General features: G+C 70.1%; 100 protein-coding genes, 1 pseudogene and 1 riboswitch (2 of these 102 running past the window's edge). Of the genes and pseudogenes, 49 read left to right on the top strand and 52 right to left on the bottom strand.

Annotated elements, in window-relative coordinates; genetic code table 11:
• Positions 1-217, top strand: the 3' end of a protein-coding gene (gene ligD, locus AB0E56_RS15525; protein WP_359800464.1) for a non-homologous end-joining DNA ligase. 854 nt of this gene lie to the left of the window's left edge; only the last 217 of its 1,071 coding nucleotides appear in the window; its start codon lies beyond the left edge, outside the window; it ends in the stop codon at positions 215-217.
• A 5-nt stretch (positions 218-222) separates the two neighbouring features.
• Here ligD and AB0E56_RS15520 read toward each other — a convergent pair whose 3' ends face one another.
• Together AB0E56_RS15520 and AB0E56_RS15515 are read right to left on the bottom strand one after the other, a co-directional pair.
• Entirely contained in the window at positions 223-1,266 is a 1,044-nt protein-coding gene (locus AB0E56_RS15520; RefSeq protein ID WP_359800462.1) for an ATP-dependent DNA ligase, read from the bottom strand.
• A 46-nt stretch (positions 1,267-1,312) separates the two neighbouring features.
• The gene (locus AB0E56_RS15515) at positions 1,313-2,764 is read right to left on the bottom strand and encodes an NAD(P)/FAD-dependent oxidoreductase (protein WP_359800461.1); all 1,452 of its coding nucleotides are present in this window, start codon (positions 2,762-2,764) and stop codon (positions 1,313-1,315) included.
• A 71-nt stretch (positions 2,765-2,835) separates the two neighbouring features.
• On the opposite strand from AB0E56_RS15515, the gene AB0E56_RS15510 reads away from it, so the two are divergent.
• Together AB0E56_RS15510 and AB0E56_RS15505 are read left to right on the top strand one after the other, a co-directional pair.
• Positions 2,836-3,324: a magnesium transporter gene (locus AB0E56_RS15510; protein ID WP_359800460.1), complete on the top strand. Its 489-nt coding sequence runs from the start codon at positions 2,836-2,838 to the stop codon at positions 3,322-3,324.
• Positions 3,324-3,821: a GNAT family N-acetyltransferase gene (locus AB0E56_RS15505; RefSeq protein ID WP_359800458.1), complete on the top strand. Its 498-nt coding sequence runs from the start codon at positions 3,324-3,326 to the stop codon at positions 3,819-3,821. The genes AB0E56_RS15510 and AB0E56_RS15505 overlap by 1 nt, the downstream gene beginning before the upstream one ends.
• Before the next feature lie 27 nt (positions 3,822-3,848).
• Here AB0E56_RS15505 and AB0E56_RS15500 read toward each other — a convergent pair whose 3' ends face one another.
• Positions 3,849-5,090, bottom strand: a complete 1,242-nt coding sequence (locus AB0E56_RS15500) for an acyl-CoA dehydrogenase family protein (protein WP_359800456.1) — start codon at positions 5,088-5,090, stop codon at positions 3,849-3,851.
• A 62-nt stretch (positions 5,091-5,152) separates the two neighbouring features.
• Complete coding sequence (locus tag AB0E56_RS15495; RefSeq protein ID WP_359800454.1) at positions 5,153-5,812, bottom strand: TetR family transcriptional regulator; 660 nt, start codon at positions 5,810-5,812, stop codon at positions 5,153-5,155.
• Between the two features lie 60 nt (positions 5,813-5,872).
• On the opposite strand from AB0E56_RS15495, the gene AB0E56_RS15490 reads away from it, so the two are divergent.
• The 3 genes from AB0E56_RS15490 (at position 5,873) to sucD (ending at position 8,428) form a co-directional block, all read left to right on the top strand.
• Positions 5,873-6,226 (top strand): DUF2510 domain-containing protein, encoded by a 354-nt coding sequence (locus AB0E56_RS15490; protein ID WP_359800452.1) that lies wholly within the window; start codon positions 5,873-5,875, stop codon positions 6,224-6,226.
• A 114-nt stretch (positions 6,227-6,340) separates the two neighbouring features.
• Positions 6,341-7,507, top strand: a complete 1,167-nt coding sequence (sucC, locus tag AB0E56_RS15485) for an ADP-forming succinate--CoA ligase subunit beta (RefSeq protein ID WP_359800451.1) — start codon at positions 6,341-6,343, stop codon at positions 7,505-7,507.
• Positions 7,508-7,525: 18 nt separating this feature from the next.
• Positions 7,526-8,428, top strand: coding sequence for a succinate--CoA ligase subunit alpha (gene sucD / locus AB0E56_RS15480; RefSeq protein ID WP_359800449.1), 903 nt, complete (start codon positions 7,526-7,528; stop codon positions 8,426-8,428).
• Between the two features lie 85 nt (positions 8,429-8,513).
• Here sucD and AB0E56_RS15475 read toward each other — a convergent pair whose 3' ends face one another.
• Positions 8,514-9,092 carry a TetR family transcriptional regulator gene (locus AB0E56_RS15475; protein ID WP_359800448.1) on the bottom strand — a complete coding sequence of 193 codons (579 nt, stop codon included), beginning with the start codon at positions 9,090-9,092 and terminating at the stop codon, positions 8,514-8,516.
• A 76-nt stretch (positions 9,093-9,168) separates the two neighbouring features.
• On the opposite strand from AB0E56_RS15475, the gene AB0E56_RS15470 reads away from it, so the two are divergent.
• A complete protein-coding gene (locus tag AB0E56_RS15470) occupies positions 9,169-9,579 on the top strand; it encodes a VOC family protein (protein ID WP_359800446.1) in 411 nt (136 codons plus the stop codon).
• A gap of 194 nt (positions 9,580-9,773) precedes the next feature.
• On the opposite strand, the gene AB0E56_RS15465 is transcribed toward AB0E56_RS15470, so the two are convergent.
• Complete coding sequence (locus AB0E56_RS15465) at positions 9,774-11,249, bottom strand: NCS2 family permease (protein ID WP_359800444.1); 1,476 nt, start codon at positions 11,247-11,249, stop codon at positions 9,774-9,776.
• A gap of 90 nt (positions 11,250-11,339) precedes the next feature.
• Between AB0E56_RS15465 and AB0E56_RS15460 the strand changes: the two genes are divergently transcribed.
• From AB0E56_RS15460 to AB0E56_RS15425, 8 genes are all read left to right on the top strand, one after another.
• Positions 11,340-12,737 (top strand): DUF6350 family protein, encoded by a 1,398-nt coding sequence (locus tag AB0E56_RS15460; protein WP_359800441.1) that lies wholly within the window; start codon positions 11,340-11,342, stop codon positions 12,735-12,737.
• 9 nt (positions 12,738-12,746) lie between these two features.
• Positions 12,747-13,334 carry a phosphoribosylglycinamide formyltransferase gene (gene purN / locus AB0E56_RS15455; RefSeq protein ID WP_359800439.1) on the top strand — a complete coding sequence of 196 codons (588 nt, stop codon included), beginning with the start codon at positions 12,747-12,749 and terminating at the stop codon, positions 13,332-13,334.
• Positions 13,335-13,367: 33 nt separating this feature from the next.
• Entirely contained in the window at positions 13,368-14,975 is a 1,608-nt protein-coding gene (gene purH / locus AB0E56_RS15450; protein WP_359800437.1) for a bifunctional phosphoribosylaminoimidazolecarboxamide formyltransferase/IMP cyclohydrolase, read from the top strand.
• A gap of 143 nt (positions 14,976-15,118) precedes the next feature.
• Positions 15,119-16,642, top strand: coding sequence for an AlkA N-terminal domain-containing protein (locus AB0E56_RS15445; protein ID WP_359800434.1), 1,524 nt, complete (start codon positions 15,119-15,121; stop codon positions 16,640-16,642).
• On the top strand, positions 16,639-17,136 hold the full coding sequence (locus AB0E56_RS15440) for a methylated-DNA--[protein]-cysteine S-methyltransferase (RefSeq protein ID WP_359800432.1): 498 nt from the start codon (positions 16,639-16,641) through the stop codon (positions 17,134-17,136). Before AB0E56_RS15445 ends, AB0E56_RS15440 begins: the two co-directional genes overlap by 4 nt.
• 330 nt (positions 17,137-17,466) lie before the next feature.
• Entirely contained in the window at positions 17,467-19,395 is a 1,929-nt protein-coding gene (locus AB0E56_RS15435; RefSeq protein WP_359800430.1) for an ABC transporter ATP-binding protein, read from the top strand.
• Positions 19,392-21,206, top strand: a complete 1,815-nt coding sequence (locus AB0E56_RS15430) for an ABC transporter ATP-binding protein (protein WP_359800427.1) — start codon at positions 19,392-19,394, stop codon at positions 21,204-21,206. Before AB0E56_RS15435 ends, AB0E56_RS15430 begins: the two co-directional genes overlap by 4 nt.
• A 130-nt stretch (positions 21,207-21,336) precedes the next feature.
• Complete coding sequence (locus AB0E56_RS15425) at positions 21,337-22,152, top strand: hypothetical protein (RefSeq protein WP_359800426.1); 816 nt, start codon at positions 21,337-21,339, stop codon at positions 22,150-22,152.
• 108 nt (positions 22,153-22,260) lie between these two features.
• Here AB0E56_RS15425 and AB0E56_RS15420 read toward each other — a convergent pair whose 3' ends face one another.
• Positions 22,261-22,719 carry a GNAT family N-acetyltransferase gene (locus AB0E56_RS15420; protein ID WP_359800424.1) on the bottom strand — a complete coding sequence of 153 codons (459 nt, stop codon included), beginning with the start codon at positions 22,717-22,719 and terminating at the stop codon, positions 22,261-22,263.
• A 176-nt stretch (positions 22,720-22,895) separates the two neighbouring features.
• On the opposite strand from AB0E56_RS15420, the gene AB0E56_RS15415 reads away from it, so the two are divergent.
• On the top strand, positions 22,896-25,115 hold the full coding sequence (locus tag AB0E56_RS15415; protein ID WP_359800422.1) for an NADP-dependent isocitrate dehydrogenase: 2,220 nt from the start codon (positions 22,896-22,898) through the stop codon (positions 25,113-25,115).
• Positions 25,116-25,235: 120 nt separating this feature from the next.
• Here AB0E56_RS15415 and AB0E56_RS15410 read toward each other — a convergent pair whose 3' ends face one another.
• Positions 25,236-26,726, bottom strand: coding sequence for a L,D-transpeptidase (locus AB0E56_RS15410; RefSeq protein WP_359800421.1), 1,491 nt, complete (start codon positions 26,724-26,726; stop codon positions 25,236-25,238).
• A gap of 109 nt (positions 26,727-26,835) precedes the next feature.
• A complete protein-coding gene (locus tag AB0E56_RS15405) occupies positions 26,836-27,240 on the bottom strand; it encodes a RidA family protein (RefSeq protein WP_359800419.1) in 405 nt (134 codons plus the stop codon).
• A gap of 25 nt (positions 27,241-27,265) precedes the next feature.
• Here AB0E56_RS15405 and AB0E56_RS15400 point away from each other — a divergent pair, with 25 nt between their 5' ends.
• The 5 genes from AB0E56_RS15400 to nagB all read left to right on the top strand — a co-directional run bounded on the left by AB0E56_RS15400 (position 27,266) and on the right by nagB (position 34,782).
• A complete protein-coding gene (locus AB0E56_RS15400) occupies positions 27,266-28,480 on the top strand; it encodes an amino acid deaminase (RefSeq protein WP_359800416.1) in 1,215 nt (404 codons plus the stop codon).
• On the top strand, positions 28,471-31,737 hold the full coding sequence (locus AB0E56_RS15395; protein ID WP_359800414.1) for a family 20 glycosylhydrolase: 3,267 nt from the start codon (positions 28,471-28,473) through the stop codon (positions 31,735-31,737). The genes AB0E56_RS15400 and AB0E56_RS15395 overlap by 10 nt, the downstream gene beginning before the upstream one ends.
• Before the next feature lie 79 nt (positions 31,738-31,816).
• Positions 31,817-33,004 carry an ROK family transcriptional regulator gene (locus AB0E56_RS15390; RefSeq protein ID WP_359800412.1) on the top strand — a complete coding sequence of 396 codons (1,188 nt, stop codon included), beginning with the start codon at positions 31,817-31,819 and terminating at the stop codon, positions 33,002-33,004.
• 40 nt (positions 33,005-33,044) lie between these two features.
• Positions 33,045-34,010, top strand: a complete 966-nt coding sequence (locus AB0E56_RS15385) for an ROK family protein (protein WP_359800411.1) — start codon at positions 33,045-33,047, stop codon at positions 34,008-34,010.
• Positions 34,003-34,782, top strand: a complete 780-nt coding sequence (nagB, locus tag AB0E56_RS15380; RefSeq protein WP_359800409.1) for a glucosamine-6-phosphate deaminase — start codon at positions 34,003-34,005, stop codon at positions 34,780-34,782. The genes AB0E56_RS15385 and nagB overlap by 8 nt, the downstream gene beginning before the upstream one ends.
• 16 nt (positions 34,783-34,798) lie before the next feature.
• Here nagB and AB0E56_RS15375 read toward each other — a convergent pair whose 3' ends face one another.
• The 6 genes from AB0E56_RS15375 to AB0E56_RS15350 all read right to left on the bottom strand — a co-directional run bounded on the left by AB0E56_RS15375 (position 34,799) and on the right by AB0E56_RS15350 (position 42,561).
• Entirely contained in the window at positions 34,799-35,209 is a 411-nt protein-coding gene (locus AB0E56_RS15375) for an NUDIX domain-containing protein (protein ID WP_359800406.1), read from the bottom strand.
• Complete coding sequence (locus tag AB0E56_RS15370) at positions 35,202-36,560, bottom strand: FAD-linked oxidase C-terminal domain-containing protein (protein ID WP_359800404.1); 1,359 nt, start codon at positions 36,558-36,560, stop codon at positions 35,202-35,204. The genes AB0E56_RS15375 and AB0E56_RS15370 overlap by 8 nt, the downstream gene beginning before the upstream one ends.
• A gap of 23 nt (positions 36,561-36,583) precedes the next feature.
• Positions 36,584-36,955: a YrdB family protein gene (locus AB0E56_RS15365; RefSeq protein WP_359800402.1), complete on the bottom strand. Its 372-nt coding sequence runs from the start codon at positions 36,953-36,955 to the stop codon at positions 36,584-36,586.
• A gap of 9 nt (positions 36,956-36,964) precedes the next feature.
• The gene (locus tag AB0E56_RS15360) at positions 36,965-39,169 is read right to left on the bottom strand and encodes a sigma-70 family RNA polymerase sigma factor (RefSeq protein WP_359800401.1); all 2,205 of its coding nucleotides are present in this window, start codon (positions 39,167-39,169) and stop codon (positions 36,965-36,967) included.
• A gap of 711 nt (positions 39,170-39,880) precedes the next feature.
• Positions 39,881-41,053 carry an N-acetylglucosamine-6-phosphate deacetylase gene (gene nagA / locus AB0E56_RS15355; protein WP_359800399.1) on the bottom strand — a complete coding sequence of 391 codons (1,173 nt, stop codon included), beginning with the start codon at positions 41,051-41,053 and terminating at the stop codon, positions 39,881-39,883.
• Entirely contained in the window at positions 41,050-42,561 is a 1,512-nt protein-coding gene (locus AB0E56_RS15350; protein ID WP_359800396.1) for a family 20 glycosylhydrolase, read from the bottom strand. The genes nagA and AB0E56_RS15350 overlap by 4 nt, the downstream gene beginning before the upstream one ends.
• 107 nt (positions 42,562-42,668) lie before the next feature.
• Positions 42,669-42,753, top strand: a riboswitch (ZMP/ZTP riboswitch).
• 39 nt (positions 42,754-42,792) lie between these two features.
• On the opposite strand from AB0E56_RS15350, the gene glyA reads away from it, so the two are divergent.
• Together glyA and AB0E56_RS15340 are read left to right on the top strand one after the other, a co-directional pair.
• Positions 42,793-44,067 carry a serine hydroxymethyltransferase gene (gene glyA, locus AB0E56_RS15345; RefSeq protein ID WP_359800395.1) on the top strand — a complete coding sequence of 425 codons (1,275 nt, stop codon included), beginning with the start codon at positions 42,793-42,795 and terminating at the stop codon, positions 44,065-44,067.
• Positions 44,068-44,222: 155 nt separating this feature from the next.
• Complete coding sequence (locus tag AB0E56_RS15340) at positions 44,223-45,101, top strand: bifunctional methylenetetrahydrofolate dehydrogenase/methenyltetrahydrofolate cyclohydrolase (protein ID WP_359800393.1); 879 nt, start codon at positions 44,223-44,225, stop codon at positions 45,099-45,101.
• Positions 45,102-45,189: 88 nt separating this feature from the next.
• Here AB0E56_RS15340 and AB0E56_RS15335 read toward each other — a convergent pair whose 3' ends face one another.
• The 9 genes from AB0E56_RS15335 to AB0E56_RS15295 form a co-directional block, all read right to left on the bottom strand.
• Positions 45,190-45,750, bottom strand: coding sequence for a hypothetical protein (locus AB0E56_RS15335; protein ID WP_359800392.1), 561 nt, complete (start codon positions 45,748-45,750; stop codon positions 45,190-45,192).
• 62 nt (positions 45,751-45,812) lie between these two features.
• Positions 45,813-46,535 carry a DUF6882 domain-containing protein gene (locus AB0E56_RS15330; RefSeq protein ID WP_359800391.1) on the bottom strand — a complete coding sequence of 241 codons (723 nt, stop codon included), beginning with the start codon at positions 46,533-46,535 and terminating at the stop codon, positions 45,813-45,815.
• A gap of 22 nt (positions 46,536-46,557) precedes the next feature.
• The gene (locus AB0E56_RS15325) at positions 46,558-47,805 is read right to left on the bottom strand and encodes an MFS transporter (protein WP_359800390.1); all 1,248 of its coding nucleotides are present in this window, start codon (positions 47,803-47,805) and stop codon (positions 46,558-46,560) included.
• 75 nt (positions 47,806-47,880) lie between these two features.
• Positions 47,881-48,681, bottom strand: a complete 801-nt coding sequence (locus AB0E56_RS15320) for an aldolase/citrate lyase family protein (RefSeq protein ID WP_359800389.1) — start codon at positions 48,679-48,681, stop codon at positions 47,881-47,883.
• Positions 48,666-49,451, bottom strand: coding sequence for a fumarylacetoacetate hydrolase family protein (locus AB0E56_RS15315; RefSeq protein ID WP_359800388.1), 786 nt, complete (start codon positions 49,449-49,451; stop codon positions 48,666-48,668). The genes AB0E56_RS15320 and AB0E56_RS15315 overlap by 16 nt, the downstream gene beginning before the upstream one ends.
• Positions 49,452-49,460: 9 nt before the next feature.
• Positions 49,461-50,627, bottom strand: coding sequence for a 3,4-dihydroxyphenylacetate 2,3-dioxygenase (hpaD, locus tag AB0E56_RS15310; RefSeq protein WP_359800386.1), 1,167 nt, complete (start codon positions 50,625-50,627; stop codon positions 49,461-49,463).
• A 30-nt stretch (positions 50,628-50,657) separates the two neighbouring features.
• Positions 50,658-52,154 (bottom strand): 5-carboxymethyl-2-hydroxymuconate semialdehyde dehydrogenase, encoded by a 1,497-nt coding sequence (gene hpaE, locus AB0E56_RS15305; protein WP_359800384.1) that lies wholly within the window; start codon positions 52,152-52,154, stop codon positions 50,658-50,660.
• Entirely contained in the window at positions 52,151-52,834 is a 684-nt protein-coding gene (locus AB0E56_RS15300; RefSeq protein ID WP_359800381.1) for a GntR family transcriptional regulator, read from the bottom strand. The genes hpaE and AB0E56_RS15300 overlap by 4 nt, the downstream gene beginning before the upstream one ends.
• The gene (locus AB0E56_RS15295) at positions 52,831-54,417 is read right to left on the bottom strand and encodes a fumarylacetoacetate hydrolase family protein (protein ID WP_359800379.1); all 1,587 of its coding nucleotides are present in this window, start codon (positions 54,415-54,417) and stop codon (positions 52,831-52,833) included. The genes AB0E56_RS15300 and AB0E56_RS15295 overlap by 4 nt, the downstream gene beginning before the upstream one ends.
• Before the next feature lie 81 nt (positions 54,418-54,498).
• Here AB0E56_RS15295 and AB0E56_RS15290 point away from each other — a divergent pair, with 81 nt between their 5' ends.
• The gene (locus AB0E56_RS15290; RefSeq protein WP_359800377.1) at positions 54,499-55,878 is read left to right on the top strand and encodes an MFS transporter; all 1,380 of its coding nucleotides are present in this window, start codon (positions 54,499-54,501) and stop codon (positions 55,876-55,878) included.
• Between the two features lie 93 nt (positions 55,879-55,971).
• On the opposite strand, the gene AB0E56_RS15285 is transcribed toward AB0E56_RS15290, so the two are convergent.
• A complete protein-coding gene (locus AB0E56_RS15285) occupies positions 55,972-56,682 on the bottom strand; it encodes an IclR family transcriptional regulator (RefSeq protein WP_359800374.1) in 711 nt (236 codons plus the stop codon).
• Between the two features lie 130 nt (positions 56,683-56,812).
• On the opposite strand from AB0E56_RS15285, the gene AB0E56_RS15280 reads away from it, so the two are divergent.
• The 6 genes from AB0E56_RS15280 (at position 56,813) to AB0E56_RS15255 (ending at position 62,879) form a co-directional block, all read left to right on the top strand.
• Positions 56,813-58,684: an FAD-dependent monooxygenase gene (locus tag AB0E56_RS15280; protein WP_359800372.1), complete on the top strand. Its 1,872-nt coding sequence runs from the start codon at positions 56,813-56,815 to the stop codon at positions 58,682-58,684.
• A gap of 85 nt (positions 58,685-58,769) precedes the next feature.
• Positions 58,770-59,744, top strand: a complete 975-nt coding sequence (locus AB0E56_RS15275; protein ID WP_359800371.1) for an ABC transporter ATP-binding protein — start codon at positions 58,770-58,772, stop codon at positions 59,742-59,744.
• Position 59,745: 1 nt separating this feature from the next.
• Positions 59,746-60,501, top strand: a complete 756-nt coding sequence (locus tag AB0E56_RS15270; RefSeq protein WP_359800369.1) for an ABC transporter permease — start codon at positions 59,746-59,748, stop codon at positions 60,499-60,501.
• Positions 60,502-60,542: 41 nt separating this feature from the next.
• Positions 60,543-61,766 carry a histidine kinase gene (locus tag AB0E56_RS15265; RefSeq protein ID WP_359800367.1) on the top strand — a complete coding sequence of 408 codons (1,224 nt, stop codon included), beginning with the start codon at positions 60,543-60,545 and terminating at the stop codon, positions 61,764-61,766.
• Positions 61,763-62,392 carry a response regulator transcription factor gene (locus AB0E56_RS15260; protein ID WP_359800365.1) on the top strand — a complete coding sequence of 210 codons (630 nt, stop codon included), beginning with the start codon at positions 61,763-61,765 and terminating at the stop codon, positions 62,390-62,392. Before AB0E56_RS15265 ends, AB0E56_RS15260 begins: the two co-directional genes overlap by 4 nt.
• 112 nt (positions 62,393-62,504) lie before the next feature.
• The gene (locus tag AB0E56_RS15255) at positions 62,505-62,879 is read left to right on the top strand and encodes a VOC family protein (protein WP_359800363.1); all 375 of its coding nucleotides are present in this window, start codon (positions 62,505-62,507) and stop codon (positions 62,877-62,879) included.
• 28 nt (positions 62,880-62,907) lie between these two features.
• Here AB0E56_RS15255 and AB0E56_RS15250 read toward each other — a convergent pair whose 3' ends face one another.
• Positions 62,908-63,756 carry a PhzF family phenazine biosynthesis isomerase gene (locus tag AB0E56_RS15250; RefSeq protein ID WP_359800361.1) on the bottom strand — a complete coding sequence of 283 codons (849 nt, stop codon included), beginning with the start codon at positions 63,754-63,756 and terminating at the stop codon, positions 62,908-62,910.
• Between the two features lie 25 nt (positions 63,757-63,781).
• The gene (locus tag AB0E56_RS15245) at positions 63,782-65,431 is read right to left on the bottom strand and encodes a thiamine pyrophosphate-binding protein (protein ID WP_359800360.1); all 1,650 of its coding nucleotides are present in this window, start codon (positions 65,429-65,431) and stop codon (positions 63,782-63,784) included.
• Positions 65,432-65,594: 163 nt separating this feature from the next.
• Between AB0E56_RS15245 and AB0E56_RS15240 the strand changes: the two genes are divergently transcribed.
• Positions 65,595-66,104 carry a phosphoribosyltransferase gene (locus AB0E56_RS15240; RefSeq protein WP_359800359.1) on the top strand — a complete coding sequence of 170 codons (510 nt, stop codon included), beginning with the start codon at positions 65,595-65,597 and terminating at the stop codon, positions 66,102-66,104.
• Positions 66,105-66,123: 19 nt separating this feature from the next.
• Here the strand turns inward: AB0E56_RS15240 and AB0E56_RS15235 are convergent, their stop codons facing one another.
• The 7 genes from AB0E56_RS15235 to paaA form a co-directional block, all read right to left on the bottom strand.
• A complete protein-coding gene (locus AB0E56_RS15235) occupies positions 66,124-67,647 on the bottom strand; it encodes an ATP-dependent DNA ligase (protein WP_359800357.1) in 1,524 nt (507 codons plus the stop codon).
• Positions 67,648-67,802: 155 nt separating this feature from the next.
• Positions 67,803-68,573 (bottom strand): enoyl-CoA hydratase/isomerase family protein, encoded by a 771-nt coding sequence (locus tag AB0E56_RS15230; RefSeq protein ID WP_359800355.1) that lies wholly within the window; start codon positions 68,571-68,573, stop codon positions 67,803-67,805.
• A 12-nt stretch (positions 68,574-68,585) separates the two neighbouring features.
• Positions 68,586-69,749, bottom strand: a complete 1,164-nt coding sequence (gene paaE, locus AB0E56_RS15225; protein ID WP_359800353.1) for a 1,2-phenylacetyl-CoA epoxidase subunit PaaE — start codon at positions 69,747-69,749, stop codon at positions 68,586-68,588.
• A 1-nt stretch (position 69,750) separates the two neighbouring features.
• Positions 69,751-70,245, bottom strand: a complete 495-nt coding sequence (paaD, locus tag AB0E56_RS15220; RefSeq protein ID WP_359800350.1) for a 1,2-phenylacetyl-CoA epoxidase subunit PaaD — start codon at positions 70,243-70,245, stop codon at positions 69,751-69,753.
• The gene (gene paaC / locus AB0E56_RS15215) at positions 70,239-71,075 is read right to left on the bottom strand and encodes a 1,2-phenylacetyl-CoA epoxidase subunit PaaC (protein ID WP_359800348.1); all 837 of its coding nucleotides are present in this window, start codon (positions 71,073-71,075) and stop codon (positions 70,239-70,241) included. The genes paaD and paaC overlap by 7 nt, the downstream gene beginning before the upstream one ends.
• Positions 71,072-71,377: a 1,2-phenylacetyl-CoA epoxidase subunit PaaB gene (paaB, locus tag AB0E56_RS15210; RefSeq protein WP_029262355.1), complete on the bottom strand. Its 306-nt coding sequence runs from the start codon at positions 71,375-71,377 to the stop codon at positions 71,072-71,074. The genes paaC and paaB overlap by 4 nt, the downstream gene beginning before the upstream one ends.
• Positions 71,377-72,351: a 1,2-phenylacetyl-CoA epoxidase subunit PaaA gene (gene paaA, locus AB0E56_RS15205; RefSeq protein ID WP_359800345.1), complete on the bottom strand. Its 975-nt coding sequence runs from the start codon at positions 72,349-72,351 to the stop codon at positions 71,377-71,379. The genes paaB and paaA overlap by 1 nt, the downstream gene beginning before the upstream one ends.
• Before the next feature lie 158 nt (positions 72,352-72,509).
• Here paaA and AB0E56_RS15200 point away from each other — a divergent pair, with 158 nt between their 5' ends.
• Entirely contained in the window at positions 72,510-74,633 is a 2,124-nt protein-coding gene (locus tag AB0E56_RS15200; protein ID WP_359800343.1) for a DEAD/DEAH box helicase, read from the top strand.
• A 21-nt stretch (positions 74,634-74,654) separates the two neighbouring features.
• Here the strand turns inward: AB0E56_RS15200 and AB0E56_RS15195 are convergent, their stop codons facing one another.
• Entirely contained in the window at positions 74,655-75,422 is a 768-nt protein-coding gene (locus AB0E56_RS15195; protein ID WP_359800341.1) for an IclR family transcriptional regulator, read from the bottom strand.
• A gap of 155 nt (positions 75,423-75,577) precedes the next feature.
• Between AB0E56_RS15195 and dhaK the strand changes: the two genes are divergently transcribed.
• The 7 genes and pseudogenes from dhaK (at position 75,578) to AB0E56_RS15160 (ending at position 83,769) form a co-directional block, all read left to right on the top strand.
• A complete protein-coding gene (dhaK, locus tag AB0E56_RS15190; RefSeq protein WP_359800338.1) occupies positions 75,578-76,570 on the top strand; it encodes a dihydroxyacetone kinase subunit DhaK in 993 nt (330 codons plus the stop codon).
• Positions 76,570-77,214 carry a dihydroxyacetone kinase subunit DhaL gene (gene dhaL, locus AB0E56_RS15185; RefSeq protein WP_359800335.1) on the top strand — a complete coding sequence of 215 codons (645 nt, stop codon included), beginning with the start codon at positions 76,570-76,572 and terminating at the stop codon, positions 77,212-77,214. The genes dhaK and dhaL overlap by 1 nt, the downstream gene beginning before the upstream one ends.
• Positions 77,211-79,721 (top strand): phosphoenolpyruvate--protein phosphotransferase, encoded by a 2,511-nt coding sequence (ptsP, locus tag AB0E56_RS15180; RefSeq protein WP_359800332.1) that lies wholly within the window; start codon positions 77,211-77,213, stop codon positions 79,719-79,721. Before dhaL ends, ptsP begins: the two co-directional genes overlap by 4 nt.
• 136 nt (positions 79,722-79,857) lie before the next feature.
• A complete protein-coding gene (locus AB0E56_RS15175) occupies positions 79,858-81,159 on the top strand; it encodes a sensor domain-containing protein (RefSeq protein ID WP_359800330.1) in 1,302 nt (433 codons plus the stop codon).
• A gap of 114 nt (positions 81,160-81,273) precedes the next feature.
• Positions 81,274-81,702 carry a hydroxyphenylacetyl-CoA thioesterase PaaI gene (paaI, locus tag AB0E56_RS15170; RefSeq protein WP_359800327.1) on the top strand — a complete coding sequence of 143 codons (429 nt, stop codon included), beginning with the start codon at positions 81,274-81,276 and terminating at the stop codon, positions 81,700-81,702.
• A gap of 99 nt (positions 81,703-81,801) precedes the next feature.
• Positions 81,802-83,054 (top strand): annotated as a pseudogene (paaK, locus tag AB0E56_RS15165) (phenylacetate--CoA ligase PaaK).
• A gap of 76 nt (positions 83,055-83,130) precedes the next feature.
• A complete protein-coding gene (locus AB0E56_RS15160; RefSeq protein ID WP_359800325.1) occupies positions 83,131-83,769 on the top strand; it encodes a TetR/AcrR family transcriptional regulator in 639 nt (212 codons plus the stop codon).
• A 23-nt stretch (positions 83,770-83,792) separates the two neighbouring features.
• On the opposite strand, the gene paaZ is transcribed toward AB0E56_RS15160, so the two are convergent.
• From paaZ to AB0E56_RS15125, 7 genes are all read right to left on the bottom strand, one after another.
• Positions 83,793-85,874, bottom strand: a complete 2,082-nt coding sequence (paaZ, locus tag AB0E56_RS15155) for a phenylacetic acid degradation bifunctional protein PaaZ (protein WP_359800322.1) — start codon at positions 85,872-85,874, stop codon at positions 83,793-83,795.
• 11 nt (positions 85,875-85,885) lie between these two features.
• Positions 85,886-86,755, bottom strand: coding sequence for a 3-hydroxyacyl-CoA dehydrogenase family protein (locus AB0E56_RS15150; protein ID WP_359800319.1), 870 nt, complete (start codon positions 86,753-86,755; stop codon positions 85,886-85,888).
• Complete coding sequence (locus AB0E56_RS15145; RefSeq protein WP_359800316.1) at positions 86,752-87,507, bottom strand: enoyl-CoA hydratase/isomerase family protein; 756 nt, start codon at positions 87,505-87,507, stop codon at positions 86,752-86,754. The genes AB0E56_RS15150 and AB0E56_RS15145 overlap by 4 nt, the downstream gene beginning before the upstream one ends.
• Positions 87,507-88,697: an acetyl-CoA C-acyltransferase gene (locus AB0E56_RS15140; RefSeq protein ID WP_359800314.1), complete on the bottom strand. Its 1,191-nt coding sequence runs from the start codon at positions 88,695-88,697 to the stop codon at positions 87,507-87,509. Before AB0E56_RS15140 ends, AB0E56_RS15145 begins: the two co-directional genes overlap by 1 nt.
• A gap of 124 nt (positions 88,698-88,821) precedes the next feature.
• A complete protein-coding gene (locus tag AB0E56_RS15135; protein WP_359800312.1) occupies positions 88,822-90,312 on the bottom strand; it encodes a dihydrolipoamide acetyltransferase family protein in 1,491 nt (496 codons plus the stop codon).
• Positions 90,309-91,280, bottom strand: a complete 972-nt coding sequence (locus tag AB0E56_RS15130) for a transketolase C-terminal domain-containing protein (protein ID WP_359801247.1) — start codon at positions 91,278-91,280, stop codon at positions 90,309-90,311. Before AB0E56_RS15130 ends, AB0E56_RS15135 begins: the two co-directional genes overlap by 4 nt.
• Before the next feature lie 83 nt (positions 91,281-91,363).
• On the bottom strand, positions 91,364-92,482 hold the full coding sequence (locus AB0E56_RS15125; protein WP_359800310.1) for a thiamine pyrophosphate-dependent enzyme: 1,119 nt from the start codon (positions 92,480-92,482) through the stop codon (positions 91,364-91,366).
• 152 nt (positions 92,483-92,634) lie between these two features.
• Between AB0E56_RS15125 and AB0E56_RS15120 the strand changes: the two genes are divergently transcribed.
• The 3 genes from AB0E56_RS15120 to AB0E56_RS15110 all read left to right on the top strand — a co-directional run bounded on the left by AB0E56_RS15120 (position 92,635) and on the right by AB0E56_RS15110 (position 96,135).
• Positions 92,635-93,072, top strand: coding sequence for an Lrp/AsnC family transcriptional regulator (locus AB0E56_RS15120; protein WP_359800308.1), 438 nt, complete (start codon positions 92,635-92,637; stop codon positions 93,070-93,072).
• A 156-nt stretch (positions 93,073-93,228) separates the two neighbouring features.
• Positions 93,229-94,668: an aldehyde dehydrogenase family protein gene (locus AB0E56_RS15115; RefSeq protein ID WP_359800306.1), complete on the top strand. Its 1,440-nt coding sequence runs from the start codon at positions 93,229-93,231 to the stop codon at positions 94,666-94,668.
• Between the two features lie 3 nt (positions 94,669-94,671).
• A complete protein-coding gene (locus tag AB0E56_RS15110) occupies positions 94,672-96,135 on the top strand; it encodes a GMC family oxidoreductase (RefSeq protein ID WP_359800305.1) in 1,464 nt (487 codons plus the stop codon).
• 19 nt (positions 96,136-96,154) lie between these two features.
• On the opposite strand, the gene AB0E56_RS15105 is transcribed toward AB0E56_RS15110, so the two are convergent.
• Complete coding sequence (locus AB0E56_RS15105; protein ID WP_359800303.1) at positions 96,155-96,766, bottom strand: TetR/AcrR family transcriptional regulator; 612 nt, start codon at positions 96,764-96,766, stop codon at positions 96,155-96,157.
• A gap of 165 nt (positions 96,767-96,931) precedes the next feature.
• Here AB0E56_RS15105 and AB0E56_RS15100 point away from each other — a divergent pair, with 165 nt between their 5' ends.
• The 5 genes from AB0E56_RS15100 to AB0E56_RS15080 are packed head-to-tail and all read left to right on the top strand — an operon-like array spanning position 96,932 to position 102,660.
• A complete protein-coding gene (locus AB0E56_RS15100) occupies positions 96,932-97,936 on the top strand; it encodes an ABC transporter substrate-binding protein (RefSeq protein ID WP_359800301.1) in 1,005 nt (334 codons plus the stop codon).
• Positions 97,937-97,941: 5 nt separating this feature from the next.
• The gene (locus tag AB0E56_RS15095) at positions 97,942-98,721 is read left to right on the top strand and encodes an ABC transporter permease subunit (RefSeq protein ID WP_359800299.1); all 780 of its coding nucleotides are present in this window, start codon (positions 97,942-97,944) and stop codon (positions 98,719-98,721) included.
• Positions 98,721-99,557: an ABC transporter permease gene (locus AB0E56_RS15090; RefSeq protein WP_359800297.1), complete on the top strand. Its 837-nt coding sequence runs from the start codon at positions 98,721-98,723 to the stop codon at positions 99,555-99,557. Before AB0E56_RS15095 ends, AB0E56_RS15090 begins: the two co-directional genes overlap by 1 nt.
• Positions 99,554-100,345 (top strand): ABC transporter ATP-binding protein, encoded by a 792-nt coding sequence (locus tag AB0E56_RS15085; protein WP_359800295.1) that lies wholly within the window; start codon positions 99,554-99,556, stop codon positions 100,343-100,345. The genes AB0E56_RS15090 and AB0E56_RS15085 overlap by 4 nt, the downstream gene beginning before the upstream one ends.
• Positions 100,345-102,660 (top strand): arylsulfatase, encoded by a 2,316-nt coding sequence (locus AB0E56_RS15080; RefSeq protein ID WP_359800294.1) that lies wholly within the window; start codon positions 100,345-100,347, stop codon positions 102,658-102,660. The genes AB0E56_RS15085 and AB0E56_RS15080 overlap by 1 nt, the downstream gene beginning before the upstream one ends.
• An 80-nt stretch (positions 102,661-102,740) precedes the next feature.
• Here the strand turns inward: AB0E56_RS15080 and AB0E56_RS15075 are convergent, their stop codons facing one another.
• From AB0E56_RS15075 to AB0E56_RS15055, 5 genes are read right to left on the bottom strand one after another with little or no spacing between them, the layout of a single operon-like run.
• On the bottom strand, positions 102,741-103,109 hold the full coding sequence (locus tag AB0E56_RS15075; RefSeq protein WP_359800292.1) for a DUF202 domain-containing protein: 369 nt from the start codon (positions 103,107-103,109) through the stop codon (positions 102,741-102,743).
• 13 nt (positions 103,110-103,122) lie between these two features.
• The gene (locus AB0E56_RS15070; protein ID WP_359800289.1) at positions 103,123-103,479 is read right to left on the bottom strand and encodes a DUF202 domain-containing protein; all 357 of its coding nucleotides are present in this window, start codon (positions 103,477-103,479) and stop codon (positions 103,123-103,125) included.
• Between the two features lie 36 nt (positions 103,480-103,515).
• On the bottom strand, positions 103,516-105,159 hold the full coding sequence (locus AB0E56_RS15065) for an amidohydrolase (RefSeq protein ID WP_359800286.1): 1,644 nt from the start codon (positions 105,157-105,159) through the stop codon (positions 103,516-103,518).
• A 1-nt stretch (position 105,160) separates the two neighbouring features.
• Positions 105,161-106,000 carry a molybdenum cofactor biosynthesis F family protein gene (locus AB0E56_RS15060; RefSeq protein WP_359800285.1) on the bottom strand — a complete coding sequence of 280 codons (840 nt, stop codon included), beginning with the start codon at positions 105,998-106,000 and terminating at the stop codon, positions 105,161-105,163.
• 59 nt (positions 106,001-106,059) lie between these two features.
• Entirely contained in the window at positions 106,060-107,517 is a 1,458-nt protein-coding gene (locus tag AB0E56_RS15055; protein WP_359800283.1) for an APC family permease, read from the bottom strand.
• 243 nt (positions 107,518-107,760) lie between these two features.
• Between AB0E56_RS15055 and AB0E56_RS15050 the strand changes: the two genes are divergently transcribed.
• Both AB0E56_RS15050 and AB0E56_RS15045 read left to right on the top strand, forming a co-directional pair.
• Positions 107,761-108,528 (top strand): SDR family oxidoreductase, encoded by a 768-nt coding sequence (locus tag AB0E56_RS15050; protein ID WP_359800281.1) that lies wholly within the window; start codon positions 107,761-107,763, stop codon positions 108,526-108,528.
• A 90-nt stretch (positions 108,529-108,618) separates the two neighbouring features.
• Positions 108,619-109,434 carry an SDR family oxidoreductase gene (locus tag AB0E56_RS15045; RefSeq protein ID WP_359800279.1) on the top strand — a complete coding sequence of 272 codons (816 nt, stop codon included), beginning with the start codon at positions 108,619-108,621 and terminating at the stop codon, positions 109,432-109,434.
• 143 nt (positions 109,435-109,577) lie between these two features.
• Here the strand turns inward: AB0E56_RS15045 and AB0E56_RS15040 are convergent, their stop codons facing one another.
• The 4 genes from AB0E56_RS15040 to AB0E56_RS15025 form a co-directional block, all read right to left on the bottom strand.
• Positions 109,578-110,228, bottom strand: coding sequence for an HAD-IA family hydrolase (locus AB0E56_RS15040; RefSeq protein WP_359800278.1), 651 nt, complete (start codon positions 110,226-110,228; stop codon positions 109,578-109,580).
• Positions 110,229-110,321: 93 nt separating this feature from the next.
• Positions 110,322-111,014 (bottom strand): ATP-binding cassette domain-containing protein, encoded by a 693-nt coding sequence (locus AB0E56_RS15035; RefSeq protein ID WP_359800276.1) that lies wholly within the window; start codon positions 111,012-111,014, stop codon positions 110,322-110,324.
• Complete coding sequence (locus AB0E56_RS15030) at positions 111,011-112,783, bottom strand: ATP-binding cassette domain-containing protein (RefSeq protein ID WP_359800274.1); 1,773 nt, start codon at positions 112,781-112,783, stop codon at positions 111,011-111,013. Before AB0E56_RS15030 ends, AB0E56_RS15035 begins: the two co-directional genes overlap by 4 nt.
• Positions 112,770-113,087, bottom strand: the 3' portion of a protein-coding gene (locus AB0E56_RS15025) for a branched-chain amino acid ABC transporter permease (RefSeq protein ID WP_359800272.1). Its footprint extends 543 nt past the window's final position; only the last 318 of its 861 coding nucleotides appear in the window; its start codon lies off the right edge, out of view; it ends in the stop codon at positions 112,770-112,772. Before AB0E56_RS15025 ends, AB0E56_RS15030 begins: the two co-directional genes overlap by 14 nt.

The following is a 113,087-nucleotide window of genomic DNA, read 5'->3' as shown; positions in this document are numbered from 1 at the left end:
GATTGACGACGTGGGCGACCCGTGGGCCGACATGCAGGCGTCACCCGGTCGCATCGACACCCTGTTGGAGTGGTGGACCCGTGACACCGAGAACGGTCTGGGCGAGCTGCCGTTCCCTCCCGAGTTCCCGAAGATGCCGGGCGAGCCTCCGCGCGTGCAGCCGAGCAAGAAGGTCGCGGCGAACTGGGACGAAGACGGCACTCCCGCCGACAAGTGACGCGGTCAGCTCAGGACGTCGGCCAGGTCGTAGCCCGCGACGGTGTCGAGCTGGTCGTAGGTGCATGAGCGGGCGTCGCGATCAGGGCGCCAACGCTCGAACTGCACCGTGTGACGGAAGCGCGCGCCCTCGAGCTGGTCGTACCTGACCTCGAGCACCCGCTCGGGGCGCAACCGCACGAAGGAGACATCCTTCGCGCCGCTGAAACGTGAGCGCTCGCCCTCCACGGTCACGGCGTCGCCCGCGTCATCGCGCTCGACCAGGGGTGCCAGTTCGTCGACGAGCTCCTGCCGCCGCACGTCGCTCCACGCCGCGACGCCGCCGACCTGGCGCAGCACGCCGTCGTCGCCGTAGAGGCCGACTAGCAGCGAGCCGACGCCGGAACCCGACTTGTGGATGCGATAGCCGAGTGCGACCACGTCGGCCGTCCGGGCGTGCTTGATCTTGAACAGGGTGCGCTTGCCCGGGGCGTACGGCTGGTCGAGGGGCTTCGCGACGACGCCGTCGAGCCCCGCGCCCTCGAACTCCTGCAGCCAGCGCACGGCGGAATCGCGGTCGCGCGTCGTCCGGGTGATGTGCAGGGGGTGCTCGACGGCCTCCATCACCGTCTCGAGCCGCGCCCGCCGCGTCTCGAACGACTGCGTGAGAAGGTCGTCGTCCCCGTAGGCGAGCAGGTCGAAGGCGATGAACATGGCCGGTGTCTCGACGGCGAGCTTCGCGACGCGCGAGGCCGCGGGGTGGATGCGCTGACTCAGCGCCTCCCAGTCCAGGCGCTGGGATCCCCGGGGACCGGTGGCGACGACGATCTCCCCGTCGAGCAGACACGGCCCAGGCAGCAGCTCGGGGATGGCGTCGACCAGCTCGGGGAAGTACCGGGTCAGGGGTTTCGCTCCTCGGGAGCCGATCTCCACCGTCTCGCCGTCCCAGGCGATGAGGCCGCGGAAACCGTCCCACTTCGGTTCGTACAGGAGTCCGCCGGGGGTCTTGTCCGGTTCGGGTACGGTCCGGACCGCTTTCGCGAGCATCGGTGCGGGGATCTCGTAGCGCATGGTCCCATCCTGGACGCCGGCGATGCTGCGGCGGAAGGGGTTGCGCTCAGCCGAACAGGTCGTCGAGCGTGGCGGGTTCGCCGGCATCGGCGAGGGCCGTGCGCGCCGCGTGCCATCCGGCCATGCCGCTGACCGCCGGGCCGGGCGGGGTGGCGGCGGAGGCGAGGTAGACACCCCGCATGGGGGTGCGCCACGGTGCCGGAGTGAGCGCGGGTCGACGCAGCGCCTGTCGCATGTCGAACACGCCTCCGGAGATGTCACCGCCGATCTCCGCGGGGTTGATGGCTTCTCGCGACGACGCGGGCACGGCGTGGTGCGCCAGCACGAGGTCGCGGAAGCCCGGAGCGAAGCGCTCCACCTGGGCCGTGATGAGGGCGGTCGGGTCGAGATCGGAGCCGTTGGGCACGTGAATATACGCCCACAGCACCGCCTTGCCTTCCGGTGCGCGCGACGCGTCGACCACGGACGGCTGCACCGCGAGCACGTAGGGGCGTTCGCTCACGCGGCCGGCGGCGACGGCGTTCTCGCTCGCCCAGATCTCGGCGCGGGTGCCGCCGAGATGCACGGTGATCGCCTGTCGCACGTCGTCGTTGCTCCACGGGATGGGTCCGTCGAGGGCGAAGTCGACCTTGGCCGCAGCTGCGCCGTAGCGGTACGAGGCGAGAGTTCTCCCGTATCCCGCCGGGATGTCGGGGTGGGTGAGCGCCAGGCGCGGAGAGGTGTTCAGCAGAAGCAGATCGCCTCGGTCGGGGTCGCCCCAATCGAGCGCACCGAGGTCGGTGATCGCCGTTCCGGTCTCGACGGAGCCGCCATGCGCTTCGAGATCGGCGACCAGCGCGTCGGCGATGCTCTGCGCGCCACCGCGGGGGAGCGGCCACCCGTCGGCATGTCCGAGAGCCGCCAGCAGCAGACCGGCGGCCGCGCCGGCGAGTGAGGGTTGCGGGGAGTTGGCATGCGCGACGACTCCCGACATCAGGGCGGCCGCCTCCACGGTGCGGAAGCTGCGCGCGGCGAGGGGAGTGCCCTGATCCAGCATCCGCAGCGCATAGCGGACGGCTGTCACGGGGTCTGCGGGAACGCGCAGCAGCTGGTTGCCGGTGAAGTCGGTGACGCCGTCGATGTGTCCGCTCAGGGGGCGCAGGAGCGTGAGCCAGGTCCGCTCATCGGCCCCGAGTCCGGCAGCGGTGCGCTCGATGTCCCGCCACGCGATCGCGGCCCTTCCGGCATCCAGCGGGTGCGCGTACGAGATCTCCGGGATGATCCACTCGAGGCGTTCTGCGAGACCGAACGCCCGGAAGAACGGCGACGCCAGCGCGGCAGGATGCACCGTGGAGCACACATCGTGTCGGAAACCGGAGAGCGTGGTCTCCGCCGTGCGCACTCCACCGCCGACCGTGTCGGCCGCTTCGAGCACCCGCACCTCGTAGCCGGCGCGTGCGAGGGCCACCCCGGCGGCGAGGCCGTTGGGGCCGGAGCCGATGATCGTCGCCCGAACCATGACGCCAGTCTCGCACGCGCGACGGAGGAAACGGTCGGACGCAGTGCCCGGAGCGTGCGATCCTGGAAGGGATGAAAGAAGTACAGGGGCCGACCCCCGCAGGCACCTCCCGTCCATACCGTTCGCTCCAGGAAGCGCTGCGCGCGCACCGCATAGACCCGGCGAACCACGCATTCATCACGTCGATCGTCGATGCGATCGGGATCACCTCGTTCATCGACCGCGGCCGCTACATCGAGGCGATCCGTCGCGGCGAGGGTGCGTCGCTGCACATCGGGCGCACCTATACCAACGGTTTCACCGAGGACGAGCGACTGATCGTCGGCTCGGCTCCCCTGCGGCTCCAGCCGAGCGACGGGCGCGCGCCGTACTTCTATGTGAGCCACCCGAGCGAGTTCATCCCCCTCACACCGCAGCGAGCGGCGAAGCGCGCGACGACCCCTCGCGTCTCGGCACCGCGCGCCGAGAAGGCGCCGAAGCCCGTCTCGGAGCGCGACTACGGCGTGTGCGACGTGTGCTTCATGGTGAAGACGCCCTCCGGCGGCTGCGGCTGCGACTGATGGTCGATCGGGCGGACGCGTCGCCGCGGGTCCGCCCTGCGGATCTCCGCCACGACACTCCCGCCGTCGCCGCCGCCGTGCGCGCTTACCTCGTCCAGACAGAGGAGGAGAAGCGGCGGGAGAGCGGCACGGAGAGCGCAGCGCTCCTCGTGCTCCCCGAGCGGTATCGGCCGGAGGTCGACGACCCCTCTGCTGCGTACGACGGCTGCCGGGTGCTCGTCGCGGATCTCGACGACCGGGTGGTCGGCGTCGTCGTCTCGCTCGCCCGTGGCGGCATCACCGAGGTCAAGCGACTGTGGGCGGATCCCCGCGTGCGTGGCCGTGGCGTGGGGTCGGCGCTGCTCGACGCGGCGATAGCGGATGCGGAGGGTGAGGTGCGTCTTTCCGTGTGGGAGTGGCGCGAGCGAGCGATCCGCCTCTACGAATCACGCGGCTTCCGCCGCGCGGAGAGTTGGGACCCGCGTCCGCGTCTGGTGTGCATGATCCGTCCCGCGTGAGACTGACCAGGACGCCCGCACCTGGCCTCAGGCGAAGGCGCTCATCCCCGTGATGTCGCGACCGAGCAGCAGCGCCTGCACGCTCTCGGTGCCCTCGTAGGTGTGGATCGCCTCGATGTCGGCCATGTGCTGCATGACGCCGTTCTCGAGCAGGATGCCGTTGCCGCCGAGCAGGTCGCGGGCCGTCGAGGCGATGCGGCGTGCGGCGCGCGTGTTGTGGAACTTCGCGAGCGAGGCCTGCGTCGGACGTAGATCTCCCGCTGTCTCGAGGTCGGCCATCCGGCGGCAGTACAGCTGCATCGCCGTCAGGTCTTCCAGCATGTGGGTGAGCCGCTCCTGCACCATCTGGAACTTCGCGAGCGGCTTGCCGAACTGCACTCGCTGGGTCGCGTACGCCAGGGAGGCCTCGTAGCATGCGGTCGCGTGACCGAGTGCCGACCACGCGACGCCCGAGCGTGTGGCATAGAGGACGGTGGATGCGTCCTTGAAGCTCTTGGTCCCGGGCAGCACCGCATCCAGGGGTACGTGCACGTCGTCGAGCACGATGTGCGCCTGGTGGATCGCCCGCAACGAGGCCTTGCCGCGGATCACGGTGCCGGTGTAGCCCGGCGCGTCCTGCTCCACGAGGAAGCACCGCACAGCGCCGTGCTCATCGGCGGCCTCGTCCTCGACGCGCGCCCACACGAAGGTGATGCCGCCGGAGGCGCCGTTGCCGATCCACTTCTTCGCCCCGCGGATGACCCAGGCGTCGCCGTCGCGCCTGGCCACGGTCTCGAGCGAGACGGAGTCGGAGCCGTGGTCTGGTTCGGTCAGTGCGAAGGATCCGAGCACCGACCCGTCTGCGAGCGCGGTGAGCCAGCGCTCCTGCTGCGCGGACGACCCGAACAGGGCGAGCGTGCGCAGCGCGAGCCCGCCCTGCACCGCGAGGATCGTGCCGAGGGAGCCGTCGCCGCGTGAGATCTCCATGTTGACCAGGCCTGCGGCCAACGGCGAGAGGCTCGTGAGCGACGGGTGCTGCACGCCGTCGACGACCAGATCCATCTCGCCCATCCGGCGGGCGGCCGCGAGCGGATACTCCGCGCGGTCCCAGGCCTCCGTCATCTGCGGCGCGACCTCGTCGACGTAGGCCTTCGCACGATCCCACGCGGCCCGATCGGCGGCGGGGATATCGCCGAAGACGGCGTAGTAGTCGCTGTCCTGACGTGCGGTGATGTCGTAGGACGAGACGCGCTCGCCGGGGAAGGGGGAGGGGGCGGCTGCAGTGCTCATGGGACTCCTTCGTGGACCCGAGTATCGTACTCCTCGATACTCGGTTCCACGACCTCGAGTCGTCAGTCGAGTTCGGACTGCAGGCGGCGGGTGACCTCCGCGATCGGCATGGATCGCGGGAACACGGCGACGACCATGTCGTCCGGGGCGGTCGCCGTCTCGCCGGTCACCCCGTACCGGCGGCGGACATCGGCGAGCGCCGTCTGCAGCGTCGCCAGCGGCACCTTCTTGCGCCCGCGCAGCAGTTGACGCAGCACGTGGTTGTGCACGGCGGTCACGAGCGCCGCGAACCCCACGGCGTCCAGCGGATCGACGCCGGGGAGGGCGCCGCGCAGGTACTCGTCGAACAGGCGCTCGTAGCGGAAGACCGTGATGATCTCGCGCTCGCGCAGCACGGGCACCTGACGCACGATCTGGTAGCGCCGACGGGCGAGCTGGGGGTCGTGGGCGAAGTGCGCGAAGACCGACTCGGATGCGGCGCAGACGGCGCCCCACGGGTCGTCGTGCCCCTCGTCGAGGAATTCGCGGAGCTGCTCGAGAAGCACCTCATGGTCGGCGAACACGACATCCTCCTTGCCACCGAACTGGCGGAAGAAGGTCGAGCGCGAGACGCCGGCCGCCTTCGCGATCTGCTCCACCGACGTCTGGTCGAAGCCCTGGGCGCTGAAGAGCTCGAGCGCTGCGGCGACGACGCCGGTGCGCAGTTCTGCGGATTCGTGCATGGCGAAAGCCTAGACCTCGGCGGGCGCCGACACCGAGGCGCCGCCGTCATACTGAGGAGCGTGAGCGAACGTGGGATTCCGGCCGGATGGTACGAGACACGGCGCCGCGGCACCCGGCGCTGGTGGGACGGCGCGCGGTGGACCGAGCGCATCGCCGTGCACGGACGGGAGACCACGTTGGCAGCGGACACCGCAGCGGTGCGGCGGCAGCTGATCGTGAGCGAGGCCGTCCTGGGGGTCGTCCTCGTCGGCTCGATCCTCATCGCGCTGTGGGGTGGGCTGCCCGTCGTCGTCGTGCGACCGGTGATCGTCGCCGTCGGCACCGCGTTGGTGATCACTCCGCTGCTGATCACCCGTCAGCTCCGTCTGGCGGCGCTGCCTTCACGTCGCCACGGCGTGCCGCCGCTGCGGTGACCGGCCGGCGCCCGCGGCCGCAAGCGCGCCCAGGCCGAGGTAGTAGGCTGGGGGACTGGTCGATGTCTCGACATCGAGAGAATTACCAGACAGCAGCCCAGTGAAGGAACCACAGTGGATCTGTACGAGTACCAGGCACGAGACGTTTTCGAAAAGTACGGAGTGCCGGTCCTCGCCGGCATTGTCGCGGACACCCCTGAAGAGGTGAGGGCGGCTGCCGAGAAGATCGGCGGAGTGGTCGTCGTCAAGGCTCAGGTGAAGACCGGCGGCCGTGGCAAGGCGGGCGGCGTCAAGGTCGCCAAGACCCCCGACGAGGCGTACGAGGCGGCGAAGGCCATCCTCGGCCTCGACATCAAGGGCCACATCGTCAAGCGCGTCATGGTCGCGCAGGGTGCGCGCATCGCCGAGGAGTTCTACTTCTCCGTGCTGCTCGACCGCGCCAACCGCTCCTACCTGAGCCTCTGCTCGGTCGAGGGCGGCATGGAGATCGAGGAGCTCGCGGTCGAGCGCCCTGAAGCTCTCGCACGCGTCGAGGTCAACCCGCTGACCGGCATCGACAAGGAGAAGGCCGTCGAGATCGCTCGCGCGGCGAACTTCCCCGAAGACCTGGTCGAGAAGGTCTCCGACGTCTTCGTGAAGCTCTTCGACGTCTATAAGGGCGAGGACGCGACGCTGGTCGAGGTCAACCCGCTGGTGCGCACCGAAGAGGGCGACATCATCGCGCTCGACGGCAAGGTCACGCTCGACGACAACGCCTCCGAGATCCGTCACCCCGAGCACGAGGCGCTCGAGGACAAGGACGCCGCCGACCCGCTCGAGGCCAAAGCCAAGCAGTCGGGGCTCAACTACGTGAAGCTCGACGGCGAGGTCGGCATCATCGGCAACGGCGCAGGGCTCGTCATGTCGACGCTCGACGTCGTCGCCTACGCAGGCGAGAACCACAACGGCGTCAAGCCGGCGAACTTCCTCGACATCGGCGGCGGCGCCTCGGCCGAGGTCATGGCCGCCGGCCTCGACGTCATCCTCGGCGACCCGCAGGTCAAGAGCGTGTTCGTGAACGTGTTCGGCGGCATCACGGCGTGCGACGCCGTCGCCAACGGCATCAAGGGCGCACTCGAGACGCTGGGGGCCACCGCCTCCAAGCCGCTGGTCGTCCGCCTCGACGGCAACCGCGTCGACGAGGGCCGCGCGATCCTCGCCGAGTACGCGCACCCGCTTGTGACCCTGGCCGCAACCATGGACGAGGGCGCCGACAAGGCCGCCGAACTCGCCAACGCCTGAGACTGAAGGACGAGAAGAATGTCGATCTACCTCAACAAGGACTCCAAGGTCATCGTCCAGGGCATCACCGGCGGTGAGGGCACCAAGCACACCGCGCTCATGCTCAAGGCCGGCACCCAGGTCGTCGGTGGCGTCAACGCCCGCAAGGCCGGCACCACGGTCTCGCACACGGACAAGGGCGGCAACGCCGTCGAGCTCCCCGTCTTCGCCTCGGTCGCCGAGGCCATGAAGGAGACCGGCGCCGACGTGTCGATCGCCTTCGTCCCCGGCGCGTTCACGAAGGACGCGATGATCGAGGCCATCGACGCCGAGATCCCGCTGCTCGTCGTGATCACCGAGGGCGTCCCCGTCGGTGACTCCGCTGAGGCCTGGGCCTACGCGCAGAGCAAGGGCAACAAGACCCGCATCATCGGACCGAACTGCCCCGGCATCATCACCCCCGGCGAGGCTCTCGTCGGCATCACCCCGGCGAACATCACCGGCAAGGGTCCGATCGGCCTCGTGTCGAAGTCGGGCACCCTGACCTACCAGATGATGTTCGAGCTGCGCGACCTGGGCTTCTCCACCGCCATCGGCATCGGCGGTGATCCGGTCATCGGCACGACGCACATCGACGCGCTCGCCGCGTTCGAGGCCGACCCCGAGACCAAGGCGATCGTGATGATCGGCGAGATCGGCGGCGACGCCGAGGAGCGGGCGGCCGAGTACATCAAGGCGAACGTCACCAAGCCCGTCGTCGGCTACGTCGCGGGCTTCACGGCTCCCGAGGGCAAGACCATGGGTCACGCGGGTGCGATCGTCTCCGGTTCCGCCGGCACCGCCCAGGCGAAGAAGGAGGCCCTCGAGGCCGCCGGCGTGAAGGTCGGCAAGACGCCGTCCGAGACCGCCGACCTGATGCGCGAGATCATCGAAGCGCTCTGATCTGAGCTACGCTTGATCTGAAGGCCCCGGGCTCCACCCCGGGGCCTTCTCTCATGTCCGGGCGTCGTCGCTGCTCGGCGGGGGCTCAGCTCCGGGGAACGACGGAGTCCAGGACGGCGTCGAGAGCCATGTGGGCCTGCCGACGCGCGGCGGTGTCTTCCTGACGCGCGGCGAGCCAGAGGGCGAGTTCGTTCATCGCTCCCGAGAGCGCGGCGGTCAGCGCGTCCAGGAGTGCGGGGGAGGCGCCGGCCTCACGGAGGCCGGTGTGCAGCTCCTGCTCAGGGCCTTCCGCGTCGAGGCGTCGCCACTCCTGCCAACCGAGCACGGCCGGGCCGTCGATCAGGAGGATGCGCGCCGCCGCCCCCTGTGTGATCGCATCGAGGAACGCGTGGCTCCCGTCGTGGATCGCGGCGTCCGGGGCGCTGTTTCGCGTCGCCGCGACGATCGCCTCGGAGATGATCTGCTGGTGCGCTGCGACGACGGCCGCGAACAGACCCGGCTTCGACGTGTAGTGGTGGTACACGGCGCCCCGGGTCACACCGGCGGCGCGGGCGATGTCGTCGACCGAGGCCGATGCGTAGCCCTGGGCGGCGAAGTGTGCGGTGGCGACCTCGAGAACACGGCGTGCGGTCTCTGCGGCGTCTGCGGCGGATGCGCGAGGCATGGACTTCCTTTACGTGTGATGTGTATGTATTCTAGCCCCGAACGATACAAACACGCTGTATGTAAAAGGAGTGACCATGGAGATCACGAGCTTCTACCCGGTGCTGATGGTGGACGACGTCGCCTCTGCGGCACGGTTCTACCGTGAGGAACTCGGCTTCGATACGACGTTCGAGGCGGACTGGTACGTGAGTTTGCGCGTCGATGACGTCGAACTGGCGATCCTCCACCGGACGCACGAGACCATCCCCGAGGGCTTCCGCGAACCGGTACGCGGCCTGCTGCTCAACGTCGAGGTGCCGGATGCGACGGCGGAGCATGCACGGCTGGTGGGGGAGCGCGGCCTTCCGGAGCGGCTGGCGCTCCGCGACGAGGCGTTCGGGCAGCGGCATTTCATCGTGGAGGCACCAGGAGGAGTGCTCATCGACGTCATCGAGCCGATCGAACCGTCCGCGGAGTTCGCCGCCGCCTACGCCGCACCGGCCTGAGCCGCATCTCGCCGGGACATCTGCACGATGCGGGCGCGTCCGCGCGACGGCATGCGCGGTCCGGTCGTGCATCCGCGTCGCGGTCGTGCGTCCGTGACATCGCAGGGTGTCGGAGGTGGCGGGCGGAGCAAGGCGCGCGAGGCACGAAGGAGGGGCGGATGCCGCAGCACCCGCCCCTCTTTCGTGGTTCCGCGTCAGATCCCGACGCCGAAGAGCGCCTCGATCGGGCCGCGGGCGAAGAAGATCAGGAAGCCGGCACCGACCACCCACAGCAGGGGGCTGATGCTCTTGACCTTGCCGGAGAACGCGTGGATGAGCACCCAGCTGACGAAGCCCGCCCCGATGCCGTTCGCGATCGAGTACGTGAGCGGCATCACAGAGACGGTGAGGAAGACCGGCAGCAGCACGCGGAAGTCGGTGAAGTCGATGAACCGGATCTGCGCCATCATCATCGCGCCGACGATGATCAGCGCTGCCGCCGCGATCTCGGTCGGGACGATCGACGTCAGCGGTGTCAGGAACATCGCGATCAGGAACACGACGCCCGTGACCACGTTGGCGAGACCGGTGCGCGCGCCTTCGCCGATACCGGCGCCGGACTCGATGAACACCGTGCTCGACGACGACGAGGTCGCGCCACCCGCGATCGCTCCGACGCCCTCGACGACCAGCGCCGACTTGATGCGCGGGAAGTCTCCATTGTCGTCGGCGAGGTTCGCCTCCTTCGCGAGGCCCGTCATGGTGCCCATGGCGTCGAAGAAGTTCGTGAACAGCAGGGTGAACACGATCATCACGATGGCGACGAGGCTGACCTTGCCCAGATCGAAGCCGAAGTCCACGGCGCCGATCAGGCTGAGGTCGGGGATCCCGACGGGCGAGCCGTTCAGCGCGGGCACCGTGAGGCCCCAGCCGCCCGGGTTGACCACATTGCCCTCATCGTCGAAGCCGCGTGCGCCGATGTGCCAGATCGCCTCGACGATGACCGCGAGGACGGTGCCGCCGATCAGGCCGATCAGCATGCCGCCCTTGACCTTCAGGGCGACGAGGATGCCGGTCAGAAGGAGCGTGATTACGAAGAGCAGGGTCGGAACCGTCGCGACCGAGCCGTTCACACCGAGGCCGACCGGAGGCGAGGAGGCTCCGGTCGCCGTGACGAATCCCGAGTTGACGAAGCCGATGAACGCGATGAACAGGCCGATGCCCACAGTGATCGCGATCTTGAGCTGGAACGGCACCGCGTCGAAGATCGCCTTGCGCAGGCCGGTGGCCGCGAGCAGCACGATCACGACGCCGTTGATCATCACGAGGGCCATGGCCTCCGGCCAGGTCACCTGCCCGACGACCGAGAAGGCCACGAACGCGTTGATCCCGAGCCCTGCGGCGAACCCGAACGGCAGGCGTGTCACCAACCCGAACAGGATCGTCATGACTCCGGCGGTCAGCGCGGTGGCTGCACCGACGGCGTTGAAGTCGAGCATGTTGCCGGCGACATCCGGCTTGCCGGACAGGATGATCGGGTTGAGGATCACGATGTAGGCCATGGTGACGAACGTCACCAGACCCCCTCGGACCTCGGTGCCGATCGTCGATCCGCGCTTGCTGATCTCGAAGAAGCGGTCCAGAGCGCCGGTGGGCTCGGTGGATGCGGGGGCGGGTGGGGCAGTTGTCATCGGGAAACCTCCGGAGAAACGCTATCGTGTCGCGGAGCCCACGCGCGCCCCCAGGGCTTCGTCGGCAACTCGTCGTAGTCTCGAATCGCTATGCAACGCCTCCTCGTCGCGCTCCTCGCCGCCTTCGACGCCGCCATCGCCGCTGCGGTCGGTCTCGTCGTGCTGCTGGCTCCGCTGACGCTGCTGTGGACCGTCGCCTTCGGGATCACGGCCGACTGGGGAGCCCTCTGGCCGCTGACCGGCACGCTCTGGGAGTTCGGCCACGGCGCACCCCTCACCGTCGCGATCCCGGACGCGCTCCTGGTGGCGCTGAGCATCCCGCCGGAGGCCGCGACCTTCGCGGTGTCGATCACCCCGCTGGCCTTCCTGCTGTTCACACTCCTGTTCGCCGCCCGGTCGGGTGGGAGAGCGGCGACGGCCGGGGCGTGGCTCCTCGGCTCGCTGACCGGAGCGGGCGCGTTCGCACTCATCTCGGTCGGGGTCGCGCTCACGACCAGGCTCGACGCGGCGCAGACTCCCTTGCCGCTCGCGATAGTCCTCCCCGCCGCGGTCTACCTGGTCGGGGTGGTCTGCGGAGCCGTGCGCATCGCCTGGGAGGAGGGCGACGGGGGAGTGCTCGACCGTCTGCACGACTGGTTCGACGCCAGGGACGAGTGGGCGCCGGTCCCGGTCGCCGCGGTACGGGGGGCCGCCTTCGCGCTGGTCGGCGTCGTCGGGTCCGCTGCCCTGGCGCTCGCCGTGACCGTGCTGCTGCGAGGGGGCGAGGTGGTGGCGCTGTTCCAGGCCGCCCGCGTCGATGCCCTCGGCGCGACCGTGATGACCCTCGGGCAGCTCGTCTACCTGCCGACGCTGATCGTGTGGACCGCGTCGTGGCTGGCGGGTCCCGGTTTCGCGGTCGGTGCCGGAACCGCTGTATCCCCTGCGGGGACCCAGCTCGGCGTCGTGCCCGGCATCCCCGTCTTCGGACTGCTGCCGGAGAACAGCTCGATCTGGATGCTGATCGTCGTGCTCGTCCCTGTCGCCGCCGGGGCGTTCGCCGGATGGGCGGTCCGCTCGAGGCTCGTGTGGGAGGGCACGCCGCTCGGCATGCTGCAGCGGGCGACGATCGCCGTCGGCATCGCCGGGGTCACTGCCGGTGTCGCGGCGATCGCTGCGGCGCTCGCGAACGGGTCGATGGGACCGGGAAGGCTGGCGGTGGTCGGTCCTGCGGTGCTTCCGTTCGCGCTCGCGCTCGGCGCGGAGGTCTTCGTGGGCGCGGCGATCCTGCTGCTGTCGCCGCGGAACCGCGACGAGCTGGCTGAAGAGCGCACCGATCGCTGGATCGCCGAGATGTCGGCGTTGCAGACCGATCCGGCCCCGATCGCCGTGGCGCCGGGGGCGTCGGCCGATGCGTCCTTCCATGAACCCTCCGCCTTCGACGACACGGCGCCACTGGATGACCTCCGCGACGCGAACCCGTCGGACGGAGCCGGTCGCGCTCCCCGGTAGACTGGGCGCGTGCTCACGGTCGCCGTTCTCATCTCGGGCACCGGCTCGAACCTTCGCGCCCTCCTCGAGGCCGCTCGTCATCCCGATTTTCCCGCCAGGGTGATCGTCGTCGGCGCCGACCGCGAGGCCGACGGCCTGGCCCACGCCGAGGAGTTCGGCATCCCCAGCTTCACCGTGCCGTGGCACGAGCACGAGAGCCGAGAGGCCTGGGGGGAGGAGCTCTCCCGTCAGCTGTCCGTCTGGAACCCGGACCTCGTCGTCCTCAGCGGTCTCATGCGGCTGCTTCCGCCGTCGGTCGTCGCGGAGTACTCGCCGCGCCTGATCAACACCCACCCCGCCTACTTGCCGGAGTTCCCCGGCGCGCACGGCGTCCGTGACGCCCTCGCTGCCGGTGCCGCCCAGACCGGTGCCAGCGTGATCGTCGTCGACGACGGCGTGGACTCCGGCCCCATCCTGGCGCAGGAGCGTGTGCCGATCCGCGAAGGCGATACGGAGCACAGCCTGCACGAGCGCATCAAGCCCGTCGAACGTCGGCTGCTGATCGACGTCGTCCGCGGGATCGCCACCGGCGACCTCGCGCTCCCCTCCACTTCCTGACCCCCACCCGACGCCCCGCACGAAGGAGCCCTCATGGCCGGCCCCCGCCACGACCCCACGCTCTACCGCGATCGCGATGCCGTGCCGATCCGGCGCGCGCTCGTCTCGGTGAGCGACAAGACCGACCTGCTCGTCCTCGCGGCGGCGCTCGCCGAGGCGGGCGTGGAGATCGTCTCGACCGGCTCCACGGCCTCGACGATCCGCGAGGCCGGTATCGCCGTCACTGATGTCGCCGCCGTCACGGGCGTGGCCGAGATGCTCGACGGCCGCGTCAAGACGCTGCACCCCAAGATCCACGGTGGCCTGCTCGCCGACCTGCGCCTCGAAGACCACGAGCGTCAGCTCGCCGAACTCGACATCACGCCGTTCGAGCTCGTCGTCGTGAACCTCTACCCGTTCGTCGAGACGGTCGCCTCCGGTGCCGTCGGCGACGACGTGGTCGAGCAGATCGACATCGGCGGGCCCGCCATGGTGCGCGCGGCGGCGAAGAACCATGCCAACGTCGCGATCGTCGTCTCGCCGCAGTCCTATCCCGGGATCATCTCGGCGCTCGACGCGGGCGGAACCTCCCTGTCGCAGCGGCGCGAACTCGCCGCACGCGCCTTCGCCCACACGGCCGCATACGACACCGCCGTCGCCTCGTGGTTCGCCGAGGGGACGCTGCAGGACGACGGCGATCTGCCGACCCATCTCACGATCCAGGCCGAGCGCCTCGCCACCCTGCGCTACGGCGAGAACTCGCACCAGCGCGGCGCGATCTACACGCGCACCGGCGGCCACGGCATCGCCCAGGCGACCCAGCTGCAGGGCAAGGAGATGTCGTACAACAACTACGTCGACGCGGATGCCGCGCTGCGGGCCGCATACGACATGGTGAAGCCGGCCGTCGCGATCATCAAGCACGCCAACCCGTGCGGGATCGCCACCACGGCGCCCAACGCGCTCGACCCGATCGCCAGCGCCCACCTGCGCGCCCACGAGTGCGACCCGGTCTCGGCCTACGGCGGCGTCATCGCGGCGAACGGCACCGTGACGCTCAAGATGGCCGAGAACCTCAAGGACATCTTCACCGAGGTCATCGTCGCTCCGTCGTTCGAGCCTGCGGCGCTCGAGGTGTTCAAGGCCAAGAAGAACCTGCGGCTGCTGCAGCTCCCGGAAGACTGGCAGCAGGAGCGGATGGATGTGCGCCTGGTCTCGGGCGGCCTGCTGCTGCAGGATGCCGACCGCTTCCCCGACGACATCGTCTCCGTCGCGAAGAACTGGGAGCTCGTCTCGGGAGAACGCCCGAGCGACGAGGAGATGGAGAACCTCATCTTCGCGTGGAAGGCCTGCCGCGCGGTCAAGTCGAACGCGATCGTGCTCGCGAAGGACAACGCCACGGTCGGCGTCGGCATGGGCCAGGTCAACCGCGTCGACTCGTGCCGCCTCGCGGTCGAGCGTGCGGGTGACCGTGCCGCCGGTTCGGTCGCATCGTCCGACGCCTTCTTCCCGTTCGCGGACGGCGCCCAGGTGCTGATCGACGCCGGTGTCACCGCCATCGTGCAGCCGGGCGGCTCGGTGCGTGACGAGGAGGTCGTCGACGCGGCGCGCAAGGCGGGCGTCACGATGTTCTTCACCGGCGAGCGCCACTTCTTCCACTGAGCGAAGTCCGTCACGCGGGCGGGCGGGGCGTGAGGGGTCAGGAAACGCCGTATCGCGCCGAGCGTGTACGGCGTGTTCTGACCCCTCACCGCGATGTCCGATTTCCGCCAGTCGATGTCGGTGGGGCGTGACAGGGTGGAGGCATGACCTTCCCCGTGATCGACTTCGACGAGCGCTATCGTGCGATCAGTGCGCGCGACACCCGCTTCGACGGTCAGTTCGTCACGGCGGTGCGCTCGACCGGGATCTACTGTCGTCCGAGTTGCCCTGCGCGCACGCCCAAGCCGCAGAACGTCACGTTCTATCCGACGAGCGCCGCGGCGCACGAGGCGGGCTACCGTGCGTGCAAGCGGTGTCTGCCCGAGGCCGCCCCCGGGTCTCCTGCGTGGAACGTCCGGGGTGATACGGCGGCGCGGGCCATGCGCCTGATCGCCGACGGAGTGGTTGAACGCGAGGGCGTGCCCGGCCTCGCCTCGCGACTCGGCTATTCCGGTCGGCACCTCACCCGCCTGCTGACTGCAGAACTCGGAGCCGGGCCCCTCGCGCTCGCGAGGGCTCATCGCGCGCACACCGCGCGGATGCTGCTCGTCGGCACCGACATGCCGATCTCCGACGTCGCGTTCTCCGCGGGATTCGCCAGCATCCGTCAGTGCAACGACACGATCCGCGAGGTGTTCGGCCTCACTCCCGGCGAGCTCAGAGCACGTCGACGCCTGCCGGCATCCGTTGCACCGGGAGCGATCGACCTGGTGCTCCCGTATCGCGGTCCACTGGATGCGAGCGGCATCTTCGCCTGGATGGCTGCGCGCGCCGTTCCCGGTGTCGAAGAGGCCACAGCGACGTCGTTCTCCCGGCATCTGCGCATGTCGGGCGGACCCGCGTGGTTCGAGGTGACGCAGGACGAGACGCAGCGCCTCCATCTGCGCGCCCGTGTCGCGCGGCTGGGTGACCTCGCGCCTCTGGTGTCGACCGTGCGCCGCATCTTCGACCTCGACGCCGATCCGCTGGCGATCGACGAGGCGCTCTCCACGCACCCCGAGCTCGCGCCTCTCATCGCCCGCACTCCCGGCATGCGCGTTCCCGGTTCGGCCGACCCGCACGAGATGCTCATCCGCGCCATGGTCGGGCAGCAGATCACCGTGGTCGCTGCCCGCACGGCGCTCATCGCGCTCACGGACGCGCTGGGGGAGCGCACCGAGCAGGGAATGCTCTTCCCCACGATGTCGGCGATCGCGGAGCGCGGTGCCGAGGTTCTCCGTGGCCCTGCTGCGCGCATCCGCGCGATCACGGGTGCGGCAGCCGCCCTCGCCGACGGCTCGTTGACGCTCACGGTCGGCGATGACGGCGTCGAGCAGCGCCGCGCACTCCTCGCCATGCCGGGCATCGGTCCCTGGACGGCCGACTACGTGCGCATGCGCGTTCTCGGCGACCCCGACATCCTGCTCCCGGGCGACGTCGCGCTGCGGGCAGGAGCTGCGGCGTCGGGTCTGCCCGGAGATGCGCGACCTCTCACGGCGTGGGCGGAGCGCACGGCCCCATGGCGCAGTTACCTGAGCGCGCACCTCTGGCGTGCCGCCCCGGTGCGACCCGTCGGTCGGAAGACGCCGGCATCCGCGCCGCACCGCGCTCGCCTCGACACAGCCACGACGACGAAGGAGACACCATGACCGCCCTCATCCAGACCATCGAGACCCCAGACGGCGCCTTCACGATCCTCGCCGACGACCGGCAGCGGGTGCTGGCGTCGGGATGGACCTCCGACGTGGAGGCGATCCTCGCGCGGCTGTCTGCGGCGAACCGTCCAGAGGAGGTGCGCGAGGCAGAGACCGAGGCGGCTGCGGCTGTCGAGGCCTACTACGCGGGAGACCTCTCGGCGATCGACGCGGTCGCGGTGAAGCAGTCCGGTACCGCACTGCAACTCGCAGGGTGGTCGGCGCTGCGGGAGATCGAGCCCGGCGCACCGCTCACCTACACCGGCTTCGCTTCGCACCTGGGCAATCCGGCCGCCGTGCGTGCGGCCGCGTCGATCTGCGCCCGCAACGCCCCGGCGCTCTTCGTCCCGTGCCATCGGGTCCTGCGCACGGACGGGAGCCTGGGCGGCTTCGCCTGGGGCCTCGCGGTCAAGGAGAGTCTTCTGTCGCGCGAGGCTGCAGCGCGGTGACCACGAGCGCTGAGCGCCGCGCCCCGAGGGCGCGGCGCTCAGCCGTTCCCGGCGGGAGATGGATGAATCGGGAATTCCTCTTGCACTCAGCTGGTTCACAGCCATAGGCTGGTGGGCTGTCGCGCCAACCGGACGACATCGCCGAGCCCCTGAGGAGGACATCATGACCACGATCGCCACCGCGCAGATCGCAGCTCTCGGCTCGACCCCGGCGCGCCCGCTCTCCTAGAGCCACCCCGCCCGCTCTCGCTCGGATGCCGGACTCCGTGAGTCCGCTCTCGCATCCGCCCCTTCCGTAACCGCAGTTCACACGAAACTCGTCTGAGAGACATGTCTTCCTCGCCCTCCGTGCACACTCCCTCGCCGTCATCGACCCTTTCCACTCCGGCCGCACTGTGGCGGCTGAAACCCTTTGTCAAGCCCGTCATCTGGCGGCTCGCCGGCGGTGCCGCCAGCGCGCTCGTCGCGGCCGTCATCGCCTTGATGATCCCGATCGTCCTCGAGCAGATCATCAGCGGACCCGTGCGCTCGGGCGAGATCAGCGCGATCGTCTGGGGTGCGGCAGCCGTCCTCGCGCTCGGCCTCGGCGAGGCGCTGATGGTGTGGTTGCGACGCCAGTTCGTGCTCAACCCCTCGACCGAGGTCGAGTACAAGATGCGCACAGAGCTGTACTCGCGCCTGCAGACGCTCCCGGTGTCGTTCCATGACAAGTGGGGATCCGGCCAACTGCTCAGCCGCATGATGCAGGACATCGGCCTCATCCGCCGGTGGCTCGCGTTCGGTCTCGTGCTGCTGGTCGTCAACGTCCTCACGATCATCATCGGCTCCGTGCTGCTGTTCCGCTGGCACTGGCTGCTGGGCACGATCTTCCTGGTCACCGCCATCCCGCTGTGGATCCGCGGCTACCTGTTCGAGAAGCGCTACGGCGCCCTCACCCGTCGTAGCCAGGATCAGGCCGGCGACCTGGCGACCAGCGTCGAGGAGAGCGTCCACGGCATCCGCGTCCTGAAGGCTTTCGGTCGCGGCAAGCACGCCCTCAGCAGGTTCAGCCGTCAGGCCGAGACCCTCCGCGAGACCGAGATGAGCAAGGCCGGCGCGATCGCGTCGATCTGGTTCTGGCTCGACCTGATGCCGCAGATCGCGTTCGGTCTGAGCCTGATCTCCGGCATCTGGCTGATCTCGGTGGGGCAGATCGACGAGGCGCAGCTGTTCGCGTTCTTCGCGATGGCCGTGGTGCTGCGCTGGCCGATCGAGTCGATCGGCTTCCTCTTCTCGTTCATGCTCGACGCCCGCACGGCGACCGATCGCGTGTTCGACATCTTCTCGGAGACCAACACCATCACCGATCCGGAGAACCCGGTGCACATCGAGAACCCCCGAGGAGAGCTCGCGTTCGAGAACGCGCACTTCCGCTATCAGGATGCCGGTGCCCACGAGCGCGACCTGCTCGACGGCATCGACCTGGTGCTGCGCCCCGGCGAGACCATGGCCCTGGTGGGATTGACCGGCAGCGGCAAGACCACGCTCACCACCCTTCCCACGCGCCTGTACGACGTGACGGGCGGCAAGGTCACGCTCGATGGCGTCGACGTGCGCGATCTTCCGCTCGCCGAGCTGCGCCAGCACATCGCGATGGCGTTCGAAGACGCGACGCTGTTCTCGGCGACGGTGCGGGAGAACGTGCTGCTCGGCCGCGCGGAGCTCGACGTGCACAGCGAAGAGGGCGAGCGGGTGCTCCGCGAAGCACTCGACGTGGCGCAGGCGTCGTTCGTGGACTCGCTGCCCGACGGCGTCGAGACCGTGATCGGCGAAGAGGGGCTCAGCCTCTCCGGTGGTCAGCGCCAGCGGCTCGCCCTCGCCCGCGCTGTGGCGGCGAAGCCGAAGGTCCTCGTGCTCGACGACCCGCTGTCGGCGCTCGACGTAGACACGGAGGCGCTCGTGGAGGAGGCACTGCGACACGTCCTCGCCGACACCACGGCGATGATCGTCGCGCACCGCCCATCCACGGTCGCACTCGCCGACCGCGTCGCCCTGCTCGAGGCGGGCAGGGTCACGGCCGTGGGCACGCACTCGGAGCTGCTGAAGACGAGCCGGCACTACCGCCACGTCATCTCGAGCCTCGAGGCGGAAGAGGCGGCGCGTACGGGCGCCATCCCGATCATCCGCGACGAACAGCAGGTCGAGGACGAGGTCCGCGAGCGCCTCGCGATGGAGGCCGCCGACGAAGACCCGACCACCGAGAAGGAGGTGCAGCGATGAGCTCCGCCATCACCGGAACCCAGGACGAGGATCGTTCCGAGTACACCCGCGAGGAGAGCAGGGAGATCCGTCGTCGGTCCCTCCGGTTGCTCGGCTCCCTCGTCCGCCCGCTGAAGCCGCAGATCGTGCTGGCCGCTGCCGTGCTGATCGTGTCCACCGCACTGCAGGTCGCCGGTCCGATCCTCATCAGCATCGGCCTCGACCGTGCGCTGCCCGCGGTGCTGGAGAACGCCGATTGGATGCCGACGTTCATGATCGGCGGCGTCTACCTGGCCGCCGGCGCATTGGCGGCCGTCCTGATCGCCTGGTACGTGATCATCGCGGCCAAGCTCACGCAGGCCGTGCTGCTGGATCTGCGCAAGCGCATCTTCCTGCACACGCAGCGCTTGAGCCTGGAGTTCCACGAGTCGTACACGTCCGGGCGCATCATCTCGCGGCAGACGAGCGACCTCGACTCGATCAAGGAGCTCCTCGACGGCGGCCTGAACGAGCTCGTCTCCGGCGTGCTGTTCGGACTCTTCACGTTCATCGCGCTGTGTGTCTGGGACTGGCAGTCCGGCCTCATCCTCGCGATCGGCGGAGTGCCGCTGTTCTTCCTGATGAAGTGGTTCTACTCGCGGTCGCAGCTCGTCTATCGCGAGTCGCGCGTGATCAGCGCGAAGGTGATCGTGCAGTTCGTCGAGACGATGACCGGCATCCGCGCCGTGAAGGCGTTCCGCAAGGAGCCGCGCAACGACAAGGCGTTCCAGCAGATCGCCGGCGAGTACCGCGACGTCAACCGCCGTTCGATGCTGCTGTTCGGTACGTTCGAGCCCGGGCTGATGGGCGTCGCGGCGCTGGTGCTCGGGATCGTCGTGCTGTGGGGTGGCATCCGCGTCTCCGAGGGCGTGCTCACCGTGGGTGTGCTGCTGTCGGCCGTCCTGTACGTGCGCAACTTCTTCGCGCCGATGCAGGAGATCGCGATGTTCCTGAACTCCTACCAGTCGGCCACGGCAGCGCTCGAGAAGGTGTCGGGCGTGCTCGAAGAGGTGCCGACGGTTCCCGATCCCGAGAAGCCCGTCGATCTCTGGGAGTCCCGCGGTCACATCGAGTTCGACGAGGTGACCTTCGGCTACAACGGCGAGAAGACGATCCTCCCGAACTTCTCGCTCGACATCCCGGCGGGGCAGACCATCGCCCTCGTCGGCACGACCGGTGCGGGCAAGTCCACGCTGGCGAAGCTCATCTCGCGGTTCTACGACCCCTCCGAGGGGCGGGTCACCCTCGACGGCGTCGATCTGCGCTCGCTGCACCCGAAGGACCTCCGTCGCGCGATCGTCATGGTCACGCAGGAGGCCTACCTGTTCAGCGGCACCGTCGCCGACAACATCGCGCTCGGCAAGCCGGATGCCTCGCTCGACGAGATCAGGGCGGCGGCGCGCGCTGTCGGAGCCGACGAGTTCATCTCGTCCCTGCCCGACGGGTACGGCACCGACGTGAACAAGCGCGGTGGACGCGTCTCGGCCGGGCAGCGTCAGCTCATCTCGTTCGCGAGGGCGTTCCTCGCCGACCCCGCGGTGCTGATCCTCGACGAGGCCACGGCTTCGCTGGACATCCCGTCCGAGCGGCTGATCCAGGATGCGCTGCAGACCCTGCTCAAGGACCGCACGGCGATCATCATCGCGCACCGCCTGTCGACCGTCGCGATCGCCGACCGTGTGCTGGTCATGGAACACGGCGAGATCATCGAGGATGACACCCCGGAGGCGCTCATCGGCGGCAGCGGCAAGTTCGCGCAGCTGCACGCGGCCTGGCAGGAGACGCTGGTGTGACCACGCCCTCGTCTGTCGCGGCCCGAACCGTCCTCGCCGGGATGGCGGAGCGGCCGAGGTCGCGGCAGACGAGAAGGCATCCCGATGCCACCCCCGCGCGTCGAGTGCGAGGCGTCGGTAGCATCGAGGTATGGATCCGTTGCTGCTCGCTGCCGAGTGGTGGTGGGTCGCGCCGACGGCAGTCGCGGCGGGAACGGCAGGTGTCATGGGAATGCGTCGTCACAGCAGCACGGTGAGCGGTCGCCGCCTCGCGGTCGATGCCGCCCGTCATGACCTCAGAGAAGCGCAGCTGGTGGCCGCCGAACGCCGCACGGCCTTGAAGATCGCGCGCGCCGACCTGGCCCGCGTCTCTGCCGAACGTGCTGCCCAGCGCGCCACAGCCGAGCAGGTCGCGGGGGCCAGACGCATGCTGCGCGAGCGCGAGCGTGACGCCAAGGCCGCGTCCGCCGACGTGAGAGCCCGACAGGTGAGGCTGAACGCCGCGAGGGCGGCGGTGCCGTCGGCCTCCGAGCCCAAGCCCCTGGAGCGGTTGCATGCCGCTCACGATGCCGTGACGGCGCGGTGGATGCGCTACGAGACCGACCCCGCACTGCAGATCGCGTACCCGGGGATGACGGATGTCAAGAGTCCTGCGACCGCCGCGTACTTCCGAGCGGCGGGGCACGCGGTCGAGATGCGCCGTGCGGCTGCGGGGCGTGTGACTCCGGCGGAGTTCGCCGCCTATCGCGATGCCGTCGCCGATCTCGAGCGCGCATTCGAGGCGGCCGAACACGCGGCGAAGGTGCAGGCGGGGGAGGCTCCGGCGACTGCCGCCTGGCAGGATGCGGCTCAGGACATGCTCAGTCGTTCCGCCGACGCTATCGATCGTGCGGCGGGGGCGGCCGCAGCGGCCTTCTCGGCATGGAGCAGTCGCCGCAAGCCGGACAAGCCCGACCAGCGCGGCTGAGTGATCTGTCGCGCGCGGTGGCGCACGGGCGGATGAGAGCGCTCCCTCGCCTGGTACTAAGGCGACGAGGTCTCGATGGGGGAGGGGATTCGAGACCCCGCCGCCGGTCTAGGACGTGACGCGGATCTCGGCGATGACCTCGCCATAGGCGGTTTCGCCGACAGGCGTGAATCCGACCCGGTGGAAGAAGGTCTCGGGTCCCCCCTCGCCGGCCTCGTAGATCACGTCGACATGGTCGACACCGCGTGCGCGGGCTTCTTCGATGAGCGCCTCGACGGCGAAGCGGCCGACGCCGCGCCCCTGATCGTCCGCGTCGACGTTGATGCGCCACAGCACGGAGCGGAAGTGCTCCTCCGGCGCCTCGGGGTCGAAGTTCGCGCTGACGAAGCCGACGACCTCGTTGCGATCCAGGATCACCCGCTGCCACGACGTCTGCGGATTGATGACGGTGGCCGCGATCCCGTACGAGACGGGAGCGAGGAACTGCTCCTGTCCGGGCTTGAGCGACAGGTTGTTCACGGCGACGATCGTCGCAGCGGAGAGTTCGACCATGCGCAGTTCGGACATGACCCCAGGCTAACCCCTCCCGGCGGGCGGGACACGTTTCGGGCGAACATTTCACTCCGGAGGGATGACCCGCGTCACGGATGCGGGTGCCGGCGCACTGGCCAGGACACGGTGTCGAGGCCACTCAGGTATCTTGGTATCGAGACAAATAGACCACGAGAGCGGAGAACCTCCCGGTGACCGACGACGCCATCATCTACACGCACACCGACGAGGCACCGGCACTCGCCACCGCCTCCTTCCTCCCGATCATCCAGGCCTACACCGGCCAGGCGGGCATCGACTTCGAGACGCGCGACATCTCGCTCGCCGGCCGCATCCTCGCCGCGTTCCCGCAGAAGCTCTCCCCGGAGCAGCAGGTCGGCGACGCGCTGGCCGAGCTCGGCGGTCTCGCCACGCTCCCCGAGGCGAACATCATCAAGCTGCCGAACATCTCCGCATCCATCCCGCAGCTGAAGGGGGCGATCGCCGAGCTGCAGGCGCAGGGCTACGACATCCCCGACTTCCCGGACGAGCCCTCCTCGCTCGAAGAGAAGGACGTGCGCGCGCGGTACGACCGCATCAAGGGCTCCGCCGTGAACCCGGTGTTGCGTGAGGGCAACAGCGACCGGCGTGCCCCTCTCGCGGTGAAGAACTACGCGAAGAAGCACCCGCACCGCAACAAGCCCTTCGCCGAGGGATCCAAGACCCGCGTGGCCACCCTGGGGCACGACGACTTCAAGCACAACGAGCGTTCGTGGGTCGCCGCCCATGACGACGTGCTGTCGTTCCGGCACACGGCCGAGGACGGCACCGTCACCGTGCTCAAGGAGGGCCTCAAGGTCCTTCCGCGCGAGATCATCGACGCCACCTTCCTCTCGGCGAAGGAGCTCGACGCGTTCCTGGCTGAGACGCTGGCGACGGCGAAGTCCGACGACGTGCTGTACTCGGTGCACCTCAAGGCGACCATGATGAAGGTCAGCGACCCGATCATCTTCGGTCACGTCGTGAAGGCGTTCTTCAAGGATGTCTTCGACCAGTACGGCACCCAGCTCGCCGAGGCGGGCCTGAGCGCGAACGACGGCCTCGGCTCGATCCTCGCCGGGCTCGCGAACGTCACCGGCGGTGCGGAGATCGCGGCGGCGTTCGACAAGGCGATCGCCGATGGACCCCGCCTGTCGTACGTGAACTCCGACAAGGGCATCACGAACCTGCATGTGCCGAGCGACGTGATCGTCGACGCCTCCATGCCGGCGCTCGTCCGCAACGGCGGCAAGCTGTGGGGCAAGGACGGCGGAGAGGCCGACACGCTCGCCGTCATCCCGGACTCGTCGTACGCGAGCGTCTACCAGGCGGTCATCGACGACGTCATCGCGAACGGCCCCCTCGACCCGGCGACCATCGGCACCGTCCCGAACGTGGGCTTGATGGCGCAGGCTGCCGAGGAGTACGGCAGCCACGACAAGACCTTCGAGATCGCCGCAGACGGCATCGTCCAGGTGCTCGACAGCGAGGGCACCGTGCTCATCGAGCACACGGTCGGCAAGGGTGACATCTGGCGGGCGACGCAGACCAAGCACATCCCGGTGATGGATTGGGTCAAGCTCGCCGTCAGCCGCGCTCGTGCGACGGGTGTGCCGGCCGTCTTCTGGCTCGACGCGAACCGCTCGCACGACGCGCAGATCATCGCGAAGGTGCACCAGGGACTCGCGACGCTCGACACCAAGGGCCTCACGATCACGATCCTCGCCCCGGAGGAGGCCACCCGCTACACGCTCGCACGCATGCGGCACGGCCTCGACACCATCTCGGTGACCGGCAACGTGCTGCGCGACTACCTCACCGACCTCTTCCCGATCCTCGAGGTCGGCACGAGCGCCAAGATGCTCTCGATCGTGCCGCTGCTCGCAGGCGGCGGACTGTTCGAGACCGGCGCCGGTGGCTCCGCTCCCAAGCACGTGCAGCAGCTCGTCGAGGAGAACTACCTGCGCTGGGACTCGCTGGGCGAGTTCTTCGCGCTCGCCGCGTCGCTCGAGCACTTCGCCGACCGCACGGGCAACGAGAAGGCGCGCGTGCTGGCCGAGACCCTGGACGCCGCGACCGGCACCTTCCTCGAGGAGGACCGCTCGCCCGGTCGCGCACTCGGCACGATCGACAACCGCGGAAGCCATTTCTACCTTGGCCTGTACTGGGCGCAGGAGCTGGCGAAGCAGACGAAGGATGCCGACCTGGCAGCGGCCTTCGCGCCGGTCGCCGCGACCCTCGCCGAGAACGAGGAGAAGATCGTCTCCGAGCTCAACGCGGTGCAGGGCACCCCGGTCGAGATCGGCGGGTACTACCGTCCGGACGAGGCGCTCGTCGCCGCCGTCATGCGTCCGTCCGCGACGCTGAACGGCATCGTCGACGCGCTGCGCTGACGCACAGAGAGAGGGGGCGGATGCTGCGGCATCCGCCCCCTCTCTCGTGCCCGTTCCACGCGCGGGGCGCACGAACCGTCGACGAAGCACCCGGGAGTCCGGGCGTGGCCGACGTACGGATCAGTAGTAGACGGAGATCTCGAGGCCCTCGGGGGACCAGTCGTAGACGTACTTGGCGAGATCGATCGGCAGGTTCACGCAGCCGTGGCTCATCCGCTGGCCGAAGTTGTTGTGCCAGTAGGTGCCGTGGAAGCCGATGTTCGGCGCGAACCAGGTGATCCACGGCACGTCTTCGGTGCAGTACGGAGCGCCTTCGTAGCAGCCCATGTCCTGCATCGCCGTGTGTGCGAACACCTTGAAGTTGCCGGTCGGGGTGAGGGTTCCGGGCAGACCGGTCGAGACGGCCCAGGACTTCACGACCTCGTTGTTCTCGAACAGATAGGCGCGCTGCTGACTCAGGTTGATCTCGATGCGGCGGAACAGGTTCACGGTCTCGAACGCGGTCTCGCTGACGGTGAGCGCGAACACGCCGTCGCCCGCGGTGAGCTGCTCGGCGAACTGCTCCGCGACGGTCGACGTGTCGCCGAGCGCGCGCCCCGTGGCGCCCTTCTGCTCCGAGCGGAGCACGGTGCCGGCGGAATCGACGATGTTGGTCGCGTTGACCGCGGCCCGGTCGACGAGACCCGGCAGTGTGTCGACGGTCGCCTGAATCGCCTGCGGATCGGCCTCGATGCGCAGTTGACCGTCGTCGTCGACCACGGTCAGCCAGGTCGCGGCGACGGCCGGAGTGACCGGCACCGTGCGCTCGTCGCCGACATAGAAGCCGATGCTCCCGAGCAGCGTGTTGAGTTCGGTGGCGGTGGCCGTCGCATCGTCGTCCGACACGGCGGGCAGCGCTTCGGCAGGTCCGCCGGGGTATTCGAGCGATGTGGCGCCGTCTGCGACCGCGTCCGCGAAGGCGACGGTGAGTGCGTCGACGTCGATCCCCGTGCCGGCCTCGGACGGGGTGATCACATATGTGCCGCTCGCGGCGTCGAACACGACTCCGGCATCGACGGGGTCGGTGAAGCTCGTCGGCACTGCGGCGCGCAGTGCGGTGCCGGCGGTGTCGGCGTCGAGCACGATATCGGCGGGAACCGGGTCGCCCATCCACATCCCGAGGTTCCACATCGGGCGATCGGCGAACGCGGCGTCGGCCAGGGTCGTCGCGTCGACCTGCGCGCCGAGGTCGGCACCGGTGAGCACGACATCCCCACCCTCGCCCGTGAGCGTGACCTCGGTCTCGGCGAGATGAGAGCTGATGGCGTCGGCCGCGGCACCGGGAGTCATCCATCCCACGGGGATGCCGGCGACCGTGGTGCCGGGAGCGATGAGGATCAAGGAAGCGGCACCCGCGCCCAGGGCGACGGCCCCGATGCCGAGGCCGATCCACAGGCCGAGGTGGCGCTTCTTGGGAGCCGGTTCGACGGGCGCCCAGGCGAGGGGCTGCTCTCCGGTGCCTGACGGCATCGCGTCGGTGGAAGAGTCTCCCGATGTGAGCCCCGCGGTGGGTGCGGAGTCGTCGCCGTGCGCCTCGGCTGCGGCGCCCGGCGCAGAAATCAGATCGGTCACGAACTTCACCCCCCGGATCTCAAAACGTGTCCTGAGGTCCAATGGTACGGGATGGGAGGTAACGGGGAGGCAACGGTCCGTGATACGGTGCCTCCCCGCACTGCCTCCGTCAGTCGACGATGGCGATGCCGTCGATCTCGACGAGCATCTCCTCGCGCGGCAGACCGGTGAAGACCGTGGTGCGCGACGGGAGCACGCCGTCGGTGGTGTGCGCTGTCACGAACTCGCCATAGGCCTCGTTCATGATCGGGAAGTCCTCGCGCTTGGTGAGGTACACGCGCAGCATGACGACATCGTCGAACGTCGCGCCGGACGCCTCGACGATCGCCTTGACGTTCTCGAGCGTGCGAGTCGTCTGCGCGGCGACATCGCCGGGGAAGAGATACTCGTTGGTACGCGGGTCGACGGGACCCTGGCCGGAGACCTGGACGAACGGGCCCTTGCGGATCCCCTGGGAGAAGGTGTGAGCAGGGGCGGGGGCGGCGTCGGTGGATACTCGGATCTTCGCGGTCATGCCATCAGCCTAGTAGCCTTGTTAGATGCCTCTACAAATTCCGGATCCCGTTCTCGGCGCCTGGGCGAAGGGGTTCCCCGCGCACGCCGCAGGGCTTCGGCTCTCCGAGGTGCACGGCGCCGGCTTGCGTCTCTCCGACCTGGTCACACCGGTGATGACCGTCCACGAAGAGGCGCTGACCCACAACGAGGACACCGTCTTCGGCTGGGCTGCGGAGCGTGGCGTGCTGCTCGCTCCGCACGGCAAGACCACCATGGCGCCGGCGCTCTGGCAGCGGCTTCTCGACGCGGGGGCGTGGGGCATCTCGGTCGCGACGCCGTGGCAGGCCGAGGTCGCCGTCGACGCCGGCGTCTCGACGGTGCTGATCGCCAACGCGGTGACGGATCTCGCCGCGGTGCGACGGCTCGGCGTGCTGCTCGCCGGTGCTGGCGTGCGGGTGCTGTGCTGGGCGGACTCGCTCGGAGGGGTCGCGATCCTCGCAGAGGGCATGCGCGACGCCGAGCGCCCGCTGGACGTGCTGGTCGAGCTCGGAGGAGCGCGCGGGCGCACCGGCGCCCGGTCCGTGGAGGAAGGGGAGCGGATCGCCGAAGCGGTCTCCACCGCCCCCGGACTTCGACTGGCCGGTGTCGCGGGATACGAGGGACCGTTCGGACCGGATCGCAGCGAGGACTCGATCGCCGCCGTCGACCGGTACCTGCGCTCGATCGTCGAGCTGCACGACCGGCTGACGTATTCCGAGGGTGTCCGGCCCGTGCTGAGCGCGGGAGGCAGCGCCTTCCCCGATCGCGCCGCCGCGGTGCTCGCGCCACGGAACGTCGACGCCGATATCGTGCTGCGTTCTGGCGCGTTCCAGATCCACGACGACGGCTTCTACTCCCGCATGTCGCCCTTCGGTGCGCTGACCGAGACGGCGCCGCTCCGTTCGGCGATGCACGTCTGGTCGCGGGTGGTCTCGCAGCCCGAGGACGGTCTCGCCCTGTTGGATGCGGGGCGGCGCGATGTGCCCTTCGACCTGGACCTTCCGGTGCCGCAGTCGGTCGACGGCGAAGTGACGGCGCTGAACGATCAGCACGCGTTCCTGCATCTCGCCGATGGCACCACCGCGGCGGTCGGCGACGTCGTGCGGCTGGGACTCTCCCACCCGTGCACCGCGTTCGACAAGTGGCGGGTGGTCGCGGTCATCGACGATCCCGACGCAGAGGACCCCCGGGTGATCGGGGCGGTGGCGACATGCTTCTGAGCGCGGAGAAGGCCTCCGCGGGGCTCGTCCGCGTCTATCGGGGTGCCACGGTCGTCGACGGAACGGGCGCCCCCCGTTTCGCGGCCGACGTCGCGGTGGAAGGCGCCAGGGTCGTGGCCGTCGTACCACGGGGCAGCCGACCCGACGAACTCGAACTCCCGGCGGGGGCGGTCGAGATCGCGGCAGAGGGACTCGTCCTGGCGCCGGGCTTCATCGACATGCACGCCCACAGCGACCTCGCGGTGCTCGGCGGGGCCACGCACGACGCGAAGATCAGGCAGGGTGTCACGACCGAGGTGCTCGGGCAGGACGGCCTCGGCTACGCGCCGCTCGACGACGCCGCCGCAGCTGTCATCCCCGCGCAGATCGCGGGGTGGAACGGCCTGCCCGCCGACGTGCCATGGCGGTCGATGGACGACCTGCTGTCGGCCATCGATGCGGCGACCGTCGCGAACGCCGCCGTTCTGGTTCCGCAGGGGAACCTGCGGATGATGGTGGTCGGACACGAGAACCGGCGAGCGACGCCCACCGAGATCGCATCGATGGCGGAGGTGCTCGGCGCCGCCCTCGATGCGGGAGCGTTCGGCATGTCGAGCGGTCTCACCTATACGCCGGGCATGTACGCCGACACGGCAGAGCTCGAGGCGCTGTGCCGAGTCGTCGCCGAGCGCGGCGGCTACTGGGCGCCCCACACCCGAAGCTACGGAGGGGGAGCGCTCGACGCGTATCGGGAGGCGCTCGACATCGGTCGCCGCACCGGGTGCCCCGTGCATCTCACGCACGCCACGATGAACTTCGCGCCGAATCGCGGCAGGGCGGAGGAACTCCTCGCCCTGATCGACGAGGCGATCGCCGACGGCGTGGACGTGACCCTCGACACCTACCCGTACCTGCCCGGGGCGACTACGCTGGCCGCGCTGCTGCCGAGTCGGCTCGCGGCGACCGGAGACCTTCTCGGCGCCCTCGCCGCACTCGATGCCGGAGGGCGGGAGGGCCTGCGCGTCGAGCTGGAGGAGGTCGGCTGCGACGGCTTCCACGGTGAGAAGGCCGACTGGACGCAGATCCAGATCTCGGGCGCGGCGAACCCGGCGCTCGGGGGTCTCGTCGGACGCACGGTCGCGGAGATCGCCACCGCGACGGGTCGCCGAGCCGTCGACGTCGTGATCGACACGGTGATCCAGGACTCCGGGGCCACCGGAATCCTGATGCACATCGGAGACGAGGAGAACGTCCGCGCGATCATGCGCCACCCGCAGCATTCGGGCGGGAGCGACGGCATCCTGATCGGCGCCAGGCCGCACCCGCGCGGCCGGGGGACCTTCCCGCGCTATCTGGGTCACTACGTGCGTGAGCTCGGCGTCCTGACGCTCGAGGAGGCCGTGCGTCACCTGTCGGGCACACCGGCCCGACGCCTCGGGCTCGACAGAGGAGACGCGCCGCGCGGCATCATCCGGGACGGCGCGACTGCCGACCTCGTGCTGTTCGACCCCGAGGCCATCGCGGCGGGCGCCACCTTCGACTCTCCGCTCGCTGCTCCGCGCGGCATCGTGGAGGTGCTGGTCGGAGGAGTGGCTGTGCTGGCCGACGGCGAGCCCACCGGTGCCGCACCGGGGCGCGCCCTGCGGATGCCGCCACCGCCCCATCGGGCGACCGTGCCGCGGGTCGACGCACGCATCGACCCTTCCGTGCCCGGGTTCGCCTGGGCGGGCGACACCCCGATCCGAGCCGCCTCCGACCTCGCCGCTTCGGTGGTGCGGTTGGGCGGCGGAGGGGCGTCGGAGGATGCGTCCCCCATCCGCCTCCTGGTCGATGAGACTCTCGGCGCAGAGGCGGAGGCAGCCGGCCGCATCGGCGCTGAGGCGTTCCGGGTGACCGTGAGCGCGGACGGCATCGAGATCCGAGGCGCGACCCCGGGCGGTGTGTTCCGGGGTGCCACCGTGCTGCGACAGCTCCGCGATCCCGATGCGTCAGACGCCGTCGTCCCCGCCGGCGTGTGGGAGGGGGCGCCCGCGTACGAGTGGCGCGGGGCGATGCTCGACGTCGCCAGGCATTTCCGTCCCGTCGACGAGGTGCGTCGGCTCATCGACCTGCTCGCCGACCACCACCTCAACGTCCTGCATCTGCATCTCACGGATGACCAGGGGTGGCGCTTCGAGGTCCCCGGTTTCCCCCGGCTCACCGAGATCGGCTCTAGGCGGATGGCCACGCAGACCGGTCACGGTCCTCTCGCGACGGTGGAACCCGGTGTGCACGAGGGGTTCTACACCGCCGCCGAGCTGCGCGACCTCGTGGACTACGCCGCCGCGCGCTTCGTGACGCTCGTACCCGAGGTCGAGCTGCCCGGCCACATCCAGGCTGCGCTCGCGGCATACCCCGAACTCGGCAACGTCGACGTCGGCGATCCGGTCACCGCGCCGTGGGAGCGTTTCGGTGTCAACCCCCGCACGCTGGCTCCGACCGAGGCGTCGCTGGCGTTCGGTCGCAAGGCCATCGACGCCCTGTGCGACGTGTTCGACGCGGAGTGGATCGGGATCGGCGGAGACGAGGTGCCCGTGACGGAGTGGGCGCAGAGCGCCGCAGCCTCCGAACGCATGCGGGAACTCGGACTCGCCACCGCGCACGACGTGCAACCGTGGTTCACGGCGCACTTCGTGGCGCACGTCCGCTCCCGGGGGCGGACCGCCCTGGCATGGGACGAGGTCCTCGAGGGCGATGTGCCGGATGGGGTGCGGATCCTGGCCTGGCGCGGCCCCGTGGCGATGCGGGACGCCCTCGCTCGTGGCATCCCCGTGGTGGCCTGTCCCGACCTCGAGGTGTACCTCGACTATCCCCAGTCGGAGTCCGTGGAGGAGCCGATCAGGGTGGGGCCTCCGCTGTCGATCGAGCGGGCGTACACGCTGCGGATCGAGGACGGCGCTGTCGGAGGGCAGGCCAACGTCTGGAGCGAGCACCTGCCGACACGGGATCGTGTCGACTTCGCGATGTTCCCTCGTCTGGCGGCGATCGCCGAGCGCCTCTGGGAGGGCGGTGATCCGGCGCCGTTCGCGGACTTCGGTCGGCGCCTGCCCACGCACCTGCGCCGCCTCCGCGCCGCCGGGGTGCGGTATCGTCCCCTTGACGGCCCGACACCCGCTCAACGCCGACCCGGCGTGCCGGGCAAACCGCTCACGATCGCGGCTCGGGAGGACATCGTCGCGGGTCTGGTCGCTCGCCTGGTGGAGCGCTCTCGGGCCGCTTCCGCCGAGCATCGAAAGTAATGTAACGTTTCGGTAACCCTGCCTGCGCGTGCGCGGGCAGAGGTTGCGTAAATTTTGTTCGTAAGGTCTACTAACAAACATGTCCGTTTCGGATGAACAGCGTCCAGCGTCGCCGGCAGAGTACCTCGGCGCGAACTCGCACGCCTTCGGCCCAGGGCGCCACCTGCGTTCGCGCTCCAAAGTGCTTCCTGAGCACGCTCGCGGGCACAACCGGGCACTCGTGCTTCAGACGCTGTATCACGCCGGAGCCATGAGTCGCGCCGACCTCTCGCGTGAGACGGGGCTGACCAGGGTGACGATCTCCGATCTGGTCGCGGAGTTCATCGCCGACGGCATCGTGATCGAGATGGGCGTCCGCGAGGCAGTAGGCCCCGGCAAGCCCCCGATCCTGATCGACATCGACCGGTTCGGCCACCAGATCCTCGGCCTCGACCTCTCCGGCCCCAGTGCGTTCACCGGTGCGGTGCTGAGCCTCGACGGCGACGTCCTCGAGCGACGTGAGGTGCCGCGACCGGAGTCACCAGACGGCGAAGCTGCCTATGCGGCGCTGCACCAGCTGGCGCAGACCCTCGTCGCCGCCTCGACGCAGCCGCTGCTGGGCGTCGGCATCGGCACACCCGGCGTCGTGCGACCCGACGGTCTCGTCCTCAGCTCTCCGAACCTCGGCTGGACCAACTTCCCGCTGGAGGCGAAGCTCGGGGTCGACCTCGACCTGCCCGTCCTCGCCAGGAACGACGCCAACGCCGCTGTGCTCGCCGAGTACACGTTCGGCGACGCGAAGGCCGACTTCATGCTGATCAAGATCGGTCGAGGGGTCGGCGCCGGCCTCATCACCGGCAGCCAGCCGCTGCTCGGCAGTCGCTTCGCTGCAGGGGAGATCGGTCACGTCGTGGTCGGCACGGACGGAGGGCCGCGCTGCGCCTGCGGCAAGGACGGATGCCTCGAAGCCTGGCTCAGCGTCAGCCGCCTCGGAGCCGCGATCGCCGCCGATCCCGCGGCGCGGGACGAGATCCTGCGCGACGCCGGCACCCGCATGGCCATCGCCATCGCCCCGATCGTCGCCGCGCTCGACCTGTCGGAAGTCGTGCTCTCCGGGCCCGCCGACCTGCTCGACGGCATCCTGATCGACGCCGCGATCGAGACTCTGCACGCGCGGACTCTCGAGGGCGTGTTCGAGGACGTCGAGGTGCGTCTCACGCACCAGGACGACATCGTGCTGCGCGGAGCCGCGGTGATGGTCCTCTCGGGCCAGCTGGGAGTGTCGTGAGGATTGCTCTCACCGCCGGCACCGCAGGGCGTGGCATCTGATGACCGATGCGGGCACCGCCGACCGTTCCGGTCGGCCGATCCGTGTGGGCCTCGACGTCGGCGGCACCAAGATCGATGCCGTGGCGGTCGACGCAGCCGGTGAGATCATCGGAAGGCTGCGTCGCCCGACCGGCTGGGGTGACGACGCGGTCGTCGAGAGCATCGTCACCTCGGTCGCGACGCTCGCCGACGAGACGGGCCTGACGGTCTCGCGCATCGGCTCCGTCGGGATCGGCATCCCCGGACTCGTCGACGCGGAGGCCGGACGCGTGGACCACGCCGTCAACCTCGGAGTCGAGTCGCTCGACCTCGCCGAGCGCGCCGAGCGCGCACTGGGTGTGCCTTTCCGGGTGGAGAACGACGTGAAGGCCGCTGCGCTCGGTGCGGCCGCGCTCAGCGGCGTCTCCGGGTCGATGGCCTATCTCAATCTCGGCACGGGGGTCGCCGCAGGGATCGTGATCGACGGACGGATCTGGCGCGGCGCTCGAGGCACAGCCGGCGAAGTGGGGCACCTCTCGGTCGACCCGCACGGCCGTCTGTGCGGATGCGGACAGCGCGGGTGCATCGAGACCTTCTGCGGCGGCGGCGCCCTCGCCAAGGCGTGGGGACGCCCGGGCGCTCTTCCCATCCGCGACATCTTCGACGCCGCAGACGCGGGCGATCCGCTGGCACTCGCGCTCCGTGACGATCTCTACCACGGAGCGGCCGCCGCCGTGCGGGTGCTCGTGCTCTCGGCCGACGTCGAGACCGTCATCATCGGGGGAGGCCTGACCGCGCTCGGTGGACGCCTCGAAGACGGCATCCGCGCGGCGCTGCATGCGGGGGCCGAGGCCTCGCCGTTCATGCGGTCGCTCCGGCTGGATGAGAGAATCGAACTGCTGTCCGCGGGGTCTCCCGCCGCCGCTTTCGGCGCCGCGCTCGTCGGCGCGTCCATCACCGAGAAGGAGATCGTCCCGCATGGCTGAGGTCGTCATCGTCGAGAATGCCGAGGCCGCCGGTGAGCTGGTCGCCACAGAGATCGTCGAGCTGATCGACCGTCGTTCCGACGCGGTGCTCGGTCTCGCCACGGGATCGACCCCGCTGCCCGTGTACCAGGCGCTGCGCTCGAAGCTCGCCGGCCGCGACGTCTCCCAGGTGCGCGGCTTCGCGCTGGACGAGTACGTGGGCATCGACCCGACCCACCCGGAGAGCTACCGCTCGGTCATCGCTCGCGAGGTCGTCGAACCGCTCGGGCTCGACCCGCAGCGCATCCACGTTCCCAACGGCGCGCTCGCGACGATCCAGCACGCGGGCGACGACTACGAGGCCGCCATCGACGCGGCGGGTGGCGTCGATCTGCAGATCCTCGGAATCGGCACCGACGGACACATCGGCTTCAACGAGCCCGGCTCGTCGTTCGCCTCCCGTACGCGCGTCAAGACGCTCACCGAGCAGACCCGCGAAGACAACGCCCGCTTCTTCGACTCGATCGACGACGTGCCGATGCACTGCATCACGCAGGGGCTCGGAACCATCCTCAAGGCGCGCCACCTCGTGCTGCTGGCGTTCGGTGCGGGCAAGGCCGAGGCCGTGGCAGGCGCCGTCGAAGGACCGCTCACGGCTCTCCTGCCCGGCTCCGCGATCCAGCTCCACCCGCATGCGACGATCGTCGTCGACGAAGCAGCCGCATCACAGCTCTCGCTCGCCGACTACTACCGCTACACCTTCGCGAACAAGCCGGAGTGGCAGGGCATCTGACGCCCGCCGAGCGTCCTCAGTCCTGGGCGAGCGCAGGCCAGGCGATCGGCAGCAGGTGCTCTGTGCTCAGCGGTGCCAGGGCGAGCGTCGGCATGTCTTCCCGGGTGATCCAACGGAGCTCGGCGAGCTCGGCCTGGACGGTCACGGCCTCCGGATCGACGCTCGTCGCGAAGGCCTCTGCGACGACACGGTGGCCCGGCTCGTTGGCCGCGGCCGAGGCGAACGTTCCCAGAGGCCGGAGGTCGCGCTCCTCCAGGAGCAGCCCCAGTTCCTCGTGGAGTTCGCGGATCAACGTCTGAGCGGGGGACTCGCCGGGCTCGGGCTTTCCGCCCGGCTGCATGAACGTCGTCGTGCCCTCCTTGCGGACGACGAGGACGCGTCCTTCGTCATCGACGATCACGGCCGCGCTCACGTGGATGTCAGGCATCGAAGACCTTCCCTGGGTTGAGGATCCCGAGCGGATCGAAGACCGCCGTGATCTGCCGCTGCAGGTGCCATTGGTCGTCTCCCAGCTCTTCGGCCAGCCAGCGTCGCTTCAGCACGCCGATGCCGTGCTCTCCGGTGAGCGTCCCACCGAGCCGGATGGCGGCGCGGAACAGGTCGTCTGCGGCCGCCCACACCTCTGAGGGGACCTCGGGTCCGTCGAACAGGAAATTCGGATGCAGGTTTCCGTCGCCGGCATGGGCGACGGTCGGGATGCGCAGACCGTACTCGCGTTCGATGCGGGCGATCTCGTCGAACATCGCGGGCATCGCGCTGCGCGGCACCGCGACGTCTTCGATCAGGGATGTGCCCAGCGATGCCATCGCCGCGTGCATCGACCGCCGGATAGCGAGCAGACGCTCTCCTTCGGCTCTGTCGTGCGAGACGACCGTGCTTCCGTCGTGTGCGCGCAGGATGTCCGCGATCGCCTCCGCCTCGGCACGGGCCGCCGGTCCGTCGGTCTGGATCGTGAGCTGCGCGGCGCCCGGCGTCGGGGCGGGGAGAGCGAGTAGCGCATGCACGGCCTCGAGGCTGGCGGCATCCATGAGCTCCATGATCGCCGGTTGCACGCCGGCTGCGGTCACGGCGGCGGAGGCCGCAGCAGCAGCCCGGACGCCGGGGAAGGTCGCAGCGATCGTGCAGGTGTTGCCCGGGACCAGCCGGCGCAGCTTGAGCGTCGCCCCGACCACGACCCCCAGAGTCCCCTCGGAGCCGATCACGAGGGCAGTGAGGTCCAGACCGGTGACGCCCTTGACGCTGCGATGGCCGAGGTGCAACAGGCGCCCGTCGGCGAGCACGAGGTCTACGCCGAGCACCGCATCGCGCACGACGCCGTACTTCGCGCACAGCAGGCCGCCCGCACCTGTGGCGATGTTGCCGCCGACGGTGGAGATGTCGCGGCTGGCAGGATCGGGTGCCCACCACAGCCCGTGGCGGCCGAGCTCGGCATTGAGATCGGCATTCAGGATGCCCGGTTCGACGACCGCGAGCAGATCGTCGGCCCGTACCTCGAGAATCGCCGTCATCCGACGCACGGACAGCACGATCTCGCCCGCGCCTGCATTGGCGGCACCAGCCAGTCCGGTGCCGGCACCACGGATCACGACGGGCGTGCGCGTGGCCGTGGCGATGCGCATGGTCTGTTGGACGTCTTCGACGCTCTCGGCATGGACGACAGCGACCGGGAGCCCTGCTGCGGCATGACCCGAACGGTCGGCCCTCGCCTCGTCGAGTGACGCGGGACTGGTGTCCACGAGCGCTCCGAGCGACTCCTGCAGCTGCGACAGCACGCTCACGTCAGACGCTCACGACAGGGCGGTCACGACAGGGCGCGGCGGCCGCTGAGCACGCCGGCGACGACGGCGACGAGGGCGAAGGCGGTGCCGATCAGGGCCTGTCCCATCGACCACCAGGCGATGGTGACGCCGACGTAGACGAGCAGTTCGACGGCGGCGCGGAGGAAGGGGTGCACCCGGAGCACGGCCCGAGGCGACAGGAAGAGCGCCCAGATCAGGATGACGATGACGGGGGCCCCGATCCCGATGATGATGTTCCACGGGAGCGACCAGGTGGCGAAGCCCCAGAGCGCGAGCGATGCGACCGCGACCACCAGGACGATCGTGCGGACGATGTCGAGCGCGGAGATGACCGGGCGCTCGACGCCGGGAACGGGTGCGGGATCCGAGGACATGGATCCAGTCTATTCGGCGGGCGGGGCGTCCTCGGCCGGAGCGGCAGGGGCCTCGACCGACTCGCCCTCGGCGGGAGCTGTCGGCGACGCCGGTGCGAGGGCCTCGGGTGCAGGTGCAGGCTCAGGTGCAGGCTCGGGTGCAGGTGCAGGTGCAGGTGCAGGTGCAGGTGCAGGTGCGGGCTCTGGTGCCGGAGCCGGAGCGGGTGCAGGTGCAGGTGTGGACTCCGGTGCAGGCGCGGGCTCGGGGACCGGGGCGGGGTCGACCTGTATCGTCGTCGCGGCGTCGGTCTGCGTGGTCTCGACAGGTACGACGGCCGTCTCCGTGGCGGGGTCCTGCGGCTGGTCGATCGGAACGTCTTCGACCGGTCGCGTGGACTCGAGTGCCAGCAGGGTGGTGCTGGCCGAGGGACCGATCTCGCCGTCGAGCAGATAGCGGAAGGTCACCGTCGTCCGGCCGGCGAGAAGATACTGGAAGAGGCTCGGACGGAGGTCGATCGTCCCGAGTCCGGCGTCGTCGAGGACGATGCTGTCTCCGCCGCCGCTGCTTCCGTCCAGCAGTGCCTCGACCGTCGTGCCGGGGGCGCCGGTGACCGGGATGCTGTAGTGGACGGTCAGGCCTTCGAACCAGATGGTGGCGAGATCCCAGGTCGGAGCCTCGGTGGGAACAGCCGGGTCGACGGGGTCCACGGGGTCCACCGGGTCGACGGGGTCTACGGGGTCTACCGGGTCGACGGGGTCTACGGGGTCCACCGGGTCGACGGGATCCACGGGGTCCACCGGATCCACGGGGTCCACCGGGTCGACGGGGTCCACCGGGTCGACGGGGTCCACCGGGTCGACCGGGGTGGTCGGGTCCACGGGGTCCACGGGGTCGACCGGAATGACCGGAGGAGCGACCGGGGGAGCCACGACCGGTCCGGTCTGCTCGGCCGCCGGTTCCGTGGTCTCGTCTTCCACCGGAGTGACGGGCGCCTCTTCCGGAACGGTGACCGGCGGCTCGATGACGATCGGCTCGTCCAGGTTCATGGATTCATCGGGGCCGACATCTGAGGTGATCGACGACGCATCCTGATCGCCTGCGCTGGGGAGCGACGTCGCGGGATCGGCACCGGTGAGCCCGGGGATGATCGTCGCGGCGGCCACGACACCTGCGACGACGAGCGCCGCGGACCCGGCTCCGACCAGGGCGCCGATTCCGGTGAACACGCCACCAGCGGCTCCTGCTCCCGCCGCCCCGGTTGCACCGCCTCCGGCGGCACCTCCCGCGGTGCTGCCACCGGCGCCGCCAGCCGTCCCACTGCTGGAGCCATGGGCGCCGGCGGCGCCGGCGGTCACGGCAGGGCCTGACACGTCCCCGCCGAACACGGCTCCCGGGATGTCGGAGGGCATCGCGGCGAGTGCGACGATCGGTGTGCCCGCACCCTGCAGCGTCGCGAGGTACCCCGAGGCGCCGGTGACGCCCAGCACGAGCGGCAGCAGCACGAGCGCGAGACGCTTCGAGACGTCTTTGGCCTCTGCAGCCACGATCATGCAGCGAGCGCACTCGTCGAGGTGCAGCTCGAGGCGCTTGTGGTCGCGTGTGCTGAGGTTGCCCCGCGAGTACGCGCCCAGGTGCTCGATCGTCCACTGGCATTCGGATCCATCGGCCGCGCTGCGCAGGTGTGCTTGGACCCAGGCTTCGCGCAGGCCCTCGCGTGCACGGAACGCCAGCTGCGATACGGCGCCGGACTTCATCCCGAGGAGACGGCCGACCTCCTGGGGCTTCATCTGCTCGATCTCGGTGTACCAGAGCACTTCCTGCCAGCGGGAGGGAAGGCTCCGGAACGCCTGCGCGGTCAGGCTCCGGTCGAGAGCCTCGTTCTCGGCCTGGTCGGTCGTCTCGGGATCGGCCACCGAGTCGAGCTCGTCGATCGCGGTCTCGCGGCGTGCCCGGCCCCAGCCTGCCGCGGTGTTGCGGATGCTCGTGAACAGATAGGCGCGGAAGGAGCCGTTCGGTCCGCCGCCCTTGAGGATCGCCTGGTAGATGCGGGTGTACGCCTCCTGCACCAGGTCGTCCGGGTCGATCGACGAGGTGATCGACCGCGCGACGGCCATGCCGGAGGGATAGTGCCGCCGCCAGAGTTCGCCGAATGCCCCCGTGTCGCCCGAGCGGGCGCGGAGGATCAGGTCGGCATCGCCGATCGGCTGGTCGTCTGTCGTGTTCTCTTCGTGCACAATCATCCATCTGTCGCGGGGCGCGGTGCGTCTCTACAGGGGAGACGCGCGAAAGCGCCGCTCATCACGCGACTTCACCATTCTCTCGCGAATCTCCCAGGGAAGCCACCCTTCCCGACAATTCCAAGACGATGCCCGGCTTCGCGCCCCCGCCCGGCCAGGGCCCATGCGGCTGGCGGCGGTCGTTCTCGAAAGAACTTCCCGAAGTCGCGTAATGAACCGTGGGGGTCGCCGTCTCATCCCATGGAGACAGCCGTACGAACTCCTCCGGGGGGCGGGGTTCAGGCGCTGGTGCGAGGGGCAACTGCACCGGTCGGGTGGGTCGGGAACCTCGGGGGAGGAGTCCTCGGCCGCCCAGCTCTGGAGGGGGAACGGGGTCGCCGATCTGGGGAACGGCGGCCCCCCGTTCCGTCGGCGCGAGGTCCGACAGGACTTCTCGAAGAAATTTCGAGAAGTCGCGTAATGAATCGATGAGGCTGCCGTCTCATCCCATAGAGACAGCCGTACGAACTCCTCCGGGGGGCGGAGTTCAGGCGCTGGTGCGAGGGGCAACTGCACCGGTCGGGTGGGTCGGGAACCTCGGGGGAGGAGTCCCGGCCCCCCTTCTCTGGAGGGGGAACGGGGTCGCCGATCTGGGGAACGGCGACCCCCCGCCCTCGACACGCACGACCGGAGAGCGCAGAGCTGCGCGTCGCGCGAATGCGTGCTCGTTCAGCCGAGCAGCCCTGGTCCCGACCACACTCGCGCGATGCGCAGTTCCGCATCCAGGAGCACGGCATCGCCCATCATCCCGGGGCGCAGGCTCCCGAGCGTGGCTTCCCGTCCGATCGCTCTCGCCGGCGTCTCCGTGAGAGCGCGAACGCCCTCGGCCAGGGGCACACCCGCGGCGACTGCGCGCTGCAATGCGACGTCCTGCGTGAGTGTCGATCCCGCGATCGAGCCGGTGTCATCCGCCCGAGCCACGCCGGCTTCGACCGTGACGCTCACCGCGCCGAGGTCGTAATGACCGTCGGCAGTGCCCGCGGCGGCCATCGCATCGGTGATCAGCGCCACGCGACCGGGGGCGGCGTCGAACACCAGCTTGACCACGTGGGGGTCGAGGTGCACATCGTCGGCGATGGCCTCGAGCACGACTCGATGGTCGGCGGCTGCGGCGAGCACCGGCCCAGGAGCGCGGTGGTGGATGCCGGGCATCGCGTTGAACGCGTGGGTCAGGATCGACGCGCCCGCCTCGAATGCGGCGACGGCCATCTCGGCATCCGCGTCGGTATGCCCGACGGCGGCAGCGGCACCGGCGGCGACGATCCGCCGGATCGCCTCCAGTCCGCCGGGGAGTTCCGGCGCGATCGTGACCTGGCGGACCGTCCCGCGTCCGGCCTCCAGCAGTCGCTCGACGTCGGCGGGGTCGGGGTGGCGCAGCAGCGAGGGCTCGTGGGCGCCGTGATGGCCGGGGTCGAGGAAGGGTCCCTCGAGGTGAGAGCCCAGGATGTCGGCGTCGGTGTCGGTCAGGTCCGCGATGGTGGCCACATTTCGCACCAGCTCGTCCAGCGGCGCCGTCACGAGTGACACGACCGCCCGAGTGGTCCCGTGAGCACGATGCAGCTCTCGCGCGGTGCGGATCGCCTCGACGCCGTCGTCGAACGACGCCCCGGCACCGCCGTGTCCGTGGATGTCGATGAAACCGGGGGTGAGCACCGCGCCGGGACCCGCGACCGCGGCGGCGTCGACGACGTCGTCGGCCGGTTCCCATGTTGAGCCGGTGCCCCGAGCCGTGACGATGCCACGCTCGATGCGGATCCATCCGTCGTCGACTGTCTCGCCCCGGTCGATGATCCGTGCGGAGTGGATGACCAGTGAACCGGTCGTGGAGGAGTGGGTGCTCAACGTGCGCTCCAGGGGATCTCGTCAGCGGGGTGGAACTTCACCCCTTCAGCCTTCCACAGCGGCGCGAGCGATCCGACGCGCACACGGAAGGACTCCCACACCCGATCCGGGGCCTCTCTCGGCGACCACGCGACCTCTGCCTGGGCCGCGGCCCGGGGGAACACCAGCTGCTCGACCTCGTCGAGAGTGCGGGTGGTCTCGGACCACAGCGGCGCCTCGATGCCGAGGATCGCGGACTCCGGTACGTCGAGGACCGCGGTCGGCTCCCACTCGTAGGCGCTGCGGACGTCGATGACCGCGGCCCACGTGAGTCCGAGCGGGAAGTCCTCGGTGTACTTCATGTCGAGATAGGTGACGTTCGCGGCGGACATGATCAATGCCCCTCCGCGCTCGACGAAGTGGGCTGCCTCCGCGGCATGCGCGCCCGCGGGCGTGGTCATCCCCCAGTACTGCCCGACGGTGCCCTCGGCGATACCCGCCGCTGACCCCATCTCGTGCCAGGCGATCGGGACCTTCCCTGCATCGACGACGATCTCCGTCGCGCGCTCGGCGAACAGGTCGAAGTCGGCCTGGGGGGTCCCGAGAGATTCGTCGCCCCCGATGTGGATGTACGGGCCGGGGGTCATCTCCGCCAGCTCGCGAACGACATCACGGACGAAATCGTAGGTGCGCTCCTCGTGGATACGGACGCTGGAATGCCCGACGCCCCACCCCAGGTACGGCTTCCCCGCCTCGGGCAGCTGCTGTCCGAGGCGCTGCGAGTCGGCGACGAGGGTGTCGTTGAGGACCGGGGCCTCCACGAGTTCGGGATAGGCCACTCCGATCGCATGCGTGTGGCCTGGCAGGTCGATCTCGGGGATGACGATCATGTGGCGCGACGCTGCATACGCCACGATCTCGCGGTAGTCGTCCTTCGAGTAGAAGCCCCCGGGGTGGCCGTCGACGGAGGTGCCGGAGGACAGCTGCGTCAACCGCGGCCAGGAGTCGATGTGCACACGCCACCCCTGATCGTCGCTCAGGTGCAGGTGCAGGTGGTTGAGCTTGAGGGCGCTGGTGCTGTCGATGAACCTCTTCACGTCTTCGACGCCGAAGAAGTGCCGCGCGACGTCGAGCATCACCCCGCGCCGTGCGAAGCGCGGGGAGTCCGCGACGTCCGCACCGAGGAGACTCCAGCCCGTGTCGTCCTGCCGCAGCAGTTGCAGCAGCGTCTGGACACCGTAGAAGAGGCCTGCCTCATCGGCGCCGATGACGGCCGCGCGCTCGCCCACCTCGAGCGTGTAGCCCTCCGGCGCCGAGGATTCCGCGTCCACGAACAGCTCGATCTCCGCAGGGGCCGTCTCGACGGGCGTGAGGCGGATGCCGGTGCGGCGCTCCACCGCGGCGAGCAGCTCGGCTGCAGCGGGCGCGTGGCCGAGCACGCGCGTCGTCGCGGTGATCGGCATCCGGCCCTCCCGTGCGATGGCGGAGACGGGCGCTGGTACGAGCGGGAGAGGATGAGGAAGGACCATGAACAAAACCTACCGGCCGTGATCGCCGAGCGGAATGGGGAAGTCGAATCGATTCTGCGACCGGTGTCGAAGCCGCAGCGTTCCCGTGGGTCGACATCCGCTATGCTCGTACTCGTCGCGACTGGCGTCTGGGTGGACTACCACCGGGGAGCGACTGACCACGGAATTCGACCGCGCGCCTGGGCCGATAGGAACACCCCTTCGAATCCGTCGTCAAAGGAGCATGTCACCATGACCGACCGTTACTTCAACGCCCCGCTCGCCGAAGTCGATCCGGAGATCGCCGAGGTGCTCGACCGGGAGCTGAAGCGCCAGCAGACCTTCCTCGAGATGATCGCGTCCGAGAACTTCGTTCCCGTCTCGGTGCTGCAGTCGCAGGGCTCCGTGCTCACGAACAAGTACGCCGAAGGGTACCCCGGGCGCCGGTACTACGGCGGCTGCGAAGAAGTCGACGTCGCGGAATCCCTCGCGATCGAGCGGGCGAAGAGCCTGTTCGGTGCGGAGTTCGCGAACGTGCAGCCGCATTCCGGCGCCTCGGCCAACGCGGCCGTCCTGCACGCGATCGCGCGTCCCGGCGACACGCTGCTCGGTCTGTCGCTCGACCAGGGCGGTCACCTCACGCACGGCATGAAGATCAACTTCTCGGGCCGGCTCTACGACATCGTCGCCTACGGCGTGGACCCCGGGACCTCGACCATCGACATGGCAGAGGTGCGCCGGCTCGCGATCGAGCACAAGCCGAAGGTCATCATCGCCGGCTGGTCGGCATATCCGCGCACGATGGACTTCGCCGCGTTCCGTGAGATCGCCGACGAGGTGGGTGCCCTGCTCTGGGTCGACATGGCGCACTTCGCCGGCCTGGTCGCCGCAGGTCTGCACCCGAACCCGGTGCCGCACGCCCACGTCGTCTCCTCGACCGTGCACAAGACCATCGGCGGTCCCCGCTCCGGCTTCATCCTCACGAACGACGCCGAGCTCGCGAAGAAGATCAACTCCGCCGTGTTCCCCGGCCAGCAGGGCGGTCCGCTCATGCACGTGATCGCCGCCAAGGCGACCGCGTTCAAGCTCGCCGGAACCCCGGAGTTCAAGGAGCGTCAGGAGCGCGTGCTGCGCGGCGCGAAGCTCATCGCCGAGCGGCTGTCGCAGCAGGACGTGAAGGAGGCGGGCATCGCCGTGCGCTCGGGGGGCACCGACGTGCACCTCGTACTGGTCGACCTGCGCGAGGCCGAGGTCGACGGCAAGCAGGCGGAAGACCTCCTCCACGACATCCACATCACGGTCAACCGCAACGCCGTGCCGAACGACCCGCGACCGCCGATGGTGACCTCGGGCCTGCGCATCGGCACCCCGGCGCTCGCGACCCGCGGGTTCGGGGATGCGGAGTTCACCGAGGTGGCCGACATCATCGCGCTCGCGCTGCTCCCCGGGGCGGATGTCGAGTCGCTGCGCGCCCGCGTCGATGCCCTCGCTGCGTCGTTCCCGCTCTACCCCGACCTGCAGCAGTAACCCCTCGCCTCGCCCGCCCTTCGCCTCTACCCGCGAGCGCACGGGATGCTGCCGAGTGCACGGCTTGTCAACGCGAACAAGCCGTGCACTCGACGAGAAGCCGTGCGCTCGGGGAGACGGCGAGACGTATGACGCACGACGGAAGGAAGAGAGACATGACCGCGAAGATCCTGGACGGGAAGGCCGCATCGGCCGCCATCCGCGCAGAGCTGACCGAGCGCGTCGCTGCGCTGAAGGCGAAGGGCATCACGCCGGGAATCGCCACCGTGCTGGTGGGTGCCGACCCGGCATCGCAGCTGTACGTGGGCATGAAGCACCGGCAGTCCGAGGCGATCGGGATGAACTCGATCCAGCGGGAACTGCCTGCCGACGCGTCGCAGGCCGAGGTCGAGGCGCTGATCGACGAGCTCAACGCCGACCCCGCATGTCACGGCTACATCGTGCAGCTGCCGCTGCCGAAGCACCTCGACACCGACGCCATCCTCGAGCGGATCGACCCTGCGAAGGATGCGGACGGCCTGCACCCGACCAACCTCGGACGCCTGGTGCTCAACGTCAACGGGCCCATCCACACGCCGTTGCCGTGCACGCCGCGCGGCGTGATCGAGCTGCTGCTGCGCAACGACTATGACCTCACGGGCAAGCACGTGGTCGTCGTCGGCCGTGGCGTCACGATCGGCCGTTCGATCGGACTGCTGCTGACCCGCCGTGAACTGAACGCCACGGTGACCCTCACCCACACGGGCACCGTCGACATGCCGCGATACCTGCGGGAGGCCGACGTGATCGTCGCGGCGGCAGGTGTCAAGCACCTGATCCGCGCGGAAGACGTCAAGCCCGGCGCGGCGGTGCTGGATGTCGGTGTGACGCGCGAGAGCGACGCCGAGACCGGGAAGAGTCTGGTCTTCGGTGATGTGGCGCCCGAGGTGGCCGAGGTCGCGGGCTACCTCTCCCCGAACCCCGGAGGTGTGGGCCCGATGACGGTCGCACTGCTCATGACGAACGTGGTCGAGGCTGCGGAGCGCCTCCTCTGACGCTCGCGCCAGATCGCAGAAACGCACGACGTCGCAGGAGTCCGCGAGATCCCTGCGACGTCGTGCGTATCTGCGAGGGCTGACCGGTTCAACCGAGTTCGTCGAGCATCCGACGCTGCTCCGGCGTCAGACCGTCCTTCAGCTCCTCGCGGGCGGCGGCGGTCTCGCGGGTGTCCGCTGCGGACGGCGCCGCGGCAGGAGCGGAATCCGCGCCCCGACCCCGGACGCGAGCCTGCACGGAGTCGTAGATCTCCCCGGCCTTCGCGCGCATCCTGTCGTCGATCTGGTCGTAGATCATCCACCCGAACAGCAGCGCGAGCGGCGGGAGCACGAAAGCCCAGAAGCCGGACGCTCGCACGCCGCTCAGCCACACCGTGAGCACCCAGATGATGAGCTCGACGAGGTATACGAGCACGTACTGCACGACCTTCTCGCCTGTCTTCGTGCGCTCGGCCGCCGACTTCGCGGCGGACCTCCGGAACGCTCCGGAGAGGAGCGGCTTCACGAACAGCGCGGCCAGGGTCAGGATGACGCCGGCCCACAGGGCGTTCCACCCGACCGAGACGCCGGGGAGCAGCAGCCCGATCAGCAGCAGCACCGCGACGTCGAACACGTAGAGGGCGGCGAACCGGACGATTCCGTTCTTCATGCGGCTAGGATCCCACATCGGTCCCGGACGGTCGAGCGCGATGGTCGTCGCGCTCCGGTGGGTCAGCCCTGCGCGTGGAGGGTGCTCTCGATCCCGCTGATGCGGGCCCGGTCGTCGAATCGGAAGGTCGCCGTACCCGACGAGTCCGACACGGTGGCTCCGGAGAAGGCGTCATCGGTCCAGGTGAGGGTCCAGTTCGCGAGGCGCGCGAGATCCCAGACGGACGTCCGCGCGTCGGGGAGGTTCACGCCGGCGAGGACACGAGGGAGCGCGACGACGGCATCGGCCACGGTGAGCGGGGCGAGCGGAGCATCGAGGAGGAACACCGCGCGCGTCCCGTTGCCGACGGGCGCCGAGTAGTACGGCGAGCGGCCGGTGAGTTCCACGGCCACGCCTCCGACCGCGTGAGCAGCCTGAGCGATCCAGTCGTCGTCGCCCGATGCGTCTGCGGGGAACGGCACCTCCGACGTCGTGAGCTCTGCGATGCCGTGCTCAGTGCCGTAGGCGTGCAGTTGCCCGGCAACACCCTGTGCGTCTCCGCTGGGGTGCGCCCAGGCCCACAGCAGCGACCGGGGCCCCGGCGCGATCGTCGCGATCAGATGCGCGCGCGTCACCAGCTGACGCGTGGGGTCGGCGTTCGCCGTGAACGTCAGGGTTCCTGCGGCCATGTCAGCATCCCAGCGGTGCTCGCCGAGGGCGTCGGCGGCAGCGGAGAAGGCGTCCTGTCGGAGGGCGACGAACAGGGCGGCACGGTCGGCGAGAGGCTGGAGCGCGGCGAAGGTCATGCGCACAGTCTCGCCGGGAATTCTATGAATCCGCTAGTTCACCCGAGGTCGCGACGGCGCGCTCCGGGCGTCCCATCCGCCACACGGCAGGCACCAGCAGTGTGAGCAGAGCGACCGCGGCGTACACCGCACCCGAGGCGACGAGCACGGTCGAGGCATCCGCGTGCGTGATCAGCCACCCGTACACGAGCGTGCCGATCGGCATCACGACGAAGCTGCCGAGCATGTCGTAGCTCGCGACCCGGGAGAGCTTCTCCCCGGGGATGTTCTCCATCATCGCGAGGTTCCATCCCGTGCTGAAGACCTCGGCGCCCGCGCCGGCGATGAACGCCGCCATGGCGAGCAGCACGACCGCGGGGTGGATCCCGAGCACGGTGAGAGGGACCGCGAAGGCCGCCATCCCGATCATCCCGTACCGCAGCGGTCGACGCAGGGGGAACCACATCAGCAGGAGCGTCATCAACAGGACACCCGCACCCTCGGCGCTCACGACCCATCCCCAGCCGGTGATGCCGAGCCGATCGTCGTTCTTGGCGATGTAGGGGCCGACCACGCCCCAGGCGCCGACATGGATGGCGTTCATGATCATGAAGGCCAGCACGATCGTCCAGAGCCAGGAGCGGCTCCAGAACTCCTGCCACCCGATGCGCAGGTCGCGGAACATCGTGGTGCCGCCCGTGTGCGCCGGTGGCGGCAGCGTGACCAGGGCGAGCACGGGGATCGCGATCACCCACCCTGCGGCCTGCACCACCATCGCCCAGGCCGGCCCGGCGGTGGCGACCAGGATGCCGGCGATGATCGGACCGCCGATCGTGACGGCCGACCGCACGAACGAGAGCATCGCGTTCGCTTGCTGCAGATGCTCCGGCGTCGTCAGCTGCGGGATGATGCCCTGCATCGCCGGCATGACGAAGGCGGTGGAGGCGCCGTTCACGATGGACAGCACGACGAGCAGCGGGATCGTGGCGGAGCCGGTGAACAGGAGGGCGGCGATCGTGCCGATCGACAGGATGTCGACCACGTAGCAGGCCTGGATGATCAGCGCACGCGGGAGGCGGTCGGCGATCACGCCGCCGAACAACACGAACACGATGTTGCTGACCGTGAAGGCGGCGAGCACGAGAGACAGCGAACGCGCGTCGTTGTCGATCTCCAGCACCGCGAAGGCGAGGGCGATCGACGACATGGAACCGGCGATCATCGTGATCGCGCGGGCGAGGAAGAACCAGCGGAAGTTCCGGTCCTGCATCGCGGCGAGCCCGCGGCTCACCGCACGATCCCGATCCTGTGCACCCGGCCATCCTGCCACGGGTGCTGCGCGTTCGAGGCCCGCACCGACCCGCGGTCAGTAGCTGGCGCGGGTGCTTCCGTCCGTCGGGGTGAACCGTGCGGCCAGCGCCTCTGAGGCGCGCGCCAGGAGGGCGACGTCGGCGCCCACCGCCACGAAGTCGGCGCCCGCGGCGAGGTACGCATCCGCGGCCGCAGGATCGAACGCGTTCACCCCCACCGGCTTGCCGGCAGCGGTGACCGCGGCGAACACCGCGGACACGGCTGCGGTCACATCGGGATGGGTCTGCTGACCGAGCAGCCCCATCGAGGCGGAGAGGTCGGAGGGGCCGACGAACACCGCGTCGACGCCGTCGACCGCGGCGATCTCGGCCGCCGCCTCGACACCCGCCGCCGTCTCGATCTGCACGGTGAGCGAGGTGTGCTGCGCGGACTCCTGCAGATAGCGATCGACGCGGTTCCACCGTGCGCTGCGGGCCAGGGCGCTGCCCACCCCGCGGACCCCTGCCGGGGGATACCGGGTCGCGGCGACGGCGGCGCGCGCTTCGTCAGCGGAGGACACCATCGGCACGATCAGGTTCTGCGCGCCGAGGTCGAGGATCTGCTTGATCGCGACCGCATCGTTGGAGGGCACGCGCACGAGCGGAACGATCGGATACGCGGCGACGGCCTGGAGCTGCAGGAGCACGGATTCGAGAGTGTTCGCCGAGTGCTCCATGTCGATCAGCAGCCAGTCGAGCCCCGACCCTGCGGCGACCTCGGCCAGGAGCGGACTGCCCGAGCACACCCACATCCCCACGAAGGGGTGATCCGCGCCTGCGAGCTGCTCGCGGAAGGAAGGGTCTAGACGAAGCGGCATGCGATTGTTCCCATCGGTCCGTAATCGCACAGCACCTCATCGCCACGCGACACCCACATCGGGCGCGTGAACGATCCTGCCAGGATGATCTCGCCGGCTTCGAGACGCGCGCCGTGCTGATGGAACTTGTTCGCCAGCCACGCCACGCCCGTCGCGGGGTGCCCCAGCACGCCTGCGGCCACCCCGGTCTCCTCGATCTCGCCGTTGCGCGAGAGCACGCCAGGCACCCACCGCAGGTCGATCTCGTCCGGACGCCTGTGCACCGTGCCGAGCACCATGGCCCCGTAGGCCGCGTTGTCGCTGATCGTGTCGACGATCGTGCGGCCCTCGAGTTCGATGTGCGAGTTCAGCACCTCGAGGGCCGGCACGGCGTAGTCGATCGCGGCGAGGGCGTCCTCGAGCGTGCAGTCCGGACCCTCGAGAGGCTCTTTGAGCACGAAGGCGAGCTCGACCTCGATGCGCACGTTCGAGAAGTGGTCGACGGGGATCTCGGCGCCGGACTCGTACACGGTGTCGTCGAACATCACGCCGTAGTCCGGTTCGGTGATGCCGGTCGCCTGCTGCATCGCCTTCGAGGTGAGGCCGATCTTGCGACCGACGAGCCGGCGCCCTGCCGCGATCTGCGAGTCGCGCCAGACACCTTGGATCGCATACGAGTCCTCGACCGTCGCCTCCGGGAAACGCGCGGTGATACGGGGGATCACCGCGTGCGTGCGGTCGGCCTCGGCGAGCTCGGCCGCGATCTGCGTGATGGTCTCCGCTGACAGCATCCGAGCCTCCTAGAGCTGGTGGCCCAGCTTGTACTCGCCCTGCTTGTACTCGGGCATCGACTTCTCGCCCTCGTCCGCGCGGGTGTAGGAGAAACCGTCGGCGCCGATGGTCACTGCCATCTCGCTCGAATCGGTGCGGGCGATCACCGGCTGCGGGTTGCCGTCGAGGTCGAGCACGAGCGAGGCATCGGTGTACCAGGAGGGGACCACAGGGGTTCCCCACCAGTCGCGGCGCTGGTTGTCGTGCACGTCCCACGTGACGACCGGGTTGTCGGGATCGCCCGTGTAGTAGTCCTGCGTGTAGATCTCGACGCGGTGGCCGTCGGGGTCGCGCAGGTACAGGTAGAAGGCGTTCGAGACGCCGTGGCGACCAGGACCGCGCTCGATCGCGTCGGAGCGGCGGAGCGCCCCGAGCTTGTCGCAGATCGCCAGGATGTTGTGCTTCTCGTGCGTGGCGAACGCGACGTGGTGCATACGGGGCCCGTCGCCGCCGGTGGCTGCGGTGTCGTGCACCGTGGGCTTGCGGCGCATCCACGCGGCGTACACGGTGCCCTCCTCGTCCTGGATGTCCTCCGTCACGCGGAAGCCGAGGTCCTGGTAGTGCCGCACGGCCCGCGGCACGTCGGGGGTCACCTGGTTGAAGTGGTCGAGGCGCACGAGCTCACCCGGGGTGTGCAGGTCGTACCGCCAGGACAGACGCTCGACGTGGTCGGTGGCGTAGAAGAACTCGTACGGGAAGCCGAGCGGGTCGACCACACGCACCGAGTCGCCGATGCCCTTCACGAAGCCGTTCTCGTTGCGGCGCACGTCGCATCCGAGCTCGGTATAGAACTCCACGGCGCGGTCGAGGTCACCCGCGGAGCGCACGCGGTAGGAGAAGGCCGCGACGGCCGCGATCGGGCCCTTGCGCAGCACGAGGTTGTGGTGGATGAACTCCTCGGTCGACCGAAGGTAGATCGCCTCGTCGTCCTCCTCGGTCACATAGAGGCCGAGGATGTCGACGTAGAACTGGCGCGACGCGGCCAGGTCGGTCACGACGATCTCCATGTACGCGCAGCGCAGGATGTCCGGCGGGGTGGCCTTCGGCGTCGCGACGGGGTTGTCGGACTGGATCGGTGCCTCCTGCGACACGTAGTAGCCGGAGGAGGTGAGGGTCTTTGCCGTCTTGTCGGTCATGTCAGCGTCCTTGCTTCTTGCTGCGGTGGGTCAGTTCTTGCCGAAGGTCGGGTTGTGTGCGGGCCCGAGCGTGATGTGCACGCTCTGCTGGTCGGTGTAGAAGTCGATCGAGCGGTAGCCGCCCTCATGCCCGAGGCCAGAGGCCTTCACGCCGCCGAACGGGGTGCGCAGGTCGCGCACGTTGTTGCTGTTCAGCCACACCATCCCGGCCTCGACCGACTGCGCGAAGTTGTGCGCGCGCTTGAGGTCGTTGGTCCAGATGTAGGCCGCGAGCCCGTACTTGGTGTTGTTCGCGAGCGACAGCGCCTCCTCATCGGAGTCGAAGGGCGTGATCGCCACGACCGGACCGAAGATCTCCTCCTGGAAGATCCGGGCGTCGGGGGCGACGTCGGCGAACACGGTCGGCGCGACGAAGTTGCCCTCGTCGAAGCCCTCGGGGCGACCGCCGCCGGCGACCAGGCGTCCCTCGCCTTTGCCGATCTCGACGTAGCTCATCACCTTGTCGTAGTGCTCGGGGTGCACGAGCGCGCCGACCTCGGTCTCGGGGTCATGCGGGTAGCCGACCTTGACGCGCTTCGCCTGTGCGGCGTACCGCTCGACGAACTCCTCGTAGATCGAGCGCTCGACGAGGATGCGGGAGCCGGCGGTGCAGCGCTCGCCGTTGAGGGAGAAGACGCCGAAGATCGTGGCGTCCACGGCGGCTTCCAGGTCGGCGTCGGCGAAGACCACGGCCGGCGACTTGCCGCCGAGCTCCATCGACAGGCCCTTGAGGAACGGGGCGGCGTTGCCGAAGATGATCTGTCCGGTGCGGCTCTCGCCCGTGAAGGAGATGAGCGGCACGTCGGGGTGCTTGACGAGTGCGTCGCCCGCATCTTCGCCGAGACCGTTCACGAGGTTGAAGACGCCCTTCGGCAGTCCCGCCTCTTCGAAGATGCCCGCCCACAGCGAGGCGGACAGCGGCGTGAACTCGGCGGGCTTGAGGACGACCGTGTTGCCGGTCGCGAGAGCGGGTCCCAGCTTCCAGGACTCGAGCATGAACGGCGTGTTCCACGGCGTGATGAGGCCGGCGACCCCGATCGGCTTGCGGTTGACGTAGTTCATCTGACGGCCGGGCACCTTGAAGGCGTCGTCGGACTGGGCCACGATCAGGTCGGCGAAGAAGCGGAAGTTCTCGGCGGCGCGGCGAGCCTGGCCCAACGCCTGGGTGATCGGCAGGCCGGAGTCGTACGACTCCAGCTCGGCGAGACGGGCATCGCGGGACTCGACGAGGTCGGCGATCTTGTGCAGGACACGCGAGCGCTCGCGGGGGAGCATGCGCGGCCACGGCCCCTCGTCGAAGGCGCGCTTCGCCGCGGCGACCGCGAGCTCGATGTCGGCCTTCTTGCCGGCCGCGGCCGTCGTGTAGGTCTGGTTCGTCACCGGGTCGAGCACGTCGAACGTATCGCCGTCGACGGAGTCGACGAACGCGCCGTCGATGTAGTGCTGGATGTGGTCCGGGAGGTCGGCGGGGATGCGCGAATCGGTCATGAGAGTTCTCCGGTCGTCGGGGCGGAACGGGTGTGCAGCGCATCCAGGAACGCGTCCATGGTGCGCCAGCGGTGGTTGCGGGCGGCGAGCTCGATCTCGAGCGGGTCAGCGTCCGCGCGGATGAGCTCGAGGATCTCGGTGTGCTCCTCGACCGAGTGCTGGGCTCGTCCGGGGACCGACGCGAAGGTCGAGTCGCGGATGGCCGACAGCCGTGACCAGCCGCGGTGCACGAGATCGAGGAGATGCGGATTGGGGCACGGCTCGAACAGGACCGAGTGGAACTGGCGGTTGAGCTCGGTGAACGCGTGCGCGTCGAGGTGGTCGAGCATCTGCGCCATCCGCTCGTTGATGCGGGCGGCCTCGTCCAGGGCGTCCTCGTCGAGGAAAGGAGCGGAGAGCGCGGTCGCCGACCCCTCGACGAGTCCGAGGGTCTGCATGGTGTGCGCGTACTCGCTCTCGTCGACGAGCGTCACACGCGCTCCGACGTTGCGCTCGAACGTCACCAAGCCCTCCGCTTCGAGGCGGCGGATCGCCTCGCGCACAGGGACGACGCTCATCTTCAGGTCGTCGGCGATGGAACCCAGCACCAGGCGATACCCGGGGCTGAACATGTGTCCCGTGATCCGGGAGCGGATCCAGTCGTACGCGACCTCGGACTTGCTGGCGGACGTGGTCGTCATCGCGCGCCGCCCGTCGCCGCCTCGTAGCGCGCGCGCCACTCCGCGTTGAGCGGGAAGAGACCGTCGACCGGATGCCCTGCCGCGACCTGTTCGGCGATCCAGGCGTCTTCGACCTCCTGCGCCACGGCGTCTGCAGCGACCTCTGCCGCCAGCGACGGCGGGATGACGATCACGCCGTCGCTGTCGCCGACGATGATGTCACCCGGCTGGACGGTCGCACCGCCGCAGGAGATGGTGACGTCGACGTCCCACGGCACGTGCTTGCGTCCGAGCACGGAGGGATGGGCGCCCTGTGAGAACACCGGCAGGCCGATCTCGGCGACCGCATCGAAGTCGCGCACGCCGCCGTCCGTCACCACACCGGCCGCGCCCCTGGTCTTCGCGCGCAGGGCGAGGATGTCGCCAAGGGTGCCGGTGGTGGCGTCGCCGCGCGCTTCGATCACGATCACCTCGCCGTCTTCCACCGCGTCGAACGCGCGCTTCTGCGCGTTGTAGCCGCCGCCGTGCGAGTCGAAGAGGTCTTCGCGGAAGGGGACGAAGCGCAGCGTCTTCGCCGTGCCGACGATCTTGCTGCCGGGGATGTTGACGGACACGCCGTCGATGAAGCAGGAGTGGTGGCCGCGCTTGCGCAGCTGCGCCGAGAGCCCGGCCGTCGGAGCCTCGAGCAGCAGGGCTCGCAGTTCGGGGGAGAGGGGTGAGGGGTCAGGAATCGCCGCATCGGCAGGGGTGCGCGCGGCGTTCTGCGACCCCTCACCGGGGGTGGGCGCCAGCCCGGCGGCCTCGGCCGAGCCCCAGGCTTCGGTGCGCTGAAGGTCGTCCACCGCCGGAAGCGAGCCGAGCGTCTCATCGAACGGGATCTCGCCCTGGGTCACGGTGGTGACCAGGCGCCCGGAGGTCGGAGCGCCGGGAGCGTCAGGCGCATCCACCTCGACCTCGACGACATCGCCAGGCACGATGACCGAGGAACCCGCCGGCGTGCCGGTGAGGATGACGTCACCCGGCTCGAGCGTGAAGTGCTGGGAGAGGTCGGCCACGAGCTGTGCGAGCGGGAAGATGAGTCCGGCCGTGGTGTCATCCTGACGCAGCTCGCCGTTGACCCACGCCCTGACCCGCAGAGCCGCGGGGTCGACCGTGCGGGCGTCGATGAGCTCGGGACCGAGGGGCGTGTAGCCGTCGCCGCCCTTGGACCGGACGTTGGAGCCCTTGTCGTTCGCGCGCAGGTCGTACAGGCCCAGGTCGTTCGATGCCGTGACCGCGCCGACGTGGGCCCAGGCCTCGTCAAGTGACACGCGGCGGGCTGCCGTGCCGATCACCAGGGCGATCTCGCCTTCGAACGCGAGCAGTTCGGTCCCGGCCGGCCGTTCGACCGTGCCGCCGGAGACGCCGACGGAACTCGCCGGCTTGAAGAAGTAGGAGGGCGATGCCGGGCGTCGACCGCGCTGATCGGCACGGGAGGCGTAGCTCAGATGGATCGCGATGATCTTGCCGGGGCGGTGGAGTGTTTCCGTCACGGGGCGCCTCCTCGCGCTCGTCTGCGGTGTCGTGCGGACGCCTTGTGCGTCGTATTCGAAATCATATATCATCGGTTCACCCCTCGGCAAGCACTTCGGGTTCACGCTCGATGCGCGCCGTGACAATGCGGTCACAATCAAAGGAGACACCCCATGAGCGGGCAGTCACAGGGTGGGTTCACGCCCACCGGAACCATTGCGACAGCGGCTGATCGCCGTCGTGTCGTGTTCGCCACCGTCGTCGGAACCACGGTCGAGTGGTACGACTTCTTCATCTACGCGACAGCTGTCGGACTCGTGTTCGGGCAGCTGTTCTTCGAGCCGCTCGGCGCGGACAGTGCGCTGATCGCGTTCGCCACCGTCGGTGTGAGCTTCCTCTTCCGCCCGCTCGGCGCCTTCCTCGCCGGCCACTTCGGCGACAAGCTCGGCCGCAAGACGGTGCTCATGTGGACGCTGATCCTGATGGGGGCGGCGACCGCGCTGATCGGTCTGCTGCCCACGTACGAGACGATCGGCGTGCTGGCCCCGATCCTGCTGGTGCTGCTGCGCATCATCCAGGGCATCTCGGCCGGTGGCGAGTGGGGCGGCGCCGTGCTGATGGCCGTCGAGCACGCACCCCGCAAGAAGCGCGGCATCTTCGGTGCATCCCCGCAGATCGGTGTTCCGCTCGGGCTGCTGCTCGCCTCGGGAGTGATGGCGCTGATGACGGCGATCGCCCCCGGCGAGCAGTTCGCCATCTGGGGCTGGCGCGTGCCCTTCCTGCTCAGCGTCGTGCTGATCCTCGTCGGCTACTACGTGCGCCGTCGGGTCGAGGAGAGCCCGGTGTTCACCGAGCTCGCCGCCCGCAAGGAGAAGGCGCGGATGCCGATCGCGCAGCTGTTCCGCAAGCACCTGCTGCTCGTGATCATCGCCGCCCTCGTCTTCGCGGGAAACAATGCGGTGGGCTACATGACCACCGGCGGCTACATCCAGGGCTACGCCACGAACCCGGAGGGGCCGATCGGCCTCGAGCGAGGGCCGGTGCTGTGGGCCGTCGCCGGCTCGGCCGTCACCTGGCTGCTCACCACGCTCCTCGCCGGTTGGGTCTCCGACCGGATCGGTCGCCGCTCCACCTACATCATCGGCTGGGTGCTGCAGCTCGTCGGTGTGTTCACCCTGTTCCCGCTCGTGAACACGGGCGAGATCGGTCTGCTGTTCGCCGGCCTCGCGATCCTCACGATCGGCCTCGGGTTCACGTACGGGCCGCAGGCGGCCCTCTACACCGAGCTGTTCCCGGCGAGCATCCGCTTCTCGGGCGTCTCGATCTCGTACGCGATCGGTGCCATCGCCGGCGGTGCCTTCGCCCCGCTGATCGCGACGGCGATCGTGAAGGAGACCGGTTCGACGCAGGGCGTGACGTGGTACCTGGCGGGCATGACCGTTCTCGGGCTGATCGCGACGCTGCTGCTGCGCGACCGCTCGGGGATCCCGCTCGGGCCAGACCACGAGGAGGAGCAGTCCGTCAGTCCGATCCGCGGACTCGCCAAGGCCTGACCCCTCCCGAGCGACGCTCCCGTCGCGTGCGCGGCCGATACGGTGCTCCCGTGTCGGCCGACGCGCGGCGGGAGCGTCGCCGTTCAGCCGTGGTCAGCCGTCGAGCGCTTCGCGGATCACGGCGGCCGATCGCTGCAGACGTGCGGCGATCTCGGCGTCGTCGAGGTCGGTCGCGACGTGGAGCACGGCGATCGCCGAAGGGCGCTGTCCCCGCAGGACGAGCGGGACCGCCACGGCCTGCACGGTGGGTATGACCTCATCGTGACTCGTGGCGTACCCGCGCCTCCTGGCCGCGTCGACGTCGGCGGCCAGTGAGGCGGGGGCCTCTCTCGGCCATTCCCCGTCGGAGAGCTGCGCCAGGATCGCCTTGCCCGGCGCCCCCACCGTGACGGGATGCCGGGCGCCGGGGCGCTGCGCGACGCTCGCGACCGGGTGTCGCGGCTCCACGCTCGCGAGGGTGATGCACTCCTCGCCGTCGAGCACGGCGAGGAAGCAGGTCATGCCGAGGTCGTTGGCGATCGCGGTGAGCTCCGGCAGGGCTTCGGCTTGCAGGTCGTGGGCGACGCCAGCGGCGAGTGCGGCCATACGGGCGCCCAGGCTCACGGCGCCGGCGGCGTCGCGCGAGACGAGGCTGTGATCCTCCAGGGTGCGCAGCAGGCGGTAGGCGATGGACCGGTGGACGCCGAGGCGGGTCGCGATCTCGTCGATCATCAGGGGTTCGCGGGCGTCTGCGAGCACCTCGAGGATCCGGATGCCCCGGCTGAGCGTCTGTGAGGCGGGGGAGGTCGTCGCGCTGTCGGGCATGGGCAGCTCCTTGCGATCGCGGGCGGCGCGCATTACGCTGTGTTCAATAGTAGAACAGTGTGTTCGAATATAGAACTCGAGCTGTCAGGACGCAAGACCCGACGAAGACGTCCGGAAGGAATCGACGACGATGCAGTTCCACCACCACGGCTATGTCTCCGCCGACCCGCGCGTGCAGGACGCCGCGGGCATCGGCGCCGATCGCCCGGCCGACATCCCCGACGAGATCGACGTGCTCATCGTCGGCTCCGGCCCCGCCGGGATGCTGCTCGCCGCGCAGATGTCGCAGTACCCCGGCATCGCCACCCGCATCATCGAGAAGCGCGAGGGTCGCCTTCCGCTCGGCCAGGCCGACGGCATCCAGCCGCGCAGCGTCGAGACCTTCCAGGCGTTCGGATTCGCCGAACGCATCATCGCCGAGGCGTACAACATCGGCTGGATGAACTTCTGGGGCCCGAACCCGGAGAACCCGCGCGAGATCGTGCGCACCACCCGGACGGCGGACTACGCCTACGACATCTGCGAGTTCCCGCACCTCATCGTCAACCAGGCGCGCGTGCTCGACTACTTCGCCGAAGCAGCGGCACACGGTCCCGGCCGCATCGTGCCGGACTACGGGGTCGAGTTCGTCGGACTCACCGTGCACGACGCGGGGGAGCACCCCGTCGAGGTGCGGATCCGGTACGTCGGAGGGGAGCGCTCCGGCGAGGAGCGCACGATCAGGGCGAAGTTCGTCGTCGGCAGCGACGGCGCCCGCAGCGGTGTGCGCCAGGCGATCGGTCGCACTCACGTCGGGGCCTCCGCCGCGCATGCGTGGGGAGTGATGGACGTCCTGGTCAACACCGACTTCCCCGACTGGCGCACCAAGTGCGCGATCAACTCCGAGGCCGGGAACATCCTGCACATCCCGCGTGAGGGCGGTTACCTGTCGCGCATGTACATCGATCTCGGCGAGGTCGCGGAAGACGACGACCACCGGGTGCGGCAGACGCCCATCGAGGAGATCATCCGCCGCGCGAACGACATCCTGCACCCGTACACGCTCGACGTGAAGCAGGTCGCCTGGCACAGCGTGTACGAGGTCGGTCACCGCGTCACCGACGGTTTCGACGACGTGATCGACGACTCCGGCCGCACGCCGCACGTGTTCCTCACCGGAGACGCCTGCCACACGCACAGCGCCAAGGCGGGACAGGGCATGAACGTCTCGATGCAGGACGGGTTCAACCTCGGGTGGAAGCTCGGCTCGGTGCTCACCGGTCGTGCCCCCGAGTCGCTGCTGGCCACGTACGGTGCCGAGCGTCGGCCGGTGGCTCAGCAGTTGATCGACTTCGACCGGGAGTGGTCGAGCCTGATGGCGCGCAAGCCCGAGGAGATCTCCGACCCCAACGAGCTCGCGACCTACTATCTCGCCACGGCCGAGTTCCCCTCCGGCTTCATGACGCAGTACACCTCGTCGATGATCACCGGGACGGACGCGCACCAGGCGCTCGCCGGCGGGTTCCCGCTGGGCAAGCGGTTCAAGTCGGCCGAGGTCGTGCGGGTAGGCGACGGCAACGTCGTGCACCTCGGGCACCATGCCAAGGCCGACGGGCGCTGGCGGGTGTACGCGTTCGGCGACCGCACCGGCGAGGCGCTCGCCACCTGGGCGGCAGCGGCCGAGCCCGTGTTCGGGCGCTTCACCCCGGCCGACGCCGACGTCGATGCGGTCTTCGACGTGAAGGTCGTGTACCCGCAGCCGTTCGAGGAGGTCGAGGTGACCTCGGCGCCGGCGCTCTTCCAGCCGAAGACCGGACCCCTCGGGCTCACCGACTGGGAGAAGGTCTACGCGGCGGGGCCCAGCAAGTGGTGCGCGACCGACATCTTCGAGGCGCGGGAGCTGTCGCGCGATGGGGTGGTCGTCGTGGTGCGTCCCGACCAGTACGTCGCGGCGATCTTCCCGCTGACGGCGACCGCGGAGCTCGAGGAGTTCCTGCAGGGGGCGTTCCTCCCGGCGCAGTGACGCGCCCCTCGGCGTGACACGTGTCATGCCGAGGAGATGACACCGCCCTCCGGCCCCGCCGCCGCGACGCCGCGAGGCTGGAGGCATGAACAACTCCTCTGTGCACGAGCCGGCGACGCGGGCCGTCGCGCGACCGGTATCCGACACCTCGGCTGACGCCTCCGTGGTGCTCGAGCTGAACGACGTCACCCGCCACTTCGGCACGGGAGACCGCCGCGTCCAGGCCGTCGACGGGGTGGACCTGTCGATCCGCCGCGGAGAGGTCGTCGCGCTGCTCGGTCCGAACGGCGCGGGCAAGACCACCACGCTCGACATGCTGCTCGGCCTCAGCGCCCCCAGCAGCGGTTCGGTGCGCGTGCTCGGTGTCACACCCGATCAGGCCACGTCGAGCGGGGCGATCGGCGCCGTGCTGCAGACGGGCGGACTCCTCGGCGATCTGACCGTCGGCGAGACGGTCCGACTCATCGCCTCGCTGTACGGAGCCGACGCGCTGGAGCGGGTGACCGAGGTCATGGCGCGCGCCGACCTCGAGCACCTCGCGCGTCGGAGGGTGTCGAAGTGCTCCGGCGGCGAGCAGCAGCGGGTGAAGTTCGCCCTCGCGATGGTCTCCGACCCCGACATCCTCGTGCTCGACGAGCCGACCGCCGGCATGGACGTCACCGCGCGCCGACACTTCTGGGATGTGATGCGGGCCGACGCGGACGCGGGGCGCACGATCATCTTCGCCACCCACTACCTGGAGGAGGCGGAGCAGTTCGCCCGCCGGACCGTCGTCATGCATCGGGGGACGGTCGTGGCGGACGCGCCGACCGCGTTGCTGCGCGCGAGCCTGGGGGAGCGGACCGTCTCAGCGACCGTCGACCCGGCATCGACCGCGTTGACCACGACCCTGCAGGCCATGGAGGGCGTCAGCGCCGTGCGGATGGACGGCGACCGGCTCAGCTTGCGGGCGACCGACTCCGACGCCGCTGCCCGCGTTCTGCTCGACGGCGGCGCTCACGACCTCGAGATCGCCGCACCCACCCTCGAAACCGCCTTCACGGCCCTCACGGAGAACTGACATGCTCGTCTCACCCACCATGCTGCGCATCGAAGGCGTCCGCCAGCTGCGCAACCCGTACACGCTCGCGTTCACCCTGGCGATGCCGGTCGCGATGTACCTGCTGTTCGGCGCCGGGATGGGCTACGGCTCTCTCTCGGCGGGGCACGGCAACGTCTCGTTCTACGTCATGACCTCGATGGCCGCCTACGGGACGGCGGTCGCGATGAGCTCGCTGACTTCGCTCGCCGCGACCGAGGCGAAACAGGGGTGGGGTCGCCAGCTCGCGATGACGCCGCTCACCACCGCCGGCTACGCGATGACCAAACTGCTCACCTCCGTCGCCTTCGCGGCGCTCGCCCTCGTCGCGGTCTTCGCCGCGGGGATGATGACCGGCGCGCACGCCGAGGACGCCTGGCGCTGGGTCGCCACAGCGGGGATCATCCTCGGTCTCGGCCTGATGTACGGCCTGTTCGGACTCGGCGTCGGGCTCTTCTTCAGTTCGGACTCGGCGGCGGCCCTCGCCTCGATCTCGATGACCTTCTTCGCGTTCTTCGGGAACGTCTTCATGCCGCTCGACGGCGTGATGCTCGACATCGCCCGGTTCACGCCCCTGTACGGCTTCGTCGCCCTCAGTCGGTGGCCGTTGACCGACGGCACCCTCACGACCGGGCAGACCGACCAGTTGTGGATGCTCTTCCTCAACGTCGCGGTCTGGCTCGCGGTCTTCGCGGTGCTGGTCATGATGGGCATGAAGCGCTCCCGGGCGCGGCAGTAGGCGGACACGATGACAGCCGCCGACGACAGTAGGTTGGACGGATGACGCCGCACTCCACCCCCGACGATCGGCGGCGCGCGCGGCCCTCGCGCGACGCCGCCGATCTCGCCGCGCTCGGCGCACCCCCGGCTGCGTGGTCGGTGCCGGGAGCGCGGGCCCCGCGTGGACCGGTGGGAAAGGACCCCTGGGCGCGGTTCGGCTGGCTCATGGCCGTGATCTGGCTGGTCTTCCTCGTGTACCCGGTGCTCGCGCTGCTCCGCTCCGAGGCGTCGGTCGCCTGGGTGGTCGTCGGCTGGACGGCCCTGGTGCTGTTCGTCGTGCTCTATGTCACCGGCTTCATGCACGGCATGCGAGGCGGCGGGGGACTCGGACGACCGCCGTCGACCCGGCAGTGGATCACGTTCGCGGCGCTCATCCTGTGCGCGGCCGTCTCCGTGCCCGCGGAAGGGGGGTCGGCGCTCAGCTTCCTGCCGTTCATCATGTCGTTCGCCTCGTACGGCTTGACGCGCGTCTGGCACTGGATCACGACGATCGCAGCCATCACGATCGCCGCGCTGTGCGTCTTCCTCCTCCCCGGAGGGCTCAGCTACCTGTCGGTGCTGGCGATCATCGGGCTGCTCGGCGTGGTCAACACGGTGTCGACCTGGCTCATCATCCGTTCCGCCGAGGCTGAACAGCTCGGGCTCGAGCTGGCGACGAGTGAGGGGCGCGAAGCCGTCGCGCGCGACGTGCACGACCTGATCGGCCACTCGCTGACCGTCGTCGGGCTCAAGGCGCAGCTCGTGCGCCGCCTCATGGACTCCGATCCGGAGCGCGCCAAGGCCGAACTCGCCGACATCGAGCGACTGACCGCGGAGGCGATCGCCGGGGTGCGGTCTTCGGTGGCTGGTGCACGGGCGACGACGCTCGTCGAACAGCTCGCGTCATCGCGGGACTCGCTCCGCGCGGCCGACATCGACCTGCGCGTCGACGGGGAGCCCGCGACTCTGTCGCCGGTGCAGGCGATCACCGCGAGCTGGATCCTGCGCGAGGCGACGACCAATGCGCTGCGCCATTCCGAGGCGCGCACGGTGCGGGTGCTGTTCGCGCCGGGGCGGCTGGTGGTCGAAGACGACGGGATCGGCATGGCGGAGGGGGTGGGTGATGGCGCGGGCAACGGCATCCGTGGCATGCGCGAACGCGCGGCGGAGGCGGGCGCGGGATTCATGATCACCGCGGCGGGGGAATCCGAGGGGTCGGGTACCCGGGTGGAGGTGACGTGGTGACGACCGTGGGGGAGGCCGGCGGCATTCGGCTGCTGATCGCGGATGACCAGGCGCTCGTGCGGGGTGCGCTGGGCGCGCTGCTCGATCTGGAGCCGGACCTCGCCGTGGTCGGCATGGCCTCCGACGGTGCGGAGGCGCTGCGGCTCGCGGAGGAACTCCGGCCGGACGTCTGCCTGATGGACGTCCAGATGCCGGGCATGGACGGCGTCGAGGCGACGCGCCGCATCAGGGAGGCGAGTCCGGGGACGCGCATCCTCGTCGTGACGACGTTCGCGCGCCCCGGCTATCTGCGTTCGGCCCTCGACGCCGGAGCCAGCGGGTTCATCGTGAAGGACACTCCAGCCGAGCAGCTCGCCGAAGCCGTGCGCCGGGTGCACTCCGGGCTGCATGTGCTGGATCCGGCGCTCGCGGCCGACAGCCTGTTCGACGGCGCGAACCCGCTGAGCGACCGGGAGCGCCAGGTGCTGCGCCTGGCCGCAGACGGACGCCCGGCGGCGGCGATCGCAGCGGAGGTGTTCCTCTCGGCGGGGACCGTGCGGAACCATCTCTCCGCGGCGATCGGCAAGACCGGCGCGGCGAACCGGGCGCAGGCGGTGCGGATCGCGCTCGACAAGGGGTGGATCTGACACGACCGCCACGGGATGGCGCGGCCGACCTGCGCGGAGTCTGGTGCGGTGTCGGTGGCCGCGCGTACGGTGGGCTCCGACGGGCGAGGGCGCCCGACAGGAGGAGTGCGAGATGGACTGGAAGATCGAGCTCATCTTCGTACCGGTCACCGACGTCGACCGGTCGAAGGAGTTCTACGAGAAGATCGGTTTCACCCCCGACTGGGATCACACGCCCGTCGAAGGGCTGCGATTCGTGCAGATGACACCCCCGGGGTCGGCATGCTCGATCGCGTTCGGCACCGGGTTGGGTATCGACCTCGAACCGGGGCGGCAGAACACCATCCAGGTCGTGGTGCCGGACGCCGACGAGGCTCTGGCGCATCTGCAGGGGCTCGGCGTCGAGGCGCGGGGCGTCGAGGAGCTGGCGTGGGGGCGCTTCGTCTCGTTCGACGACCCCGACGGCAACTCCTGGACACTGCAGCAGCTGCCTGAGTACGGCGCCTAGGGGTTCGTCGGCGCGTGCACCTTCGGCGTCAGACGATCGGTGTCGCGCCGCCGGAGACCACGATGCCTCCGGTCTCAGGAATGGCGACGAGCAGTTCGCTGGGGCGTCCGACATGCCTGCCCTGGCGGATCCGGACGGACTTGCCCGGGAAACCCTGCGCGCGAAGGTACGCGCCCGTCGAGGCGGCGGCCGACCCCGTTGCCGGGTCTTCGGTGATGCGACCGACCGGAAACAGATTCCTCGCCTCGAGGTCGGCCGGGTCTTCGGCGTGCAGCACCGTGACCGTGCCGAGCCACCCCTGTTCGCGCATGAGGGCGGCGACCTCCGACGGCGAGAACCGGAACTGGTGGAAGAGCTCGCGGTCGGCGAGGAACACGATCGGATGCCAGTTGCCCGCGAAGGCCTCGCGCGCGGGGAAGCGCGGATCGAGGTCGGAGGCGACCAGCCCGAGCATCTCGAGCAGCCGATCGCGGACGCGCTCGTCGAGGTCGCGGACCTGCGGCTCCACGCTCGTGAACGACACGGTCACCCGCCCATCGGCGCCCGCGAAAGACTCCATCGATATCGACCCGGCCGCGGTGTCGAACACCACGGTCCCGGCGCCGTCCCGCTCGGCGAGCGCCACGGCCGTCGCCACGGTGGCATGACCGCAGAAGGGTACTTCCGCCGCCGGCGACCAGTACCTCACGCGGTGACGGCCGGGGATCCCGCGCACCGGCGTCGCGAACGCGGTCTCCGAATAGCCCACGTCCGCGGCGATCCGCCGCATCTCCGACTCATCGAGACCGGTGGCGTCGAGCACGACTCCCGCCGGATTCCCGCCCTCCGGCGTCGCGGCGAACGCGCTGTAGCGCAGGATCTCGGGGGTGGTCGTCATCCCGGGAGCCTACCGGCAGCGCCCCTCACGAGTTCACACGGATGATCTCCTGCTGGTAGGGCGCGATGACATCGCCCGAGATGCGGAGGTCGAGGAGCAGGAATCGGCGGGACGCGGGGTCCTCCGTGGTCCAGATCGCGAGCCGGTCGAGGTCGGCGAGGGTGCGCACCGCGATGCCCTCCGCGCCCACGGCCGCACCGAACGCCGCGAAGTCGACCTCGGGGATGCGCATCGGACCCTCGGCCAGGCCCTTGAGCCCGTAGAGGTTGACCTCCGCGCCGTATGCCGCGTCGTTCCACACCACTGCCATGCCCCGGCCACCGGCCGCACGGACCGCGGATTCGAGGTCGGCGATCGCCATGAGACCGCCGCCGTCGCCCGAGGTCAGCACGATGGTGGACTCCCGCCGCGCGAGGGCCGCGCCCACCACGCTCGGCCAGCCTTGACCGATCGACTGGAACGCGGTGCCGACCATCATCATGCGATCGGGGGCAGCGACGGGCCAGTACATGTTCGCCCAGCCGATGAAGTGCCCGCCGTCGGACACCACGACGCGGTCTTCCGGCAGGAGTTCGGCGATGCGACGGGCGGCCGAACGCGGATCGAGGCGTCCGTCTGCGGCGAGCTCGTCCCCGGGCTCGTAGGCACGAGCCGCGGTCACGTCGACGGACTCGCGCCACGAGGTCGTCGTCGTCGCCGGGCTGAGTCGACGGACGAGGGCCTCGGCGGCCAACCGGGCATCGGCGCGCACGAACCCACCGACATGGGCATGTGTCGCCGCCGGAGCCGTGTCGATCTGGAACACCCGGGTCCCCGGGGCGAACAGTTCGCCGAAGCGCATCGTGAACTGGTTGAGCGAGGCGCCGAAGACCACTGCGACGTCGGCCGTGCGGACGAGGTCCATGGCCCCGTCCGCACCGAATCCTCCCGTCACCCCGAGGTCGTACTGCGGCTCGGGGAAGACACCACGGCCGAGGGCGGACGAGGCGGTCAGTGCCCCCGTCGCCGCGGCGAGCTCGCCCAGCGCGCCGCTCGCTCCGGACAGCCACGCACCACGGCCGGCCAGCAGGAACGGGCGGCGTGCGCCACGCAGGGCCTCGGCGATCTCGTCGAGCATCCCTTCGGCGAACTCGCCCCGCGGTGCGAGCGGTGCGGGGATGCGGGGGGACGGGGCCTCCGGCACCTCGCCGGCCTCGAGCGCGGCGACGTCATACGGGATGGCCAGCACGACCGGGACGCGATAGGTGAGGGCGTGCTCGATCGCGATGACCGTGGTCGCCGCGGCATCCGCGCGTCCGACCGTGTACGTGCGGGCGCCGACGGCGGAGGCGAGCGCGATCTGGTCGACGTCCCACGGGCGCGGGCCCGAAGTGGGCTCATCGCCGACCACGAGCACGAGCGGGACGTGCGCCTGCACGGCTTCGGCGAGAGCGGTCAGGGTGTTCGTGAACCCCGCGCCGTACGTGGACGTGCCGGCGGCGATGCGTCCGGAAGCGCGGAAGTGCGCATCCGCGGCGACCACGGCGCCCTGTTCGTGTCGGACGGCGGTGAACACGGCGTCGGTCTGCGTCTCGAGGGCGTCGAGGAAGTAGGCGTTGCCGTTGCCCATCACACCGAAGACGGCGTCGATGTGCTGGGCGAGGGTGAGAGCGACGTGCGCGGAGACGGTGGGCATGCGAAAGCCTTTCGAGACAGGGACGGAGGAACTGCGGGATCCGTATGTGTCTCGCCTCCGCATCTTCACGGAGTGCTTCGTGCCTCTTTTTCAGGCACCGGCCGGGCCGGACCCGCTCAGTCTACCGGCGGGTCGCGCGCCTCGGATACGCGAGAATGGGCCGATGACTGATGCAGCGATCGAGCGGGAGACGCTCACCTGGGACGGCTTCGGATCGGCGACGCGTGAGCTGGCGCGGAACATCCTCGACAGCGGCTTCATGCCGGAGGTGGTCGTCGCCATCGCCCGCGGCGGACTGCTGCCGGCCGGAGCGATCGCGTACGGACTCGGTGCCAAGAACTGCGGGGCGATCAACGTCGAGTTCTACACCGGCATCGGCACGGTCCTGGATGCGCCGGAGGTGCTTCCGCCTGAGCTCGACATGGCGTACCTGGATGGCCGCCGCGTTCTGCTCGTCGACGACGTCGCCGACTCCGGGCGCACCCTCGCACTCGCCGTGCAGCTGCTGAAGGACAAGGGTGCCGACGTGCGCTCGGTGACGATCTTCACCAAGCCTTCGACGATCATCCAGCCCGACTACGCCTGGAAGGACACCGATCTCTGGATCGACTTCCCGTGGTCGTTCCGCGGCACGGTGCGGGAAGAGGACCAGGGGCTCGCCCCTTCCGCCTGAACCGCGGCCATCCCGCGGGTCAGCCTCGCAGCAGCGATCGCAGCGTCTGGATCGTGTCCGCCTCCGCCGGCGACTTGTCGTCCCGGTAGCCCTTCACCCTGGCGAAGCGCAGGGCGATGCCTCCGGGGTAGCGCGGGGAGCGCTGCACGCCGTCGATCGCGATCTCGACCACGATCTCCGGACGCAGGAACACCGTGGATGCCGTGCGGTGTGTCTCATGCTCGGGGAAGTGCTCCGTCTGCCAGCGCAGCACCTCGTCGGTGAGGCCCTTGAACGTCTTGCCGACCATGACGAAGCCACCCGGGTCGGCGAACTCGCCCTCGGGATCGCGCGCTCCCAGGTGCAGGTTCGACAGCCAGCCTCGGCGTCGGCCCGATCCCCACTCCGCGCCGAGGACCACCAGGTCGAACGTCAGGACGGGCTTGACCTTGATCCAGGACTTGCCGCGGCGGCCGGCGGCATAGGGGGCGTCGATCGCCTTGACCACGACACCTTCGTGCCCTGCGGCGAGGGCATCGAGCGACAGCTGCTCGGCGGCAGCGGGGTCGTCGGTCACGACGCCGGGCATCCGCCAGTCTCCGGCCACGCGTTCGAGCTCGGACAGACGCGTGGAGAGAGGCTCGTCGAGCAGGTCACGCCCGTCGACATGCAGCACGTCGAAGAACCAGGGCCGCAGCACGAGCTCACGCGACACCTCGGCGCCGAACCTCGACATGGTCTCCTGGAACGGGCGCGGCCCTCCGTCTTCATCGAGCGACAGCGTCTCGCCGTCGAGGATGAGATCGTGGGCCGGCAGGGAGCGCACGATCTCGACGATCTCGGGCACACGGTGCGTGATGTCGGCGAGACTCCGGGTGTAGACGCCGACCTCGTCGCCGCGGCGGTGCACCTGGATGCGGGCGCCGTCGAGCTTGTATTCGACCGACGCCTCGCCCGTGACCTCGAGCGCCGCCGACGGACTCGCCGCCGTCGCCGCGAGCATGGGCAGGACCGGGCGACCGACCTGCAGCCCGACGGCCTCGAGCGCACCGAGGGGTTCGGTCAGCGCGATGCGAGCGGTCTCGCCGAGGTCGCCCGAGAGCATCGCGGCGCGACGGACGACGGCGGACGGGCGCTCCGCCGCGCGGGCGATGGCATCGAGGAGCACGCCGGAGAGGGCCCCGGTGCGCAGCTCGCCGAGCATCGCGCGCACCAGGAAGTCCCACTCCGCCGCGGTCGACCGAGACGCGAGATCGGCGAGGATCGCGGTGCGCGCGGCCGCGGAGCCCGTGCCGGATGCGGCAGCGAGGGCGTCGAGCGAGGTGTCGACGTCGCCGACGGTCAGCACGGACTCGTCGGTGTGCGCGATCTCGATGCCCGAGAGGCCGCGCCATCCGACCCCCAATCGTCCCTGTCGCGGCGTCGCGAGCAGGAGACCCGTCACGGCGGGCAGTTCGGTCGGATCGGCGCGCGCGAGCAGGTCGGCGATGGCGTCGATCTTGGCGAGTCGCGACGACGTGGCCCCGACGCGGTCGGCGGTGGAGACGAGCTCTGCGAGCATCATCTGGGCATTCTCGCATCGAGGTCCGACATCCGCATCGCACCGGGGCGCAGGCAGACACGCGGGATCAGGCCGATTCTCGGGAGAACGGCCTGATGCGGCGTGTTCGCCTGATGCGGAGGACGCGACGGGGCGGGGCGGGGCGGCGGAGGTCGTGCTCAGCGCCCGCGGAACTGCGGCTTGCGCTTCTCCTGGAACGCGGCGAAGCCCTCGCGGTAGTCGTCGGTGTCGCACAGGGCGGCCTGCGCGGTGTTCTCGATGCCGACCGCGTCCCACAGTGCGAGCCGCTCGTCGCGGATCCTCGCGATCAAATCTTTGCTGGCGAGGAAGGCCGCCGTGGCACCGCGGGCGGCCGTGGTGGCGGCGTCCGTCGTCGCCTGAGCCACCTCGTCGTCCGGGAACACCCGGGAGAACAGCCCGGAGGTCACGGCCTCTGCTCCGCTCATGAGCCGGCCCGTGTAGATCAGGTCGAGCGTCTTGTGGGCGCCGAGCCGATCGAGGAAGAGGGCGTGCCCGCCGGAGTCGAGCGTCGCGCCGAGTGCGGCGAACGGGGAGCCGATCTTCGCGGACTCCGCGACGTACACGACGTCGGTCGCGATCAGGAGCCCGAGCCCGACGCCCAGGCACGCGCCGTGGGCCATGGCGAACGTCGGGGCGGGGAACCGCGCCATGCGCTGCAGCAGCGGGGTGACCAGACCGCCGAGATAGCCGAGCACGTCGTCGTCCCGCGGATCGACGCCGGAGATGTCGCGCCCGGCGCAGAACGCGCGTCCCTCCCCGCGAAGCACCAACGCCCGCACGCTCGCCGCCTCCGCAGCCTCGTAGGCCGCATCCAGCTCGCCCAGCGCCTGTTCGTCCAGCGCGTTCAGCTTCGCCGGCGCGTTCAACACGATCGTGGCGACGTCTTCGGCGATGGTGAGATCGATCATCGGGGCTCCTGGTCAGACGTCGTAGTCCACGACCACACGGTCGCTCGTGGGGTGGGACTGGCAGGTGAGCACGAACCCGCGCTCGAGCTCATCCGGCTCCAGGGCGTAGTTCTCGGTCATGGTCACGCTGCCCTCCAGCACGCGTGCTCGACAGGTGCCGCACACTCCTCCGGCACACGCGAACGGGGCGTCAGGTCGCACGCGGAGCGCCGCGTTGAGCACCGACTCGTGGGCGTCGAACGGGCTCTCCACGGTCGAGGAGACGCCGTCGAGGGTGACCTCGATGCGCACGGTCTTCTCGCCCGCCCTCACCTGCACCGGTCTGGCCGCTCGCGCCGGTTCGTCGCCGGTCGTGAACAGCTCGAAGCGGATGTGCGAGCGGTCGACGCCCCGATCCGCCAGGACCTCGCGGCACAGGTCGACCAGGGCGAGCGGCCCGCACAGGAACCACTCGTCGACGGTCGCCGGCGGGATGAGGGTGTCGAGGATCGTGCGGAGCTTCTCCTCGTCGATGCGACCGGAGAGCACGGGCGCGGTCCGCTGCTCGCGGGACAGCACGTGGTGCAGCACGAGCCTGGTCGGGTAGCGATCCTTGAGGTCGGCGAGGTCTTCGAGGAACATCACGTCGAGCGTCGCGCGGTTGGTGTACAGGAGCGTGAACCGGGAGGTGTCCGACCGGGTCAGGACGGTGTGCGCGAGAGCCATCAACGGAGTGATCCCCGACCCCGCGGCGATGCCGACCACATGCCGGTGGTCGAGGTCGTCGAGCCCCGACGTGAAGGTGCCCTGCGGGCTCATGACGTCGATCTCGAATCCCGGGTGGAGTCCGGTCTGCGCCCAGGTCGAGAACAGTCCGCCCTCGTCGCGCTTGACCGCGACGCTCAGTCTCGTGTCCTGCCCGTCGTCCCTGTGCTCCGGCGCGCGGCACAGCGAGTACGAGCGCCGCACCTCGACACCGTCGAGCGTGGTGCGCAGCGCGACGTACTGCCCAGGGAGATGGTCGTATTCGTCGGCGAGGGCCGCGGGCACCGTGAAGGTCACCTCGACGGCGTCGTCGGTGAGCGGGCGCACGTCTTCGACCGTGAGCGTGTGGAAGCGCGCGCGTGTGCGGGGAGCGGCCTCGCGCGGAGTCGTCGGCCGAGGCGCCGGCGCAGCGGCAGCGGTGAAGAGCGACATGTCAGTGCACCTTGAAGTGGTCGAAGGGCTCGAGGCAGGCCCGGCACTCGAACAGGGCCTTGCAGGAGGTGGAGCCGAAGTGCGAGACCTCGCGGGTGTCGAGCGACCCGCAGCGCGGGCAGCGCACGCTCAGCGTCAGCCGGATCGGACCGCTCGACAATGCGGCACGCCCGGAGGGTGGCGCGATGCCGTACTCCACGAGCTTGCTCTTGCCCGCCTCGGTCATCCAGTCCGTGGTCCACGCGGGGGAGAGGACGAGGCGGACCTCCACCTCGGCATAGCCCGCGGCGGTGAGGGCGAGCACGACGTCGTCGCGGATGGCGTCCATCGCGGGGCAGCCGCTGTATGTCGGTGTGATGTCGACCCGGACGCGGGAGCCTTCGACCTCGACGGCACGCAGCACGCCGAGGTCTTCGATCGTGAGCACCGGCACCTCGGGGTCGGGAACGGCGGCGGCGATGACCCACGCGTCCTGGGTGGGAGTGCGGGTCACCATGATGCCCCCGGATGCCGTCGTGCGAGCACCTGCATCTCGGCGAGGATGTGGCCGAGCGGCGTGGCGTGCGCGCCCCGTCGACCACCGGCGGACGAAGCGGCGACGGCGGGCGTCGCCACCTCGGCGTCGGCGAAGACCGTCTCGACCACCCGGTCGAATCCGGCGCGGAGCGTCGACGGGCGCACGGCCGCATCGCCGAGGCGGTCGATCAGGTCGTCGTCGCGGAAGAGCTCGTCGACGTACGGCCAGACGTCGCCGAGCGCGCGGATCATCCGCGTCCGGGACTCCTCGGTGCCGCCGGCGAGTCGCAGCACCCACTGCACGGCGTGGTCGCGGTGGTAGTCGACCTCCTTGAGGGACTTCTCGGCGATCGCCGCGAAGGTCGCGTCGCTGCTCGCGCGCAGCGCGGCGTAGAGCTCGAACATGTACGTGGCGACCACGAACTGCCGGGCGATCGTCTGGGCGAAGTCGCCGTTGGGCTGCTGCACGATCCACGCGCAGCGGAACTCGGGCTCGTCGCGGAAGAACGCGAGCTCGTCTTCGCTGCGACCGTCGTACGATCCGGCATAGTGCAGGAACGACCGGGCGTGGCCGAGGAGGTCGAGCGCGATGTTGCCCAGCGCCACATCCTCCTCCAGTTCGGGAGCGCGGGAGATCCACCCGCCCAGCTGTTGCGAGAGGATCAGTGCATCGTCGCCGAGCCGCATGGCGTACTCGGCGATGTCGGCCGATGCGGCGACCGCACCGGTGCCCGACAGCTCCTGCGAGAGGCGGGGCTCGTCGACGGAGACGTCGCCGTGGACGTCGAGATCGTCATGCGCGGCGCTCACAGGTGCGGCACTCCCTCGGACGCCGTGTAGTACACCGCGTGCCGGTAGTTCTTGCCTGCGGGGCTCTCGAAGTACGCGCCCTTCGCGTCGGGGTCGCTCGTGGTGATCGCCTCGGCAGGAGCGACCCAGATCGAGACGCCCTCACCGCGACGCGTGTAGAGGTCTCGGGCGTTGCGGATCGCCATCTCGGCATCAGGGGCGTGCAGTGAGCCCACATGCACGTGGCTCAGCCCGCGGTTCGCGCGGACGAACACCTCCCACAGCGGCCACGGCTCGCGCTCGTCTGCTCCCGGCGTCGCCATCACGCCACCGCCTTCGTCTTCAGTGCCTGCTTGCGGGCGTACTCGGCCGCGGCCTCGCGCACCCAGGCGCCTTCCTCGTGCGCCGTGCGGCGGCGCTCCAGGCGCTCGGCGTTGCAGGGCCCGTTGCCGCGCAGCACCTCGAAGAACTCCTCCCAGTCGATCTCTCCGATCGCGTACTGCCCGGTCTCCTCGTCGAAGCGCAGGTCGGGGTCGGGAAGCGTGACGCCGAGGATCTCGGCCTGGGGTACCAGCATCCCGACGAAGCGCTGACGCAGCTCGTCGTTCGAGAACCGCTTGATCTTCCACTTCATCGACTGCGCCGAGTTGGGGGACTGGTCGTCTGGCGGTCCGAACATCGCCAGACTCGGCCAGTACCAGCGGTCCACCGCGTCCTGCGCCATCCGCCGCTGCTCCTCTGTTCCGTGCATGAGCGTGAGGAGGATCTCGAAGCCCTGCCGCTGATGGAACGACTCCTCCTTGCAGACGCGGACCATGGCCCGGCCGTAGGGGCCGTACGATGCGCGGCACAGCGGCACCTGGTTGCAGATCGCCGCGCCGTCGACCAGCCAGCCGATGGCCCCCATGTCGGCCCAGGTGGGGGTGGGGTAGTTGAAGATCGAGGAGTACTTGGCTCTGCCGGTGATGAGTTGGTCCATCATCTCGTCGCGGGTGGCGCCGAGGGTCTGCGCGGCGGAGTAGAGATAGAGCCCGTGGCCCGCTTCGTCCTGCACCTTGGCCATCAGGATGGCCTTGCGCTTGAGGCTCGGCGCGCGCGTGATCCAGTTGCCCTCCGGCTGCATCCCGATGATCTCGGAGTGCGCATGCTGGGAGATCTGCCTGATCAGGGTCTTGCGGTAGGCGTCGGGCATCCAGTCGCGTGGCTCGATGCGCTGCTCGTTCGCGATGAGCTCGTCGAACAGGCGCTCCTCGTCGGAGAGCTCGCCCACCAGGGACAGGTCTGCGGGACTGGTCATCATCGACTCCTCGGCATCCGGTCTTCTTTACTGACCGATCGTTAGGTAATTCTGACACACGGGATGAGCGGATTCAAGACGGGTGCTCAGCGCGAGCGGAAGATCGGCTCGAGGTGCGAAGGAGACCACGTGTCGGCGGGGTGGGGCAGAGTGGAGGGATGACCTCCGCTGCTCCCCTCGCCACCCGCGACGCCGCACGGGCGGCTCTGCGCGAACTCGTCGGACGACACGATGCCGACTTCCACGACGGGCAGCATGAGGCGATCGCGGCGCTGGTCGAAGGGCGTCGTCGCGCTCTCGTCGTGCAGCGGACGGGGTGGGGCAAGTCGGCCGTGTACTTCGTCGCGACGCTGTTGCTGCGGCGCGAGGGCGCGGGCCCGACCGTGCTGGTCTCGCCGCTGCTCGCCCTCATGCGCGACCAGATCGCTGCGGCCGAACGAGCCGGCGTTCGCGCGGTCGCGATCAACTCCACGAATGCGCACGAGTGGACCGACGTTCTCGCGCGACTCGACCGCGACGAGGTCGATGTGCTGCTGGTGTCGCCCGAGCGCCTCAACAATCCCGCCTTCCGGGAGCAGCAGCTGCCGGCTCTCGTCCGCCGCATCGGCATGCTCGTGGTCGACGAGGCGCACTGCATCAGCGACTGGGGGCACGACTTCCGCCCCGACTATCGACGCCTGCGAGACCTCATCGCGCAGATGCCGGCCGATGTGCCGGTGCTCGCGACCACGGCGACCGCGAACAGCCGCGTGGTCGCCGACGTCGCCGAGCAGCTGGGCACCCTCCAGGAGGGAGGCGCCGAAGAGGCCGAGCCGGTACTCACGATCCGCGGCCCGCTCGCCCGGACGTCGCTTCGACTGGGCGTGCTGCGGCTGCGCGATTCGGCGAGTCGCCTTGCCTGGCTCCTGAGTCACCTCGACGACCTCCCTGGCTCCGGCATCATCTACACCCTCACCGTGGCCGCGGCTGTCGACACCGCCCGACTGCTGCGCGACCACGGCCACGATGTCCGTGCGTACACCGGGCAGACCGACACCGACGAGCGGGCCGAGTCGGAGGGGATGCTCAAGCGCAACGAGGTCAAGGCGCTGGTCGCGACCAGCGCGCTCGGCATGGGGTTCGACAAGCCGGATCTCGGATTCGTCCTGCATCTCGGCGCCCCGTCGTCGCCCGTCGCGTACTACCAGCAGGTCGGACGCGCCGGTCGTGCCAGCGAGAGCGCCGACGTGCTGCTGCTGCCGGGCGTCGAGGATCGCGACATCTGGCACTACTTCGCGACGGCGTCGATGCCCGATCGGGAGCGTGCGGAACGGGTGATCGCGGCACTCGGAGACACCCCGATCTCGACTCCGGCACTCGAGGCGATGGTCGACATCCGCCGCACCCCGCTGGAGCTGCTGCTCAAGGTGCTCGACGTCGACGGCGCCGTCCGGCGTGTGCAGGGCGGGTGGGTCTCGACGGGGGAGCCGTGGACGTACGACGCGGAGCGCTACGAGCGCATCGCCGCCGAGCGGGTCGCCGAGCAGCAGCACATGATCGAGTACGAGCAGACGGACGCATGCCGCATGGAGTTCCTGCAGCGTGCGCTCGACGACGGCACGGCTGCCCCGTGCGGGAGGTGCGACAACTGTGCCGGCGCGTGGTTCCCCCGTGAGATCGGGGAGGCGGCGAGCACACAGGCCGCGGAGTCTCTCGACCGGGTCGGGGTGCCTATCGAGCCCCGCCGTGCCTGGCCCACGGGAGCCGAGCGACTCGACGTGCCCGTCAAGGGGCGCATCCCCGCGGAGGAGCAGGCGGTCGAGGGGAGGGCGCTGGCGCGGCTCACAGATCTGGGGTGGGGCGGGACGCTGCGGGAGATGTTCGCCGCGGGCGCCGTCGATGCCCCCGTGACGCCGCCCGTGCTGCAGGGGTGCATCCGGGTGCTCGCGGGATGGGAGTGGGCGGAGCGTCCGGTCGCGGTCGTCGCGATGCCCTCACGGTCGCGTCCGCTGTTGGTCGACTCCCTCGCGCGAGGTCTCGCCGAGATCGGACGACTGCCGTACCTCGGAGCGCTCGCTCCCATCGGGGGCGGCCCGACGGGTCAGCCGGGTGGCAACAGCGTGTTCCGTCTCGCCGGGCTCTGGGATCGGTTCAGCGCCGCGCACCTCGACGTTCCGGCCGGGCCCGTGCTGCTCGTGGACGATCTGGTCGACAGCAGGTGGACGATGACGGTGGCAGCGCGCGTGCTCCGGCAGGCGGGGGCCACGGCGGTGCAGCCCTTCGCTCTCGCAGTGCGCGGCTGAGCGGAGGGCGCAGCGGCGGTCTCACTCGTCGGCCGGGGCGACGCGGGGTGGCCAGGTGGTCGCGCCGAGTTCGCGCGAGATGTTCCTGGCGGTCTCTCGGAGCGCGTTGAGGATCGCATCGGAGACGGGCGTCTGCGAGGTCGGCAGCACCACGGCGACCGCGGCGACGATGTCGTTGGAGGCATCGGCGACGGGTGCGGCCAGAGACGACTCGCCCAGCACGGCTTCGTCGAACTCGCCTGCCGTGCCGCGTTCGGCGATCGCGGGGAGCTCCAGCGTCACGCGGGCGATGTCGGTGGTGGTGTCCCCGGTGAGGCTGCGCAGCGGCTGGGCGAAGACGTTCTGCTGGAAGCCGAGGTCGTACGCGAGCAGCACCTTGCCCATCGCCGAGGCGTGCGCGGGGATCGCGACGCCGGTCTCGAGCATCTGCTGGCTGTCGTCGGGGCGCAGGTTGTGGTGGATGACGAGGACGTCGGTGAAGTGCGGGGCGCCGAGGCGCACCGAGAGGTTCGTGCGGCGGGCGAGCTCCTGCGTCCAGCGCATCGCCCTGGCGCGCACGTCGAGGGTGTCGAGGTACACGTTGCTCAGACGCAGCAGCGTCGGACCGAGCATGTAGCGCTGACCGCCGCGCTCCTTCGCGACGAGTCCGTGCGAACGCAGCGACTTGACGATCCCGTGCACGGTCGACGGCGGCAGGCTCAGGGCGGCAGCGAGGTCGGTGATGCCGAGATGGCGTGCTCCCTGGAGCAGTTCGAGGATCTTCGCCGCGCGGTCGATCGCCTGGATCACGGGAGCCCTCCTTCCGGTGCGTCGTCGAGCCGGTGCAGATCGAGCCGGGCTTCAGGATCGATCTTGACAACCCGGCAGGCCCCGAGCATATTCGACATTAACGAATTGCTTTCCGATTTTTGCGAAAATCGCTGTGGATCAAAGGAGATCGAACGATGAAGAAGCTCATCAACGCCCCCGAGGATGTCCTCGTCGAGTCTCTGAAGGGTGTCGCGCTCGCTCATCCGGAGCTCTCCGTCGACCTCGAGAACCACGTCATCACGCGGGCGACCCCGAAGGAGCAGGGGAAGGTCGCGATCGTCTCCGGTGGCGGATCGGGCCACGAACCGCTGCACGGCGGCTTCGTCGGCACCGGCATGCTCGACGCGGCGGTCGCCGGCGAGGTCTTCACTTCTCCCACTCCTGACCGGGTGCAGGTCGCGACCAAGGCCGTCGACCGGGGGGCCGGCGTGCTGCACATCGTCAAGAACTACACCGGAGACGTCTTGAACTTCGAGATGGCCGCCGAGCTCGCCTCCATGGAGGGCATCGAGGTGGGCAGCATCACGGTCGATGACGACGTGGCCGTGCAGGACTCCCTGTACACCGCAGGGCGCCGCGGGGTGGGGCTGACCGTCCTGCTGGAGAAGATCGTCGGCGCCGCCGCCGAGGAGGGGCGCGACCTCGCCGCGGTCGTCGAGCTGGCGAAGAAGGTCAACGGGCAGGGCAGGTCTATGGGTATGGCGCTCACGAGCTGCACCGTGCCCGCCGCGGGCAAGCCGACCTTCGACCTGCCGGACGACCAGATGGAGATCGGCATCGGCATCCACGGAGAGCCGGGGCGTCACCGCGAGCCGCTCGCCCCGGCGGCCGACATCGCCCGCCAGCTCGTGGAACCGATCCTCGCCGATCTCGACGCGGCCGGACCCGCGATCGTGATGCTGAACGGCATGGGCGCGACACCGCTCATCGAGCTGTACCTCATGTACGGCGAGGTCGCGGCGATCCTCGAGAAGTCCGGCGTGCAGATCGCCAGGAACCTGGTCGGCAACTACATCACCTCCCTCGACATGGCCGGATGCTCGGTCACGGTGCTCAAGGCCGACGACGAACTGCTGCGGCTGTGGGACGCCCCGGTGAACACCCCCGGCCTGCGGTGGGGCGCGTGATGGCGGCCGTCGACACCGCCGTCCTCGCCGACTGGGTGACTCGCTTCGGGGCCGCCGTCACCGACAAGCGCGACTGGCTCACCGAACTCGACTCGGCGATCGGCGACGCGGATCACGGAGCCAACATGGCCAGGGGCATGGGTGCCGTCGCGGAGAAGCTCGGCGCGGGGACGCCGGCCACGGTCGATGAGCTGCTGAAGACGGTCGGCATGACCCTCGTGAGCTCGGTGGGCGGAGCGAGCGGCCCGCTCTACGGCACCTTCTTCCTGCGGATGGGGATGACCGCGGGGGCGGTGCAGGAACTCGACGGTCCCGGTCTCGCTGCCGCGCTGCGAGCGGGACTCGACGGCATCGTCGCTCGGGGGAAGGCGGAGGCGGGGGACAAGACGATGTTCGACGCGATGGCGCCCGCCGTCGATGCGTTGGACGCCGCGCTCGCGGGCGGCTCGTCGGTCGTCGACGCCGTCAGGACTGCGGCGGAGGCCGCCGAGGTCGGCCGCGACGCGACGTCGCCCCTCGTCGCCCGCAAGGGACGAGCGAGCTATCTCGGCGAGCGCAGCGCCGGGCACCTCGACCCGGGAGCCGCCTCCACGGCGATCCTGTTCGACACGCTCGCCGCGGCCGTCGCTGGCAGCGCCGGATGATCGGCATCGTCGCCGTCTCCCACAGCGCGCGGCTCGGGGAGGCGGCGCTGGAGCTTGCCCTGCAGATGGTGCCGGGCGGGGGAGTGCGCGTGCAGGTGGCGGCCGGCGCCGGCGTCGACGGTGACGGCACCCCGATCCTCGGTACCGATGCCGTCGCCGTGGCGGCGGCGATCGACGAGCTCGCGGCCGACTGCGACGGCGTCCTGGTCCTGATGGACCTCGGCTCGGCCGTCCTGAGCGCGGAACTCGCACTCGAACTGCGCGCGAGCGCCGCTCCCGTGCGACTCGCACCGGCTCCGTTCGTCGAGGGACTGCTCGCAGCCGTCGTGTCCGCCGCCGCGGGGGGCGGGCTCGACGCCGTCGCCGCGGAGGCGTCTGCAGCACTGGGGGCGAAGACGGGGCAGCTCGGCGAACAGGGAGGCGACGCGACCGCATCTGAGACGGCGACCGCCTTCGACGATGGGACGCCGGGCGACGGAGTGGACGACGGCGACGTGCTCGTGCGGCGCGTGCGGGTGCGCAACCCCCAGGGGCTCCACGCCCGCCCTGCTGCTCTGATCGCCGAGGCCTCGGCCGGGGCGGAGGTGCGTCTGCGGCGCCTTCCCGATGGGCCGGATGCGTCGGCCGCCAGTCTCTCGCGCCTCCTGGTCCTCGGGGCCAGGCAGGGTGACGAGCTCGAACTCCGTGCGCGCGGGGCCGACGCCGCCTCCGTGCTCGACCGACTCTCGGCGCTGTTCGACGACGGCTTCGGCGAGGGGACGGATGCCGCGGCGCCGACGTCGGACGACATCTCTCCCGCCGCCGCGCCGGCCGTGTCCCCGGATCCGCCCGTCGAGGTCGCCCCCGGATCGGTCCTGCGCGGACGCGGCGTGAGCCCGGGCCGGGTCGCCGCCCCCGTCGTGCACCTGGCGCCCGCGGTCACCGAGCCCGATGCCGAGGTGGTCGTCCCCCCGGCCGAGCGCGATGCGGAGGTGTCGGCGATCGAGTGGGCTGCCGTCGCCGTCGCCGATCAGCTGCGGACCCGCACCGCACAGGCCACGGGCGAGACGAGGGCGATCCTCGATGCCTCGCGGCTGCTGGCGTCGGATCCCGAGCTGGTGTCGGAGGCGACGGCGCTCGTCAGGGCTCAGGGGCGCAGTGCGGCCAGGGCGGTGTGGGAGACGGCCGTCGAACACGAGAGGGGCATCGCCGCGCTGGGTGGGCGGATGGCCGAGCGTGTCGCCGACATCCGCGATGTGCGCGACCGGATCATCGCCGAGATCCTTCAGGTCGACATGCCGGGTGTGCCGGAGCGGGATGAGCCGTTCGTGCTCGTCGCGACCGACCTCGCCCCGGCCGACACGGCCTCCCTCGCGGGCGGCCGCTGCGCCGCGCTGGTCACGGAACAGGGTGGCCCGACCTCGCACACCGCGATCATCGCCCGGTCGTTGGGGCTTCCCGCCGTGGTCGGAGTGCCCGGCGCCGTGGGCATCCCCGTCGGGTCCACGGTTCTCGTGGACGGCGGCCGTGGGGCGGTCGAGGTCGATCCCCCGCTCGCGCGCGTCGCGGAGGCGGCGGCCGCTGTCTCCGTCGTGGAGTTCGACGGCGCCGGGCGTCTCGCCGATGGACACCGCATCCCGCTCCTCGCGAACGTGGGCGGAGCCGTCGACGCCGAGAACGGTGCCGCGGCGCACGCCGAGGGCGTCGGCCTCTTCCGCACCGAGTTCTGCTTCCTGGACCGGACGGATGCGCCGTCGGTCGCGGAGCAGACCGCGGCATACCGGGGCGTACTGGCGGCGTTCCCCGGGCGGCGGGTGGTCGTGCGCACGCTCGACGCCGGGAGCGACAAGCCGTTGCCCTTCGCGAACGCGGAGCAGGAGGAGAATCCGGCTCTGGGAGTGCGGGGCCTGCGCATCGCCCGCCGGAATCCGGCACTGCTGGACGATCAGCTGCACGCGCTCGCCGCGGCAGCCGATGCCGAGTCCGCCGAGATCGAGGTCATGGCCCCGATGGTCGCCACAGTCGAAGAGGCGGTCGCGTTCGCTGAGCGGTGTCGTGCCGCGGGGCTGGAGCGCGTGGGCATCATGATCGAGACACCGGCCGCGGCGCTGCTCGCCGCCGAACTGCTCGAGGTGGTCGACTTCGTGAGCCTCGGGACCAACGACCTGGCGCAGTACACCCTCGCGGCCGATCGTCAGCTCGCCGACCTCGCCGATCTCAACGATCCGTGGCAGCCGGCGGTCCTCCGTCTGATCGGCGCCGTCGGAGAGGCGGGACGGGCCGCGGGGAAGCCCGTCGGGGTGTGCGGGGAGGCCGGGGGCGACCCCGCGCTCGCCCCGGTGCTCGTCGGTCTCGGGGTCACATCGCTGTCGATGACCTCGCGATCGCTCGGACGTGTTGCGGCGGCATTGGACGCCGTGACCGAGGAGGAGTGCCGCCGGGCGGCGAGGGCGGCGCTCGGCGCTGCGACAGTCGCTGAGGCCCGAGCCGCGGCGCAGAGCGACGGGGCAGGAGCAGTATCGCGGTGATCGTGTATTCCGGATACAGCATGGGATTCATCTCGGTCTGATACCGGAATATATCGCTCTCTGTTCCCGCAGCCGTCTCCCTCGATACGGTGTGCACAGGGGCCCGCACAGGGGCGCGAACACCATCGGAGGGGTCATGGCATTCAGCGGGCGATCGCGCGAGAACACACGCGGTGCGGGGGTTGCGGCCGCAGTGATGGCGGTCGTGTTGATGGCGCTCTCTGCGTGCGCCGCAGAACCGGAGGCCGGGCCGAGTGCGACCCCCACCACCACGTCTCCCTCGCCGACGCCGGAACCCTACGCGGGCCCGCTGACGTTCGCGGGTGACGACCTCGACGCGTTCGCACTGACCCCGGACGAGGTCGCCGGCCTGCTTCCCGGCGCCGCTCCGGCGGGCGCGGTGACCGATGAGCTGCTGCAGTACTCGGACGGCGGTGGACCGGACTTCGATCCGGCCGTCTGCGTGCTGCTCCTCAGTGAGATGTCGATGCGCAGCGTCGCAGCGCGCACCGTGCCGTGGGAAGACCCGGAGGACTCCGGCAACAGCGGGCGACAGCAGATCCTGCAGTTCGCCTCGGAGGAGCAGGCATCGACGCGGATGGACCAGCTCACGTCGACGATCGAGCAGTGCGCACAGTTCGACGCCCAGGGGCCTGGCACGTTCGAGACCGCGGTGGCACCGGAACTCGAGGGTGTGCGCGCCTTCGCCGGCACCCTCACCCTCGACAGCTCCGGGAACCGGTGGCGCGTGCACCACGGGTTCGCGTCCGTCGGCAACGTGCTCGTGGAGCTGTGGCAGCCCGCGCTCGACGGCTCGGAGTTCGATGCGGAGCGCGCCGCTCTACTGCTGCGCGACCGCGCGGTCGAGGCGAAGGCGGCGCTGATCGCCGACCTGACGGAGAACCCGCCCGCGACGGAGACGCCGACGCCGGCCGATCCCGCCGCGCCATGGAGCGAGTGGCAGATGTCGGGCACCGGCGTGGGGCCGCTCATGTTCGGCGCCGCGCGGGAGTCGGCGCTCGCGGCCGTCCCCGGTGCGACCGTGCAGGAGGTCGAGTGGACGGAGTCCTTCGCGCGGCTCTGGAGCGGCGACGGCGACGAAGCGCTCGTGCTGCACTTCACGGACGACGGAGCGACGCTGATCGCCGTGACCGCGGGCATCGCGAACATGGAGGGCGATGTCGAGCCGGACGGCGCGGCACTCCCGGCCGCGGGCGCTGTGCGCATCGGCGCGTCTCTCTCCGACGCTGCCGCGGCGTTCCCCGGGGGCACGTTCATCCGCGTCGTCTCGTCGGGCGAGCACTTCTACCAGTGGGCGTCGCGGGATGGCGGAGTGATCCGGTTCCGTGCCGACCGGGACTACGCGGATCCGGCGGCCGTCATCACGGGAGTGACGGCCGAGGATGCGACGTTCGCACCGCCACTCGGCGTGGGGTAGGCGACGCGGCGAGGAGTCGACCGCCGTCGTGCTGTATTCCTGACCGATCGTTCGGTTAGTATGGCCGGGCGAGACGTCGGCGTCTCGTAGCGGAGCGCCACGAGGAGGTCGGCGATGACGGACATGACGAGGGAAGCGTCGGGGGACGGGCGGGCGAGCCGCGCCATGATGGAGCGCGATCGCGCAGCGGCGATGCTCGGTCTCGTCGTCGAGCGGGATGCGCCAGGGCACGCGGTGGTGTCGATGCGGGTCAGGGAGGACATGACCAACGGCTTCCACATCACCCACGGCGGTCTCGTGTTCGCGCTCGCGGACACGGCCTTCGCGATCGCGTGCAATGAGGACGATCGCGTCACGGTGGCGGCTGGAGCCGACATCTCGTTCCTGAAGCCGACCGTCGTCGGCCAGACGCTGACGGCCACGGCGATGCGGCGTTCGCGCACGGGTCGCTCCGGCATCTACGACGTCACGGTGGTGGACGAGCTCGGCGATCCGGTCGCCGAATTCCGCGGACGCTCGCGCACCACCAGCCGCACTCTCTGACCGCCCACCGATCTGACGGAGTATCACGTGTCGACGACGACCGCATCCTCTTCCGGCATCCGCCCTCCCTCCCCGGACGATCTGGACCCCGAAGAACGCATGAGCCGTGACGAGATCGCGGCGCTCCAGCTCGAACGACTCCAGTGGACGGTGCGCCACGCCTATGCGGACGTGCCGTTGTACACCGCGAAGTTCGACGAGGCGGGAGTGCACCCCGACGACATCCGCACCCTCGAGGATGTGCGGCGGCTCCCGTTCACGACCAAGGAGGATCTGCGGTCGACGTATCCGTTCGGCATGTTCGCGGTGCCGATGGACGAGGTCGCCCGCATCCATGCGTCGAGCGGGACGACCGGGCGTCCGACCGTCGTCGGATACACCAAGGGCGACCTCGACCGGTGGGGCTCGCTCGTCGCCCGTTCGCTGCGCGCCAGCGGCATCCGGCGCGGGATGAAGGTGCACAACGCCTACGGCTACGGGCTGTTCACCGGCGGGCTCGGAGCTCATGCGGGGATCGAAGCCCTCGGCGCCACCGTGATCCCGATGTCGGGCGGGCAGACCGCGAGGCAGGTGCAGCTCATCCGCGACTTCGCGCCGGAGGCGATCCTGTGCACCCCGAGCTACCTGCTCACGATCGCGGATGCGATGGCCGCACAGGGCATCGATCCGCGCTCCACCTCGCTGCAGGTGGCGTGCTCGGCGCCGAACCCTGGTCGAACGAGATGCGGCAGGAGCTCGAGAAGCGCCTCGGCGTCGACGCGCTCGACATCTACGGCCTCAGCGAGGTGATGGGACCAGGAGTGGGCAACGAATGCCTCGAGACCAAGGACGGTCCTCATCTGTGGGAGGACCACTTCCTCCCGGAGGTCATCGACTCCGAGACGGGAGCGGCACTGCCGGACGGCGAACTCGGGGAACTCGTGTTCACGTCGCTGACCAAAGAGGCGTTCCCCGTCATCCGCTACCGCACCCGCGACCTCACCCGCCTCCTGCCGGGCACCGCGCGGCCGGGGATGCGGCGCATGGAGAAGATCACCGGCCGCAATGACGACATGATCATCCTGCGCGGCGTGAACCTGTTCCCGACTCAGATCGAGGAGCTCGTCCTCGGCATCGAGCAGCTGACTCCGCACTTCATCCTCGAACTGTCCAAGGACGGGCGGATGGACGCGATGACCGTGCGCATCGAGCGTCACCCCGACCTGTCGGTCGAGACCTGTGCGAGTGCCGCCGAGGTGCTGGCGCAGCGGATCAAGGTGTTCATCGGGACCACGGTCGCCGTCCGGTTGGAAGAACCCGGCGCGCTCCCGCGCAGCGAGGGGAAGTACCAGCGCGTCTACGATCTGCGGTGATCGCGGGCGGAGACGACGGAGGTCTCACCGCCGTGGTTCCCCGGGCGGAGACGATCGAGTGCGAGACTGGATGGCGATGACGCAGACGCAGACGCAGACGACGCGACGAGGCCGCCCGGGGTACGACCAGCAGGGCATCCTCGCCGTCGCCGTCGCCGCGTTCAACGAGCACGGGTACGACGCCACGTCGATCGGGATGCTGGCCGAGCGGCTCGGGCTCTCCAAGTCGGCCATCTATCATCACTTCGCTTCGAAGGACGAGATGCTCGACCTCGCCCTCGATGCCGCGCTGAGCGGACTCGAGGCCGTGGTGGAGGATCCGTTTCCGGACGCGGACTCCGCACCCGGGACCGACGCCGTGATGCGCCTGGAGCACGTGCTGCGTGGTGCGGTGCACGTGCTGGTCGACCAGCTCCCGGCCGTGACTCTGCTCCTGCGCGTTCGCGGCAACACCGAGGTGGAGCGCCGCGCGCTCACCAGGCGCCGCGCGTTCGACCGCAGGATAACGGCGCTGGTGACCGAGGCCCAGGCCGAGGGCTCGCTGCGCGCCGACATCGATGCCAGCGTCGTCGCGCGCCTGTCGTTCGGGATGATCAACTCGATCGTCGAGTGGTATCGCCCCGGCGGGCGCGAGGGTGCCGATCGTCTCGCAGACGACGTCGTCGCGATCGCCCTGGACGGCCTGCGTCGTCGCGAGAGCGCCTCGACGGACTGACCGAGACGCCCTCGTCCGCACGTCTACGCCGCCGACTGCTCCTTCGCGACCAGCGTCAGCACGTCATACGTGGCCACGATCTCGTCCCTCTGGTTCTTCAGCACCGCGTCCCAGCGCACCTCCCCGTACTCGTCGGTCTCCCGCGGGGTGATCTGCTTCGCCGTGAGCTCGACGCGGATCTGGTCTCCGGGGGACACCGGCGTCACGAATCGCAGGTTCTCCAGGCCGGAGTTCGCGAGCACGGGGCCGGGCGCCGGGTCGACGAAGAGGCCGGCCGCCCACGACACGAGCAGGTATCCGTGCGCGACGCGGCCGGGGAAGAACGGGTTGGCGGCCGCCGAGGCCTCGTCCATGTGCGCGTAGAAGGTGTCGCCCGTGAACGCCGCGAACGTCTCGATGTCTTCGAGCGTGACCGTGCGCGAGCCGCTCGCGACCTGATCGCCGATGTGCAGCTCGGCCAGCGACTTGCGGAAGGGATGCACGCCGTCGGTCTCCGCGAACGGACGTGCGTCTGCGCCCTGATGCCACACGCCGGTCAGAGCCGTCATCATCGCGGGAGAGCCCTGCACGGCGGTGCGCTGCATGTGGTGCAGCACGGCCCGGATGCCGCCGAGCTCCTCGCCTCCGCCCGCGCGACCCGGCCCCCCGTGCACGAGGTTCGGGAGGGGTGAGCCGTGGCCCGTCGAGCTTCGCGCGTCGTCGCGGTCGAGGAAGAGCACACGACCGTTGTACGCAGCCATCCCGCTGGTGAGCGCGACCGCGACCTCGGGGTCGTGCGTCGCCACGCTCGTGACCAGCGATCCGCCGCCGCGGGCGACCAGGGCACTCGCCTCGTCGAGCGTGCGATAGCCGACGATGCTCGAGACCGGACCGAACGCCTCGATCTCGTTGACGGCCGGGCTCTCGGGGTCGGCGAAGCGCAGCAGCATCGGTGAGAGGAACGCGCCCTCGGGTGCGGGGCCTTCCTCGCCGTCACGGTGGCGCACCTCGGGTGCCTCGGTCGACCCGATCACGAGTTCGCCGCCGCCGTCCTGCAGCCGCGAGACCTGGCGCAGCACCTCGTCGCGCTGCGCGGTCGAGGCGAGCGGTCCCATGGTCACGCCCTCGGCCCGCGGGTCTCCGAGCACGACACGCTCGGAGAGGCGAGCCTGCACCGCGGCGATCACGTCGTCGACCACGGAGGTCGGCACGATCGCGCGTCGGATCGCCGTGCACTTCTGCCCGGCCTTGGACGTCATCTCGGCGACCAGCTGCTTCACATAGGCGTCGAACTCCGGCGTGCCGGCGACCGCGTCGGTTCCCAGGATCGACGCGTTGATGGAGTCGGTCTCGCTCGTGAAGCGCACGCCGCCGGTCTGCACGGCGTCGTGCGAGCGCAGGCGCTCCGCCGTCGAGGCAGACCCGGTGAAGGCCACCAGGTCGCCCAGTCGCAGTTCCTCGAAGAGCCCGGGGACGCTGCCGGAGACGAGCTGCAGCGAGCCGTCGGGCAGCAGTCCTGACTCGACCATGATGCGCACCATCGCCTCGGCGAGATACCCGGTCGGGGTCGCGGGCTTCACGACGGTGGGCACGCCGGCGAGGAACGCCGGAGCGAACTTCTCCAGCGAGCCCCACACCGGGAAGTTGAAGGCGTTGATCTGCACCGCGACGCCGGGCAGGCGCGTGTAGATGTGGCGGCCGAGGAACGACCCGTCCCTGGAGAGGTTCTCGACGGCGCCGTCGACGTACACCTTCGCGTTCGGCAGCTCGCGTCGACCCTTGCTCGAGTATGCGAACAGGACGCCGATGCCGCCGTCGATGTCGACCCAGGAGTCCTGCGTCGTGGCGCCCGTGCGGCTCGACACCTCGTACAGCTCCGCCTTGCGCTCGGTGAGGGCCAGAGCCAGCTGCTTCAACCGCACGGCGCGCTGATGGAAGGTGAGCTCGCCGAGCGAGGCCTGTCCGGCCTGGCGCGCGTGGGCGAGAACCGCGCCGAGGTCGATGCCCTCGGTCGACACGCGTGCGACCACCTCGCCGGTCGACGCGTCGCGCACCTCGGTCGCGTCGGCATCGGCGTCGGGCCTCCACCACGCGTCCTGCACGTAGCTGGGCAGGATCTCGGTCATGTGTGTTCCCTTCATGAGGCGTCCCATTCGTAGAAGCCGCGGCCCGTCTTCCGCCCGAGGTGGCCCTCGGCGACCAGGCGACGCAGCAGGGCCGGGGGTTCGAAGCGCTCGCCGAGGTGCGCTGCGAGGTACTCGGCGATGCCGAGGCGCACATCGAGCCCCACGATGTCGGTGAGGCGGAGCGGCCCGACCGGGTGCTTGTAGCCCAGCGTCATGGCCGCGTCGATGTCTTCGGCGGAGGCGATGCCCTCCTCGAGCATGCGGATGGCCTCGAGCCCGATCGCGACCCCGAGCCGCGACGAGGCGAAGCCGGGAGCATCCGCCACCACGATGGGCGTCTTGCCGAGCGCCTGCACCCACCCGCGCACCGACTCGACGAGTGGGGGAGCGGTCGCCGCCCCGCGCACGATCTCGACGAGGGTGGACGCCGGCACGGGGTTGAAGAAGTGCATCCCCACGAAGCGCGACGGCCGCTCCAGCACCGCGGCGAGCTCATCGATCGAGATGGACGAGGTGTTCGAGGCGAGGACGGCGTCGGGTCCGAGCTGCGCCTCCACGCGGGTGAGCGCCTCGGTCTTGAGCGCGATGTCCTCGGGGACGGCTTCGACGACGAGGTCGCACGGCGCGAGCTGCGCCGCATCCGTGCCGGTGTCGAAGCGGGCGAGATAGGCGTCGATCGGCTCGTTCGCCGTGCCGCGGAGGATCGAGGCGTCGAGGGACTCGCGCACCCGCGCGGCGGCGGTATCGGCGGCATCGGCGTCGCGCTCGACCACGCTGACGCGGGATCCTGCCAGCAGGAACGCATGGGCGATGCCGGTCCCCATGCGTCCGCCGCCGAGCACCCCGACGCGTGCGGGGGCGGGGGGACTGGTCGCGGTCATCGGTCTCTCCGTTCCAGGAAATCGGTCATCCGCCGGAACTTCTCCGGGCTCTCGAAGAGCACGGCCTGTGCCTCCAGATCGGCGGCCGGGTGGTGGTCGCGCGGGGCGCGGAAGACCCGCTTGGTGGCGATGGTCGCGGCGGGGTCGTTGCGGGCGATCCGGGCGGCGATGCCCTCGGCCGCACTGAGGAGGTCGCCGCTGTCGTGGATCGCCGAGACGAGACCGATCCGCAGGGCCTCCTCCGCCCGGACCGTGCGTCCGGTGAGGAGCAGCTCGATCGCCCTGGCATCGCCGACGATCTCCTTCAGGCGCCAGCTCGCACCCGCGGCGGCGATGATCCCGAGGCCCGTCTCCGGGTTGCCGATCGCGAGCGTGGGTGTCGCGATGCGGATGTCTGCGGCGTAGGCGAGTTCGGCGCCCCCTCCGAGTGCATAGCCGTCGATCGCGGCGATCACGGGCATCGGCAGTTCGGAGAGTCGCACGAAGGCGTTCGTGTTGATGCCGCGCAGCGCATCGGATGCTCGTCGTTCCCGGAGCTCGGCGATGTCGGCCCCGGCGGCGAACACCCCGTCCGCGCCGGTGAGGATCAGCGTCTTCGGGGCTTCCTCGAGTTCGGCGCACAGGGTGTGGAGCGCGTCGATGGTCGCCTGATCGATCGCGTTGCGCCTGTGCGGCCGATTGAGCGTGGCGATCACATGGTGGGCGTGCCGCTCGACGAGCAGGGGAGCATCGGCATCCGGTTGCGCGTGCATCACACCCGCTCCAGGATCATGGCTGCCCCCTGGCCGACACCCACGCACATCGTGGCGAGTCCGTGACGGGAGCCCTCGCGGTCCATGCGGCCGAGCAGAGTGATGATGAGCCGGGATCCGGACGAACCGAGCGGATGCCCGAGCGCGATCGCCCCGCCGTCGGCATTGACGCGCTCGTCGTCGAGGCCGAGCCGCCGGATGCAGGCGATCGACTGCGTAGCGAAGGCCTCGTTGAGCTCGACCGAACCCAGGTCGTCGACCGAGAGTCCGGAGCGGCGGAGGGCCTTCTGCGTGGCGGGGACGGGACCGAGGCCCATGACCTCCGGTGCGAGACCCACGCTGGTGCCGACGACGATGCGCGCGCGGGGCACGAGGCCGTGGCGCTCGACCGCCGCGGCACTCGCCACCACGATCGCCGAGGCGCCGTCGTTGAGTGCGCTCGAGTTGCCGGCGGTCACGACCCGACCACCGGCCACCACGGGTCGCAGACGCGCGAGCGCCGCGGGCGTCGTCTCGGGGCGCGGGCCTTCGTCGACCCGCACCTCGTCGGCACCGACCGGCACGCCGACGATCTCGGCGTCGAAGCGTCCGGCTGCGACCGCCGCCGCCGCGCGCTGTTGCGACCGGAGAGCGAAGGCATCGGCCTCCTCGCGGGTGATGCCGTCGATCCTGGCGACCTCTTCCGCCGTCTCGGGCATCGAGAAGGTCGCCTTGTCGCGCGCGACGAGACGAGGGTTCGGGAAGCGCCATCCGATCGACGTGTCGAACGCCGCGCCGGGCTTCGCCCAGGCCTTCTCGGGTTTGGCCTGCACCCAGGGTGCACGGGTCATGGACTCGACGCCCCCGGCGACGATGAGGTCGGCATCGCCTGCGCGGATCGCCTGCGCCGCCATGGCCACGGCCGACATCCCCGAGGCGCACAACCGGTTCACCGTGATGCCGGGGACGCTGTCGGGGAGTCCGGCGAGCAGCACGGCCATCCTGGCGACGTTGCGGTTGTCCTCGCCGGCCTGGTTCGCGGCCCCGAGGATCACCTCGTCGATCTCGGCGTCTCCCGCATCGATGCCCGCCCGTCGTACGGCCTCGGCGACGACGACCGCCGCGAGGTCGTCGGGGCGGATGGACGCGAGGGCGCCCCCGTAGCGCCCGACCGGGGTGCGCGCTCCTCCGACGAGGTATGCCTCGGTCATGCGGATCTCCTGACTGCGTCGTCTCGGTGGGGGCCCGTCCGGCGTCCGTCCGACCCCGATTTACTGACCGATCGTATAGTAATCATCCTACGGTCGCAGACGACGCTGCGATGCGGCATCCGCGTCACACCTTGACGAAGGCGCGCAGCGGATGCTCGATGAGCTCGGTCACGCGCCGGAGGAATCCGGCCGCGTACCCGCCGTCGCACACCCGGTGGTCGAACGCGAGCGACAGCTGGGCGATGCGCCGCGGGACGATCGCGCCGTCGACGACCCACGGCCGCTCGATGATCCGGCCGATGCCGAGGATCGCGACGTCGGGATGATTGATGATCGCGGCCGACCCGTCGACACCCAGGCCGCCGTAGTTGTTGAGGGTGAACGTCGATCCCCGCAGTCGCTCCGGGGGCATCGTGCCCGCCCTCGCGGTCGCGGTGACCTCCCGCAGTGAGGCGTCGAGCTGCTCGATGCTCAAGGTGTGCGCGTGGGGGATGACGGGAACCAGCAATCCGCGCTCGGTGTCGGCGGCGATGCCCAGGTTCACCCCGTCGAAGGAGATCAGCTCGTCGCCGGTCTCGCTGAGGCGAGAGGCGAGCACGGGGTACTCGGCGAGGGCGAGCAGGACGAACCGCGCGAGGAGAGCCGTCACGGACGGGGCCTTTCCTCCCTGCGGGGCCATCTGCGCGCGCAGCTCCCAGAGCGCTGTGGCGTCGACGTCGACCCAGACCGTCGCCTCCGGGATCTCGGAGCGGCTGCGGGAGAGCTTCGCGCTCACGGCGCGTCGCAGCGGGGACAGGCGTTCCCGGGAGGTCACCGCGAGTCCGTCGATGTTCTCCCTCGAGCCGGTCGCCGTGCCGGTGCCCGCGGCCGCGGAGCCGTCGACCAGCTGGTGCGCGGCGACGCCGTCGACCGCGTTCTCCACTGCGGCGCGCAGCACGTCGGCGCGCGTGATCGCTCCGTCGGCACCGGTCGCGCTGATCGAATGGACGTCGAGTCCCAGATCCCGAGCGAGGCGCCGCACGAGCGGAGAACGCACGGCGACCGGGCGCCGATCGGGAGTCACGGCCGGAGTCGTATCCGTGGGCGCGACATCCGCGGGGGCAGGGGCTGCAACGGTCGTGCGTGCAGCGGGGGAAGACGCCGAGGGTGCGGAGGCTGCGGGCAGGCGGCGACGCCCCTTCGTGGTGCGAGCGGTGGTGCCGTAGCCGATCAGCACGTTGCCGGAGCCCGCGCGCTCCTCCTGGCGGTAGGCCTCGTGCTCGATGCCGTCGGGCGTCCCTGCATCGGTGATCGCGGCGTCCGGATCCGGCATGACCGCAGCGGCTTCGTCGTCCGGGATGTCGGAGGCGTCGGGATCGGCGACTTCGAGTACGGGCGCTCCGACGTCGATCGTGTCGCCGGCTGCGCCGTGCAGGGCGGTGACGACGCCGGCGAAGGGCGATGGCAGCTCCACGACGCTCTTCGCGGTCTCGACCTCGGCGATGGGCTGGTCGGTGGTGATGGTGTCCCCGACGGCGACGAGCCACTGCACGAGTCCTGCCTCGGTCAGTCCCTCGCCGAGATCGGGGAGCCGGAACACCTGCGTGCGGGTGCGTGGTTTCAGCGGAGTGCTCATGCGTCCTCATCCCAGTGCAGCGTGTCGATCGCGTCGAGCACCCGGTCGACGTCCGGCAGGTACCAGTGCTCGAACTTCGGAGGGGCGTAGGGCGTGTCGAAGCCGGTGACTTTGCGTACGGGCGCGGCGAGGTACTCGAAACAGCGCTCGAAGACGCGGGCCTGGATCTCGGATGCGACGCTCACGTAGCCGGGTGCTTCGGCGATCACGACAGCGCGGCCGGTCGACTTCACCGCCGCCGTCACGGTCGCGTCGTCGAACGGCGAGAGCGAGCGCACGTCGACGACCTGCACGCTGCGCCCCTCTGCGGCGGCGACCTCCGCGACCTCGAGAGCGAGAGGCACGGAGGCGCCATAGGCGAGGAGGGTCACGTCGGTTCCGTGCCGTGCGACGCGTGCCGTGCCGAGGTCGGCGGTGATCGACGTGTCGACCTCGCCCTTCGTCCAATACAGCTTCTTCGGCTCGAGGAAGATCACGGGGTCGGGAGAGGCGATCGCCGCACGCAGCAGGGAGTACGCATCCTGCGGGGTGGACGGGCTGATCACCGTCAGACCGGGGGTGTGCGCGTAATAAGCCTCGGAGGAGTCGCAGTGATGCTCGACTCCGCCGATGCCGCCGCCGAAGGGTATGCGGATCACCAGCGGCATGCGCATGCCCCCGCGGGTCCGGTTGCCGAGTTTGGCCACGTGGCTGACGACCTGCTCGAAGGCGGGCAGGGCGAAAGCGTCGAACTGCATCTCGATCACTGGCCGCATGCCGTTCATGGCCATGCCGGCGGCGGTGCCGACGATGCCGGACTCCGCGAGAGGGGTGTCGAAGCAGCGTTCCTCGCCGAAGCGCGCGGTGAGGCCGTCGGTGATGCGGAACACTCCGCCGAGCGCTCCGACGTCCTCGCCGAAGACGATCACATCCGGGTCCGACTCGATCGCGTCGGCGAGCGCGCGGTTCAGCGCTCCGGCCATGGTCATGGTCGTCACGGTGCCGGCGTGATCTTCGCCGCCGCCATCGGTGCCGGCGTCGTGCGCGGTACGGGCGTCGTCCTGTGCGATCGTCATCGGTGTCCTCCGTTCGGCGCCGTCGCCGCGTCGGCGAGTCGTGACCGTTCGATCTCGTCGCGCAGCAGGTGCCACTGCTCCTCGAGCTGGGGTGAGCGGTGCGTCGTCACGAATCGGAACAGGTCTTCGGGGTCGAGGTCGGCGTCGGTGTTGAGCGCGGTACGCATCGCGGCGGCGATCTCCTCCGCGCCGGTCGCGAAGCGCTCTTCGGCCTCTGCATCGAGGGCTCCCGTCGACGAGAGATACGCGCGCAGGCGCCGCAGCGGATCGCGGGCGATCCACGCCTGCACCTCATCGCGCTCGCGGTAGCGGGTGTCGTCGTCGGCATTCGTGTGCGCCTGCATCCGGTACGTGTGCGCTTCGACGAGAGACGGGCCGCCGCCGGTGCGGGCGCGCTCGACCGCCCCGCTGAGCACGGCGAGCACGGCGGCCACGTCATTGCCGTCGACGCGCTCGCCCGGCATCCCGTAACCGATCGCCTTGTGGGCGAGCGACGGGGCGGCGCTCTGGCGGGACAGCGGCACGGAGATCGCGAACTCGTTGTTCTGCACGAAGAACACGACGGGGACGTGGAAGACGGCGGCGAAGTTCAACGCTTCGTGGAAGTCGCCTTCGCTGGTGGCGCCGTCGCCGCAGAGCGCGAGCACGACGGTGTCTTCGCCGCGGTGCTTCGCCGCCTGCGCGAAACCGACCGCGTGCAGCAGCTGAGTGGCGAGCGGGGTCGCCTGCGGAGCGACCCGGTGCGCGCGGACGTCGTACCCCGAGTGCCAGTCGCCCTTGAGAAGCACCATCGCGTCGGCGGGCTCGACTCCGCGTGCGATCACGGCGACCGAGTCGCGGTATGTCGGGAAGAGCCAGTCGCCCGCGCCCAGGACCATCGCGGCCCCGACCTGGCATGCTTCCTGCCCGTGCGATGAGGGGTAGACAGCCAGTCGGCCCTGGCGGACGAGTGCGCCGGCCTGATCGTTGATCCGCCTGCCCTCGACGAGACCGCGATAGGCAGCCAGGAGGGTGTCGGCGTCGGGAAGCGCGAATCGGTCATCAGCGACCGTCGCCCCGTTCTCGTCGATCAGTTGCACCGCGGTGTCTCGCGGAAGCATGTCGGTGTGCTGCATTCGTTCGCCCTCCTTGCCGAACTCGATGCAGGAAGCATGCCCGGGTGCACGACAGTCATCCAAGATCAATTGCTGAATCGTGGATGAAAGGGTGAGGATTGAGGCATTCTTGATCGAAGTGTCAGAAATTCTTCCCCGACAGAGAGGTCGCCATGGTCGCCATCGATGAGACGGATCGTGCGATTCTCGAGGAGCTGCGTCGCGACGCCCGTTCGTCGATGACGGCGATCGCCGATGCCGTGCACATCTCGCGGGCCGGTGCACATGCGCGCATCAAGCGCCTCACCGACGCCGGCGTGATCACGGGGTACACGGTCAGGACCGATCCCGTGCTGCTCGGACATCACGCGAGCGCGTACGTCACCCTCGCCATCGAGCAGGCGACGTGGCAGGAGGTGAGCGCGCGACTGCGGGCGATCCCCGAGATCGAGCACATGGCGCTCGTCGGCGGAGACTTCGACGTGATCCTGCTGGTGCGCGCCAACGACGCGCGGGATCTGCGGCGCATCGTGCTGGAGGACATCCAGGCGATCCCGTCGATCCGTTCGACGCGGACGACCCTGATCTTCGAGGACTACGCGAAGGGCTGACCGGGCCGCAGGGCCCGCAGGCCGGGGCATCCTTCGCACTCGGACATCTGCGGCGCACTCCGCGACAAGTGCGGCGGCGATCGGGGTCCGAGAATGAGAGGACGACCAGCTTCTGCACCGTCGCTGGCCCGCGCCACGCTCGAAGGAGAGTCCCAGATGTCCGATTCCGCCGCTTCTGCAGCCGCCGCGCTGCTCGACCGCATCCAGGCCCCGGAAGGCGCGGGCCGGGACATTCCGGATGCGGCGACACGAGAGGTCATCGGCCGTGCGCCCGTGGCCGCTGTCGAGGACCTCGACGATGCGATCGCCCGCGCGAAGGCCGCACAGCCGGCCTGGGAAGCGCTCGGTCACGAGAAGCGGAGCGCGTTGCTCCTCGCCGCCGCCGACGCCATCGACGCGAACGCCGAGGGCCTCGCGCACCTGCTCTCGCGCGAGCAGGGGAAGCCGCTGAACGGTCCGAACGCCCGCTTCGAGCTCGGGGCCTGCTCCGCGTGGCTGCGCACCAACGCCACGACCGTGCTCGAGCCGCAGGTGCTGGTCGACGACGAGACGCTGCACGCGGAACTCGTGTACAAGGCCGCGGGCGTCGTCGGAGCGATCGGCCCGTGGAACTGGCCGCTCATGATCAGCATCTGGCAGATCGGGCCCTCCCTGCGCATGGGCAACACCGTCGTCGCGAAGCCGAGCGAATACACGCCGCTGAGCGTGCTCGCGATGATCGCCGTGATGAACGAGGTCCTGCCGCCCGACGTGCTGATCGGCGTCTCCGGCGACCGTGAGGTGGGCGCCCGACTGGCATCGCACCCCGACATCGACAAGATCATGTTCACGGGCTCGACGGCGACGGGACGCCGCATCATCGAGAGCTCTGCGGGCAATCTCGCCCGGCTGACGCTCGAGCTCGGCGGCAACGACGCCGGCATCGTGCTTCCCGGCACCGACCCCTCCGCGATCGCGGAGGACCTCTTCTGGGGCGCGTTCATCAACACCGGCCAGACCTGCGCGGCGATGAAGCGGCTGTACGTGCACGACTCGGTGTACGACGAGGTCGTCGATGCTCTGGCTGCGATCGCCGCGTCTGTGCCGATGGGCAACGGCCTCGACGAGGACAACGTCCTGGGCCCGCTGCAGAACCGCGCGCAGTTCGACATCGTCAGCCGCCTGGTCGACGAGGCGAAGGCTCGTGGTGCACGCGTCGTCACGGGTGGTGAGTCCGCGCCCGAACTCGGTGAGCTCTTCTACCGCCCGACCATCGTCGCCGACATCGACAACGACGCGGCGCTGGTCCAGGAGGAGCAGTTCGGACCCGCGCTGCCGGTGATCCGGTACAGCGACGTCGACGAGGCCTTCGACTGGGCCAACGGGCTCGACGTCGGTCTCGGCGCCTCGGTGTGGTCGAGCGACCCCGAGGCGGCGCGCGACGCCGCCGCGCGGATGCAGTCGGGAACGGTATGGATCAACTCGCACGGCGGACTGCACCCGATGGTGCCGTTCGGCGGGGTGAAGAGTTCGGGCTACGGGCTGGAGTTCGGGGTCGAAGGGCTCAAGTCCGTCGCGGTGTCCCAGGTCGTCTCGGGCCCCGGCCGGAAGGGTTGACCCGTGCGCTCTGCCATCGTCGTCGGAGCGGGAACCTCGGGAGCGATCGTCGCGCGGCGGCTGGCCGACGCCGGGGTCGCGGTGACCCTCATCGAAGCCGGCGGTCATGACACGAACCCCGCGATCCATGACCCCTCACGCGCGGGCGAGCTCTGGCACTCCGCGGAGGACTGGGATTACTTCACCGTTCCGCAGAAGCACGCGGGCGACCGTCGTCTGCACCTGCCCCGAGGGAAGGTCACCGGCGGGTCGCACGCGCTGAACGCCATGATCTGGGTGCGCGGTGCGGCATCCGACTACGACGCCTGGGAGCGCGACGGGGCGCCGGGCTGGGGCTGGGCCGATGTCGAGCCCGTGTACGACGCGATCGAGAACGATCTGCTCCCGGTGACCGACGACTACGCTCTGTCGCCCATCCAGGCATCCATCATCGACGCCGCCGTGCAGGAGGGCCTGCCGCACAACCCGGACTACAACGCGGGCAGCCTCGACGGCGTCTCGCAGGAGCAGGTGACCATGCGCGACGGCCGACGGGTCAACACCTGGACCGCGTATGCGAAGCCGGTCGCGGAGGCGCTGACGATCGTCACCGGACGCGAGGTGCACTCGGTCATCGTCCGCGACGGTGCGGCGGTCGGTGTGCGGTTGGGGGAGGGGAGCACGGCGGAGGAGGTTTTCGCCGATGAGGTGATCCTCTCGGCCGGTGCCATCGGCTCGCCGGTGATCCTCCTCCGCTCCGGCATCGGGCCCGCAGCCGACCTCGACGCCCTCGGGATCCCGGTGGTGCACGATTCCCCCGGAGTCGGGCAGAACCTGCACGACCACCTCCTGTCTCCGGTGATCTTCGCCACGCGGCGCCCGGTCGGACCCCCGCAGCCGGGGGTCTCGGTGACGCAGACGCACCTCTTCTGGCGCAGTCGCGACGACCTCTCCGAACCCGACACGCAGCCGATCCACTTCTCCGTGCCCATGTGGGGCGAGCTGGAACCGCGCGGCGACGACGGGTTCACGCTCATGGCCGGTCTCGTCACACCGCACAGCCGCGGCACGCTCCGGCTCACCGGGCCGGGACTCACAGACCTTCCCGACATCGATCTGGCAGCTCTCGAAGACGACCGCGACGTGGCTTCGCTCGCCGCATCGGTTCGGCAGTGCCGCCGAATCGGTGCGCGTCCCGCCCTCGCCGAGGAATGGGGCGCCGTCGAGGTCTACCCCGGTCCAGAGGTGTCGGATGCCGGGGTCGAGGACTGGGTTCGACGCACGGCCATCACCTACCACCACCAGGTCGGCACCTGCCGGATGGGGACGGACGCCGGGGCCGTGGTCGATCCCGAGCTGCGCGTCAACGGGGTGAGGAACCTCCGTGTGATCGATGCCTCGATCATGCCGACCGTGCCCACCGGCAACACCAACGCGCCGGCCGCGATGATCGGCGAACGCGGCGCGCGGTTCGTGCTCGAGAGCTGAGGGCGCAGGCGAGATGCGATCAGCGGTGCGGCGAGGCGGCAGGACGACGGAGCGTCGACAGCAGGGCGTCCAGCGCGTCGTCGAGGCGTCCGTCGCCGGCCGAGTCCGGCATCAGCACCGAGATCATCTGCCAACCGGCGTTGCGGGATGCGATCTCGTTGACGGCGGTGTCGATCTGGATGTGATCGGCGAGTTCGCCGTCATCTCGCGCCTCGACCAGGCACTGCCGGAACAGATCCCGCCAGTGCAGGTTGTTGATGCGGTGGATCCTGGTGACCTCGTCGTCTTGGGACGCGTGGTCCCAGAACGCGATCACGACCTTGGCGTACAGGGGGCCGTTCGGGCTGTAGGGGAGGATCTCCCGGCACATCAGCTCCAGGGCCTCCAGGCCGCGCACGCCTTCGATGCGCGCATGGATGCGATCGTTGGCGAGCGTGTACAGCCGGAGGAAGGCTGCCGTCAGGACGCTCCGCTTGTCGGGGAAGTACCGGGCGATCGCACCGTGCGCGTACCCCGCTTCCGTGGCGATCTCACGCATCGTGAGGTTGTCGAAGCCCACCCGGATGATCACCTGGGTCGCCGCATCGGCGATGTGGGTGCGGCGCTCGTCATGGTCGACGATCTTCGGCATCGGGTCTCTCCCTCGCAGTCACGACTCTCGTGTCAACGATTGTCCATTTGCTGTTTTTAGTCACCAACCGGTGACTAATGTAACGCGATCGTAATCAATGCTGCACTAGGCACGAGTACGATCTTTAAAATCACCAGCCGGTGACTATCTCGAAGAGGAGTTCTCATGAACGTCAAAAGACTCGCACGTCGGGCAACCGGGGTCGTCGTGACGGCGGGCGTGCTCGCACTCGCGGCCTGCACCGCGGCTCCCGGTTCGCCCTCGACCGGCGACGCCGGCGGGATGACGACGCTCAAGGTCGCGACCATCGGACTCATCTCCGACGGCGCACTGCTCGTCGGACAGGAGCAGGGCTTCTTCGAAGACGAGGGGATCGTCCTCGAGACGTCTGTGGTCGCGAACCCGCCCGCGGGCCTCGCCGCGGCGCAGAGCGGCCAGGTCGACGTCGCCTATGCCCCGAGCATTCCCCTCCTCAACGCGCTCTCGAGCGGCGTCCCCCTCACGGTCATCGCACCGGCCGACGGGTACGTCGACGGCGCCGCCGATGCCGAGGACCCTGCCGCGGTCGATGACACCGGGCTCTACGCATCCGCCGCCAGCGGCATCACCTCGGTCTCCGACCTGGAGGGCGCCACCATCGCCATCCCCGCCCGCAAGGCGCAACTGGAGGTCGTCATCTCCGACGCGCTCGACCGCGAGGGGATCGACCCGGGTTCGGTCGAGTGGGTCGTGCTCGACTTCACCTCGGCCGTGGCAGCACTCACGAGCGGGACGGTCGACGCCGCAGGCCTGGTCAGCCCGTTCACGGGCGAGGCGGACGCGGCAGGCGCCGTGTTCGTCTCTGCGCCGTCGGTCGACTTCTTCGAGGAGGGCGCGGTCGGCCTCTGGACCGCCGGAGACAGCACGATCAGCGCGAAGGGCGATGCGATCGCGGCGTTCCAGCGTGCCGTCGCCAAGAGCAACGCCTACGCGAACGAGCACCCGGAGGAGGCCATCCAGGCCGGGATCGACGCCACGGGATCCACTCTCGGCGTCGACGACGTGAAGCTGCCCTTCTGGCCGGAGGAGGTCGCCCCGGTGGATCTCGAGCGCGTCAACGACAAGCTCGTCGCCCTCGGGTTCCTCCCCACACCCGTCGACCTCGAGGGCGTCGTCCTCGCCGCCGAGTGATCGCCATGACACGGTCCACGCTTCTTCCGCCGCTCATCGGCGCCGCGGGTGTCGTGTCGGCGCTGGCGCTGTGGGAGTGGTCGGCGACGATCGGGCCGCTCGCCGCATCGCCGTTGCCCGCGGCCACCGCAGCGCTCGGCGAGGCCGTGAAACTGCTCGGCACCGCGACCACCTGGACCGCGATCGGCGACACCCTCACGATGGCGGTGATCGGACTCGTGCTCGCGGTCGTGATCGGCGTCGCGCTCGGTGTCGCGATCGGGACCTCGCCGCTCGCGATGCATGCGACCCGCGTGCCCCTGGAATTCCTCAAGCCCATCCCGCCGATCGTGATCCTGCCCGTCGTGGTGCTCGTGATGGGGCCGACACAGGGCATGGGGACCTTCCTCGTGTTCTTCGGGTGCTTCATCGCGATCGCGGTGCAGGCCTCGGCAGGAGTCTTCGACACCGACCCGGTCGCGCGGGCGACGGGTCGCTCCTACGGAATGGGGCGCACCGAGATCCTCGGACGCATCGTGCTGCCCAGTGCCCTGCCGTACATCGGCACCGCGATCCGCGTCGCGGCACCCACCTCGCTCGTCGTCGCGGTGGTCGCCGGGCTCCTCGGTGGCGGACCGGGGCTCGGACAGAGCCTCCTGCTGTCGCAGATCTCGGGCAACCAGGCCCAGCTCTTCGCGTACGTCCTCATCCTCGGCACGCTCGGGCTGCTCGTCCAGGGACTCAGCCAGTGGGGCGAGCGGCGACTGCTGCACTGGCATCCGCAATACCGGAAGCAGGTGGTTTGATGGCCCTCACCTCCTCGATCCAGACCCGCACGCGCCTCGCCCGCAGAGGAAGGCAGGGTGGGCTCCCTCGCGGTGTGCTCGTCGGCGCCGAGATCGCGGTGCCCGTGCTGCTGCTCGCGCTGTGGTGGTTCGCCTCCGCGGCCTCCACGAACGCCTTCTTCCCGCCGCTCCAGGTGATCCTGCAGCGGCTGTGGCAGCTGCTGCAGACCCCCGCCTTCCTGCTCGACATCGCGTCCTCGGTGGGAAACCTCGTCGTGTCCTTCCTCCTGGCGACCGTGATCGGCGTGCTGCTGGGGCTGGTGCTCGGCCTCATCCGTCCGCTGAGCTGGTTCGTCGAGCCGACCGTGCACTTCTTCCGGGCGATCCCTCCCGTCGCGCTCGTGCCGATCTTCGTGTCGCTGATCGGCTTCGGCACCGAGACGCGCATCCTCTCGATCACCCTCGCCGCCGTGTTCCCGATCCTGATCTCGACCATCGACGGTGTGCGCGCGGGGGAGCCGACCCTCGACATGGTGGGCCGCGTCTACCGGCTGAGCGGACCCGAACGGCTGTTCTCGGTGATGCTGCCCGCAGCGAGTCCACGCATCCTCTCCGGGATGCAGGTGAGCCTGATCACCGCGTTCGTCGTGATGATCGCGAGCGAGATGCTCGGCTCCTCGACCGGTCTCGGAGCGGCGACGCTGCTCGCCCAGCAGTCCTTCGCGATCCCGGACATGTGGGCGGGCATCCTCGTCCTCGGGATCATCGGCTACGCGGCCACAGCCGTGTTCACCCTCGTCCGGCGCCGCGTGCTGCGCTGGTACATCGCCTCCCAGCAACAGGAGAAGAACGCATGACCACCATCACCGGACACGCCCCCGTGCGCCTGAGCGTGCAGGGCCTCGCGAAGTCGTACCAGACGAAGGCGGGGCTCATCCCCGTGATCGCCGACCTCACGTTCGACGTGCACGTCGGAGAGGTCTGCTGCATCGTCGGCCCCTCCGGCATCGGCAAGACCACGCTGTTGAAGTGCCTCACCGGACTGCAGAGCACGACGGCGGGCAGCGCGGCGATCGACGGCGCCGTGATCGACGGACCACCCGAGGAGATGGCCCTGGTCTTCCAGGAGTACACGCGCTCGCTGATGCCGTGGCTCACGGTCGAGAAGAACGTACGACTGCCCCTCAAGCACCTGCGCCTGCCCGCCGCCGAGCGCGAGGAGCGGATCACCGCTGCGCTCGCCGCGGTCGGCCTCTCCGGAGCGGAGTCGAAGTTCCCGTGGCAGCTCTCCGGCGGCATGCAGCAGCGTGTCGCGATCGCCCGCGCCATCGCCTATCGGCCGGAGGTGCTGGTGATGGACGAACCCTTCGCCTCGGTCGACGCGCAGACCCGCTTCGACCTCGGAGACCTGTGCCTGCGCATCCGCGAGCAGTTCGGGATGACGATCGTGATCGTGACGCACGACATCGACGAGGCCGTGTACCTCTCCGACCGCGTCGTGGTGCTGGGGGAGCGCCCGGCGAAGGTCACCGAGATCATCGAGATCGACTTCGGCGCACCGCGCGACCAGCTCACCACCAGGGCGCTGCCGGTGTTCGCCGAGCTGCGCACCCGCATCTTCGAACTGATCAGGAAGGCGGGCTGATGTCGGGGTCGACCGGTGCCCGCGGTTACGAGCGGTTCGAGGGGCTGGCGGGGGAGTTCACCTCGGAGTCCGAGCCGTGGTGGCCCGAGCCGCGACGCGCCCGCTCCGGGGCGCCGAACGTGATCGTGATGCTCATCGACGACCTGGGGTTCAGCGATCTGGGTCCGTTCGGCAGCGAGATCGACACGCCGCACATCGACGGCCTCGCAGAGGACGGCTGGGTGTTCACCAACTATCGCACCGCGCCCATGTGCTCTCCGGCCAGGGCGGCGCTGCTCACGGGCCTCAACCCGCACCGGGCGGGCTTCGGCTTCGTCGCGCACATCGATCCCGGCTACCCCGGGTTCAGCTGCGAACTTCCCGAGGCGGCGCCCACCCTCGCCGAGTCGCTGCGGACAGGGGGCTATGCGACCTTCATGGTCGGCAAGTGGCACCTCACCCTGGAGTCGCGGCTGCACGACGGCGCCGACCGCAGCACCTGGCCCCTGCAGCGCGGATTCGACAGGTACTTCGGCAGCATGGACGGCTTCACCTCGCTGCATCACCCGCATCGGCTCGTGCAGGACAACTCCGTCGTCGACGTGCGCGAGTACCCTGACGGGTTCTTCCTGACGGACGAGCTCACCGACCGCGCGATCGGCATGATCGACGACCTCCGCGTGAACGAGCCGGACAAGCCGTTCTTCCTCTATTACGCCCACACGTCGGTGCACGGCCCGATCCAGGCGAAGGACGTCGACATCGAGAAGTACCGCGGCCGCTACGAGGCGGGGTGGAACCGGCTGCGGGAGCAGCGCTTCGCCCGACAGCAGGAGCGTGGCATCGTCCCGTCCCACGCGGAGCTACCGGGGGATGCGCTTGCCGACGGTGACGCCATCCCCGCCTGGGACGACCTCGGTGCGGAGGATCGCCGCCTGTTCGCTCGCCACATGGAGGTCTACGCGGCCGCCGTCGACGAGATCGACCAGAGCGTCGGACGCCTGCTCGACCGCCTCGACCGCAGCGGGGAGCGCGACAACACGATCGTGATCATCGCGAGTGACAACGGCGGGACGGCCGAGGGCGGCCCGACCGGGACGCGCAGCTACTTCGCGCAGTTCGGCAGCCACGGCGGCATGCCGGCCGGCTGGGTCACGGACGTGCCGCGCGACGTGGACGACATCGGCGGGCCGCGACTGTTCGGCCAGTATCCGACCGGCTGGGCGCGGGTATCGAACACGCCCTTCCGGTCGTTCAAGGCCACGACCTACGAGGGAGGGGTGCACGCGCCCCTGGTCATCTCCTGGCCGGACGCCCCGATGCCCGGCGGGCTGCGGGAGCAGTTCGTGTTCGTGTCCGACCTCGCCCCCACCGTGCTGGAGCTGTGCGGGGTGCCCGCGCTCGAGGAACGGCACGGACGGCCGGCGCTCGACATGGACGGCGGGAGCATCGTCGAGGTGCTGGCCGACGCCGCAGCAGACGGCCGCGAAGCGCAGTACTTCGAATGCGTCGGGCGACGAGCGATCGTGGACGGCCCCTGGAAGGCGCTCTCGACCGTGCCGCCGACGAGGGACGACGGCCCGGAAGGCGGGGTGTGGGAGCTGTACAACCTCGCCGCGGATCCGACCGAGACGGAGGACCTCGCGCACGCGCATCCGGAGGTGGTCACCGCGCTGGCCGCACGCTGGCACGAGGAGGCCTGGCGGAACACCGTGTTCCCCCTCGACGATCAGGGAGCGCTGTTCCGCCTGCGCCCCGACACCGAGGAGCCGCTGTCCGCTCCGGTCGACCTCGTCCCGTTCCGACCGCCGCTGGAGAGGTTCCGCTCCGCCAAGCTCACCGTGCTGCGCTCCTTCGCGATCGAGATCGACATCGAGATCGCACAGGACTCCGCGGGTGTGATCGTCGCGCACGGCGACCAGGGCGGAGGTTACCTGCTCGCGATCGACCGCGGCGCACCGCTGCTCGTCTACAACGCCTACGGGCGGATGCATCGCGACCGCGGGGACGCACTGACGGTCGGCGCGCATCGCATCGTGGTCAGCGTGGACGAGCTGCCCGATCTGCGGTGGAACCTGGCGGTCGACGTCGACGGCGTCGAAGCCGCACGGATCGACGGCGTGCCGATGCTGATCGGGATGTCGCCGTTCACCGGCATCAGCGTCGGGTACGACTTCGGTGGTCCCGTGGACTGGGAGCTGCACGCGCAGCACCGCTCGTATCCGTTCCGCGGCGGCGAGCTGCGACGCGTCCGCTACCTCCCCGGCGCGCGCTCACCGCATGATGCGACCGTGCTGCGCGCGGTGGGTCGAGCAGTGCTGGCCGTCGCCGACTGACCGGCGCCGATCGAGCGGGCCGGCGGCGGCGTCCGAGGGGGCGCCGCCGTCGGCCGTTGAGGCGCGCACCCGCCACGCCGTCAGGACAGCTGCGTCACCGCGACGAGCAGCAGGGCGACGGTTCCGAACCCCGTTCCGAACACCGTGAGCACGAGCAGCAACGCGCCGCCGGGCAGCACGCCGGACATCCGGCTCGTCAACACCGCTGTCGTGTGCCGTTGCCGTCGCCGGGCCGCAACCCAGAGCAGGCAGGCCGTGCCGACGCCGATCACACCGGGAACGACTCCCCAGGCGGCGAGTCCGTCGGGCAGCACGAGCGGGAAGATCCGCAGCGACACCAGGGAGCCGATCGCGATCGCGAGGGCCGTGCGTCGCCAGGCCAGTTCGGTGCGCTCCGGCTGCAGCCCCGGGTCGTACAGCCGATCGGATTCTGCCGCGCGCCGCATCATGCCCTCGGCCCGGTCAGCGCCACAGCACGCCGGCGAGGACGAGCAGCCCGACGGTCACCACGACGAGTGCCAGCACGACCGCCGAGAAGGCGCCGGGCAGCGGACGCGAGCGGCGGAGGGCACGCTCCGCACGCATCCACTCCCACCAGGCGAGCGGTGCGACCACCGTTCCGGTGACCATGAGCAGCAGAGAGGCCGCGAGTCGGAACCCGGGATGCAGGTCGAGACCGAGGACCTCGAGCGCGACGCCGCCCGCGATCAGCGCGAGAGCCGTGCGTGTCCAGGCCAGGAACGTCCGCTCGTTCGCGAGCGAGAATCGGGGGTCGGGCTCCTCGCCGACCCCGTAGACGGAAGCGGGGAAGCGGCTCATCGCCTCATCGTATCGGCGGGACGGCCGCATCCGGGATCAGTTCCCGTGGACGCGGCGTCCCGCGAACCAGGTCGACAGGACGGGCGTGCGCACGATGTCCTCCGCGGGTCCGGCGATCGCATCGCGTGCGAGCACGACGAAGTCGGCGGACTTGCCCGGTGCGAGCGAACCGGTCTCCGCCCCGAGACCCATCGCGGTCGCGGCGTTGATCGTGAAGACCTCGAGCGCCTCCTCGGCCGTGATCGCCTGCGCGGGCCACAGTGTGCCCGGCGTCCTGCCGAGCGGGTCGGCCCTGGTGACGAGCCCCTGGAGCCCCTCGAGGGTGTTCGGCGAGTCGCTCACCGGCCAGTCCGAGCCCCCGGCGACGAGGGCCCCCACATCCAGCAGTGCGCGGTTCGGCTGGGAGTGCTCCGCGCGTTCGCCCAGCACCTCGGCCAGCGCCTGGGGGATCACGCCCGGGTACCAGATGAAGGGGGAGATGTCGGCCGCGACGTCGAGTGCCGCCAGCCGCGGGATGTCGGACTCGGCGAGGAACTGCCCGTGGGCGATCTGCACCGGCGTGGTGACGCCATCGGACCGCAGCCGCTCGGCGGCGTCGAGGACCAGACGGGCGGAGCCGTCTCCCGTGCAGTGCACCTTCGCGCCGAGACCCCGGTCGGCGACCGCGCGCAACCAACCCGTGAGCTCGTCCAGGGTCATGGTCGTCTCGCCGTGGAAATGCGCACCGTGCACGGGGGCAGCGGGGTAGGGATCCAGGAACGAGGCCGTGCGCGCCGGCGGCACTCCATCGAGGAAGATCTTCACGAAGTCGGGGCGGTGATGGGCCGTGCGGAACTCCTCGCCACGATCGAGCAGCGGAGCGCCGATCGGGTCGAAGCCGAAGATCTCGTCATTGATCAGCAGCGACGAGACGACCCAGGCGTTCAGCTCGTCGGCATGGTCGAGGTCGGCCAGGGCGGCGAGGATGTCGACCGAGACCCCCGCGTCCTGGAAGGCGGTGACGCCGTAGGAGTTGAGGATCTCGATGCCCCGCCGTGACGCGGCCGCGTGCTGCGCGGGGGTGAGCCCGCCCGTGCGGTCGTACGCCTCCTGCACGGGGATTCCCGCGGCCTCCAGCAGGACGCCCGATGGGGTGCCGTCTTCCGGGTCGAGCAGGGTCACCCCGGACGCGGGGACGCTCTCGGCCGTGATGCCAGCGAGCTCGAGAGCCCGAGAGTTCGCCCAGCGGTTGTGCCGGGAGTCCTCCATCAGCATCACCGGACGCCCGCCCGCCGCCTCGTCGAGAAGACGGCGGCTCGCGGTGTTCGCGAGCGCAGGCAGCAGCGTGGTCGCGACCGCTCCGCCGACGATCCAGGCGTCTTCGGGGAGCCCTGCGGCGTGCTCGCGCACGCGGTCGAGGATCCCCTCCAACGGCAGCGACGGTGCGAGCGACAGCTCGAACAGGTCGGTGCGTCCCGCGAGCGCGTGGTGGTTGTGCACGTCGACGAAGCCGGGATACACCGCCGCGTCGCCGACCTCGAGCAGCTGCGTCCTGCGGCCGCGGTACGCCTCGATGTCGGACCGCGATCCCACGGCGAGGATCCGGCCGTCGCGGACGGCGAACGCCTCGACGACGGGGTTCGCGCGGTCGGCCGTCCGGATCACGGAGCCGGTCACGATGAGGTCGGCGACGTCGGTCATGTCAGGCCTCTCCGAACGATGCGGGCTCGAGCTCGGGCGTGTGCACCGTGGTGGAGAGCAGGCGGCCGTGCGCCCCGAACGTGAAGTGCGTCGGCACCTCGCCGCTCTCGTCGAGGCCGAACAGCACGCCGTGCGAGCGGATCGCGTTCACGTCGCGGTGGTCGGCGATCGTCACGGAGGCGCACGGGATGACCTTCTCACGCCACGCGAACACGTAGATGCCGGGGCGGATCTCCCACACGCTGTTCTCGTCCGTGTCGGCCAGGCCGCGCTCGGGGCCCGCGAGGCACTGCCACGAGTACCACCGCGACGACAGGTACACGTGCTCGTAGGCGTGCTCCTCGCTGTACACCCATTCGACGCGGCGTCCGATGAGGGTCGTGGTCGGGGCGGCCTCGACACCCGTGACCTCGGCGCCCTCGATCGTGCCGGGCCCGAAGTGGTGCTGCACCCGCGTGCGGCCCCGCTCCGGCGCGGGAAGGATCTCCGACAGCACGGCCAGTGAGCGGCCGTGCCGCAGGTCGAGGATCAGCGAGACGGCCTCGTTCGGCAGGTACCGGTGGTGGAACTGCACGAAGAACAGGTCGGCGTCGACCTCGAACGCCTCGTAGTCGTCGGTGTCCGACGCCGCGTCGGTGGCGTCGTCGGCTCCCGGGCGGTAGTCCCAGGTCACGGTGCTGTCGGCGAAGCGGTGCACGATACGGGTGCCTCGGCCGTCGACGACCGTGATCTCGCGGCCGCTCAGCGCGGTGCTGTGCGGGGCCTTGTTGGCGTCGAAGCCGGGGGCGAGGCCCTCCAGCGGCAGCCAGGTCGAGGTGTCGGCGGGGTTGAGCGTCGTCATGTCTTTCCTTCGGTCGGTGCGGGGTGCGGGGTGCGGGGTGCGGGGTGCGGGGGAACGTCTCAGCGGTCGCTGAACCGCTCCAGGTCGGTGGCGAGGCCCTCGTACACGGCGGGCTTCGAACGCTGGAGATAGGCGCCGTACACGAGCCCGCCGATCAGGGCGAGCACGAGCAGCAGAGGCATGAGACGGATCGCGAGTTCCTGCGACCCCGCCACGATGTCGAAGTTCACGACTGCGAGGATCGAGATCGCGGCGATGCCGAGGAAGCCGATGCCAGGGGCGATGAACGTGCTCCACCACCGCGGATCGTTCCTCCTGCGGAAGTACACCACGATCGAGATCGCGGCCAGTCCCTGCAGGATCAGCACGCTGAGCGTGCCGAAGCCGAGCATGGCGGGCACGAGCGTCACGATGGGGTCGGCGCCGGCGATCGCGAAGATGATCGCGACGATCGCGGCGAAGCCCGCCTGGACGATGCCGGCCAGCTGCGGTGCGCCGTTCGCGCGGGTGCGGGCAAGCGCCTGGGGGAGGATCCTCGCGCGACCCAGCGAGTACAGGTAACGGGTGGCCGAGTTGTGGAACGCGAGCATCGCCGCGAACAGGCTCACCAGGAGCAGCACCATCATCACGGTCGTGAGGGGCCCGCCCAGGTACTGCTGCGAGAGCGAGAAGATCAGGTCGCCCGTCGGCAGGTGCTCGAGCGCGGTGGCCTGCGCCTGCGCCACTCCGGTCGCGCTCACCACGGCCCAGGTCGTCACACCGAGGATGATGCCGATCGCGATGATCGAGGTGTAGGTGGCGCGAGGGATCGTGCGCAGCGGCTGCTTGGCCTCCTCGCTGAACAGTGCGGTCGCCTCGAATCCGAGGAAGCCGGTGGCCGCGAGCAGCAGCCCGATCGGCAGCGAACCGGAGAACACGGCCTCGGGGCTGAACGCCGTGACGTCGTACCCGGTCTGCACGAGCACGGAGACATCGAACACGACCAGCATCAGCACCTCGAGCACCAGGCACACGCCGAGGACCTTCGAGCTGAAGTCGACCCCGACCCTGGCCAGGATGAAGCACACGACGATCGACAGCAGGCCCCACACGAGCCAGTGCACGTCGAGTCCGGTGAGGTCGCGGATGATCGTCTGCATGAAGAAGCCGCTCGTGCCGATCGTGCCGACCACGAAGAAGTTGTAGCCGAGTGTGGCGATGAGTCCGGCGATGAGTCCGCCCGTGCGGCCGAGGCCCTTCACGACGAACGCGTAGAAGCCGCCCGCGTTCACGAGCTGCTTCGACATCTGCGCGTAGCCGACCGCGAACAGCAGCAGGATCGCCGCGACCAGGAAGAACGACATCGGGGTGCCGCCGCCGTTGCCCAGGGCGATCGCGAGCGAGGCCACGACCACGATGCCCGTCAGCGGCGCGACCGCGGCGAGGACCAGGAAGACGATGCCGGCGACGCCGAGAGCGCCGGGGCGGAGGGAGGTGTGGTGCTGCGTCGTCGTGGACGCAGAAGTCTGTTCTGCCACGTCGGCTCCTTTGCTGGGTGACGGCCGTGCGGACACGGCATCGACGACGAGGGGAATCGTCGATAGAGCGAGTCTGCTCGCGCGGCCCCTGCCGTGCTTGACCCTGAGCGAAGGACGATGGTGTCACCGTGCACACCCCGACGGCCGACGTCGCCCCGGTGTCGCCGGGGGAGCAGGATGACCGTGAGACGTCGCCGTCCCCTCCCCGCACCACCGCGTGCCGGACGGCGCGGGGAGGATGCGATGGACCTGCAGCTGCACGGCACAGCGGCCCTGATCACGGGCGCCGGAAGCGGCATCGGTCGTGCGACGGCCGTCGCGCTCGCCGCCGAGGGGGTTCGCGTCGCCCTCCTGGACAGGGATCGCGCCTCGGTGGAAGCCACGGCAGCCGCCGTGCGGGCGGAGGGGACCGCGACAGAGGACGCCGTCGTCGTGGTCGCCGATGTGACCGACGAGGGCCAGGTGCGCACGGCGGTCGATGAGGCGGTCGAGGTGCTCGGCCGCCTCGATGCCGTGGTGTGCTGCGCGGGCGTCTCGGGGCCCGTCGGAGCGTCAATCGAGGAGATCGACCTCGCCGCGTGGAACGCGGTGCTCGCGGTCAACGTCACGGGTCCCTTCCTGGTGCTGAAGCACGCGCTGCCGGCGCTGCGGGCGGCCCGTGCCGCATCCGTGGTGCTGCTCGCGAGCGACTCGGCCTTCGTGGCATCGCCCGGGATGGTGCCGTACTGCACGTCCAAGGCCGCCCTGGTCCAGTTCGGCCGCGCCCTCTCGGTCGACCTCGCCGACGCGGGAGTCCGTGTGAACACGGTCGCTCCGTCGATCGTCGACACCCCGATGAGCCGGGGAGACCTCGGTGCGGCGGCGTTCGAGGCACCGCCGTTCCCGGTGCAGACCGCGGAGGAGGTCGCCGCCCACGTGGCCTACCTGGTGTCACCGCGCACGAGGGCCGTCAACGGTGCCGGCCTCCTCAGCGATTTCGGCTACATCGCGCGTTCCGGCTTCCCCGCGTAGCGCGGTCGAGCCGGGCCGGTCGCCCCGCATCGGGAACCAGGGCGCCCGCAGACAGACACCACACACGGAACACAACACCGAGGAGCACACATGGGAATCGTGGTCGGATCGACGGTCTCCGGACGCGTCATCGTCATCACAGGAGGCGGCACGGGCATCGGCGCCGCCATCGCGGAGAGATATGCGGCCGAGGGTGCGCACGTCGTGGTCGTCGGGCGTCGTCCGGAGCCGCTGCACGAGGTCGAGCGCGCGGTCGGCGCGGTGCCGATCATCGCCGATGCGGCAGACACGGCATCCGCGAAGGCCGCGGTGGCCGAGGTGCTGGCGCGGTTCGGGCGCATCGACGTGCTGGTGGCGAACGCCGGTGGACACGGGTTCTCCCCGGTCGGCGAGACCGACGACGAGAGCTGGGACGCCGCGATCCGCGCCAATCTCACGACGGCGTTCACGATGGCGCGCGAGGCGCTTCCCGCCCTGATCGAGGCCAAGGGGCAGATCGTCATCGTGTCGTCGCTGGCCGGCCTCTTCGCGGGGCCGTCGGTGGCCGGATACACGGTCGGCAAGCACGCCCTGGTCGGACTCACGCGCACCCTCGCCCGCGACTACGGCCGACACGGCGTGCGCGTGAACGCGATCTGCCCCGGCTGGGTGCAGACGCCGATGGCCGACGAGGAGATGGACGAGTTCGCCGCGCACGCCGGACTCGACTCCCGCGAGGAGGCCTATGCGAAGGTCACGGCCGACGTACCGCTGCGGCGCCCTGCGCGTCCCGCCGAGATCGCCTCGGTCGTGCGGTTCCTCGGCTCCGGCGAGTCGTCGTACATCACGGGGGCCGTGATCGTGGCCGACGGCGGCTCGCACGTCGTCGACGTTCCGACGATCGCGTTCGACCACGCCGGGATGTGACACCGTTCGGAGGGGATCCTCGTCGCGGAGGATGAATGCGGGGGAGGCATCCTCCGTAGCGCGGATCGCCTCCCCTACGCGGAGCTTATCCGCAGCGCGGATCTCCTCCCGAGCGCGGATCTCCCGTACGCGGACCCCGCGAGTCAGCCGATCCGGAGCTCGAAGCCGCCGTCCGCTGCGGCGATCGACACGTGCGTGAGGTCGTCCACGTGCGCGGTCGGGGCGTGGGTGGCGGCGTGCGGTCCGACGCCGATCACGCGCATGCCCGCGGCGTGGGCGGCCTGGATCCCGGCGCCGGAGTCCTCGAACACCACGCAGTCCGCGGGGTCGATGCCGAGGGTGCGCGCGGCGAGGAGGAAGCCCTCCGGGTCCGGCTTCGAGGCCGACACGTCCTCGGCCGTCACGGCGAGGGCGGGCACGGTCAGCCCGGCCTGCCGCATCCGCGCGGTCATGAGGGCGACGTTGGCCGAGGTCACCACGGCGTGGGGGAACGGCTCCAGGGCGTCGAGCAGACCGTCGGCGCCCGCGATCATGACGACGCCGTCCACGTCCTCGGCCTCGGTCGCGAGCATGACCTCGTTCTCGTGGAGGTTGATGGCGTGGTCGCGCTCGGGCAGCATGATCGCCATGCTCTGGTGACCCTGGCGGCCGTGCACGACGCTGAGCACCGTCTCGGGGGCGATCCCGTGCGGCTCCGCCCAGGCCAACCACAGTCGCTCCACCACCGCTGTCGAGTCGACGAGGGTGCCGTCCATGTCGAGGAGGGCGGCGCGGGCGTGGATGGTCTGGGTCACCCCTTCAGGCTAGCCGCACCCGCCGCCGCCGGAGCGGATCGCGTGCGACCCGAGGCCGACGCGATGGGCGGACGGGCGGGATGCGGTGCGGCGTCAACCGCCGAGGTATGCCCGGTGGAGGAGGGCGGGGTCGGCCTGGAGCGCCTCGGCCGTGCCCTGGAACGACACGTGACCGCCAGCGACGACCACCGCCTCGGCGGCGAGTCCCAGCGCGAGCTGTGTGAACTGCTCGACCAGCAGCACCCCCACCCCGGAATCGGCGATCGACTTCACGATCGGCATGAGCCGCATGAACACCACCGGGGCGAGCCCCAGCGACATCTCGTCGATCAGCAGGATCCGCGGCTTCGCGGCGAACGCCCGCGCGAGCACCACCATCTGCTGCTCGCCGCCGGAGAGCAGGGCGGTCGGCGCGTCGATGCGTTTCTCGAGCTCGGGGAACTGCGCCAGCACGGCGTCCTGCTCTGCGGAGGTGCGCGCGGTGAGGGAGATGTTCTCCCGCACGGTCAGCGAGGGGAAGACCGCGCGTCCCTGCTCGATGTGCACGATGCCGCGACGGGCGCGTGCCACACGCGACAGCTTGTCGATCGGCTCCCCGTCGAGGGTGATGGTTCCGGCCGAGTGCGGTGTCACGCCGGACACCGACTCGATCAGGCTGGTCTTGCCTGCACCGTTCGGGCCGACCAGGGCCAGCACCTCTCCGCCGGCGACGCGCAGGGACACGTCCGAGATCACCGGACCGGCGCCGCGACTCACGGTCACGGCGTCGAGGACGAGTTCGCTCATGTCAGCAGCTCCGTCTCTCCCATGTACGCCTTGACGACGTCGGCGTTCGCGAGGACCTCGGCCTGGGGCCCGGTGGCCAGCACCCGACCGAAGTCGAGCACGGTCAGGGTCGGGCACACGGAGCGGACGAGGTCGAGGTCGTGTTCGATGATGATGAGAGCGACGCCGTAGCGTGCCGGCAGCTCGCGCAGCCGGGCGGCGAGGGCCAGGTGCTCCTCGTGCGAGAGCCCGGCAGCGGGTTCGTCGAGGATCAGCAGGCGAGGGCGTGCCGCGACGTTGGCGGCCACTTCGACCAGTCGGCGCGTCCCGACGTCGACGCTCGACAGTCGCGACCGGGCGGGCGGGCACCCGAAGAACGCCAGCACGTCCTCGATGTCCGCGGTGGCGAGGCGACGCCGTGCCACGAAGCGCATGTACGCACCGACGGTGAGGGCCGGGGGGACGCGATCCTGTTGGAACGTGCGACGCAGACCGAGCCGGGCGCGCCGCGTCGGGGAGAGCCCGGCGAGGTCGCGGTCGCCCAGGAGCACCCTGCCGCCGTGCTGGGGAAGGAATCCGCTGATCGCATCGACGAAGGTCGACTTGCCGGCGCCGTTCGGGCCGATGAGTCCCATGATCGAAGCGGCCGGCACCGTGAACGACACGTCGTCCAGCGCCTTGAGAGCGCCGAACTGCACCGTGAGTCCCTCGACGGTGAGCACGGGAGCGCCGTCGAGGGCGGCCTCGTCCACGGTCGCCGTCGTCGTGGTGGTGATCGCTGCGGCGTCCGTCCCGGCGTCGGGTGGCAGCGCCGAGAGCGCCGCGTTGGCCGTCCGTCGGTCGGCGCGGCGGTAGAGGAGGTTGCGGATGCCCTGGCCGAGGTTCGTCCCGCTGGTGAGGGCCTGGACGCCGAGCACGCCGAACACGACGAAGCCCCAGTCCTGCGGGACGCCCCAGCGCTTGAGGAGTTCGGGCACCAGCACCCAGAGCAGGCCGCCGAAGATCGCCATGTCGATCAGGTGCGCCCCCGACATGATCGCCAGCACGTAGAGCGCGAGCGACTGCAGCGGGGTGAAGCTCGACGCGAACGGCAGCTGCACCTGGCCAGCGAGCAAGCCGCCCGAGATGCCTCCGAGTGCCGCCGACACCGCGAACGCGGTGAGCTTGGCCGACTGCACGCTCTGCCCCGCCGCGGCCGTTCCGCGCTCGGAGAATGCCACGGCTTTCCAGCTCGAGCCCCAGCGGCCGCGCTGCAGGAAGAACACCCCGAGCGCGCAGACCGCCAGGACGACGATGGAGAGGAAGAAGAACTGCCGATCGTTCGAGAACATCTCCGGTCGCTCGATCGCGGTGCCGTCGGCCGAGCCGGGGAACTGGATCTGCACGAGGGTCACATCGGCGGCAGCCGCGAACCCCAGCGTGACGACGGCGAGGTTGACGCCGCGCAGGCGGAGGGCCGGGAGTCCGACGAGGATGCCGACCAGGCCGGCGGCGACTCCACCCAGCAGCAGCCAGACGAGGAACCCGCCCGGCGCCTGCATGACGTTCAGCAGCGAGACGATCCACGCGCCGACGGCGGCGAAGGTGAGCTGGCACAGCGCGATCATCCCGGCGGAACCGGTGACGATGCCCAGCCCGAGGATGGCGATCGCCGCGGTGACCGCGCTGATCGCGAGGAACACGAAGTACCCCGGCAGGGCGGCACTGAGGATCGCGCCGACGCCGATGCCGGCGAGGGCGACCGCGAACGGCCAGGTGATCCGGAACCAGGGACGGTCAGCGAGCGGCATCCCACACCTCCTTGCGCTGCGTCCACAGCAGCAGGACGACGATGAACAGGAACGGGAGGAAGTTGCGCACGAGCGCCACCTCGTCGATCTGCGCGACGAGACCGCCGAGCACGCCCAGCACGATCCCGCCGACGACGGCGAGGTCGAGCCGGCGGAAGCCGCCGAGAAGGGCGGCCGCGGCGGCGGGCACGATCAGCATCGACAGGCTCGTGGCGTCGTTCGACTGCGACGGCGCCACGATGATGATCGCGATCGCGCTGATCACACCCGTGACGAACCAGACCGCGATCGAGAGCGGGCGCGA

The organism is Microbacterium sp. NPDC028030 (assembly GCF_040637855.1).
Lineage (GTDB): Bacteria > Actinomycetota > Actinomycetes > Actinomycetales > Microbacteriaceae > Microbacterium.
Note: the sequence above shows the minus strand (reverse complement) of the source record. Positions and strands in the feature narration are given on the sequence as shown.

What these genes read in the sequence shown, in the direction of transcription:
- AB0E56_RS15520 (WP_359800462.1), bottom strand. Translation starts at nt 1,266, where the DNA reads ATGCGCTACGAGATCCCCGCACCGATGCTCGCGAAAGCGGTCCGGACC.
- AB0E56_RS15515 (WP_359800461.1), bottom strand. Translation starts at nt 2,764, where the DNA reads ATGGTTCGGGCGACGATCATCGGCTCCGGCCCCAACGGCCTCGCCGCC.
- AB0E56_RS15510 (WP_359800460.1), top strand. Translation starts at nt 2,836, where the DNA reads ATGAAAGAAGTACAGGGGCCGACCCCCGCAGGCACCTCCCGTCCATAC.
- AB0E56_RS15505 (WP_359800458.1), top strand. Translation starts at nt 3,324, where the DNA reads ATGGTCGATCGGGCGGACGCGTCGCCGCGGGTCCGCCCTGCGGATCTC.
- AB0E56_RS15500 (WP_359800456.1), bottom strand. Translation starts at nt 5,090, where the DNA reads ATGAGCACTGCAGCCGCCCCCTCCCCCTTCCCCGGCGAGCGCGTCTCG.
- AB0E56_RS15495 (WP_359800454.1), bottom strand. Translation starts at nt 5,812, where the DNA reads ATGCACGAATCCGCAGAACTGCGCACCGGCGTCGTCGCCGCAGCGCTC.
- sucD (WP_359800449.1), top strand. Translation starts at nt 7,526, where the DNA reads ATGTCGATCTACCTCAACAAGGACTCCAAGGTCATCGTCCAGGGCATC.
- AB0E56_RS15475 (WP_359800448.1), bottom strand. Translation starts at nt 9,092, where the DNA reads ATGCCTCGCGCATCCGCCGCAGACGCCGCAGAGACCGCACGCCGTGTT.
- AB0E56_RS15470 (WP_359800446.1), top strand. Translation starts at nt 9,169, where the DNA reads ATGGAGATCACGAGCTTCTACCCGGTGCTGATGGTGGACGACGTCGCC.
- AB0E56_RS15465 (WP_359800444.1), bottom strand. Translation starts at nt 11,249, where the DNA reads ATGACAACTGCCCCACCCGCCCCCGCATCCACCGAGCCCACCGGCGCT.
- AB0E56_RS15460 (WP_359800441.1), top strand. Translation starts at nt 11,340, where the DNA reads ATGCAACGCCTCCTCGTCGCGCTCCTCGCCGCCTTCGACGCCGCCATC.
- purH (WP_359800437.1), top strand. Translation starts at nt 13,368, where the DNA reads ATGGCCGGCCCCCGCCACGACCCCACGCTCTACCGCGATCGCGATGCC.
- AB0E56_RS15445 (WP_359800434.1), top strand. Translation starts at nt 15,119, where the DNA reads ATGACCTTCCCCGTGATCGACTTCGACGAGCGCTATCGTGCGATCAGT.
- AB0E56_RS15440 (WP_359800432.1), top strand. Translation starts at nt 16,639, where the DNA reads ATGACCGCCCTCATCCAGACCATCGAGACCCCAGACGGCGCCTTCACG.
- AB0E56_RS15435 (WP_359800430.1), top strand. Translation starts at nt 17,467, where the DNA reads ATGTCTTCCTCGCCCTCCGTGCACACTCCCTCGCCGTCATCGACCCTT.
- AB0E56_RS15430 (WP_359800427.1), top strand. Translation starts at nt 19,392, where the DNA reads ATGAGCTCCGCCATCACCGGAACCCAGGACGAGGATCGTTCCGAGTAC.
- AB0E56_RS15425 (WP_359800426.1), top strand. Translation starts at nt 21,337, where the DNA reads ATGGATCCGTTGCTGCTCGCTGCCGAGTGGTGGTGGGTCGCGCCGACG.
- AB0E56_RS15420 (WP_359800424.1), bottom strand. Translation starts at nt 22,719, where the DNA reads ATGTCCGAACTGCGCATGGTCGAACTCTCCGCTGCGACGATCGTCGCC.
- AB0E56_RS15405 (WP_359800419.1), bottom strand. Translation starts at nt 27,240, where the DNA reads ATGACCGCGAAGATCCGAGTATCCACCGACGCCGCCCCCGCCCCTGCT.
- AB0E56_RS15400 (WP_359800416.1), top strand. Translation starts at nt 27,266, where the DNA reads ATGCCTCTACAAATTCCGGATCCCGTTCTCGGCGCCTGGGCGAAGGGG.
- AB0E56_RS15395 (WP_359800414.1), top strand. Translation starts at nt 28,471, where the DNA reads ATGCTTCTGAGCGCGGAGAAGGCCTCCGCGGGGCTCGTCCGCGTCTAT.
- AB0E56_RS15390 (WP_359800412.1), top strand. Translation starts at nt 31,817, where the DNA reads ATGTCCGTTTCGGATGAACAGCGTCCAGCGTCGCCGGCAGAGTACCTC.
- AB0E56_RS15385 (WP_359800411.1), top strand. Translation starts at nt 33,045, where the DNA reads ATGACCGATGCGGGCACCGCCGACCGTTCCGGTCGGCCGATCCGTGTG.
- nagB (WP_359800409.1), top strand. Translation starts at nt 34,003, where the DNA reads ATGGCTGAGGTCGTCATCGTCGAGAATGCCGAGGCCGCCGGTGAGCTG.
- AB0E56_RS15375 (WP_359800406.1), bottom strand. Translation starts at nt 35,209, where the DNA reads ATGCCTGACATCCACGTGAGCGCGGCCGTGATCGTCGATGACGAAGGA.
- AB0E56_RS15365 (WP_359800402.1), bottom strand. Translation starts at nt 36,955, where the DNA reads ATGTCCTCGGATCCCGCACCCGTTCCCGGCGTCGAGCGCCCGGTCATC.
- AB0E56_RS15350 (WP_359800396.1), bottom strand. Translation starts at nt 42,561, where the DNA reads ATGGTCCTTCCTCATCCTCTCCCGCTCGTACCAGCGCCCGTCTCCGCC.
- glyA (WP_359800395.1), top strand. Translation starts at nt 42,793, where the DNA reads ATGACCGACCGTTACTTCAACGCCCCGCTCGCCGAAGTCGATCCGGAG.
- AB0E56_RS15340 (WP_359800393.1), top strand. Translation starts at nt 44,223, where the DNA reads ATGACCGCGAAGATCCTGGACGGGAAGGCCGCATCGGCCGCCATCCGC.
- AB0E56_RS15335 (WP_359800392.1), bottom strand. Translation starts at nt 45,750, where the DNA reads ATGAAGAACGGAATCGTCCGGTTCGCCGCCCTCTACGTGTTCGACGTC.
- AB0E56_RS15330 (WP_359800391.1), bottom strand. Translation starts at nt 46,535, where the DNA reads ATGACCTTCGCCGCGCTCCAGCCTCTCGCCGACCGTGCCGCCCTGTTC.
- AB0E56_RS15320 (WP_359800389.1), bottom strand. Translation starts at nt 48,681, where the DNA reads ATGCCGCTTCGTCTAGACCCTTCCTTCCGCGAGCAGCTCGCAGGCGCG.
- AB0E56_RS15315 (WP_359800388.1), bottom strand. Translation starts at nt 49,451, where the DNA reads ATGCTGTCAGCGGAGACCATCACGCAGATCGCGGCCGAGCTCGCCGAG.
- hpaD (WP_359800386.1), bottom strand. Translation starts at nt 50,627, where the DNA reads ATGACCGACAAGACGGCAAAGACCCTCACCTCCTCCGGCTACTACGTG.
- hpaE (WP_359800384.1), bottom strand. Translation starts at nt 52,154, where the DNA reads ATGACCGATTCGCGCATCCCCGCCGACCTCCCGGACCACATCCAGCAC.
- AB0E56_RS15300 (WP_359800381.1), bottom strand. Translation starts at nt 52,834, where the DNA reads ATGACGACCACGTCCGCCAGCAAGTCCGAGGTCGCGTACGACTGGATC.
- AB0E56_RS15295 (WP_359800379.1), bottom strand. Translation starts at nt 54,417, where the DNA reads ATGATATATGATTTCGAATACGACGCACAAGGCGTCCGCACGACACCG.
- AB0E56_RS15290 (WP_359800377.1), top strand. Translation starts at nt 54,499, where the DNA reads ATGAGCGGGCAGTCACAGGGTGGGTTCACGCCCACCGGAACCATTGCG.
- AB0E56_RS15285 (WP_359800374.1), bottom strand. Translation starts at nt 56,682, where the DNA reads ATGCCCGACAGCGCGACGACCTCCCCCGCCTCACAGACGCTCAGCCGG.
- AB0E56_RS15280 (WP_359800372.1), top strand. Translation starts at nt 56,813, where the DNA reads ATGCAGTTCCACCACCACGGCTATGTCTCCGCCGACCCGCGCGTGCAG.
- AB0E56_RS15275 (WP_359800371.1), top strand. Translation starts at nt 58,770, where the DNA reads ATGAACAACTCCTCTGTGCACGAGCCGGCGACGCGGGCCGTCGCGCGA.
- AB0E56_RS15270 (WP_359800369.1), top strand. Translation starts at nt 59,746, where the DNA reads ATGCTCGTCTCACCCACCATGCTGCGCATCGAAGGCGTCCGCCAGCTG.
- AB0E56_RS15265 (WP_359800367.1), top strand. Translation starts at nt 60,543, where the DNA reads ATGACGCCGCACTCCACCCCCGACGATCGGCGGCGCGCGCGGCCCTCG.
- AB0E56_RS15255 (WP_359800363.1), top strand. Translation starts at nt 62,505, where the DNA reads ATGGACTGGAAGATCGAGCTCATCTTCGTACCGGTCACCGACGTCGAC.
- AB0E56_RS15250 (WP_359800361.1), bottom strand. Translation starts at nt 63,756, where the DNA reads ATGACGACCACCCCCGAGATCCTGCGCTACAGCGCGTTCGCCGCGACG.
- AB0E56_RS15245 (WP_359800360.1), bottom strand. Translation starts at nt 65,431, where the DNA reads ATGCCCACCGTCTCCGCGCACGTCGCTCTCACCCTCGCCCAGCACATC.
- AB0E56_RS15240 (WP_359800359.1), top strand. Translation starts at nt 65,595, where the DNA reads ATGACTGATGCAGCGATCGAGCGGGAGACGCTCACCTGGGACGGCTTC.
- AB0E56_RS15235 (WP_359800357.1), bottom strand. Translation starts at nt 67,647, where the DNA reads ATGATGCTCGCAGAGCTCGTCTCCACCGCCGACCGCGTCGGGGCCACG.
- AB0E56_RS15230 (WP_359800355.1), bottom strand. Translation starts at nt 68,573, where the DNA reads ATGATCGATCTCACCATCGCCGAAGACGTCGCCACGATCGTGTTGAAC.
- paaE (WP_359800353.1), bottom strand. Translation starts at nt 69,749, where the DNA reads ATGTCGCTCTTCACCGCTGCCGCTGCGCCGGCGCCTCGGCCGACGACT.
- paaD (WP_359800350.1), bottom strand. Translation starts at nt 70,245, where the DNA reads ATGGTGACCCGCACTCCCACCCAGGACGCGTGGGTCATCGCCGCCGCC.
- paaB (WP_029262355.1), bottom strand. Translation starts at nt 71,377, where the DNA reads ATGGCGACGCCGGGAGCAGACGAGCGCGAGCCGTGGCCGCTGTGGGAG.
- paaA (WP_359800345.1), bottom strand. Translation starts at nt 72,351, where the DNA reads ATGACCAGTCCCGCAGACCTGTCCCTGGTGGGCGAGCTCTCCGACGAG.
- AB0E56_RS15200 (WP_359800343.1), top strand. Translation starts at nt 72,510, where the DNA reads ATGACCTCCGCTGCTCCCCTCGCCACCCGCGACGCCGCACGGGCGGCT.
- dhaK (WP_359800338.1), top strand. Translation starts at nt 75,578, where the DNA reads ATGAAGAAGCTCATCAACGCCCCCGAGGATGTCCTCGTCGAGTCTCTG.
- dhaL (WP_359800335.1), top strand. Translation starts at nt 76,570, where the DNA reads ATGGCGGCCGTCGACACCGCCGTCCTCGCCGACTGGGTGACTCGCTTC.
- ptsP (WP_359800332.1), top strand. Translation starts at nt 77,211, where the DNA reads ATGATCGGCATCGTCGCCGTCTCCCACAGCGCGCGGCTCGGGGAGGCG.
- AB0E56_RS15175 (WP_359800330.1), top strand. Translation starts at nt 79,858, where the DNA reads ATGGCATTCAGCGGGCGATCGCGCGAGAACACACGCGGTGCGGGGGTT.
- paaI (WP_359800327.1), top strand. Translation starts at nt 81,274, where the DNA reads ATGACGGACATGACGAGGGAAGCGTCGGGGGACGGGCGGGCGAGCCGC.
- AB0E56_RS15160 (WP_359800325.1), top strand. Translation starts at nt 83,131, where the DNA reads ATGACGCAGACGCAGACGCAGACGACGCGACGAGGCCGCCCGGGGTAC.
- paaZ (WP_359800322.1), bottom strand. Translation starts at nt 85,874, where the DNA reads ATGACCGAGATCCTGCCCAGCTACGTGCAGGACGCGTGGTGGAGGCCC.
- AB0E56_RS15150 (WP_359800319.1), bottom strand. Translation starts at nt 86,755, where the DNA reads ATGACCGCGACCAGTCCCCCCGCCCCCGCACGCGTCGGGGTGCTCGGC.
- AB0E56_RS15145 (WP_359800316.1), bottom strand. Translation starts at nt 87,507, where the DNA reads ATGCACGCGCAACCGGATGCCGATGCTCCCCTGCTCGTCGAGCGGCAC.
- AB0E56_RS15140 (WP_359800314.1), bottom strand. Translation starts at nt 88,697, where the DNA reads ATGACCGAGGCATACCTCGTCGGAGGAGCGCGCACCCCGGTCGGGCGC.
- AB0E56_RS15135 (WP_359800312.1), bottom strand. Translation starts at nt 90,312, where the DNA reads ATGAGCACTCCGCTGAAACCACGCACCCGCACGCAGGTGTTCCGGCTC.
- AB0E56_RS15130 (WP_359801247.1), bottom strand. Translation starts at nt 91,280, where the DNA reads ATGACCATGGCCGGAGCGCTGAACCGCGCGCTCGCCGACGCGATCGAG.
- AB0E56_RS15125 (WP_359800310.1), bottom strand. Translation starts at nt 92,482, where the DNA reads ATGCAGCACACCGACATGCTTCCGCGAGACACCGCGGTGCAACTGATC.
- AB0E56_RS15120 (WP_359800308.1), top strand. Translation starts at nt 92,635, where the DNA reads ATGGTCGCCATCGATGAGACGGATCGTGCGATTCTCGAGGAGCTGCGT.
- AB0E56_RS15115 (WP_359800306.1), top strand. Translation starts at nt 93,229, where the DNA reads ATGTCCGATTCCGCCGCTTCTGCAGCCGCCGCGCTGCTCGACCGCATC.
- AB0E56_RS15105 (WP_359800303.1), bottom strand. Translation starts at nt 96,766, where the DNA reads ATGCCGAAGATCGTCGACCATGACGAGCGCCGCACCCACATCGCCGAT.
- AB0E56_RS15100 (WP_359800301.1), top strand. Translation starts at nt 96,932, where the DNA reads ATGAACGTCAAAAGACTCGCACGTCGGGCAACCGGGGTCGTCGTGACG.
- AB0E56_RS15095 (WP_359800299.1), top strand. Translation starts at nt 97,942, where the DNA reads ATGACACGGTCCACGCTTCTTCCGCCGCTCATCGGCGCCGCGGGTGTC.
- AB0E56_RS15090 (WP_359800297.1), top strand. Translation starts at nt 98,721, where the DNA reads ATGGCCCTCACCTCCTCGATCCAGACCCGCACGCGCCTCGCCCGCAGA.
- AB0E56_RS15085 (WP_359800295.1), top strand. Translation starts at nt 99,554, where the DNA reads ATGACCACCATCACCGGACACGCCCCCGTGCGCCTGAGCGTGCAGGGC.
- AB0E56_RS15080 (WP_359800294.1), top strand. Translation starts at nt 100,345, where the DNA reads ATGTCGGGGTCGACCGGTGCCCGCGGTTACGAGCGGTTCGAGGGGCTG.
- AB0E56_RS15075 (WP_359800292.1), bottom strand. Translation starts at nt 103,109, where the DNA reads ATGATGCGGCGCGCGGCAGAATCCGATCGGCTGTACGACCCGGGGCTG.
- AB0E56_RS15070 (WP_359800289.1), bottom strand. Translation starts at nt 103,479, where the DNA reads ATGAGCCGCTTCCCCGCTTCCGTCTACGGGGTCGGCGAGGAGCCCGAC.
- AB0E56_RS15065 (WP_359800286.1), bottom strand. Translation starts at nt 105,159, where the DNA reads ATGACCGACGTCGCCGACCTCATCGTGACCGGCTCCGTGATCCGGACG.
- AB0E56_RS15060 (WP_359800285.1), bottom strand. Translation starts at nt 106,000, where the DNA reads ATGACGACGCTCAACCCCGCCGACACCTCGACCTGGCTGCCGCTGGAG.
- AB0E56_RS15050 (WP_359800281.1), top strand. Translation starts at nt 107,761, where the DNA reads ATGGACCTGCAGCTGCACGGCACAGCGGCCCTGATCACGGGCGCCGGA.
- AB0E56_RS15045 (WP_359800279.1), top strand. Translation starts at nt 108,619, where the DNA reads ATGGGAATCGTGGTCGGATCGACGGTCTCCGGACGCGTCATCGTCATC.
- AB0E56_RS15035 (WP_359800276.1), bottom strand. Translation starts at nt 111,014, where the DNA reads ATGAGCGAACTCGTCCTCGACGCCGTGACCGTGAGTCGCGGCGCCGGT.
- AB0E56_RS15030 (WP_359800274.1), bottom strand. Translation starts at nt 112,783, where the DNA reads ATGCCGCTCGCTGACCGTCCCTGGTTCCGGATCACCTGGCCGTTCGCG.